Source organism: Pedobacter sp. BS3, assembly GCF_008274585.1.
GTDB lineage: Bacteria > Bacteroidota > Bacteroidia > Sphingobacteriales > Sphingobacteriaceae > Hufsiella_A.
Window position 1 is genome coordinate 111327 of sequence record NZ_VTRT01000007.1, and the last position, 115343, is coordinate 226669.

Below are 115343 nucleotides of genomic sequence, written 5' to 3' on the forward strand. Positions count from 1 at the left end.
CAGGGTGCTGTAGATGCCCGCAAAATTACGGCCGACGAAAAGCCGATGTACGTGGAGCTTGCTAAAGCTAATTACGACAGTGTTGAAAAACTGCTGAGTGTAAAAGCAGGCACGCCGACCGTGCAGACCCAGCTGTCAGCAGGCAGTGCACAGACTGCTGGAAAATACACCGGCAAAACTTGGGACGACCTTGATAAATCCGGCCAGCTTATCCAGTTGAAGTCGGCGGACATTAACCTGTTTAAGCAGCTCTTTAAAGACAAGTACGGCAAAGATTACGCCGGTTAACTGACCCTACCAAAACACTTATTAAAAACATCTTAAAAAACACCTTTTAGATCATCTACCTATGAAAACTATTAAGTTAAAACCGGCAAACCTGTTGTATAACATCTTCGTGTTTATGCTTGTGTTTGCCTTTCTGGGCGTAAATATCGCCTATTCTGTACCGGCTGGCCTTGCAACTGGCGTAGCGCTGGGTTTTATCACTTCGCCTCAGGTTGTACTTTGGGCGGCCATCCAAAAGGACATTTGGCAAAACCATATAGAGGAAAACCTCTATAAAGACAATGCTTTTTTAAGCACGTTTGTACAAGTCGATAAAAGCTACATTGACGGTCGAAATGTACACATACCGCAAGCGGGTGCGGCCAGCGCTGTCAAGAAAAACCGTACCACCTTACCGGCAGAGGTTAAACAGCGTACCGACACGCCAACCAGCTACCAGATTAACGAGTTTACCAGCGACCCGATTTTAATTCCCAACGCCGATACGCACGAGCTTAGCTATGACAAGCGTAACAGCGTATTGCGTGAAGATAGCGCAAAGCTGGCCGAGGAAGTAGCCGAGGACGTTTTGTTAAGTATGGTTAAAGCGGCTATTGGTACTACTACTGCTTTGCCTGCCGGTAATATTTTAAGCACTACCGGCGATGCTGTAGCAGCAACCGCCCCCGGTGCTACCGGCAACCGTAAGGCCTATAAGCTGGGCGATTTGCAACGGGCACAAAGTTTCTTTATCCGCAAGAAACTTTGGACAGAGGGGCGCATGTACGCTATTATTACCGGCGAAGCTGCTGCCCAAATGTTCCCGGCAGAAAGCCAGGTAACTGCCACTTATATGGCTGCTGTTAGCGAGGCCGAGCGCAGGGGTGGTATTATGTACAGCGCTTACGGGTTTAAGATTATGGTGCGCAGTACCGTATTTGTGTTGGATAATACCGGAGCGTTTAAACCGCTTAGCGCCGAGGGTGCTGCAACTGACAATGAGGGTATTGTGTTCTACAATGGCAATTGCATGGAGTTTGCTATGGGCGATGTTAAGTTTTTTGAAAAAACCGATGACCCAACCTATTACGGCGACGTGTATAGCTTCTTAGTGCGTTGCGGCGCACGTGCAAGGCGTGAAAATTTCGACGGGGTGATGGTGATTAAACAAGCTGCCACCGCCTAACAATAAACAGGTTAATTAACAATAGCGGGGAGGCCGAGTGCCACCCGCTTAACCTTTAAACAACGTGAAAAATTATTTTGTCCGCTTGCTTCAAACGTTTGACTATTCCAGCATATTGGAATTTGTACAAAGCCTTGCACCAAGCAGCAAGTATAAGCTAACAACGGCCAGCCTGTTTATAAGCACAACAGCGCCGGTAATAGACCGCTTATTTGGGTTAGACACCTACGCTTTTTGCGCCTTAATTGTGGTATTTCTGGCCGAGCTTGTAAGTGGTATTTGGGCTTCGCATATACGTGGGGAGGTGTTAAGCAGTATGAAGCTAAGCCGCTTTACGTTTAAATGTGCCTATTACCTGATATTGATTGCCGTGCCTTACCTGCTAAGCACCAGCTTTACCGCACACGGTAAAGACGTAGCGGCGGCATTGTTTGACTGGCTGCACATATTTTTTGTGGCGCAAATAACACTCGAAAACATGGTTTCGATACTCGAAAACCTAAGCGTAATAAGCGGTAAAGACAAAACGCACTGGATAAGCAAGATACAGGACAAAATTAACTCCCTATTAAACTAACGCTATGAAAATAGACATTGCAGGTAAAACCTTTCTGTTTAACGAGGAGGGGTTACGTTTAAAAGCCTATAAAGATAGTGCAGGAGTGTGGACTATAGGCATAGGCTGCACTTATTACCCTGATGGCCGAAAGGTAAAAGAGGGCGATACCATAAGTAAAGAACAAGCTTATAACTTGTTTGATAATGTGGTAAGAAATTACGAGGCTGCCGTTAACAACGGTGTAAGATTGCCTTTAACACAAAACCAGTTTAATGCACTGGTAAGTTTTTGCTATAACGTTGGTGTGGCTGGCTTTAGCAATTCAACGCTATTGCAGCGAATTAACAGCCGGGCAAATGAGGAGCAAATACGGCAGCAATTTAACCGCTGGATTACCGCCGGAGGCCAAGTAAGTAAAACCCTTGTGGAGCGCCGTAAGCGTGAAGCAAACCTATTCTTTAAGCCATGAGACCGATACAAGTGCAATTAATAAAGCTGTTGGTTTTTGCGGCTATGTTAATACTGGCCTTAGCCGGTTGCGGCGTACGCAAAAAGGCGGTTAAAACCGTGTTGCAGACCGTAACGCTGAACGATAGCTTAAGCAACCGACATACCGTTAGCAGCCTGCAAACCGACTACTACGGCGACAGCCTTACCGGTGTGTTTGCCGTTGCCGACAGTACCGGAACCGACAGCGGGGAGTTTACCAGCAACGGTATTAAGGTAAAGCTAAAGGTTACTGGCGGTAAGCCGGGTACTAAGGTTAACTATACCGCCGAGGCCGTGCCGGTTGCCCGGTCAAAGCTCACGGTTAGCAGCGAAGAAAATACCCAGGTGCGGCGTGCGCAAAGCGTAAGCCAAACCACCGAAAAACAACTATCTGTAAAACGCCCGCCGGTATGGGTGTGGCTGGCCGCCGTAGTGGCTGCCGCCCTGCTAATCTGGTGGGTAATTGAAAAACTACTATGAAAAACGAGTTCTTAGAACGGCTAAAAGATTTTTTTGCCAAAAACGAGGGCGAAGACAAGGTCTACGCCACCAGCGACGGTAATTTATTCCGTGCAAAACATTACGCCGAAAGTTGGGCGTCTGGTCTGAAAGATAAGGCGGTTACCACCTACTATAAGGCAATTGTAGAAAAATTCGGCGATAAGCTCGCCGACACACCCGGCGAAGCCGACCCGGCCAATGGTGACAAAAAACCGGCTGATAATACCGACCCTGCATCTACCGAAAACGCAGACAAGTCCAAACCTGCCGATAATACCGGCGAAGCCGACGGCGACAAAGACAAATCCGAAAAATCAGCCGACGACGAGCGGGCGGCACTGGTGAAACGCTACATTGAATTGTACGACAGCAAGCCAAGCAATTTTATGAAAACGGAAAACATCGCCGCCAAAATTGCCGAAAAGGAAGCCGAGTTAAAGGCAGCCGAAAAGGCAAGCAAGTAATTAACAAAAACCCCGCGAAAGTGGGGTTTTAACAGATTTTAAAACCATTTAAAAGCAATTTAAAATGTATTCATTCGGAATGAAGTCGATTAAAATCGGCGAAATTGCAGTAGATGGCGGAGCCGCTACTGTATTAACCGTACCGGGTCAGGTTAGGGAAAATACCATTAAGGTAACGCCCGCCGCTCCAACCGATACGGAATTTTATGCCGAGGGCGAAAGTACCCCGGCCATTGTACAAACTAAAAAGGGTATTACCGCCCTTGACTTTGACCTGTTAACGTTTGACCCGGAAATTATTGCCGACCTAACCGGCGGTACAACTACCGGCGAAGCGCCAAACATACTATACCACGAGGCGGCAGGTGTTGTAACCGTTGAGCGTACCATAGAGATTACAGACTTGCAAGACAATGTTTGGCTGTTTCCACGGGTAAAAATTACCGCGTCATTAGTAGGTACGTTTACCACTACTGATGTGAACATTGTACGTATTAACGGTAAAGTGTTACTGCCAACCAAAGCGGGCGTAGCTCCATTAACATACGGTAAACCAGCGGCATAATATGGAGACGGAAATTAAAGCCGCCGAAACGCTGTTAAACCAAGGGCAGCCGATACCCATCGGCGCCCCTTGGTTATTTAGGCTATTCGGTAAAAAGCACCTGATTGTACGCGTAAAGCAGCCCAGCGCCGGAACGATGTTACGCGTAACCCGCCTACGTTTAAGCATGGGGGTAACGGACGATTTTTTAGCCAATATAACCGTTGATGACGCCTTAAAGCTACAGGTAAAGCATACCGGTACGGTTAGCAAAATGACCGCTTTGCTTTTGCTTGGCGGCAAAAAACGGGGCTGGCTGTTTGGCCGCCTGCTGGCTAAATACCTACAGGAAGCCATGCCCTTTAACGCTATGCTGCACATTATGCAGGTTGTGGTACTTGGCGGCGGTATAGCGGATTTTATCGATTTTATCAGGTTGACACGGACAATGAGATTGACCGAACCGACCATGAGCCAACAGACGCAAAAGAGGAGTTAAAAGCCGTAGGCTTACATAGCCTCTTTGGACTTATTTACCTGATAGCCGAGAAAACCGGCTGGGATTACGAAAAAATTTTGTGGCGTATGCCCTGGGTAACCTTGCGCATGATGCTGGCCGACGCCCCCGGCATGAAGTGGGTAAAAAAAGAACCGCAAACCGTGCAAGGTGATGAGCTTGCCAAAATATTAGGTTTATGAGTGCCGATTTAGAATTAGGTGTAGACTTTAAACTAAACACCCCGGAAGCAACCGCCGAGGCTGCCAAAATACGCGACCAGATTAAGGGCGTGGGTTTTGATGCCGAGGCGGCCGCCCGGAAGGCTGTGTCTGGTTTTAATGGCCTGCAAAATTCAATTAACCAAATTACCCGGGAATTACCCGCCTTTACCTATTCGGCGCAAACCAGGTTTATGGCAATCGCTAACAACATCCCGATTTTAATTGACCAGATAAGCCGCCTGCGTAAAGAAAACGCCGACCTTGCCGCCAATGGGCAAAAGGGTATACCGGTATGGAAGCAACTGGCAAGCGGCCTGTTTAGTTGGGGCACGGCCTTATCGTTGGGTATTACCCTAATGACGGTTTACGGCAAAGAGATAGGGGATTTCTTTGTATCGCTGTTTAAGGGCAAGGAGGCTATAGACAAGGCAAAACTTAGTTTTGAGGCTCTTAGCGATAGTATGAAGAATACCAAGTTTAAAAGCGCTATAACTGATGTGCAGGCCATGAAAACTAATATAGATTTGGCTAAGCAGGGATTTTTAGATAAAAAGAAAGTGTTAGAGGAGTATAATAACACACTTGGCAAATCGCTGGGCTTGGTTGATAACCTTTCGAAAGCTGAAAAGAACATAGCGGATAAAGCGCCTGCATTTATTGAAATGACTTTAAAAAAGGCTATTGCCGAAAAGGCGGCGGCTAAATATGCAGATGCCTTGATAGAAGCCCGTATGGCAAAGAATAAAAGCGATAGCGATGCCCTAACAACTTGGGATAAAGTTATGGATGTTCTTAATAGAAATGCCGGGGCTGTTGGTGGCCCCGGGTCTATCGCCCCCGTGGATGTTGACAATATTAATAAACAAGCCGATATAATACGAAAGAAACAGGCAGATAAACGGCGAAAAGATGAAGAAACTGAAAAAAACAAAGTCGCCGATTTTTACAAATCAATTTCGGAAGAATATGAAAAAGGCGCTTCTGAAATTGCTAAGGCTTTTAACATTAATCCATTCGGTGACAATAAAAATACCGGCATACAGCAACAGCAATTAGATACCCTGCTTTCTGGCCGTAAAAGTGTGCTGGATAAAATTGCCGCTTTAGATGCCGAATACGCCCGTAAAAGCTACACAAAAGACGAGGAGGAGTTACAAGCGCTTAAAGAGAAGTTTGCCCGCGTAAGGCAGATTATAGCCGACGAAAACGAAAAGCTAAAAAAATACAACGCCGACCCAAAGAACAAAAACAAGGCAGCGTTAATCGATGCCAGCGTATTAGACCCCGTAGAGCAAAGCGCTACCGGCGATTTACTTTACCGCCAAGATACCGAAAAACTAAAAACCGAGCTTGAACGGCAAAAACAATTATTTGCCGACTTTGAGAAGTACCGGGCGGACTTTGGCGAAGAAAAAGCAAAAGAGCGGTACGGCAGTGAAAAGGCGCAGTTTGATAAATACAGCGATTATTTAAAAAGTAAGCTGGCTTTGACTATGGGCGGCATTATCGGCCTGCCGTCCGGCGCCCAGACCGAGCGCCTCAACCTGTTAGGAGCCGGTGTAACCAGCGCCTTAAAGGACGAGCAAAAAGAACACGACGCCCTTGTTAAAGAGTTTCAGACTTACGCCGAAAAACGCTTGCTTTTACAGCAGGAGTATTTACGCAAAGCTGCCGAACTGCGGGCGTCCGGCAAGGATGAGGAGGCAGACAATGCAATAAACAAAGGCGACGAAGCTGTAACGAAGTTAGACGAGGAAAACATAGCCAAATGGGCAAGCTACAAACGCCTGTTTGATAACGTTGCTAAGCTATCTAAAAAACAGACCTTAGACGCAATAGACGGCTTTAAAAAGGAATTACAAGCCGCCGATATAACCGGCAAAGCCCGTACCGATATGCTTAAAAAGCTTGACGGCTTGACCGAGGGCTTAAGCAAAAAAAGCGGTAAGGGTTTAGACGGTCTGGTAAACGATTTTCAGGCCCTTGCCTCAACCTTTGGTAGCATAGACGAACGCACCGGGCACATTGCCGAAACGCTGGCTAATGCAGTTAAAAGCTACGTTGACGTTCAGAAAAATATAGACAAACTGAATGATAGCAGTACCGATACCGTGGGCAAAATTTCTGCCGGTTTGGGTGTGCTGGGTGCTGGCGTGGGTATTATTAAGGGTATTGTCGGTTTATTCGACCGGTCAGAAGCACGGGCAGCCCAGGAATCTTATGAGCGGGAAATGCAATTAAAGCAGGTCGAGGCTGTAACCAAAGCCCTGCAAAGGCAAATCGACGCGGCAAACGAGGCGTACGGAACCGAAAAGCTGGAAAAGTACGCAAGCGCTTTACAAAGCCTGCAAGACGAAAGCGATAAGGCAAAAAAGCAATTGCAGGGCTTATACCGGATTACCGGCGAAGATAAAGTTGTTGATAATATTATTGCAAAATATAACAGCGGTGAATGGTCTCTAAAAGTGATTAAGAATCAGGCCGGGGTGGTTGGTGGTGACTGGAAAAAAGCATTTGATATAATTAACTCCGGTACTACGGCATGGACGGACGACTTGGAAGCCCTGCAAAAGCTAATCGATACTGGCAAGCTCGACGAAAAGACGGCCAAAATTGCACAGTCGTACATCAACATGCAAAAGCAGATCAGCGAGGCTAACAATGCTATCAAAGAACAACTAACAGGCGTAGGCTTTGATGAACTGGCCGATAGCATTATCGACATGTTCGCAAAAGGCACAATAGCCGCCGAGGACTTTGCCGGTAATTTCGAGGAGCTTATTAAAAAGTCCATTATTAACAGCTTTAAAACAACAGCTATTAAAGCCCAACTACAGGATTTTTACAATCAATTTTCTGCCTTTGCTGACAGTGATAGCCAGCTAACTGAGCAGGAAATAGCTGCTTTAAAAACGCAATACGATAAAATTATAGCAGACGGCACGGCCAAGTTTAACCAACTGCAACAGGTAACAGGCGTAAGTTTTACCAGTACCAGCACGGCAACAGATAACACGCTTTCCGGCGCTATTAAAGGTATTACCGCCGAGCAAGCCGATTTACTTGCCGGGCAGTTTGGCGGCCAGCGTATCGCCACATTAGAGGGTAACGAAATTGCCCGTAATGGCTTCGCAGCCATGAGCCAAACCGGCGGCGAGCAACTGGCGGTAATGCGTATGCAATACGCCACACAGCAGGAAATAGCGGCCAATACCTTACGTACCGCAAATAATACCGATAGGCTATACGCTATTGAGATTTCGCTGTCCAGCATCGATAAAAAAATTAACAATTCCGGCAACGTAAGCCGGGCAATGGGAGGTTAATAAATGGCACATCTATTTAAAATAAACAACGTTGATGCGGCTACCTATGGCCTGATGTTTTTGCAGGGTACATATAAGGAGCTTTTAAAACTGGCTAAACGTAAACCCGGCGTAGAAACCAATTGGAACGACGAAAACGGTACAGAACGTGACGATGAGCAAACCGTGTTTGAAAGCCGGATTTTAAACATCCCGGTACTTTTAAAAGGCAACGACACGGCCGACTATATAGCAAAGCTGCAAGCCTTTAAGGAATTGATAGAAACCGCCGGATACTTCAACTTTAAGGCTTACGGCATCAACAGGCAATATACGCTACTGTACAGCGATGTAAGCAACTGGCAGGATTACGGAAGTATAGCATCCTTTAACCTGGTACTAATCGACGATTACCCCGCCACCATAACACCTATTGACTAATGGCAACTACCTATAACATATATCGTCCCGGTGCGCCCGCCACACTCGTTAAAGCTGTAAAGCCAACCGGCCAGCAGCAACGCGAAGCAATGGGCGTTGACATAGTCGACATGCAGTTTACGTTATCCGAATATGTAGACTTTCGCATAAACGATTATGTTACCGTTTATGGGCGTACATACAAATTAAACCTATCGCCAAGCGTAGAGAAAAAAGGCAACCGACGGTTTGAATATACCTTGCAGTTTGAGGCCGAATTTTACGATTTGGCTAAAGTGCAATTGCAGTTCCTTAACCCGGACAACGACTTGTTAGAGCCGGTGTTTAGCTTAATGGGCAATGCCGCTACCATTGTCGGTCTGATAGTTGAAAATATAAACCGGGCTTACCCCGGCGCAAATTGGACGGTTGGCGTAGTAGACGAAACCGATTATCAAAACTTTACCTATTCGGCGCAAAACTGCTTGCAGGCGCTGCACGATTTAGCCAGCACGTTTAGTACAGAATTTTGGATAGAGAACAAAACTATCCATTTGCAACGCCGTGAACAGGCCAGCGAATTAACATTTGAATACGGCAAAGGCAACGGCCTGTACAATATCAAGCGGCAGAATAAAACCAATGCTAATATTGTTACCCGGCTTTACGTGCGTGGCGGTAGTACCAATTTGCCGCCCAATTACGGCGCTAACAGCTTATTGCTGCCGGACGGTGCTACCTATATACAAGATAACGGCAAAGTAGCCCTTTACGGTCTTATTGAAGCTACGCAAATATTTCCCGACATATTCCCGCAACGTGTTGGAACTATTACCGGCGTTGTGGCCGGGGCTGGCAACTGGAAGTATTTTAGCGATAGCGAAATGGATTTCGATATTAACGCCCAGCTTGCGCCGGGGCTTGACGCTAAAGTGACTTTTCAAACCGGGCAATTAGCCGGTTATACCTTTACTATATCTAACTACAACGCCGCTACAAAGCAGTTTACCATAAACAAAAACACGGACGAAACGGCAATCGACGTGCCGTCAGACCTGTTACGTCCGGCGGTTGGCGATAAGTATATTATTGTCGATATTATTATGCCCGAAAGCTACGTAATAGAGGCGCAAAACAAGTTAGCTGCCGCCGGTAATGCCTACTATAATCAAAACAGCGAACCGGCGTTTTTACTCGAATATGCCGCCACTTGCGATCGTCTGTTTATCAAACAAAATGCTGTTGATGTTCAATTAGGCAATACGGCAACGCTGTATGATGGCGATATGGGGCTAAACGTGGAGCTTCGTATAGCGAAGTACACCCGCGACCTGCAAGACGAAAATAATTACACCGAGGTAGTTTGGAGCGATACCATAGGCGCAAACGAAATTGTTCGCCAATACCAGCAGCAACAAAAAACGCTGCAACTGCTTGAAAGTAGCGGCCTGCTGGATATAAATCAGCTTCGTAAAAACTTATTCCTTAACCGCCTGAGCGAACAGGACGGGTATTTGTTACTTTCCGGCACAAAGGTAAAGGCGGGCATTGCCGATTATGCCCCCGAAGCTGGGCATAGCTTATTAAGCGATTACGCCGCCGACAGTGACAAATGGGACGGCAACCAATTTGCCGACTACCTAAACCAGCCGGTTAAAACCGATAGCGACGTGCGTGTAAAATCGCTTACCTCAACCGAATTTGTAAGCGGCTTAGCCGGTAGCGGGTTTAAAGTAGACGAAGCCGGTAACGCTACATTCGACAGCCTTACGGTTCGTAAACAGTTCAATGTTTACGAATTAGTAGTTAATAAGATACGCAGCACAAACGGGGCTATTGCCGTAACAGATACCGGTAAAATAATCGAGTGCAATTATCTGTTTAGTAACTATTATGCCCTAAAATTTGATGATGGTTTTACACTCTCATTTGACGATGTTGTAAGATGTCAGGTGTTTAACGGCACTTCGCAAAAATATTATTGGGGTAGAATTGTCGATTTAGAAGCCGGGTATTATTGGTTGGAATTAAATGAGGGCGACACCCCGGCGGTTGGTGATGAACTGGTACGCTTCGGAAATAGTTATGATACCGACCGGCAAGGCTTATTGTATCTTACTGCCAGCGATACCAATGCGCCTTACTTAGATGTGTTAGACGGTGTTACCAGTAGCAACCTAACCGGTAAAACAAAGGTACGCTTAGGGCGCTTAGATGGCATTACCGACGCCGACTTTGGCGCCCTTAGCGGTTATGGATTGTACGGCGAAAATGTCTACCTGAAAGACGGGCATTTTAAAGGCGTGGTGGAAGTTACGGGCGGGAATGCGGAAACTACTGCCGGGGCGCAAAGTAAAGCCGATGCCGCCCAAAGCGCAGCTATTTCAACCGCTGCTGCCGATGCTACCGGCAAGGCCAACGCGGCGCAAAGTAACGCCATAGATGCCGCCGCAAGTGATGCCACCAGTAAAGCCAGCGCCGCACAAACCGCCGCCATTCTGGCCGCCGCGGCTGATGCGCAAAGCCGCGTCGATGCCGTGCAGGTTGGCGGTAGGAATTTAATTCGCAATTCGATTTTTGCAAACGGTATAGAAAATGTATTCCCAAACAAAGACGTAACAATAAGCAATATTGACGGGGTGCTTCATGTGATTAGTAATCAAAATAGTTCAACGCCCGGCTTTTACATGTATTTTACAACGCCGTTAATACCAGGACAAACCTACACGCTAAGTCTAAAAATAAAATCAACGGTGTCTATTTTGTTAGCATTCTCACCGTCGGCGCCGATATGTCAGCTAAACGTATCTACCGAATACAGCATAGTAACTACACAAATTGTACCTACCAATGCCGATACATGGGTATATGTTCTTTTTACTACCCCGGATATAGGCGATTATATAGATATTGATTGGGTTAAGTTTGAAAAAGGTAACAAAGCTACCGACTGGACGCCCGCCCCCGAAGATATAGATGCCGGTATAACAAACGCACAAGCCGCCGCCGATGCTGCTGCCGCCGCAAATACGGCTTTAGTGGCCAGCCTTAGAAGTTTGGCTTACGAGGACGTTGTAGAAGTGGCAAAATTGGGCAATACGGTCATAGACGGCGGCAAGGTAAAAACCACGCTTTTAGACGTCGACTGGATACAAGCCAGCGTAGTAACATCTACTTACATCAACGCCCTTGCACTGGATGCAACCGCAATCAAGTCCGGCACGATAGACGCCGCCCGGCTCAACGCTTCGCAAATAGTTTCAGATGGCGGCGGGGCTACAACGGGTTATGTAGATACGGCGGTAGATAATGTGCAGGTTGGGGGTAGGAATTACCTTAAAAACAGCCGTTTTCTAAGTGGGTTTACAGGGTGGAATAGTAACTCTGGAAAAGAAATGTTGGAAATAATACCTGGCGGAGTGCGAGTTACATTAACAGATACCGTTAATGGTGGCGGAATATACAACACTGTTTTGACAATGCCAGCAGGTCAGACAGTGTTTTCGGCTAAGGTTGTTAATTACGGCTGTAGCCGGGTGTTTCTTTACAACAATGTCACGCTTAGTAGTGCTGACTTAGTGGGTGATTCCGGAATAATTAGTTTACCGTTTATCAACGATGGGAGCTCTTTATTCCTTGTTCTGGCGCAAGGTGATGCCGGTGATTATTTCGAAATAGAATGGACAAAAGCGGAAAGTGGCAACAAAGCAACCGACTGGACACCAGCCCCCGAAGATGTAGCGGCAGATATAACCAGCGCACAAGCTGCCGCCGATGCCGCCGCCGCCGCAAATACGGCTTTAGTGGCCAGCTTAAAAAGTTTGGCTTACGAGGACGTTGTAGAGCTTGGCAAGTTAGGAACTACCATAATAGACGGCGGATACATTAAAAGCAGTCTGTTAGATGCCGATTATATCAAATCCAACATCATTAACGCAGCCTACATTCAGGCGCTCGATATAGTCGCTACCACGGTAGCGGCAACCACGGGACATATAGGCGTTTTAGAAATTGGCACGAATGATTTGCACATGGGCGATGATAGTGCCTGGACTGCTGGCACAAATTACATAACACTGGCCGAAAGCTATTTTCTATACAGAGTTAACGGTGAAACAGCACCCAACAAACGCGAAATAGCATTTGATTTGTATAGCAACTACGGCGGTAGCAGCGATACAATCACGTTCCGGATTGAAAACACAACAGAAAACACCGGAATATTTGCCGGACAAAATATAGCGCTATACCTAAAGGCTGCTAACAGTACTAAGTCAAACGGTAATGTGTCTTTATATATCGAAAGCGGCGGCATTATATGGAATGCCGCTGCTATACAACACATAAACGATGCCGGGGTAAGTACAAGCGACGTACAATACGTTTGCCGCCATAACACTACAGGAAAACTTTATAGACGTTCATAATGGAAACAAAAAAAATAGCAATTAACCTCAACGAGGTTGAGGTTAAAGACCTAAACGGGCAGCTTTTCAAAATAGAAGATTTAGCTAAAAATACAGCCAATAAAATATTTATGGCAGCTTCTACCATAGAGGTAAGCGACATTGCCCGCACGTTGCACAAAGGTGAAACCGCCAACGTAACCGAGCAGGAGTTAGAAGAAATTTTAACGATTGTGCAGTTAGCGGCCTATTACAAGCCGTGGGTGCAAACCCAAATCACAGAATATTTATCAAAAAAATATCAACAAATCAAAAAACAGGAGGAAACAAAAAATGGCAAGGACAAACACTAAAATCGTAAGCAAATATTACGATAACATGCAGCAAGATAGCTGGAATTTAGGTTTTGAGTACGAAAGCGAAAACGGCAACCCGCCCTCGGCAATTAAGGCACAGGGCGCCAAGCAGCAACAAACGGTATTTATCAATAAGGCAAACAACCAGGTGCAAGTAATCTTTTCAAACGGAGAATACGATGCCGATTTAGTGGCCGCCGTTGCAGCCGAGTTTACAGCCATTGCCGCACAATTCGCACCCGAACCGGTAGAGGGGGAATAAAAAAAGCCCCTGACTTTGTTTGCCTATGTTTCTGACGCAGTAGGCAAACAATAAAGGTACGGACATACCAAGCCAAGGGCTAAGGCCTTTGTGTTAGGTATGTCCGTACCTTTTTTATTGCGTCAGAGCCACAAATATAAAATACCTATGGAAGATTTAATAATAAAGAAAAGTACGTCTGGTTTGGGCGAATTGCTTATAAAGCCAGTTGCTAAACAGTTAGCAAAAGAATTGACAATAAAAAATCATTACAGTCATAAATGGAATGACGGCAGCTTTGGGGTCTATAATTTCGGGATATTTAAAGCCGACCAACCGGATGACTGCTTAGGCGTTGCCGTTTATGGTTATATGAAAAACGTCAAAGCCCGGATATTTGAACACCCAAACCCGGCGGCGTGGATGTGTGAGTTAAACAGAATGTGGATAGCCGATGTATTGGGCAAAAATGCCGAAACTGTTTTAATATCGGCATCTATTAAGCTATTGCGCCGGATAAATAAAAATATAGTTGCGGTACAGAGCTTCGCCGATGGCCGGTTAGGCGCCGGAACAATCTACAAGGCGGCAAACTTTCAGTATTACGGCTACCACTGGACAAAGTTTGTTGTCAATCAGCGCACCGAGCAAATATTAACCAATACAACCTCGGCTACTGGTTACCTGCGTTCAAACATAGCCTATATAATAGGCGACTTAAAAACGTTTCAAGTTAAAACATACCGATATATTTACCCACTATGTAAACGGTTTAAGTTCAGCAAAAAGCCGCAACCTTACCCGCAATATGAAAAGGGTATGCACCCGACAGAATGGAATAGGGACATAGTTAAAGTAAAACAAAATATTATAGCGCTGTTGGATAAAGTACCTTATAAGTAATCCCCGGAAATGCTTATTTGAATAGGTCAGAAAAAAGATAGTTGCTTACAGGGCTTAAAAATGTGCTTAGGTGTTCAAATTTTCAGCATCTGCCATTTTTAAACCCTTTTTTATTTGCTATTTGGGATAGTTCGCACTTTAATTAAAGTACTTTTAAAGCCATTTGAAAAGGGTATTAAAACCGTTTAAAATTGGTACATTCGGTTTTGATATTTTGTTAAATTTTTGGCACATGTAGTTTTGCCGATTTTAAGCTGTTTCACCCATCAGAACAGGAATTATTATGGAGATTTTAATTACTTAAAAAATTTAAAAAGATTATTTATTTATAATATTTTTTAAATAACTTTACGGTCAGTGTTTAGTTGATAATAAAAAACTATATGAAGAAACTTGCCGTATGTTGTGTGTTTACTATAGCTGCTTGTGCTTTTGTACAGGCACAAAATCTTTCTCCCGAACAAAATCAGGCTTTAATAAAAACCAAACAGGGAAGTATTGTAGAGCTTCCCGGACTGTTATCCGAAGACTTACCTTCAATTCCCTATCATAAAATAGTATTACCCGGTCCGCAATATATTATATCCGATGATCCGGAGTATATCCGGGTTCCGGAAGGTATAGCGTTAAAAGAAGTAGTGCAACCCGGTCGTGTAAGACTGTATACTTATAATGTGAACGGAGTCAAAGAGCCAGAAAAGATGGATCGTAAAATAACCACGGTTATAAAAAATCTTGGTTCCGGCGATCTGCATATCCGTATGCTGAAATATGCTTCGCAAAAACCCAGCGCTAATTATTTTCAGATAGGCAAGCAGGGACTCGCTGATTATTTCGCATCGCAGGGTGATAAAAAAATCCGAACTGTTAAAGCGGGAGAAGCTGTTCCGCTGGATGAAAAACTGGAAAAGAACATTGTAAAATATGATGAGCTGGTACATGGATTTTATGAGTTTGTTATTGACCAGCCGGCAGAAATTTATGTGCTGCAAACCGACCCGAAAACATACGGGCCGGATGCGCTTAAAAAGAATATTTCGGTTTTGCCGCCCAAAAGTAAAAGCGGCGCCGGTCGTGGGTTGTATGGGATAAGTAATTATAAGGTTTTAACAGACAATATCCTGGATACTAAAAACGGAATCACTGCGCTTGTATTGGCGGATGGTAAAACCGATAACTGGGTAACCGGCTTCGAAGGCACTACTGGTCAGCAATCGAAACTTGTGGGCAATTACGGAGTAATGTACAACATTGAGCTGAAATGGAAGAGCAGCGATGGCAAAGGCCTGGCATTGGTAACCTGGAATGCACGTTCTGCGAATAGCCAGTGGTGTAACGGTATGGCTGCAACGATGGTAATTGATAAAGGGATTTATAATGGTGGTATTGTAAAGCTACCCTCAGATCGTTTAACAACCAAAGGTGCTCCCGAAGCGGTTGTGGTGCAAGTGTTTAAACCGGCTGGTGGTGAAGAACAGACTATTCATATAACGTATTCCCCGCCTGGAGCTTCATGTTTGCCTACACCGTTAATATTTATCCCGGTTGACCTTAAATAATCCGGGAGTTACTATCCGTTAATGAAAAAGCTGCTTACTTCTTGTGCTTTATTACTGGTAACCCGTTTAACTGTTGCCCAGCAAACCTTACTGATTGCATCCCCAAATCTGAAAACAACGGATAGTATCTGGGTTTTTAAGCCATCGATATATCGTCCAGATAAAAAATATCCTGCTGTTTTTCTGCTTCATGGGCATTCGGCTAATTATAAATCATGGAACAAACTGGCAAACCTGCAGCAGTTGGCTGATAAATACCAGTTTGTAATTATCTGCCCGGACGGGTTAAAGAAAAGCTGGTATATCAATTCTCCTAACCCTGACAGCACCCAGTATGAATCTTTTTTCATGAAAGAGCTGCTTCCAAAAGTAAAATCCACATACAGTCTGGACACTACCAGATTGTTTATTACGGGAGCCAGTATGGGTGGATATGGAGCTATGTGGCTGTTTTTGCGTCATCCGGGTGTTTTTTTAAGTGCAGGAAGCACTTCGGGCGTGCTGGATCTGCATTATTCGGCATTCAGAAAAACCACCATTGCATGGCTTTTAGGGGCATATTCAGAAAGTAATAAAGCGTTTGAAGAGTATTCGCCGGTAAACCTGCTGAAAAATATTGCCGGAATGAATAAGTGGATCATCTTTGATACGGGCACTGAAGATTATCTGTACATCACCAGCCGGAAATTCAGGGAAAAATGCGATGCCCTGAAAATCAAGGCAACCTACATTGCGCAGCCCGGTGGCCACACCGGCGGTTACTGGAGCAAATCAATTCTAAGGCATTTTGAATTTTTTGCCGAACGGGCTGCCGAAGTAACTCGCAGGTAACGGGCAATTTAAGCCTGTATCAGCAGGCGGTTTCGTACCAGCAGGCAGCCACCGATCACTCCGGCTTTCTCTCCAAGTTTTGATGTTTTTAACTGCGTATCGTTATTGACCAGGCTGAGTGAATATTTATTAATAGCACTCTTGATCGGCAAACGGATGTATTCGCCGGTGGTAGCCAGGCTGCCGCCCAGAATCACCAGTTCGGGATTAAAGATATTAATAAGCAAAGCGATACCACGGCCCAGCTTTTCGCCTACTTCGGCAATCAGCTCAATTGCCAAAACATCATCGTTCTTGGCAGCATCGATAATATCTTCCAGCGAAATGGTCTCCGGGCTTTTCTGTGATAGTAAAGAGGTTGAACCATCAAGAAGCTTTTCTTTGAGCTTACGTATCAGTGCTCTTCCCGAAGCTTCGGTTTCCAGGCATCCTTTTTTGCCGCAATGACATAATATCTCGTTATTAAATAACGGAATATGCCCAAACTCACCGGCAAAACCCGATTTGCCATAATAAACCTGGCTGTTGATCATAATGCCCATTCCCAAACCATAGTCCAGGTTCAGGAAAAGTACATTCTTTTCTTCGTTAACAATGCCGGCCATAAACTCACCATAGGCCATTGCCCTGGAGTCATTTTCAAGATAAACCCGTAAACCAAGATTCGTTTCAATAACGCGGCTAAGCGGTTCCTCATCAAAATGGAAAAAGCTGTAGCTGTAGCCGGTTGCATAATTTATCCGGCCTGACAGGTTTAAACCGACACCCAATATTTTATCCTTCGGAATCGGGGCTCCGGATATGAAATTACTGATGAGCTGGCATAACTCCTCCAACGATTCCTTATTATTACTAAGTGTATATGGGATATTATTTGCCAGCTGAACCAGGTTTTTTTGCAAATCGATAAGACCGATATTAATATGGTTCTGCTTTACATCAACACCCAGGAAAAAGCCCGACTCGGGTACAAGTCCGTATAAATTGGGTTTTCGTCCTCCGGTTGATTCTATTTTACCGTAATCCTTAACCAGGCCGTCGGCCATCAGGTCATTTAATAAGTTGTTTACCTTGGGGGCGCTCAGGTTAAGCTCTTTACACAGATCGGCTATGGTGCAACTGCCCGAATTGGCAAAATAAGCAATGATGTTTTTCTTTAGGGCCGCATTTTTATACGCAACACCCGAGATGTTTTCATTATTCAGTTCTTCAAAAAAGGTCATTAGGTATCAATTTCTACCTCTAAATATCGGTAAGCAAATCGATTTAAAAAAATTTTAACAACTAATCTTTTGATTTTATCATGCCTTAAATACGGTTATTAGTAATTTTTCATCCTTATAAAATTCCATATAAATTTATTATTTAAAAAATATTTGATAATTATTAATTTTTTTAAAAAAGTATTTATATTTACGGTATGCAAAATATTAAGCGCTCATGAAGAAACGCTATCCTTATATGCTCATAGGCATGTTGGTTATCTCTGCATCGCTTGGATGTAAAAAAAGCCGCACGGGGAACTATCGCCCTGAAATTCCGGTAATAAAAATAGATTCAACACCGTTAATTGATCTGCCGGCTTACTGGAAAAAGGATGTTAGCCGGATGGCTGGTTTTCCCAATGGTATTCAGGTATATCAGGCTAATACATTATATAGTAGTAAAAGTCTGGTAGCTTATGCTATAGTGTTTGATCCGCTGCGTGTTGAGTTTAAGCCGGTTGTTGCTCAGGAGAATAAAAAACCAAGCACTTTCTATTCGGCGGAGCCGGGCGCTTTTGCATGCATAAATGCCGGGTTTTTTGGAACCAATGCATCCTATAGCCTGGTGCTTTATAATAATGTTGTCGGCTCGGTTAACATAAAGTCCTTAACCCGGACATACAACGGAGCTAATGCTACGTATTATCCAACTCGTGGAGCATTAGGTATTACTACTGATGGAGTACCGGATATAAGCTGGATTTATCACGTCGGATCAGGCAACGGTACAATTTATGCTTACCCTGCGCCAAGTCCTAATGATGTAACTAAGGCACCACAGGCTGTGCCAACGGCTACTTTTCCGTCAGGTGGTAAAATTTGGGATGCAGTAAACGCTGTTGGAGGTTCGCCGGTATTGATAAAGAACGGTACTGTAACTATTACCGATACCGAGGAATTAATAGTGATCGATAATACCTCGTCAAGGGCCCGTTCGGCAATAGGATATACGGCAAACGGTAAGATGCTCATTGTAGCTGTAGAAGGAAATAATCCGGCAGGAGGAACAGGTTTAAACCTTTCAGAGCTTGCCCAGTTGATGAAAGATATGGGATGTGTAGGCGCTTTAAACTTAGATGGCGGTGGCTCAACTGATTTAATTATTAATGGTAAACAAACGGTACGTCCGTCTGATGGATCAGAGCGGGCAGTAATGAGTGCAGTAATACTAAAAAGTAAATAAGGATTGTGATATGACGAAGGCGAAATCGCTTAAACTAACGTGCTTAATGCTGTTGCTGCTGGCCAGTTCGTTAGCCTGTACTAAAGAAAAAGGGGCCGTTGATGGAAATAGTGCTGCGGAAGATAATTATGCCACATTTTTTGACGATGAAGTCCGACCTGCAGCGTCTCAACCCTGTTTCAGTGGTGCTTTTTACAGAAAAATAGTTTCCAGCAAAGATAAGTGGCTGGGAATAGGCGGTACAGTACGCTTACCCGATATGGTCTTTGATCAGTCACGTAAAAATCCGGCCAAACTGGGTCAGTATTTAGATAACCCGTCGGTATACCTGGGTGGAAATATGAACGGACAGGAAACCGATATCGGTTTAACCTGGGAAGTGATTAAAGATGAGCAGGGAAATGTATCGGCCGACAGGCGGGCATTCCGGCCATTTTTAAGGCGAACTGCTTATTCCGGTCAGGATGCAGCTTACCAGAATGCGCCTGCCCAAAGTGATTATTACTGGTATCCCGGCGATGAAGTGACCCTGTCTGTACGGGTAGTTGCTGATGGAAAGATCAGGTTTACGATTGATGGGGCAGGTAAGCACTTTGAAACAGATTTTGATTGTGCCGGGTTCCGGTTAAACAGCATGGGCGAATTTAAGCGGGTAAACGCTATTGACCAGGTTGCTAATGAGGGTAAACCTGCACAGCCAACAAAAACCCGTGTGGAACACGCGGTTTGGAAAGCAACAAATCTGTTTCGCCGGGAGCAGGGTAAAGTGCTCACTGTGCCGTTGCACGATAAACGGTTTACCGATATGCGATGCCCTTCGGCGGATAATTTCAGTATAACGGCAAGTAATCAGGACAAAAAAGTAGGTGGCGAGTCCATTGATATTAATGGCGCCGGATATTAAGGTTTAATAACAACGTATCATTATGATGTATTTAAAAGCGAAAGCTTTTATTGTTCCCATTCTTTTAGCAGCCGGGTTATCGTTGCAGGCTCAAACTACTAAAACTGATCTGTTGATTATTGGTGGCGGAGCAAGTGGAACAACGGCCGGTATCCAGGCATCCAGGATGGGAGTTAATACGCTCATTATTGAAGAAACGGGCTGGTTGGGCGGAATGCTAACCTCTGCCGGTGTTTCGGCCATTGACGGCGACCACCAGCTGCCTTCGGGATTATGGGCAGAGTTCCGGCAAAAATTATACGATCACTATGGTGGCCCTAAGGCTGTGGAAACAGGGTGGGTGAGTAATACGCTGTTTGAGCCTTCTTACGGAGATAAGGCATTAAAAGAGCTTGCTAAAAACGATAAACTTACCATCTGGTATCACACTGTCTGGAATACTGTGAAACGTAACGGAAATTTCTGGACAGTTACGGTGAACAAAAACGGTAAAACTGCAACCATTCAGGCACGCATGCTGATAGATGCTACCGAGCTTGGCGATGTAATGGCCGCCGCCGGAGTAAAATATAAGATCGGTATGGATAGCCGTTACGATACCGGCGAATCCTTTGCTCCCGAAAAGGCGAATAATATTATCCAGGATATGACCTATGTGGTTACCCTGAAAGATTATGGAAAGGGTGCGAATAAGACCATCCGGAAACCTAAAGGATATGATGCTTCGGAGTTTAAATGTGCCTGCGATGTTTCTGACCCATCGTTAGATGGCGGAGCGCAAAACGACTGTGACCGGATGATCACGTATGGTCGTTTACCGAATAACAAGTATATGATCAACTGGCCTAAATGCGGCAATGATATCTACCTGGATATTATTGAGAAAACACCGGCCGAGCGCAAGGCATTGCTGGAAGAAGCCAAACAACATGCCTTGAAATTTGTGTATTACCTGCAAACAGAACTGGGCTATAAAAATCTCGGGTTACCGGATGATGAATACCCGACAAAAGATAAGTTACCCATGCTGCCGTATCATCGCGAATCGCGGCGAATGGAAGGCCTGGTAACCTTAACACTGAATGATCTGGCTCAGCCATTTGATCAGAAAACGGCATTGTACCGTACCGGGATAGCTGTTGGCGATTACCCTATAGACCACCACCATCTCAAACGCCCGGATGCACCAGCTATAGACTTTGTAAAAATTAAGGTGCCATCGTACAATGTACCACTGGGCGCTTTAATTCCGGCACACACTGATGGCCTTATTGTTGCCGAAAAAAGTATCAGTGTAACCAATATAGTAAACGGCACCAGCCGGTTACAGCCTGTTGTGCTTGGTATCGGTCAGGCGGCAGGTGCCTTAGCTGCGGTAGCATTAAAAAACAATACAGAACCCGCTAAAGTAAACATCCGCGAAGTTCAGCAGGCTTTGCTGGATGCTAACGCGTATTTAATGCCGTACATAGACGTAAAACCTACAGATAAAGACTTTGAGGCTATACAGCGTATTGGTGCAACCGGTATTTTAAAGGGAACAGGTATTCCATATAAATGGGCTAATCAAACGTGGTTCTATCCGGAAAACCCGGTAAATGAGTATGATCTCGTAAACGGATTAAAGCTGTTCTATACCTTACCGGATACTATTTTTCCTTCCGGGAAACCGGTTTCTGCTGCCTTTCTTGCGAAAATAATCAGCAGTATAGATAAGCGCATTTCAGAAGAACAGGTAGTTGCAGCAGCCGGACAAGGTACAACGCCGGGACAGGCCGATGTATTGACCCGCAGAACCGTAGCAGTACTTATTGATCGGTTTCTGAACCCGTTTACCGTATCTATAGATTTTAATGGCTTAATAAATCATCAACCAAATAATCAACTCAAATCACTTAATCATTAATCGTATGTTATGCGAAAAGTAATTACAAACAGGAAAAAGTTGGCAGGTTTAGCGCTTGTCTGGCTGCTGGCCATGTGCCAGTGTTTACAGGTATCGGCACAAAGCCGGGTAGTAAAAGGTTCTGTTACAGATGCACAGGGAGAACCCTTGATTGGTGTAACTGTATTGATAAAAGGAACATCGCAGGGAGTAAGTACCGGTGCATCCGGGCGCTTCCAGATCAACCTGACATCTTCGCAGCAAACCCTGGTATTTTCATTACTTGGCTATGAAACCAAAGAAGTGAATGCCGGTACCGGAGCAGATGTAAATGTTGTGCTGAAAGAAACGGTTTCAAACCTGAATGAGGTTGTTGTTATCGGTTACGGTACAGCCAAACGTAGCGATCTTACCGGTTCTGTAGGTAGTGTAAAGATGACGGATCTGCAGAAGGCGCCGGTAAAATCATTTGATGAAGCGTTGGCCGGGCGTGTAGCCGGTGTACAGGTAACTTCATCCGAAGGTCAGCCCGGAGCATCTATCGACGTGGTTGTAAGAGGTTATAACTCGGTGACGCAGAATAATGCACCATTGTATGTTATTGATGGTTTCCCTATGGAAGATCCCAATAACAGTGTGGTAAATCCGCTGAATACCATTGACCCGAATGACATTGAATCCATCGATATATTAAAAGATGCATCGGCAACAGCCATATACGGTGCACGCGGAGCAAATGGGGTAGTAATGATCACTACTAAAAAAGGAAAATTGGGTGCCCCGGTTATTACTTATAACGGTTATTACGGGTTCCAGAACAGCAATAAGCGTATGGATGTGCTTAGTCCGTATGAATATGTAAAACTGCAATATGAGATAGATTCAACCAAAACCAAAAGTTTTTATCTGCAAAATGGACAGTTGTCACTGGATTCCTATAAAAATGTCGACGGCATTAATTGGGAAGATGAGATAACACGTACTGCTCCGATGCAGAACCATTACCTTTCGCTTGCGGGCGGTACCACTAAAACAAAATACAGCGTATCCCTTTCGCACCTTGGGCAGGATGGTATCATCATGAGTTCGGGCTATAACCGTACGCAAGGCCGGGCCAGTTTAGACCAGGAAGTGTCCAAAAGGTTAAAGGTGGGTTTCAATACAGCATATTCTGCAATGAAGATGTACGGTCAGCCAACGTCCACCTCTAACTTTAGTAATACCATTAACTTATTATATTCAGCCTGGGCATATCGTCCGGTGGCGGTATCATCGTCCGATAATTTATTAAATGAAGGTCTTGATCCGGAAGCAACAGATTATCGCTACAACCCCATACTGACTACCCAAAATGAACTCCGTGAAACTTATACCAATAGCTTTAATGCTAATGGTTATGCGGTATATGATATTACCAATGATCTGAGCCTGAAAATTCAGGGTGGCGTGAACCGTGGGTTGCGTGAATACGATGTATTTAATGGTTCGCAATCCAGATCTGCGATTTCCGGCAACTATGGCGTAGCCGGCGGAAAAACATTTTATAATTCTACTAACTGGCAAAATACCAATACCCTGACATATACTAAAACCATTAACAAGCGGCATAAAATTACTGCCTTAGGTGGTTTAACATTAGAGTCGGGCAAGAGCTCGGTTTACGGAGGTTATTCTACCGGTTTACCTAATGAAGGGTTAGGGTTGGACGGTGCAGACGAGGGCACACCATTTAGTATTACTTCTTACTCTTCAGAGTCTACTATGGTATCTTTCTTAGGCCGTGTAAATTATACATTGGATGATAAATACCTGTTTACTGTGAGTATGCGTGCCGATGGATCCTCTCGTTTCCGGGACGATAATCAATGGGGATATTTTCCATCCGGAGCATTTGCATGGCAACTTGGAAAGGAAGATTTTATGAAGAACCTGGCCTTTATATCTAACGCCAAACTACGGTTATCGTATGGTGTTACCGGCAATAACCAGATTGGTAATTATGCCACTTATCCCGGTATTGGTATATCAGGAAGTTCAGGGTATATTTTTAGCGATGGCTATGTGAGTGGCGCTTACCTGAGCTCATTGGGTAATGCAGGCCTGAAATGGGAGAGCACCGGCCAGGCTGATATAGGTTTAAACTTAGGTTTCCTGAAAGATCGTATTTCGCTGGAGGTGGATGCTTACCGGAAGAAAACGTATGATCTGTTGCTAAACGCCCAGCTATCGCCAAGTACCGGTTATCCGAATGCTACCAAAAATATCGGGAAGGTACAAAACCAGGGTCTCGAGTTTACCTTATCAACCGTACCCGTAAATGGTAAATTTAGATGGACCTCAGATTTTAATATCTCGTTTAACCGGAATAAAGTACTGGAGCTGGCCGAAAATCAAAGGTATATGTTATCGTCGCAATACTGGGGTGATGACTGGAAGACCATTTATCCGTATATCGCAGAGCTGAATCAACCGATAGCCCAGTTCTATGGCCTGATATGGGATGGCGTTTATACGTATGATGATTTTGATAAGATTGGTAATACCTATCAGCTTAAAGCTAATGTAACTACCAACGGTACTACAAACCCGAAACCCGGCGATGTTAAATACAAGGATCTGAATGGCGACAGACAGATCAATGAGGCTGATAAAGTAATTATCGGGCAGCCTTATCCAAAATATGTGGGCGGCTGGTCAAATAACTTCAGCTATAAAGGCTTTGATCTGGGTGTATTTCTGCAATGGTCGTATGGCAACGATATTATCAATGCCAACCGTATTATGCTCGAAACAGGTTCAACCTATAATACCAACCAGTTTGCCAGCTATGCTAACCGTTGGTCGCCAACTAATCAAAATTCGACCATACCGGCGGCAAAGGGTTCAATCTATAAAGCCTATTCAACACGCTTTATCGAAGACGGCTCATTCCTTCGTCTGAAAACAGTATCATTGGGATATAATTTACCCAAAACATTATTAGACAATGTAAAGGTAAAAGCTGTGCGTGTGTATGTAACGGCACAAAACCTGTATACCTGGACCAACTACTCGGGTTATGACCCGGAAGTTTCGGTGAGGAACAGTGCCTTAACACCCGGATTTGATTATTCTGCATACCCCCGGGCCCGTACACTGGTATTTGGGTTAAATGCTTCTTTCTAATACAAAAAATTACTCAAGATGAAAAAGATAGTTTATAGCATTCTCATTTCCAGCTTGTTTTTTGCCTCGTGTAAAAAATTCCTGGATACAACACCTACCGATTTTTTATCGCCTAAGAATTATTATAAAACCGAAGCGGAAGTAAAGGTTGCGCTTGCAGGAGTATATGATGTGCTGGGTAAATCTGAAACGTACGGCCGCTACCTGTTTTTTGAAATGGATGTAGCCGATGATAGTTTTATTGCCTTATCAACCTGGACACAGGACGTTGGTTTATATAATTATAGCCCTGGAGACGTAAAAATTGAAGCAACCTGGTCTACACTTTACAATGGTATTAACCGTGCTAATGTATTGCTTGAAAGCTTAAATGATTCATCCCTGCCGGAAGCTACAAAAAAGGTAGCGGAAGGGCAGGCACTTTTCCTTAGAGCTTATTATTACTTTATATTGGTAAACAACTGGGGCAATGTTCCTTTGCGGTTAACAGCAACCGCATCAACCAGCGAGGTTAACTTTCCGCGTACCCCATACAAAACCGTTTACCAGCAAATTATAAGTGATATGGAAAAAGCGGCTGATCTGGTAGATAAAACTGCTGATGGAAGTCGTGTAACACAACCCGTAGTGTGGGGAATGCTGGCCCGTGTTAATCTGAAAATGGCCGGAGCTCCATTACGGGATAAATCGCGTTATGCAGAAGCTGCCAAATGGGCAAAGAAGGTAATGGATGAAAGCGGAAGCAAATTAAATGCTGATTATACTGAAGTATTTAAAAATCTATGCAGGGATGTATTTGAACCTAAGGAGGTATTGTGGGAAGTATCATTTGGAAATTATAATAGTTCACAGGTAGAGGAAGGTGCTGTAGGAGGAATTAATGGTATCGGAACATCAAACCTGACGATAGGATATAGTTATGGAGCTAAGCATACGGTTAAAAGCTATTATGATTCCTTTGAAACCGGCGATTTACGCCGTGACTGGAATATCAATACGTATTATTATACCAGCGCTACCGATGCAACAAAAATAGCCTATTCTCCAACCGCTATTTATAATCGCTGCGATGCCAAATTCAGGCGGGAGTATGAGCTTGCCAGTAGCGGAAAGTTTACCAATACAACCGCTATTGATTTCCCGTTATTGCGTTACGCTGATGTGTTATTGATGTACGCCGAAGCCGAAAACGAAGTGAATGGCCCGGCCAATGCATATAACGCAATAAACCAGGTGCGCAGAAGAGCCTTTGGCTTACCAGTAGATGCAACATCGGCAGTGGATCTGCAAGGCTTGGATCAGGATGGTTTCCGCAATGCGGTAAGGGCCGAACGTTCCAAAGAGCTGGGATATGAAGGTTTACGCCGTTTTGACCTGGTACGCTGGGGACAGTTTGTGCCGGCAATGAAAGCCGTTGCTAACGAAATGGTTAACGCAACCGGCTATACGTATGGAGCCAGGTCAGGTCAGAATGTAACGGCTAAGGATACCTTGTTTGCCATACCTTCGTCAGAAATGGCACTTAATAAAGAAATGGTACAAAATCCAGGGTGGTAAAAACTAAACTTTGTTATTATGAACTCATTAAAATATATCATTGGTATAGCAGCCATACTCTCGTTTTCCTATTGCCGGAAAGATGTGGTTGAGGAACCATCGTTTAACGTAACAACAGATAAAACAGAATATCATGTTGGCGATTCGGTAACGTTTAAATTTTCAGGTTATGCCGATGTAATCGGCTTTTACTCCGGCGAGACCGGTAAAGAATACCGTTATAAAGATCGCACTGAAGTTACAGATAGTAAGTTATTGCTGAATATCTCAACACAGGTGTTATATGCTTCGCAGGCTAATAACCTTCATCTCATGTATTCGACCGATTTTAACGGGAAATATACCGTTGATGGCTTGCAGACTGCTACCTGGACAGAGATCACAGACCGGTTCACCTTATCTACTGCTGCGGCCAATGGTGTAGGTACGGTAACGCCTTCGGGCGATGTAGACCTCTCGGATCTGCCGGTATCGGGCAAACCGATATATTTCGCCTGGAAATACACCGCTCAGGCAAGTGCCACCGCAGCATTAGGCGGCCGTACCTGGCGCATTCCGGTATTTAACCTGACCAGTAAAACCGCCGGCGGTTCAACAGCTACGCTGGCTACCGTTACCACAGCCGGGTGGATTGCAATTGACGTATTGAACACCGCCAATAAATGGACTATACAGTCTACAACGCCGTATTTGTATTTTGCCCCGGCAGGTACACTCAATGCTTCCGAAGATTGGGTAATAACAGGTATGTTCTTCCCTAATAAGGTTACACCCGACGTTGGTGCAGGAATAAAAACTTACCTGGATACCATGAAAGATTATAAGTATGCGTTTAACCAGGCTGGTACCTATACCGTAACGTTTGTGGCTAACAATGCCAATAACAACGGCCAGAAAACAGTAGTAAAACAGCTTACGCTAACTATACAATAATTTGATGCTTAAGCGTTCAGACAGTCTTGATGCATTACGCGGAATAGCCATCCTGCTCATGGTACTTTCAGGAAGTGTTGCCTTTGGCATTTTGCCTGCCTGGATGTACCATGCACAGGTTCCGCCGCCTTACCACGTGTTTAAGCCCGATTTACCCGGCATAACCTGGGTAGATTTAGTATTCCCATTCTTTTTGTTCACTATGGGAGCTGCTTTTCCGCTGGCGCTGAAAAAGAAAACAGAAACACAACCGGCGGGGCAGGTATTATGGCATATTGTTCAGCGATATTTGTTGCTGGTATTTTTTGCCATATTTACCATGCATGCACGTGCCTGGGTAATGGCCGATAAACCCGGGCCCGAAGACCAGTGGTTGTCGGCGAGTGGTTTTATTATGCTGTTCCTTGTTTTTACTGCATGGAAACCTTTGCTGGGTAACAAGCTGGCATTGTTTCTGAGAGTGTTGGGATTTCTGCTGGCCGGACTGTTTTTAACGGTTTACCCGTTTAAGGATGGCGGATTTAACATTAACCGGTCGGATATCATTATCATCGTATTGGCTAACATGGCCTTGTTTGGCTCGCTCATCTGGTGGGCAACAAAAAATAAACCACTTTGGCGTATAGCGATACTACCCTTTATTATGGCTATTTTTCTTGCCGGAAAAGAAGCCGGAAGCTGGAATGCCGCTCTATTCAATTGGTCGCCGGTGCCATTTATGTATAAATTTTATTACCTCAAATATTTATTTATTGTATTACCCGGTACGCTGGCTGGCGAATGGCTGTATGCCCATGCATCAGAAACCAGGCTGCATGCAGACAATCAACCGAGTACAAAAGGTTTTCCCATCATCCTGTTAAGCTGGGCGCTGCTTATTTCAAACCTGGTATACCTGTTTGAGCGCTGGCTATTGGTCAACTTATTTTTATCCCTCGTATTATGCGGTGTATTATATATTCAGGGCAGAAAGTTGGGTAGAACAGCTATTTACCTGCAACGGTTTGTGCATGCAGGAATTTACCTGCTGCTGTTGGGTTTATTCTTTGAAGCGTACGAAGGCGGGATTAAAAAAGACTATTCCACCTATAGTTATTACTTTGTTACCAGTGGATTAGCGTTCTTAGTGCTGCTGTCTTTTATACTTGCAGAGCAGGCGGGGTATTTAAAACATTTTTTTAGATTCCTGGCCGGTAATGGCCGTAACCCGATGATTGCTTATACTGCCGGTAACCTATTGCTTATTCCGCTCATGAAATTAAGTCACACAGAGCAATGGCTCGACGCCATGAGTTCATCGCCGGTAAGCGGATTTTTAAGAGGCATTGTATTCACCTGTATCGTGTCGCTGATAACCCTTGCCTGTACCAAAAAGAAACTGTTCTGGAAAACCTGATATATTTTTAGAAACCACACATTACATGACCCTGAGTTATATTGATATTGCTATCATTTTCGCCTACATCATTGGCATTCTGTTATTGGGATTTTACATTTCGCGTAAAGCCTCAAAAGACCTGCAGTCTTATTTCCTTGGCGGAAATAAGATGAAATGGTACTACCTGGGGCTAAGCAACGCCTCAGGCATGTTTGATACCTCCGGCACCATGTGGACGGTAAGCATCCTGTTTATTTATGGTTTGAAAAGTGCCTGGATACCCTGGCTTTGGCCGGTGTGGAACCAGGTATTTATTTTCGTATATCTGGCTATCTGGATGCGCCGTTCCGGTGTGATGACCGGGGCGCAGTGGATAACCTTCCGCTTTGGCGATGGCCGGGGCGCCAAGCTGTCGCATATCATTATCGTGATTTTCGCGGTAATCAGTGTGATCGGTTTTATTGCGTATTTCTTTGAAGGAATTGGTAAGTATTGCACCTCCATTCTCCCGTGGGATCTATCGCTCAATATTGCAGGCTGGCAGCTGTCATCCGAAAAGGTGTATGCCCTGATCGTTTGCCTGCTTACTACGCTTTATACCGTAAAAGGCGGCATGTACAGTGTGGTAGCTACCGAAGTGCTGCAGTTCATCATCATGACCATTTCCTGCTTTGCCATCGGGTACATTGCCTATACATCGGTTACCGCCGAGCAGATACATGCTGCAGTTCCGGCAGGATGGAGCGAGCTGTTGTTCAACTGGAAGCTCAACCTCGACTGGAGTACAACCTCGCTTCCCAATGTGAATGATAAAATTGCTGCGGACGGGTTTGGTCTTTTTGGAGCTTTGTTTATGATGATGCTGTTTAAGGGAATCTTTGCATCCATTGCCGGTCCGGTTCCCAGTTACGATATGCAGCGGGTGTTATCGGCCCGTACGCCTTCCGAAGCGGCAAAAATGAGTTTCAGTACCATCTTTGTGATGTACATTCCCCGTTACCTGATGGTAGCTTCGTTCGCGGTGCTTGGCCTGGTATACCTGGGGCCTGAAATGGGTAAAATGGGCAGCAATATCGACTTTGAAAAAGTATTGCCATTATCCATCAATCGCTTCATACCCGTAGGGTTAAAAGGCCTGGTGCTCGCCGGATTCCTCTCGGCATTTATGGGCACATTTTCTGCCTTTGTAAATGCGGCGCCCGCTTACATTGTAAACGATATTTATAAAAAATACATTAACCCGCATGCTCCGAACAAAAAATATATCCGGTTAAGCGTTATCTCATCCGTTTTACTGGTACTGGTAGGTATTGTGTTCGGGTTCAATGCGGCTTCGTTAAACAAGCTCACCTTGTGGCTAACATCGGCGCTCTACGGCGGATATGTAGCAGCCAACGTGCTGAAATGGGTATGGTGGCGCTTTACCGGTAACGGATACTTCTGGGGGATGCTGTTTGGATTGATTGCATCAACCGCCAAGCTGTTTTTCTTCCCCGGTATTGTAGATATTTATGTATTCCCTGTTATCCTCCTGATTTCCCTTGCCGGCTGTATCATCGGTACGTATGTGGAACCCTTGCCTAACCGCGAAGCCGTAAAAGATTTTTACCGGAAAACCCGTCCATGGGGATTCTGGGGGCCAATTAAGGCCGAAGTAATGGCCGAAGATCCGTCATTTATCCCCAATAAAGATTTTAAGCGGGATATGAGCAATATCATTGCCGGTATTATCTGGCAAATGGCGCAAGTAGTCATTCCGATCTATTTCATGATCCGTGAGAATGCACAGCTGATGATCTGGGCAATTGTGTTGGTGCTGACCAGTGCCTGGCTTAAAAAATTCTGGTGGGACAAGCTGAAGGAAGCGGACGCTTAAAAGTTGAAAGTAGATGAAGTACTATAAAATTAACCTGTTATTGTTGTTCCTGGGTCTTTCATCGGCTTACGGACAAAATGTAGCCATCGACAGCAGTTACGCTAACAGCCATTATAAGCAACGGCTTGATTTTTTCCGGCAAATGCCCAATCAGAAAAAAGAGATCGTTTTTCTGGGTAACAGCATTACCGAAGGCGGTAAATGGCAGGAACTGGTGCCGCTTAAGCATGTAATAAACCGCGGAATCAGCGGCGACGTTACGTATGGCGTAATAGCTCGCCTGGATGAGGTGCTGGCTTCAAAGCCTGCTAAAATATTCCTGTTAATCGGTGTTAATGATATGAAACGGGGTATCCCGAACGAAATTATAGCAGCCAATTATTTGCGTATCATCAAGATCGTTCAGTCGCAATCGCCCCGTACTAAGCTCTTTATGCAAAGCGTACTTCCGGTAAATCAGGCCATGCTTCCGGCATCGTATGCCCAGGTAACCAATGAGAAGATCAACGATCTGAATAACCGGTTAAAACTGCTTTGCGATACCTACAAGCTTAAGTATATTGATTTACACCCGGCTTTTGAGAACGCTCAGGGCGAAATGCGGAAAGAGCTAACGCTCGATGGCTTGCATCTTCGTTCCGCATCCTATATCCTTTGGGCCGATTATCTCCGGAAAATTCATGCTATTTAAAATGAAAGCAGCAAACAGATCCATCCTTGTTTTTCTTCTGGCAGGTAGCCTGACGCAGCTTGACGCACAAACCGTCACTAAAATAGATAGTAATTACGCCAACTATTATTATCAACAACGGGTAGAGTATTTTAACAAGATGCCTCACCAAAAAAACGAAGTTGTTTTTCTCGGCAACAGCATTACTGAGCGTGGCGAATGGCAGGAGATCCTTTCGGGATATAAATATCCTATAGTAAATCGTGGCGTTGGTGGCGATAACTCCTTTGGCATACTGGCCCGTATGGACGAGATTCTGGCAGCCAAACCGAGGGCAATATTCCTGATGGATGGTATTAACGATCAGTTCAGAAAATTGCCCTACGACGTTAGTATCAACAACTATAAACGGATCATTGAAAAAATAAAACGCCAGTCGCCTGAGACTAAAATTTATATCGAAAGCGCATTACCCATCAACGAGGATATGACTAAAGAGCCATACACTAAAGGCCGTAATGTGCTGGTTCCCGGCTTAAACGAACGTATCAGGCAATTGGCAGAGCAGGAACATATCACTTTTATTGACATCTGCCCCTTGTTCCAGGATGAGCAGGGAAAGCTTAAAAAAGAAGTGACGCCTGATGGCGTTCACCTGGTTCCTTCGGCATACATTACCTGGGTTGAATTCCTGAAAAACAAACATTATTTATAGAAACTGATGAAGATAACCGGAACATTTATAGACGAGATTTCACACGATATACCGCACCAAAATTGGGGTGCAAAAGAGTGGGACCGGGATTTTGCGCACATGCAGGCAATCGGCATCGATACCGTTATTCTCATCCGCAGCGGCTATCGCCGGTTTATTACCTATCCGTCGGCCTACCTGCAAAAACAATTTGGCTGTTACGAGCCGCCCGTTGATCTGGTAGCGCTTTTTCTACAACTGGCAGATAAATACGGTATGAAATTCTATTTCGGCTTGTACGACAGCGGCCATTACTGGGATACCGGGAATCTGCAAAATGAAATTGATTCCAATCGCTATGTTATCGATGAAGTATGGAAGCAATACGGACATTACAAAAGCTTTGGCGGCTGGTACCTCAGCATGGAGATTAGCAGGCGTACAAAAGGAGCAACCGAAGCTTTCAGGACGCTGGGCGAGCAGTGTAAAGGAGTAAGCGGAGGGTTGCCCACCTTAATATCGCCCTGGATAGATGGTAAAAAGGCCGTGATGGCAGCCTCGGGTCAGCTTACCAAAGAGGACGCGGTTTCCATACAGGAGCATGAAAAGGAGTGGAGCGAAATATTCAGCGGCATTCAGGGTGCTGTAGACGCCGTTGCCTTCCAGGATGGTCATATCGATTACCATGAACTGGATGATTTTTTTGCCGTGAACAAGCAAATGGCCGATCGCTATGGTCTTCAATGCTGGACCAACGCCGAATCCTTCGACCGGGATATGCCCATTAAATTCCTGCCCATCAAATTTGAAAAACTACGGCTCAAGCTCGAAGCAGCCCGCCGTGCGGGGTACGATAAAGCGATAACCTTTGAATTTTCGCACTTCATGAGTCCACAGTCTGCTTACCTGCAGGCCGGCCACCTGTACAATCGCTACCGCGAATACATAGATACCTTATAAGAACATTAAAACCGGAGATGAAATACGACGAGATATACAAAAAAGAGTTACTGGAAAGTGTGATCCCCTTTTGGGAGAAAAATAGCATTGATAAAGAAAAGGGTGGTTTTGTTACCTGCCTTGACCGCGAAGGAAATGTGTTTGATACCGATAAATTCATGTGGCTGCAAGGACGCCAGGTGTGGACATTCGCTATGCTGTACAACCAGGTGGAGGCCCGCGAGCAATGGCTTAATATCGCGGAGCATGGAGCAACTTTTATGAAAGAATACGGTCGCGATGAGTATGGCGACTGGTATTTTTCGCTTACGCGGGATGGTAGCCCGTTGGTACAACCCTACAATATCTTCTCAGATTGCTTTGCCGCGATGGGCTTTGGCGCTTTGTACAAGGCAAACCCCAAAGATGAATATGCTGATATTGCCCGTACAACATTTGAGCGTATCCTCGCCCGCCGCGATAACCCCAAAGGAAAATACAACAAGGCATATCCCGGTACACGTTCGCTGAAGAATTTTGCGCTGCCTATGATCTTGAGTAATCTTTCGCTCGAAATTGAGCATATTCTGGATAAGCAGCTGGTTGATGATCTGCTGCACAATGTTATCCACGAAGTGATGGATGTGTTTTATCATCCCGAGAGCGGTTTGATACTGGAAAATGTAAACCTTGACGGAAGTTTTTCCGATACCTTCGATGGGCGTTTGCTCAACCCGGGCCACACTATCGAGGCCATGTGGTTTATCATGGACTTGGCTGTACGCATCAACGATAAAGCACTTCTAGATAAAACCATACAAATTGCATTAAATGCCCTGGAAAAAGGCTGGGATAAAATACATGGTGGCATTCTTTATTTCCTGGATATTAAGGATAAACCACCCCTGCAGCTGGAATGGGATCAGAAACTCTGGTGGGTACATGCCGAAGCATTGGTTTGTATGGCTAAAGCCTGGCAGTTAACCGGGAATATGCAGTGTTATCAATGGTTTGAGAAACTACACGAATATACCTGGAATCATTTCAGGGATGAGCAGTTTGGCGAATGGTTTGGTTACCTGAACCGGCAGGGGCAGCCTTTGCTAACATTGAAAGGTGGTAAGTGGAAGGGATGTTTCCATGTTCCACGGGCCTTGTACCAGGTATGGAAAACGCTGGAAAACAAAGCTGTGCCGTTGAATAATGTTCAGGCGGTTTAATTGCAGCTTAGAACATTATATTATCCGTAGAGTTCCAAAGGACTCTGCGGATTTAGGTGTAAGAGCCTGTTTATGAAATTTCAAGGCCCTAACTATACTTACCTGCTGCCAAATAACTAAACATGCAATAGTGTAAGCTGTTTTTCTGCCACGGCAAGCAGTTCTTCCAGTTCATGAGTAAGTTGCTGGGTGCCATCTGCTATAGTTTGTGATAGTACAGGCTGATGCTCCAGCTTAATTTCAAGCTCCCGGAAACCGGCTGCCAAATCCTTGTATCCGGCCTGGGCAATACGTCCGGCAAGACGGTGCATTAATAAGGAACATTCCGGGGCATTTTTATCAGCAAGTGCTTTTTGCAGGGAGGCAATATCAGCATAACAATCTTCAATGAACGATTGTAAAATAATAAGCAGTTGCTCATTGTCGCCCATCGTCATCTTTTCAAAAGCCTGTATGCTGAACAGCTCATCGGGGTTGTCTGTCTGGGCATAATTGTTAAGCAATTGAATAAGGTCCGCTTCTTTGAACGGTTTGAGTAGAAGTCCGTCAAAACCTTGCTGTAAAATAGCTTCGCGTTCATCTGGCAAAGCCTGGGCGGTGAGCGCTACAATTTTTACATCAGCAGGAATTTGGGCCCGGAGCGCTTTATTCAATTCTGTTCCGCTTATTCCCGGCATGCGCATATCCATTAATACCAGTTTAACAGCATTGTCCCAGGGGGCGGCCAATAGTGCATTTCCATCAGCGAAAGCTTCAAAGTTAACCTGGTATTTTTCCAGTATAGAGGCGCATAACTGTAAGATAAAACGGTCGTCATCTACCACCCAAACTTTATGTTGAAACTGGTTTTGCTGCACTGAACTGCTTGTATCTGCCACAGGCTCGTGTGATATGGGGAATGCCAGGTGTACGGTAAAAACCGAGCCATGCTTAGGGCGGCTGTTAACCTGTATTGTTCCCTGCTGACCTTCAACCAGCGATTGCACTATAGCCAGTCCAAGTCCGGTGCCGCTGGTTGTAGTGGTATCGACACGCTCAAACGGGTGGAAAATACGCTTCAGGTCTTTTTCTTCAATACCGGGGCCGGTATCGGTAACCCTGAAAGAAAAGTCGGCCGAATCTCCTGTTTGTTTAGCCATGGCAGACAGCGTAACCTGGCCTTTCTCTGTAAATTTTATAGCATTTCCGGTCAGGTTAAATAAAACCTGTTTCAGCCGGAAGGCATCGCCGTAGAGAACGGAGCATGCGGCAGGAATAGTTGTTTTTAGCGTAAATGCCAGCGATTTTTTTTCTGCCTGCGGACGCAGCACGGCTACAATTTCCTGTAAAAGCAGGTTAATATCAAAGGCTTTGGGAGTGAACGTAAACTTACCGGAAATAATGCGGCTGTAATCGAGCACCTCGTTAGCAATGTGCAGCAAGTGGTTTGACGATTGGTAAATGGCATCAATGTTATCCCGCTGCGGGTGCTTCTGGTTGTGGATAAGCTCGGCATAGCCGATGATGGATTGCAGCGGAGTGCGAATTTCATGGCTCATGTTGGAGAGGAAACGCTGTTTGGCGGCCGCGTGATACTCTGCTTCTTCCTTTGCCTGTTCTAACTGTTTGCGGTAGAGGTTGCTCCGCGAAATATCCGTAAGGATAAAATAAATCAATGCAGCCATCATAACCAGGAACAGGATGGCAATAAAACTGATGCGCTCAACACTGTCGTTCACCACAGATTTAGCCTGGGCGTTATTGCGTTCCATCTGGTAAACCACTTCCTTCTGCACTTCCTGCAATAATGTGAGCATTTGTCCGGTAAGCTCATTGCTGACATTAGCTAAAGCGATTTCGCGGTTAATAAACTGGTTTCGCCTTAAATTCTGGTCATGCTGAAGCTGATTGACCAACTGTTCAATCTTATGGGTAAAACTATCCTGCTGGGCACGGGTCAGTGTATCAACCGTCAGGTTTATTTCTTCGCGTACAATCTGCTTTTTTAGTGAATCGGGAACAGCGGTTTTCTTCTTACCGAATATTTTCTCAAACAGGCTCCGGGTATCTGTTTCTCTGGTTGGAATAATGGTAGTGGTTGATGTTTTATGCTCAACGGTAGAGACGGTGCTGTCAATTTGGGCCGAGCCTTGCGCTATTAATCCCGAAAGCGATTTAACCTGGTCTGAAAACACCTGACTGTTTACCAGACCTTGGCGCACCTTGAGATAATTCGTGAAAAGGCGGTCGCGTTCGGTCAAAATGATCTTCATGGAATCAATGCGCCCGGCCTGCTGTGTGTTGTTTTTATATAAATCGCTGAGCGAATCCAACGTAAGCTGCAACGATTCCGACTCCTTGATAAAAGCTTTATAGGAGCCTTTTTTATTCAGTACCTGTGCCCGTTGCAATTGGTCAAGCCGGGTAAGGTCACTTGATATCTTGTTAACTAAACGCAGTTTTTCGTTAGGCGTAGAGATATTTTCAACCGTACTCAGCACTTTTTGAAATGTTCGCCGGCTTATCACTACAGCCAGCACCAAAGCCGTAACACTCACTACAAAGGCAATAATAACTTTGCCTTTTGCCAAACGTACAAGCGGTTTTTTATAACTCATGCTGGTGCTAAGTCAAAAGTAAAAATTCAAAATTAAAAACCTGTAATAGCCTTATAATCAATAATGTAAAATATATTTATGTGTCGGTTTATAGTTGGCATGATGCTGGTTCTAATCGTGTAAGCAGCTTTTGTAAATATTTTTAAAACATACAAGTTTTACCATCGCCAAAACAAAATTGTCAAAAATAAGGCCTAAGTTTACAAGCCTTTTCTGCAAGAATATACAGCTTTACAGTATCGACAACCAATATATCTATCAGGAACTAACAAATATACAACGTGAAAATCAGTATCAGTATTTTATCTGCTGTGTTATCCCTTGCGGGGTTGTGAGGATTAAGCTTGCAATGACCATCAAATAACAGACAGGTTTTAAATAGATAGACAAAGTAATCATAAATGGAATTTTCACCATTCAACAATGTTGTTAAGCGCTGTCTTCAGGGTATGGACATGGAAGAAAAAGGCAAGCCTGAAGAAGCAAGCAGACTATTTCTGCAAGGTTGGAACGAAGCGACAAACGACTTTGAAAAATTCCTTACAGCTTATTATGTGGCCCGACATCAAAAAACAGTCTCCGATAAATTAAAATGGCTCGAAACGGCTTTGGAGTATGCTTTAAAAATAAATGATGATACTGTTAAGAGCGCTTTCCCTTCGCTTTATTTAAACATTGCCAAATGCTATGAAGATTTATGTGATACAGAAAAATCAAAAGAGAATGCTGAATTAGCAATTTTGTTTAAGGATAACCCTTCCGACAAAGGCCCTTTTTACCATGGCACGAAAGCAGATTTGCAGGTTGGCGATTTACTGACAGCAGGGGGTAACTCCAATTATAAATCTGGATTGAAAATGAATCATATTTATTTCACAGCTCTGGTTCGTGGAGCAGGGCTTGCTGCTGCATTAGCGAAGGGTGACGGACCTGAACGTGTATATATTGTTGAGCCGACTGGAAATTATGAAAATGACCCAAACGTTACAGACAAAAAATTTCCCGGCAACCCAACTCGTTCCTATCGCTCCCAGGCACCATTGAAAATCGTTGGAGAAGTAACAGATTGGGTTAGACCCGCTCCAGAAGAGCTTCAAAAATTCCGTGAAAAATTAGCGAACAACAAAGGAGAAATAATTAATTAGTCTCAGAGAGTCAATCACCACAAAACTGTCTGATGGGAAATTGTTGTAAACAGGTTAATCCAAAATATCTAACTCGACGGGATTTATAATCCAGAACAAAGGAGTAATCGGTTTTCTCAGCTTACGCTTTATGCGATACAATCGCAGTATTCATGCATCCGCGTTATAAACGCGGACGATACCCAGAGCTGATTTTTCGGGTACTCACATCCTCATCCTGGCAAGCGGCGCTGCATCCTGCCCGGTAAAATCTCCCGCGAGGTATTTGTAATAACCGGCAATAGCAATCATGGCCGCGTTATCAGTACAATACTCAAATTTAGGAATGAATACTTTCCAGCCCCGTTGTGCAGCAGTTTCGGTAAGAGCAGTACGCAAACCTGAATTGGCAGAAACACCACCGGCAATGGCTACCTGGTCAATGTTATGATCGCGGGCAGCTTTAATTACTTTGTTGAGCAGAATAGTAACAATACGGTGCTGTACCGATGCACAGATATCAGCCATATTATTTTTCACAAAGTCCTCGTCCACTTTGCGTTTATCACGGATAAAATACAGGATAGCCGTTTTTAAGCCGCTAAAGCTGAAATCGTAACCCGGTATCTGTGGTTCGGGAAATGCGAACGTTGGATTGCCTTCGCGGGCGTATTTGTCAATGAGCGGACCTCCGGGATAGGGCAGCTCCAGGATTTTGGCTGTTTTATCGAAGGCTTCGCCTGCGGCATCATCGTTGGTTTGTCCCACAACTTCCATATCGAAATAATCTTTTACCAGCACAATCTGGGTATGTCCGCCAGAAACCGTCAGGCATAAAAACGGGAACTCAGGTTTATTATCGTCAATAAAATGAGCCAGGATATGCGCCTGCATGTGGTTTATATCAATGAGCGGTAAATTGCGGGCTAAAGCGAACGATTTGGCAAAAGCAGTACCTACAATGAGCGAGCCCAGTAATCCCGGACCACGGGTAAATGCCACGGCATCAATGTCTTTTTTGTGAATACCGGCGGTAGCTATGGCCGTTTCAACAACCGGAATAATATTCTGCTGGTGCGCCCGCGAAGCCAGTTCAGGCACTACGCCGCCATATTTTTCATGAATAGTTTGGTTTGCAATAATATTAGACCCTATTTTGCCGTCTATACAAACAGCGGCCGAAGTTTCGTCGCAGGATGACTCAATGCCAAGGATTATAGCCAATTTTGTTGGTTGATTTAATACGGATATTTAACTTCGCAAAGTTATTAAAAAAGTACTGAAAATATTTCTCTGGATAGTTGCCATAATACTCGTATTAGTGGCAGCTTTGGTATTTTCCCTCCAGTTTAAGCCGGTACAAACGTATATTGCCCAAAAAGCGGCAAATTACCTGTCTAAGGAACTTCATACCCGCATTGATATCAAAAGTCTGTATCTCAAACCCTTTAAATCGCTGGTGCTTGAGGATGTTTTTATCGAAGACCAGCAAAAAGATACGTTGTTGCGGGCGCCGAGGCTCACTGTTGATTTAAACCTGCTTTCGCTGCGGCTGCGGAAAATATCGGTCAATACCATCCAGTTAGACAGCACCGAATTTTACCTGAAAGATTATAAAGACAATTCCACCAACCTGGATTTTATTATTGATTACTTCAGTAATCCGCAGGCCAAGCCGGTAGTGAAAAAGAAAACAAAGCCGTACGATATTACATTCGATAAAATTGTGCTGAATAATTTCCGGTTCAGGTACCGCAATTTCAAAGCCCGCGATACCGTATTTAGGCACCTGATAAACTTTGATGATATTGATTTAAGGCAACTCAATGCCACTATCCTGGATTTGAATACCAAAGACCATTTGGCCCAGTTCCAGGTGCGGCACATGACGTTTAAAGAGAAAAGCGGGTTCTATCTTAAAAACCTCACGGCACAAACCACGTTAGACAGCAACGGCATGGAATTTAAAAATTTGCTGCTTGAAACGCCGCAAACCCGTCTGGCCGATTACGTGAAATTTAAGTTTAACAGCTATAAAGATTTTAATCATTTTGTAGATAATATCTACATGAAGGTGCATTTTAACGATGCCTTTCTGCATCCGCAGGATATTACCTTCTTTACACCCGAAGTAGCCGATTTGACGCTGGATATGAGCATAAACGGTAATGTTACCGGGTATGTTAATAAGCTTAAAGCCCGTAATTTTTCGGTAAGGGCCGGACAGGCAACCTACCTGAAAGGCAATTTTGACATTACCGGATTGCCCCGCATCAGCGAAACGTTTATGGATTTGCAGTTTGAGCAGATACAAACCAATAAAAAAGATGCCGGTTTTATTGTATCCCGTTTAACGGGAGAGCAGGAGCAGGTAATTCCCGATATCATTAATAAATTTGGTACAGTTAATTTCAACGGACGTTTTACCGGTTTCCCGAAAGATTTCATTGCCTACGGTGAGTTTAAAACTGCCCTCGGACGCGTTGTTTCTGACGTGAATATGAAGATTGGTAAAGTTCCGGTGTATTTGGGAGTAATTAAAGCATACGATTTTGACCTCGGAATGCTGGTTGATGAAAACATGCTGGGGCGCACCACTTTAACGGCCAGCGTTAAAGGCTCGGGTTTTTCGGTGAAACAACTAAAGGAAGATATTGATGGTCAGGTTAAATATCTCGATTTCAACGGATACCGTTATAACAACATTGCACTTAACGGTACATTCAATAAAAACCTGTTTGATGGTAAAATCAAAATCAACGATGCTAACATGAAGCTTGATTTTGCCGGAAGCGTAAATCTTAATCCTAAATTACCGGCATTTGACTTCAAGGCAAGTTTGCGGAATGCCAATTTGCATAAGCTCAACTTTACGAATGATACCTTACAGGTAGATGCCGATTTTACCACCAACTTTACCGGCGATGACCTCAACAACATCCAGGGTAACCTGCTGCTTAGCCAGGTCAGGCTTACCAATACCCAAACCTCGCTGGTGGTAGATTCTGTTAGCCTCACCGCTAACAACATCGGCGCAGACCGTACCTTAACGGTTAATTCCGACATACTGGATGCCAGTATTCACGGCGAATACGATTTGAATACCCTGCCATCGTACTTTAAGTCGGTTGTAAAACGTTACATCCCTTCGCTTAAAACAACCATTGTTTCCGGCGGAACCCAGAACTTTGATTTTAACCTCAATCTTAAATATTTCGAGCCGGTATCCATTCTGTTTGCTCCGCACGTTAAAGTACCCGAAGGGGCTGTAATGAATGGTAAATTTGTTTCGGCGCAGAATATCGCAACGTTCAACGCCTATTTCAAGCTCATCCAATACGATAACATCAAGGTAAACAACCTGATTGTTGACGAAAACAACACCGATAAGGCAATGAATATTTTTGTTACCTCAGACCGTGTTGATTTTACCGACAGCCTGTACATTAAAAATGTGAACATCGCGAACATCCTGCAACGCGATAGTCTGCAATTTAACGTGAAATTATCAGACCTGGATGCCACAAACCAACTGGACTTGAACGGTATATTGGAATTTGGTGTGGATACGCTTACGCGGATGAGTATTCTGCCTTCGGACGTAACGATTAACCATGAAGACTGGCGTATTCAGGAAAAGGCAAACATCGGCATTAAAGGCGATAAGATTTTTGTGGATGGATTTGAACTTTTCAGGGATAACCAGGTACTGTCCATTAACGGGATAATTTCTGACGCATCGGAAGACCATCTCAAACTAACGTTCGATAAATTTAAGCTGGCCACATTTAACTCGCTAACGCGGGGATGGGGTGTTGAGCTGAAAGGAACGCTGAATGGCGATGTTGATGTGGCGGCGCTCACCAAAACGCCGCAGATAACATCAGATATGCAGGCCGATTCTATCGTGTTTAACGATACCTTTATTGGCGATATGTCTGTAAAAGCCGGGTTTGATAACGAAAAAAAGCTGGTTAACGCCAATATCAACATTAAAAAGCAGGGCATTGAAACCTTAAATATTTCAGGCACATACAATGCCAAAGATGAAGATAACAGCCTGGATATGCAGGTTAAACTGGATAATAGCGACCTGATTCTGTTTGAGCCTTTATTGAAAAACCTGGTATCTAACCTGAAAGGCACAGTTTCTGCCGATTTAACTTTGCAGGGCAACGTCACCGACCCGAAAGTGGATGGTGTGCTGCTGATGAACAACGCCGGCATGACGGTAAATTACCTTAAAACTCCTTATCATATTAACGATAAGGTTACGGTAGAAAATAGTGTTATCCATTTGGATAATCTCATTATTAAAGATCCGGATAATCATGAGGCCATTGCCAACGGTACGGTGAATATGCACAATATCGATAATCCGGATATTAATGTCCAGATTACTGCCCGCAAATTCCTGGCGCTCAATACTACCTCTAAAGACAACTCATTGTATTACGGAACGGCTTATGCAACAGGTGTTTTTAGTTTTAACGGCCCAACCGATAATATGAAAATCAATATCGATGCTAAAACCGAAGAAGGTACTGTATTTAATATTCCGCTTAACTCTGCCGAAACCGTAAGCGATAATGAATTTATCACCTTTGTTGCCAAGGATTCCAGCCTGACTGCGCCTAAAAAGAACGCCTTTAACGGTCTGACTATGAATTTTGTGCTGAATGTAGACGATAATTCGGAGGTAAACCTGTTTACCGATATGGGCAAGCTCAGCGGTCGTGGAAACGCGGTATTGAACCTGAATATTACCAGCTATGGTGATTTTAACATGTTTGGCGATTACCTGTTATCCAAAGGTAAATTTGAATTTACCACGGCACAGGATTTTATCAATAAAGTGTTTGATATTTCCCGCGGTGGTTCCATCCGATGGACAGGAAATCCTACCGAAGCGCAGATAAACCTCAAAGCCACATACAGCGTTCGTACCAGTTTACGTCCCTTATATATTGCTGCCGGCAGGCCGCCGGTAGACCAACGCGTAATGACCGAAGCGGTGATGAATTTAAGCGGAGCATTACTGCACCCGGATATTACATTTGGCGTTGACTTTCCGGCTGATGCTTATGTAAAAGATGAGCTGCAAAGTTATTTCAGCGATGTAAGTAACGTCAATCAGCAGGCGCTGAGCCTGATTGTGCGTCGTAGCTTTGCGCCCGGAACCGGAACAGACCTAACCCAGCAGCTTAACTCAACAGTACAAAATGCGGCAACCGAACTGTTTTTTAACCAGTTTAATAACGTGCTGGCACAGTCGCTGAACCTCAACTTTGTAGATTTTAATATTCGTTCATTTAACGAAGCCAGCGCATCCATCCGGCTACTGAACGACAGGCTGGTGCTAACCGGCGGTGTTACCGATACCCGTGGCGAGCTTAACGACTTTAACGTAATTGGTAATTCAGTACAGCACGATGTAGAGGCATCGTACCTGCTTAGAAAGGATGGAAGCCTGGCATTAAGAGCATCGAACCGTCTGAATAACCGTAACTTCCTGAATCCTAACGAAGAATATGTAAGCGCTATTGGTCTGGTTTACCGTCAGGATTTTAATAATTTCCGTGAATTTCTGAGACAGCTTGTCGGACAAAAACGAAGGGAAGAACGCCGGCAACAGCAAGAACAGGCTAAACCCAAACCGGCTGCACAGAAGTAGTGGTATATTGAGATTTGGGATTGTTTAATTGTTGCCTGTTATGGGTTACGTGTTATGAGCTTCATAACTCATAACTCATAACTCATAACTCATAACTCGTTTCTACTTTCGGTCTTTTCTGACTTTCCCGACTTCCGGACTCCATAAGCTATGAACCATGAACCATCTGCTTACCTTAATACAAATGTCATTTTGTCAACAGAAGCTTGTGGCAGGATTATTGAATACGTACCTTTGAATTTGTAACCATAAATAAAATATCATGGCTTTAGAAATAACAGATGCAAACTTCGATGAAGTAGTGTTGAAATCAGATAAACCGGTTTTAGTTGACTTTTGGGCTGAGTGGTGCGGGCCTTGCCGCATGGTAGGTCCGGTGGTTGAAGAACTGTCTAAAGAATACAGTGGTAAAGCCGTAGTAGGTAAGGTAAATGTGGATCATAACCCCAATATTTCCATGAAATTTGGTATCCGTAATATCCCCGCCTTATTGTTCTTTAAAAATGGTGAAATTGTAGATAAACAAATTGGCGCAGTTCCTAAATCTGTACTGGCAGATAAACTGAGCAAGCAAATAGCATAAGTTTTACATTGTTAGTGTCAAAAGCTCCGCAGATTTCTGCGGAGCTTTTTTTTATCATTTCTAACATCTGCTTTAACCTTAACCTTACCATTAACCTCCTGCTTCCAGCTTAGTGAAATTGTTTAATTGTTGTATTCTGAATTGTTCTATTGTTGCCTGTTATGGGTTACGTGTTACGAGCCTCATAACCCGTAACTCATAACCCGTAACTCGTTTCTACTTTCGGTCTTTTTCTGACTTTCCCGACTTCCGGACTATGTAACCATCAGCCATAAACGTACTACGTAAACCCTAAAACTTATAACTAATCTTCTGTCTTTTACCTTTAAGCCTTCTACCTTATAAAGAATGCCTTTTTGACAGACTCTGTGTAAAGCTGCCGGATAATCCAAATCATCAGTGCAATAATCCCGACTTTGGCAAGAACATCAAATAACGTGATGAAACTGAAAAACAGCGTAGCTTCGGTGGAGTATCGGCGAAAAGCAGTTTGGAATATTCCCAGAAATTCCAGTCCCAGTGATACGGCAAATACCAATATGTTCAGGTATAACGACCAAATAATCCCCATGTAAGCAATTCGCTTTCTTTTTAATCCAGCCCAGCCGGATAATAAGGTTATAAGCATCAGTAGTACATGAAGCCCGGCCAACAGAAACTGGTATAATAAATTTTTATCCAGCAATAGTTGACCGTTTTTTGCTGACATTGCCGGCAAACCGGCATATTGTTTATATAAAATACCCAGTTGTGAACATTTGAGGGCAATTGTCCATAAGCTGTAAATAATCAGCAGGTAACAAATGGTATTGATAAATAAAGGGAAACCGCTTTTTTGCTCTTCTTTCATGGATGCAAAAGTAAGGTTGTTGGTTTAGATTAGTATCAGGTCGCGAGTAGTTAGTGTTATCTGGTATTAGAATTTACAATTTGGCGTAGTTGTTTAAACGTTGATTTGGTCATTTGTTTAATTGATATCCCCGAAGCCGGTTATATAATTTCTCATATATTCATTCTTCAATCTAAAATCATAATTCGTAATTACCTTAAGCCTTCCACCTTCCCGCCCTCCACCTTTCTTGTTTCTTTTTCGCTTCTATAACGTAAAACTTACAACTTATAACGTAAAACTTACAACGTACAACCTTCCACCTTAAGTCTCTCTCTAAAAATAGCATCTTGGAAAATCCCGGCCCAGAACCGGGAAACGGAATTGCAGGCTTATTTCATGCGTACCACGCTGGGCTTTAACAAGTTTAGTGGTTACAAAGTCGAATGAGTACCCCAGGGCAATATTATCGGTGATGTATAGTTGTGCAATGGCGTCAAAAGAATCAAGAGATCGGTATGAAGCGCCTAACCATAATCGCTCACTGATCAGCAGGTTTGCGTTCAGGTCAAATTGCAGCGGAGAGCCATTCACATACTTGAATAAAACGCTTGGCCTGAGCTTAAGTCCATCAGAAATAGTGTACAGGTAGCCGCCCTGCAGCATATAATAAGGGCGATATTTGGTTGCAGCGGCTCCGCCAAACGAATTGAGATCGCGGTAATAAAAATGAGGGGACGAAAATCCCGCGTAATAGCTACCAGAGAACAGCATTACCCCAAATCCAAAATTACCACGCGTGTTGTGCTCATTGTTAAATACCGGGTCGTTAACCGATTCGGGACTGTACGGGTAATCATCCGAGAAATTTGCCTGGTAGCTGCTAATGCCCCCGTTAAAACCTACGGCAAGATATGTGCCGTCGCCAATTTCAACCTGTTGAGCCAGGGTTAGATAAGCACCTTTTTCATTGAGCACCTCGCCGATCTGGTCGCGTATCAGAAAGCCGCCCACCGAAGTGTTAGACTCACCAATATGCGAGTAGGCCGAAAGCGTTTGCGTATTAGGAGCTCCTTTAAAACCGACCCATTGATGTCGCGAAAGCGCCGTAACAGTGAATGCCTCATCCATTGCCGAATATGCCGGGTTAATGGTGAGCCCGTTAAACATATATTGCGTGTAAATAGCCTTTTGCTGGGCAGAAGCGGATATTAACCCGGATAAAAGGCAGAAAAGCAATACAAGATATATCTTCAGAGTTACAGGACTTAAATGTTTACCAAAAGTACTCACGGGTTACTACATACGGCTTAAGCGGTAAATAGTTACCAAATTGTTGAGATAATCCGGAATCAGTTATAAGAAATACAGCACAAGCTTATAAAACATACACAAAAAGCAAAGTATCACAAGATATTAGAGCCTGTTTAAAATGAAAAAGTTAAGTTATGTGGAGCTGATGGTGAGGATATTACAAGTGTTCGGAAGATTAAAATTAAGCACAAAGGACACAAAAGTTATGACGGTTTAAAACCTTTATTTTCTAATTTATGACAGCAAGATCAATCTTTGTTAATTCTTCCGAACTCCTCTGGTGATGACATCAGCGGCGCAGGAAGTCATGGGCCGGTGTCTTCACTACCCATTATTGATCCCTTAAATCTTTATCTGGAACTAATCTATTTTTGAAAATATTATAATTTATAATTAATAGCTATATTGTACGTAAACAGTCGAATAAGATACGAATAAATTATGGATGAGATACGTATTAATTAACTATAAGCATTGTAATAAAATCCATTCCGTTTAATCAATGGTTAAATATTGGATAGACATATCTGTGCCATTTTACAGTATAAGTTTTGATGAAGTTATACGGCGTATAGCAGCACCCGGACGTTTCTACCGGGAAAAGTGTAGCCCGCTATCTGCCGGGCAATACACCGGCGGGTAAAGTATTCCAAAATGTTTTTTAGAGATAGTTTATACCAGCAAGAGCGTTATTGTTGTAAAAATGTTACATAAATCCCAATTGCATTTTAAGCTATATAACCGGTGTTTGCACGCCGGTAAAAGTGTTGCTGTTTTGATAATGACGGAGAGTTCTAACAAAATTGGAACATTAAGGCAGGTTTTCCGTAAACCTGTGAATATTGATGGTTTTTTAATTCTACAAATTGTCCGTTTTGTTAGGTATTTTACGTAAGAAAAGTTTAAAGGCTTTCTTTACAGGGGCGTTATGCGCCGGCCATTGCCTGGTTGTTTGGGTGTTACTTTGTGCCTCAAATATTGCTTTGGCAGAGGGCAGTAAAGAAATGGCTGCAAATGGCGGGCACAGGGCGCATTTTCTAAGCTCTGCAACAACGACCATATATAACCCATTTCCTACCTGGGGGCGGGTATACGTGTATGCCAAAGTTGGCGAAACCTTGTATTTGGGCTCAAGCGCTGTAGGTATAGGTCAAGGAAAAATTAATGTTACAGCACCCAATAACGCTTTTTATACAACAAGTACCTTAGGTAAAATTAATGACAGAACAGAGGAAGTAAATGGTCCTTTACCTAATGTAGGAGGGTATTCTGCCTATCAGATTACAGTAGGTGCAGGCCAGGAAGGTATCTGGCAAATAGAGTTTGTATCACCAGGAGAAGACCCGAGTGATGGGGACTCGAAGTTTACTCAACCCAATTCTATTCTGGCAAACAATAACTGGACGCAAATAAGCGATACCGAGTTCGTAACCGCATTTGACGTTTCAGTAAGAAACGCAGCGAATACCGCTTTTATTTCTGGCCGGGCATATATGAATATTTTTGGAGGTAATTTGGGCGATTATTCATCCCTGTTTAAAGCAAAGTTTAAGATTTTAACAAAAGATGGTTATCTCTATGATGTGGATAACAATGGGCAGGCCGGTTATCAGTTCGCTTTTTTTGTTAATAATAAAGGTTTTAGGGATGTTAGTGCCAATGCGCTTTATAAAAGCATAAATACCACAAGTTCTCCGAATATTCATGACCCTCGTGCCGCGGATACACCGACAGACATTACCCATAAGATTTTCTTTAATACACCAAGTTCAGACCTGCCTGCATCCGCACCTATGCCGGGTGGAAATACCTGGTTGTTAACCACTCCGCCGGATTTAAAGGTTGAGAATCTTGCTTTTCATGGGATTGAGGGTACGTTAAATCAGGCTGGCGTTTATCCATTAGGAGGCTATATCAATTTTGAAATGAGCCAGCCGGGGGCGTACATTATTAACTTGGATATTAACCAAAATGGTTCATTTGATGATAATGTAGATGTAAGGTTGACCGGAACTGCCACATCCGGGCTTAATTCTGTTTACTGGGATGGCAAAAATGGACAAGGAACTATTTTACATGGTGCATTTACCTTCTCTCCGGGACAAATTAAGGTAACGTTGGTTGGCGGTGAGGTGCATTTTCCGTTCATGGATGTGGAGAATAACGTGAATGGTATTGTTATTACACGTACGAATGGCGATGGTTCACCCAGTGATATGGTTTATTGGGATGATAGCGATATCTCGGCCACGGTCAGCCCCTCAAATCCTCGTAAGACTTCGGTTAATGGGTTAAGCAGTTCGTTAAATGGACATAAATGGGGCTCTACAGCGTATGAGGATGATGCTTTTGGCAATGAAGTGGGTTTAGATACCTGGACGTATGTCATGAGTTCGCCCTTAAGCCCCTTAATGAATATCCAGCTTAAAAAGGCCGACCTTGAAATTCAAAGCGTTGACCCAGATAAAACAACCTATTGCGTAGGCGAGCAGGTAACCTATACCGTAAAAGTGAAGAATAATGGGCCGGACGATGTTACCGGGGCCAAATTTATTTTTGACTATCCTGCTCAGCTCACGGTAACAACGCTGAACCATACCACCAATTCGGGTACAACAAGTATCAGTAGTACGGCAAATTCAGGCTCACAGTTCACCGCGTTATTAAGCATGACCAATGGCGCCGAACTTACCTTAACGCTTACTGGTACCATTACTGCTTATCCTGGAACGGCAACGCTGGCGACAACCGCCAGCATTATGCGCCCGGCCGATGTAACCGACCCGGACGCCACCAATCCCGATGCCGCCCCGCCAACCGACCCACAGCTTGAATGTGATTCAAATCCCAGCGGTGCTGGCTGTAATAATATAAAAAGTAACTCCATCAACATCAGTTCAGTTAATCTGAGCATTTTTGCTGCTTCAGCTACTGAAGGCACAGGAGGAACATCGAATATTACATTCCCGGTCACCTTATCGGGTGCTTCCAACTGTGATATTACGGTAGATTATGCTATTACTCACGGCACAACCAATGCAGCCGATTTTGCCGGTGCAACCAGCGGAACCTTAACAATTCCTGCCGGTGCAACCTCTGCAAATATTGTTATCCCCATTACTACAGACCAGGTAGTGGAGGCCAATGAGACATTTACCATTGCGCTTTCCAACGCTTCGGGGGGTAACCAGATTGTAGCACCTTCAGCCGATGGTCTTATTAATAATGACGATTCTGGTGGTATTACCATTACACCTTCCGGCGGGGCTGAAGGCGGAACGGATGCTTATTTCAAGTTCAGTCTTCCTTCGGGTGTTACAGCCGATAAAGACATTGAACTCGATTACGTATTGAACGGCACAGCCATTGGTACGGATTATACCATTCCTGTTACGGGCACTGTGGTTATCCCCGCGGGCACAAATATGGTAACTCTGCCTTTGGGAATTATTAATGATGATATTGTTGAGGGTAACGAAACTGTCAGCATGAGCATCACGCAAGTACGTAGTCCTTATTATCCAACCAATATTACGTACGATACACCTATAGCACCCGAACTGACCATCACTGACGACGATACCGGTACACTGACGCTTAGCGACCCGGTAACCGTAACAGAGGGTGGGGCAGGAACCACGGTAACCGCCGATTTTAAGGTAACATTGGATAAAGCTACCGGCGATGGCTTTACCATCAGCTATGCCACCAGCGATGGTACCGCGAAAACCTCTGACCTGGATTATGTCGCTAAAGGCAATATTTTAAATTTTACCGGTGCTGCCAATGAATCATACACTATTCACATCACCATAAACGGCGATGACAAAATTGAACCGGATGAGCTGTTTAACCTGGCTATCAGCGGACTTACCAAGAATTTTGGCGGACGTTTAACGGTGGTGAACCCGGCAAGCTCCGCAACCATTCACAACGATGATTCGGGTCAGGTCAGTATTACGGCAAGCGATGGCGAAGAAGGTGTCAGCGATGTGAAATTTACATTCAGCTTTCCTCCGGGTATGTCATCGGGCACACCTACGGTTATTAGCTATACCATTGATGATATTTCCGCGGGTGCTGCGTTGGGAAATAACGTAGATTATAACGCTTCACCAAGCGGAAGCGTTACCATACCGGCCGGACAAAATAGCGTCACGCTTACCCTGCCTGTAGTGGATGATAATGTTATTGAGGGCGACGAAAACGTGAAGCTAACTGCCGCGGTTAGCAGCGCATTACCTGGCATCCAGGTAAGTAACTCGCCGCAAACGGCAATAATTAAAGATAACGACTATGCCGCGTTAACTATTTCATCGCCCACCGTTACCGAAACCGAAGCCAATACCACGGCCATCTTTGCCGTAACGCTCGATAAGCCTACAGGGGGAGCTTTTGATGTACAATATGCTACCAGCGATGGTACGGCAACCGTAGCCGATGGCGATTACGAAGAAAACCACGGTCTGCTTCATTTCAATGGTACTGCCAACGAAATAAAATACATTACTATAACCATAAAAGGCGATAAGAAAATAGAGACAGATGAGCTGTTCTACGTTACATTGAGCAGCCCAAGCAATACATTTGGCAACCGTTTAACCTTACCTCCTCCGGCAACAGGAACCATTCTTGACGATGACTCGGGCGCTATAACCATTACCAAAGTAGACGGCTCCGAGACCGGCCCCGCAGCCGCGAAATTTTTATTTAGTTTCCCTGCCGGCATTTCATCCGACCAGCCGGTTACCATTCATTATGATTTTGATTTGTCGGCTGCCAACGCCGCGACACCCGGAACAGACTACACCGACGCGAATGCAGGTACGCTTACTATCCCTGCCGGGGCGGGTAGCGCTACGCTTACCCTGCCGGTTATTGATGATGATATAGTAGAAGATACCGAAACTATCACATTAACTGATGCTACCTTTATTTCAAGCGCATACCCATCCGCTATTACGCTGAATACCGCCCGCCCGGTAGCCAATATTACCGATAACGATACCGCGACCCTGACCCTTACCGGCCCTATGGCTATGTCCGAAGGAAATTCAGGGAATACGTTGTTTACGTTTAACCTAACGCTGGATAAAACGCTTCAGTATGCCATTAGTATTCCTTATGCCACTTCAGACGGTACAGCCACCATCGCTGATAACGATTACCAGGATACCCACGGTACCTTAACATTCAGCGCAGCCGAAAGCAAGCCCATTACCGTATATGTCAATGGCGATACCCAAATAGAGCCCGATGAGCTGTTTAACCTCATTCTGGGTAACCCGAGCGATAACTTTAACGGGCGTTTAACCGTAGTGAACCCGGCAACCACCGGAACCATCCAAAACGATGATTCGGCAGATATTATCATTACCAAACAGGATGGAACCGAAGACGGACAACCGGCACAGTTTATCTTTACCCTGAAAAATGGTATGACCGTCGATGCCAATACTACCATCAGCTATACCTTAACGGGAACCGCCACCAGCGATGATTACACCGGCAGCCCATCGGGAACCATAACCATACCTGCCGGGCAGAACAACGCTACGCTTTCCCTGCCCATAACAGACGACAATAAAGTAGAAAATACCGAAACCATTAACCTTACGGTTAACGCGGTGAGCAGTCCGTATGGACTTGCCATAGATGTCGCCAACTCGCAAACCAGCCTTTTTATCTTTGATAACGACGAAGCCATAATAACCATCAGTCCGGCATCAGGTTTCGAAGGTCATACCGTTACTTCCGCGATGGTATTTAACGTAACGCTGAGCAAGCCGGTCAATCATCCGTTCAGGTTGTACTACCAAACGGCAGATGGTACAGCCACCGTAGCAGATGGCGATTACCAGGAAGCGCCCAGCGGTGCTTACATCGATTTTACCGGCACAAATCCCGGCACAGAAACGCATACTATCAGTATTTCCGTTAACGGCGACCGTAAAATTGAAGCCGATGAAGATTTTAAGGTCATTATCGGCCCATTAACCAACGATGGCACTACCGATGATACCTTTGGCGGATTACTCACCATCCCGCAAAATACAGCAACCGGTATTATCCAAAACGATGATTCCGGTGTAATTACCATTACCAGAACCGATGGGGCGGAAGAAGGCCCGGTGAACGGCAAATTTACGTTCAGCTTTCCTCCGGGAGTAACCTCCGACCAGCCTACAACTATTAACTATACGCTTGATGGCACGGCAACAGGGGGCGGAATAGATTACACCCCGCAATATACCGGCAGTATTACCATTCCTGCAAATGCCAACAGCGCAGACCTTATTCTTACTATAATTGACGATGCGCTGGTTGAAGGCGATGAGACCGTTACCCTGAACAGTGTATCGTTGGGCAGCGCCCGCAGTGGCATTTCATTAAATCCGGCTGTTCCGCCCGTAGTAACCATTGCCGATAACGACGTAGCGACCTTAACCTTTACCGGGCCGGCAACCATTACCGAAACCAATAGCGGCACTACCACGGCAACCTACACGCTCAAGCTGGATAAAGCCGTTCCCGGAGGCTTCAGCATTCAGTATGCTACAGCAGACGGTACAGCGACCGTTGCTGATAACGATTATGTAGCAGCGACCCAAACATTGGGATTCTCAGGTACAGCCGGCGAAACACAAACCATCAGCATTACCATTAATGGCGATGCCAAAATAGAACCTAACGAAACCTTTAAGCTTCTTTTAAGCAATTTATCAATCAATTCTCCGTCAGCCAATGGCCGTTTAACTGTTCCCGTAACAGCGTTGACAACTACTATTATGAACGATGATGATGGGAAAATCACCATTACCAAAACAGACGGAACCGAGGGCGCTTCGGACGCCTCGTTTAAATTCAGCCTGCCGCCCGGTACCACGCTCGACCGCGATATTACCATCAATTATGCTTTAACCGGTACGGCGCTTTCGGGCACAGACTATAACGTATCGGCGCCAAGTCCGTTGGTATTACCTGCCGGTGCTAACGGTGTAACGCTGACTCTGGCGGTGAATAATGACAACGTTATTGAAGATACCGAAACGGTAAATCTCTCGGCTTCGGTAGTGAATAATATCTACGGAATTGATATAGATACCGGTAATTCACAGCAATTGCTCCATATTTTTGACGACGATACCGGAACCATAACCATTACCCCCGTAAGTATTCCCGAAGATAATGCCGGTACAAAAAACGCGACATTTACCGTAACCCTGAGCAACCCGACCACAGCAGCCTTCAAGGTACATTATAAAACGGTTGACGGCACGGCAACTACTGCCGATAATGATTACGAGTCTGTCGAGAACGACCTTGATTTTAGCGGTGCGCCGGGCAGCCTGACCCGCACCATTCAGGTGCCCATTACCGGCGACCGCAAAATTGAAGCCGACGAAGACTTTAGTGTGGTGCTTAGCCTGCTGAACGATGGCGTTACAGATTATACCTTTAACAACCGTCTGAGTATTGTTGGCAGCCCGGCCACAGGTACCATAGAAAATGATGATTCCGGTCAGGTAACCATTAACGGAACTGATGGCGCCGAGGGCGGGGCTAACCCGGTATTTACGTTTAAGCTGCCGGGCGGCATAACCGCTGATAAGCCCATTACCATTACCTATACGCTGGGTGGAACAGCAACCGGGGGCGGGCTTGACTATACGGCATCTGACCCTGCAAGCATTACCATTGCCCCGGGTCAAAACTCAGCTACGCTGACACTGGCCGTTAACGACGACGATATTATTGAAGATACCGAAACCGTTATATTAAATGACCTCGCTATCAGCAGCGATTACGGCAATGCCTTAAACCCGGTTAAAACTTCGGTCAATATTTCCGATAACGACGCGGCACACCTGATATTGAGCGACCCGGTAACAGAGTCTGAAGGCAACAGCGGCACGAAGTTCATTACCTTTAAGCTCCGCCTGGATAAGGAAACCTCCGGTCAGTTCAGCATCAAGTACCATACCGGGGATGGTACGGCCACCATTGCCGATAACGATTATATCGCTTCAGGAACCGTACAGCTTGATTTCGCAGGGCATGCGGGTGAAGAGAAAGAGATTAAGATTATTATAAACGGTGATACGCAAATTGAGGACAACGAGGATTTTTACCTGATATTAACCGACCTGAGCTCTGACTTCAACGGACGGCTGCTTATTCCTTCCAGCCAGACAAGAGGAATTATCAGTAATGACGATTCGCAGAATATCACCATAACGAAAGTTAACGGTTCCGAAGATGGCACTAACGCATCATTTACCTTCAGTCTGCCGACCGGTGTAACCAGCGATAGTGACATCCAGATTGACTACACGCTTAGCGGAACCGCCACGCCCGGAGCTGCGAATGATTATACAGTTTCACTGCCAACGCCTGTAACACTTCCGGCAGGGCAGAACAGCGTAACCCTTACCCTGAACGTAAACGATGACCAGCGCATAGAAGGAACGGAAACGGTAAACATCGAGGCCAATACCCGGCCCAATCCACATAGCATTACCATCATTAATCCCATAGAAGCGCTGGAAGTTTTAGATAACGATGAAGGTAAGCTGGCCATCTCATCCGTAACAGACAATGAGGGGCCAGGCGGCAATACTAAAACCTTTACGTTTGATGTGACCCTCGATAAGGCCACGGAGAAACCCTTTACTGTTCCTTATTCTACCAGCGACGGTACAGCAACTACGGCAGATAACGATTATGTTGCCGTTAATGGCATATTGTCTTTTTCGGGTAACGCCAACGAAACCCGGCACATCAGCATAACCGTGAACGGCGATAATAAAATTGAAGATAGCGAGACCTTCAACGTTATCCTCGGTGCGCTGAGCAATGCCTTTGGCGGACGTTTGACCATCGATAATGCTATCGCTATTGGGACTATCACAAATGATGATTTAGGCAGTATCAGTATTGCTAAAACTGATGGCGCTGAGGCCGGGCCTGTTAACGGTAAGTTTACGTTCAGCTTCCCGCCGGGCGTAACGTCAGATAAGCCCGTCACCATCACCTATGCGCTTGGCGGAACAGCCCAGGGGAACGGGGTCGATTATACGCCGTCCGGCGCAACCAGCATCACTATTCCGGCAAACGCGAACAGCGCAGACCTTATTCTCGCCGTAAACGACGATAACCTCGTTGAGCAGACTGAAACGGTTACGCTGGTCAATCCGCAGTTAGCGGCAATCTATCCCGGCATCAGCCTGAGCAACGCGGCACTACCGCAAGTCGCCATAACCGATAACGACGAGGCCAGGCTGGTATTAAGCAATCCGGTTATAACCGATGAGGAAAACTCCGGACAGAAAACCATTACCTATAACCTGATGCTGGATAAGCCGGTAGACGGCAGCTTTTCGGTGAGCTATGCCACTTCGGATAATACGGCCACAGCCAATGAAGATTATGTGACGGCAAGCGGAACGCTGAGCTTCAACGGGCAGGCCAACATACCCCAGACCATACCAATAACCATAAAAGGCGATACCAAAATAGAGGCCGATGAGCTGATTAACCTCGACCTGGATTTTGCAGCAGGCACAGATACCTATGGCGGCCGGTTAAGCATCCCGGTAAAACACGCTGTTACCACTATTCGGAATGATGATTTTGGGCAGCTAACCCTCACTAAAGTAGATGGTGAAGAAGGTGTGCAGGATGCCGCCTTTATATTCAGCCTGCCTGATGACATTACTACAGACCAGGATATTTTGATTAACTATACGCTTGGCGGAACAGCAGCTGTTAACGATGATTATACCGGCGCAACTACCGGAACGCTAAAGCTGGAAGCAGGGCAGAACAGCGTAAGGCTCGACCTCCCGGTAATTGATGACAACCGGGTAGAAGATACCGAAACGGTCAGCATATTGGCAACCGTTAGCGGAAATCCGTACAATATCGGCCTGCTCAATCCTTCAGAGACATTGAACATCCGTGATAACGATTACGCGAAGATAACCATTGCCGATGTGAGCCAGGCAGAGGGACAGAGTGGTACATCGGTCATGAAGTTTCAGCTCAAGCTGGATAAAGCCACCGGGCAGCCGTTCACGGTAGGCTATACCACAGCCGATATGACGGCCACAGCTGGCAGCGATTATGTCGCGGTAACTGCGGCAGACAACGCGGTGGTAAGCTTTAACGGCGAAGCCGGTGAAATCCGTGAAATCAGCATTATTATTAACGGTGATACCCGCATAGAGCCGGATGAAACCTTTCGCATTGTGCTGGGAGCCATATCCAATACCTTTGGTAACCGTTTAACACGGACAAACAGCAGCGCTACCGGAACCATTGAGAATGACGATAACGGCGAGATAAGCATTACAGCCGCTAATGGAAAAGAGGAAGGCGCTGTTGCCGGCAGCTTCACGTTCAGTTTACCGTCAGGGATTACCAGCGATGAACCGGTTATCATAAACTATACGCTTGGCGGAACGGCAAAAGCCAATGGCACTGACTATACCGGCACAACAGCCGGCAGCGTTACCATTCCGGCGGGGCAATCTTCGGTTACCCTTACCTTACCCGTAATTGACGACCAGGTTGTAGAAAGCAACGAAACCATCACGCTTACCAGTGTGAGCATCAGTAGTCCTGACCACGATGTAACATTGGGTGCAGCCCGCCCGAATGTGATTATTGAAGATAACGATGAAGCGCACCTGGTGCTTATCGGCCCGCCGCCTGCAAATGAAAAAAATTCAGGTACTACAAAGCTGGTATTTACCGTAACGCTGGATAAGGCGATAGACGGTAATTTTACCATCCCGTACCATACGGAAGATGAAACAGCAACCACCGCCGATAATGATTACCAGGCGGCAGCAGGCACACTGACCTTTTCCGGCGCCGCCAATGAGGTGAAGGAAATATCCGTATTTATAAACGGCGATACCAAAGTAGAAAGCAACGAAACCTTTAAGCTGATATTAGGCAGTCCGGATAACACCTTTAATGGTCACCTCATGGTGGATAATACCGCCGTTACTTACCAAATACTGAATGATGATGCGGCCGCCATCAGCATAACCAAACAGGAAGGCGAAGAAGGCGTTCGTGATGCGTCTTTTACATTCAATATGCCGCCGGGCATTGTTTCCGATGCTGAAACCATCATTCACTATACGCTTGGCGGAACGGCAAAGGGTACAGATATAGATTATACAGGCGCTTTATCGGGCAGCATCAGCATCCCGGCAGGTGCATCTTACGCCACCTTAACGCTTCCGGTTATTGATGATGACATCATAGAAGATACCGAAACCATCATTCTGACCACCGGGCTGGTAGAAAGCCCTTACGGGATAACCGTTTCCACCCCATCGCAAACGCTCAATATCCTGGATAATGACCGGGGCATCCTGACCATCACACCGGCAAGCATACCCGAAACAAACGCGGGTGTAACGTATGCCGGGTTCGAGGTGAAGCTGAATAAGGCTACGGGCGTTCCGTTTACCATACAATATGCCACGGCAGATGGTACGGCAACCACGGCAGATAACGATTATCAGCCTGTCACATCCGGTACATTAAGTTTTGATGGAAATGCGGATGAATTACGCCTGATTCGCATCCCGGTAAACGGCGATACTAAAATAGAAGCCGATGAAGGATTTTCGGTAAACCTGACCGGGCCGTTCCCGGATTTTAACGGGCGGCTTACGCTGAACACCGCTACTGTAAAAGGTACCATTCAGAATGATGATAGTGGAGAGATTACGGTAACCAAAACAGATGGTTCTGAAACCGGGCCAACACAGGCAGCTTTTGTATTCAGTCTTCCTGAAGGAAAAACCTCAGACAAGCCCATAACCATTACCTACCAGTTGGGCGGTACAGCAGTCATTAATGACGATTATACCGATGCCCATGCCGGAACGCTGGTGCTGCCTGCCGGGCAAAGCAGCGTTCAGCTTGACCTCCCGGTGATTGACGACGAGCTGGTAGAAGGCAGTGAAACCATAACCCTGCGGGTAACCGGCATCAGCAGCGCCAACACAGGCATAACCGTTAATCCGCTTATTCCATCGGTTACCATTACTGATAACGATGTGGCCACCCTGCGAATTGATGGCCCCATCTCGGTAGCCGAAGGTAACGCGGGAACTACGGTAGCAACATTTACCGTAACGCTGGATAAGGCCGTTGTCGGCAGCCCATCGGTAAGCTATACCACCAAAGACGGTACGGCAACCGTAGCGGACGGCGATTACGCACCAAGCACAGGCGTTTTGCAGTTTGAAGGTAAGGCGAATGAGCACAAATACATATCCGTAACGGTAAACGGCGATTTAAAAATTGAAAATGATGAACAGTTTACGGTAGTGCTGAGCAACCTGCAAACCTCATTCAACAGCCAGGTAATTGCAGAAAACCGTTTAATACTTAGCGGTTCTCCGGCAACAGGCATCATCCAGGATGACGATACCAATGCGGACAATAAGAAAATTACCATCGTCAAAACGGATGGTGCGGAAGGTGGCAGCGAGGCATCGTTTACGTTCAGTTTCCCGCCGGGCATAAGCGTTGATACCGATACGGAGCTGTTTTTCAGTCTGACAGGCACGGCCTCATCGGCAGATTACACACTGCCGCCCGGACAGCAATCGGTCATTATTCCGGCAGGAGAAAACAGTAAAACCTTAAAGGTCCCAATTGTTGACGACCAGATTATCGAAGGAACGGAAACTATCATCTTAACCACCGGTGTGGTAAGTAATACCCGTTACGGCGACATTACCGTAAGCAATTCGCCGCAAACTGCCGCTATTGCGGATAACGATTCCGGTTCACTCACCATAACGCCGGCAGACCAGGACGAGGGTAATAGCGGAACCAGCACCATGACCTTTAACGTGAAGCTGGATAAAGAGACTGGTAAGCCGTTTACCATTGATTACCATACGTTTAACGGTACGGCCGCGACAGAGGATAACGATTACCTGCCGGCATCGGGAAAATTGAGCTTTAACGGGGTAGCCGGAGAAACCAGAACTATTGAAGTCAGCATTATTGGCGACAGGAAAATAGAGCCCGATGAAACCTTTAATGTGCAGTTGGATAACCTCAACCCTGATTTTGAAGGTCGCTTGAATATTCCCGTTACACCTGCCATCGGAACAATTAGAAATGACGATAACGCCGTTATTACCATTACCAAAACCGATGGCGCCGAAGGAGGAGGTCCGGCAAGCTTCATATTCAGTTTCCCTGCCGGATATAGCGCTGATACCGAAACAACCATCAGTTACACGTTGGGTGGAACAGCTACCGCCGGCGCAGATTATACCGGTTCGGTATCGGGAGTAGTTACTATCCCGGCAGGCGCTGAAAGTGCAAGCATGGTATTGTCTGTAATTGATGATGAGCTGATTGAGAACGATGAAACCATTACAATAGCTGCTACGCTGAACAATACCTATAGCAATATTACGCTTAGTCCTGACCAGACGGTAGCGACCATTGCCGATAACGATTACGCGACCTTAACCATAGACGGGCCGGTACGCGTAACAGAAGGAAATACCGGTACGCGGACGGCGGAATTTACAGTTAGCCTGGATAAAAATACCGGCAAAAGTTTCACGGTGAGCTATACCACCAAAGACGGTACGGCAACCGTTGCCGATAACGATTATACAGCAGTTGCCGATAAGCTGACCTTTGCCGGGAACGCAGGCGAAAGCCACAAAATCTTTGTCGATATAAAAGGAGATACCAAAATAGAATCCGAAGAGTTTTTTGAAGTATTGCTGACCGCGTTATCCGATAACTTTAACGGCCGCTTATCCATCGTCGGTTCACCGGCACGGGGCATTATTGAGGACGATGATAATATCGCGGCCAATAAGCAGATAACTATCACCAAAACAGACGGCTCGGAAGACGGCGCTAATGCCGTGTTTACCTTTAGCTTCCCGCCGGGAGTTACCAGCGATGCGCAAACCGATATCACCTATTCGCTGGGCGGAACGGCAACCGGCAGGGGAACAGATTACAATGGCGAAATTTCGGGTGTGGTGACCATTCCTGCCGGTAACAACAGCCAGCAGCTCATTCTTCCCGTTAAGGATGATGCAATTGTGGAAGGCGATGAAACCGTGGTGCTGGCAGCAGGCCAGGTAAGCAACAGCAGCTACAACGGTATCACCATAACCAATCCAACGGTAACGCTTAGCATTAAGGATAACGATACCGGTACCTTGACCATCAGCCCCGCTCAAATCAATGAAGGTGATACCGGTACACGTACGCTGTCATTTAACGTAACGCTGAGCAAGGAAACCGGGCTTCCGTTCACGGTCAACTATGCTACGGCAGATGGTACAGCAACCGTTGCCGATAAAGATTATATCGCGATAAGCGACGGCAAGCTCGATTTTAGCGGGAAAGCGAACGAAGTGCAGACCATTAACGTCACCATTAACGGTGATAAGAAAATAGAGGCCGATGAAACTCTGCAGGTTATTCTGGGCGCCTTATCAGTGAACTTTGATGGTCGTTTGACCGTTTCGCAGCCGGCAGCGACTGGAACCGTTATTAACGATGATAACCTTGCCATCACCGTAACCGGAACCAATGGCGCCGAAGCCGGAACTGTTCCCGGAACGTTTACATTCAGTTTTCCAACAGGCATGACCTCGGATGCGCCCACACAGATAAAATACACCCTGGGTGGTACGGCAACGGGCGGAGGAACAGATTATAACGCCCCGGTTTCCGGCACGGTAATCATTCCCGCGGGCGATGAAAAGGTTGTATTGACGCTGCCCGTAATTGACGATGATATTGTCGAAGACGATGAACGCATCACTATCGACATCCCGGCAGGAGGTATTGTAAGCCCGCATAGCGACAATATGCAGGTAAATCAACCCTTGCCCGAAATTAAGATTACAGATAATGATAACGCGAAGCTGACGCTAAGCGCTCCTGTTAAGCTGAGCGAGGGTGATAACGGCACAACCGCGTTCCAGTACACGCTTACGTTGGATAGTCCGACAAATACCGGTTTTACGGTTGATTACGCTACCTCAGACGGTACGGCAAAAGCCGATGAAGATTACCGGCCCGCTTCCGGTACGTTAAGTTTTTCAGGAACCAAAGGCGAAATGCTGCCCATTACCGTTTTGGTTAACGGCGACCTGAAAATTGAAGGCGATGAAGTATTCAATATCACACTGAGTAATTTAAGCAAACCCTTTAATAACCGGCTCACCATCCCGGTGAAAACGACTACCGGTACGATTATTAACGATGATGCCGCCGAAATTACAGTGACCAAGGTTGATGGAACAGAAGGCGGCCAGAACGGAAGCTTTATCTTTAGCCTGCCTTCCGGGGTAACCTCAGACCAGCCAACCGTAATCAGCTACCGGCTAACCGGAACGGCAACCGCCAGCGATTATACCGCTTCGCCGTCGGCATCAACCATAACCATTCCGGCCGAAGAGAACAGTGTTACATTGCATATCAATGTAACCGACGATGACATATTAGAGGAAACCGAAACCGTAGTACTGACCATCACGAAGGTGGATAACCCGTACAATAAAATTACGGCTACCGCCCCGGTTCCGGTGCTCAATATTTACGATAATGACCAGGTGCAGCTAAGCGTCAGCAGTCCTGCCCCGGTAAAAGAGCGTAACCAGGGCAGCCAGACCGTAACCTTTTACGTTTCGCTGAATAAGCCTACCGATAAAACATTTACCATAAATTACTCTACTGAGGACGGAACAGCTACCGTAGCCGATAAAGATTATGAAGCAAAAAGCGGCAGGCTGACCTTTGCCGGGTACGCCGGTGAAAGTTACCCGGTATCGGTACAGATAAACGGCGACCTGAATATCGAAAATGATGAAACATTCACGCTGAAGCTGCTGAACCCAATCCCGGATTTTGCTGGTAATTTAATAATTAACGACCCGGGTACAGCTACCATTTTAAACGATGATATTCCGCCGGTAGCGGTAAATGACTTTATGTCTACCAATGAAGATACCCAGGCTATTTTCCAGGTAACAGGTAATGACCACGATGATGATGGCAGCATCAATGTGGGCACGGTTACTATCATTCGCTATCCCGTTAAGGGCGATGTAAAAGCCAATCCGGATGGTACGGTAACCTATATCCCGAACCTGAATGAAAACGGACAAGACACCTTTACCTATACCGTAAAGGATAATACCGGGTTGGTATCGAACGAGGCGGAAGTAACGGTTACTATTATCCCGGTTAATGACCCGCCGGTAGCTAACGATGATACATTCTACGTGCTCAAAGACAGCACCATCCGGGCAAATGTAGCCACGAATGATTCGGATGTGGACCATGATGTGCTGCGGTTTACAGTGAAAGATTATCCTAAGCATGGAACGCTTGCCCAGTTTGATTCAAGCGATGGAACATTCATTTATGTGCCTGATGCCGGCTTTAGCGGGGTAGATATATTTACTTACACTGCTTGCGACCCATCGGGTTTGTGTGATGATGCTACCGTTATATTGAGTGTGCAGCCGCGGGTGCGGGTCGACCTTATTCCGCCCGACGGCATCATTACCGAAGGCGATTCCATCAATGTTACCGCCCGTTTAACAGAGCCTTTGCTGGAAGATGTAACCGTTACACTAAGCTATGGCGGTACTGCCGAGCGGGATAAGGATTACATGCTTACCGGTAATTACACCACCATTGTGATTCCTGCAGGCGAAACGTTAACCTCACAACGGGTAACTCTGAACAGTATTAAAGATTACCTGCGTGAGGGCGATGAAGTGGCCGAAATACGTATCGCCGCGGTTACACCGGCAAACTTTGTTATTATTGGCAGTGGCTCGGATATCACTATTAAAGATTTCTACCCCGAAGAAAAACCGGTAGACGATAATACCAACCCGGATATTCACCCTGACCCGATGATGTCGCCCAATGGTGACGGGTTAGGCAACGAGGTGTTTGTAATTTATAATATAGAACGGTATCCGGACAACGAAGTACACCTGTACAACCGCTGGGGCAACGAGGTATATACTATCAAGGGATATAACAATAAGGATAAATCCTTTAATGGCATTGCCAATACCGGTCTCTTTGCCAACAAAAGCAGCGGCCTGGTAGACGGGGTGTATTATTTCATTATTTACACCAAAACCGATAAAGGAACCCGGATGAATAAGGGATATGTGATCATGAAGCGGTAGATTGGATAGAGCCAAGCTTCGTGTCATCGCTATAGCCAAGCTTCGTGAAGACACGAAGCTTCTTCTTAGCTTCTCTTATACCGGTTCGTGAAGACACGAACCAGGGCGTTGAGATATTCATTTTGGGTACCTTCCCCCAATTTAAATCTGGATATTGTATTCATTCGAATTATCACATAGGGATTCCTATATCCGAAGGACTCTTGTAGAGGAACAAATCCCAGTGAGCAAATACCCCCGTAGTGTATTAGTGTTTTTTATTAAATTTGTATAATTGCTTAAGCGATATGGAAACACTGACTATTCAGATACCTGACAAAGATGCAGGAGTGATTAAAGAGGTACTAAAGAGATTTAATGTCAAAATCGTTAAAGCGACAAAGGCCGGTTTTGCCGAATATATTCCCAATGAGCTTACGAAAAAAACTATCGAAGATGCTCATAAAGGAATGAGCTTGGGGCAGCCAATAAAAGACATTAAATCTTTTGTAACCTCTGCATAAGCATGTTTACGCTTATACCTACAAATCAATTTGAAAAAGACCTGAAAATTGTAAAGAAGCGTTCAGCAAAAAATGCAGATTTGGTCATTGATTTTCTGGAGAAATTGCAAATTTCAGGTGCCGCCGGAATTGCTAAAAAGCATCGCCCTCATAAACTTACCGGTAATTATAAAGATGATTGGGAGGCGCATATAAAACCCGATTTACTTATAATATGGTTTGAAATAAATTCCCGGCAGGAGATTATTCTTTTAAGGATAGGTTCCCACAGTGATTTGTTTTAAGAATTTATAGTTGGTCAGGATTTGTAATCCCGATGAGCGAAAGCAAGAGCAGCGGTTAGTGCCCTTTCATCCTTCCCCCTTCCTACCTTCAGGCTCCATTTAACACTTTTTAACAAATAAGCGCCGGGTTTGAGTTGGCGAAACAAGGCGTATCTGTTTAAGTTTGTCTGCCAAACAGTAAATTTCATGGACGAACTTACAAATCATAGCGAAGAAGCAGTACCAACCCCGGTGGCTACGGCTTCATCTCCAACAACCGACATCCGTGCCCTGCACGAAATGATACAAAAAGAAAGCGCCTTTATCGATTTGCTGAAAATAGAAATGGATAAGGTGATTGTCGGGCAGAAATACATGGTAGACCGATTGCTTATCGGACTGCTTACCAACGGACATATCCTGCTGGAAGGTGTTCCCGGACTGGCCAAAACGCTGGCCATTAACACGCTGGCCAAAACAGTTCAGGCCGGTTTCAGCCGCATACAGTTTACGCCCGACCTGCTTCCTGCCGACCTGGTGGGAACCATGATTTATAATCAGAAAAAGGAAGAGTTTATTGTACGGAAAGGGCCGGTATTTTCCAACTTCATCTTAGCCGATGAGATTAACCGTGCTCCTGCGAAAGTACAAAGTGCCCTGCTGGAAGCCATGCAGGAACGTCAGGTCACCATCGGCGACCAGACCTTTGCACTGCCCGAGCCTTTCCTGGTGCTGGCAACACAGAACCCGATTGAGCAGGAAGGAACATATCCGTTACCCGAGGCCCAGGTCGACCGTTTTATGCTGAAAATCGTTATCGGTTATCCCGATAAGGAAGATGAAAAGCGGATTATGCGGGCTAACATCGCCCCGCAGGGAATGTTACAGCCTAATGCTATCATACGTCCCGAAGATATCCTGAAAGCCCGTAAAGTGGTGCGTGAAGTGTATATGGACGAAAAAATAGAGCAATATATCATCGACCTGATTTTTGCCACCCGTTATCCCGAACAGTACAAGCTGGATAATTATAAAAACCTGATTAGCTTTGGCGCTTCGCCGCGTGCCAGCATCAGCCTGGCCCTGGCATCCAAAGCCTACGCCTTTATCAAACGTCGCGGTTACGTGATACCCGAAGATGTGCGGGCAGTTTGCCAGGATGTGCTGCGGCATCGTGTAGGTCTTAGCTACGAGGCCGAAGCCGAAAACATGACGCCGGAAGACATTATTACAGGTATTCTGAACGCGGTAGAAGTTCCTTAACAGGTTAAGCGATGGCTAAGGACACGAAAGAGCTGCTTAAAAAAGTACGGAAAATAGAAATCAGGACCCGGGGATTGAGTAATCACTTGTTTTCGGGTGAGTATCATTCTGCCTTTAAAGGCCGGGGAATGGCTTTCAGCGAAGTGCGTGAGTACCAGGTGGGTGATGAAATACGTACCATCGACTGGAATGTGACCGCCCGTTTCAACCATCCCTACGTCAAGGTTTTTGAAGAAGAACGGGAGCTTACCGTGATGCTGCTAATCGATGTCAGCGCATCCGGCGAGTTTGGCACGTTCAAACAGCAGAAGCAGGAGCTTGCCGCCGAACTGTGCGCTGTGCTGGCGTTCTCGGCCATACAGAACAACGATAAGGTGGGCGTACTATTCTTTACCGATAAGATAGAGAAGTTTATCCCACCCAAAAAAGGACGCAGTCATATCCTGATGATTATCCGGGAACTGATAGACTTTAAGCCGCAAAACACCGGTACCGATGTAGCCGAAGCGCTCCGGCATTTTACCCGTGCCATTAAAAAGCGCTGTACAGCCTTTATTATTTCCGATTTTATAAGTCCGGCCTTTGGGGATGAGCTTAAAATCGCCAATAAAAAGCACGATATTATTGGCCTCAGGCTGTACGATAAGCACGAAGAAGAGTTCCCGGATTTGGGCCTCATCCCCGTAAGGGATGCCGAAACCGGGAATATTACCTGGGTAAACAGCAGCAGCAAGGCCGTACGCACAGCTTTTAAAGCCGAAGCTTTGGAACGGGTCGACCGCCTTAACGAAGCGTTTCGCAAATCAGGAGTTGATTTTACGTCGATAGGTACGCATCAATCGTATGTGCAGCCGCTGATGGCCTTATTTAAAAAACGGGAAAGCAAACGATGAAATCTTTCTTAAAATATAGTCTTTTCGTATTCTTAATAGCTTTTGCTGTTTTAGCTAAACCCGCATTCGCACAGCAAATTACCGCCGAGGCCAGCCTGGATACATCCTCTATCGTGATGGGCGACCAAACTACCCTGCATCTGCGTGTGCACCTGCCCGCAAAAGCACAGGTCGCTTTTCCGGCTTTAGCCGATACCATTACCGGTAAAATCCATATTGTAAGCAGCAGCAAGCCGGATACGCTGAACAATAAAAACAGTGGCGCTAAAACCATTACACAGAATTATGTGATAACTGCTTTTGATGCCGGTGCGCATACCATTCCCGCCCTTGAAATTCAATCGCCGCGAGGCGCTGTGAAAACAAATCCGTTAACGCTGTATGTACAGTCCGTAACGGTAGACACTAGCAAAGCTATTTATGATATTAAGCAACCTCTGGCCGTTTCGTACACGTGGATAGACTGGCTGAAAGACCATTGGCTATGGATTGTACTTCCGCTGTTCGTGCTGGGAGTTATTGCTGCCGCGATTTATTATTTCAGGAAGAAGCCTGTTAAACAAACAGCTCCGGTGAAAGCGGAACCGGCTTTGCCAGCCCATGTAGTTGCCCTGAATAAGCTCCGGGAACTCGGAGAGAAAAAGTTGTGGCAGCAAGGGCTGATAAAACAATACTACAGCGAGCTGAGCGATGTGCTGCGTGAATACCTGGAAAGGCGGTACACCATCCCGGCGCAGGAGCAAACCACCGATGAAATATTACGCAGCTTAAAGCACCGGGACATCAGCGGCAGCGATAGTGACAGGCTGCGGCAGGTATTAACACTGGCCGACCTGGTTAAATTCGCCAAGGAGCAACCCTTACCCGCAGAGAACGAGCTGAGTATGGAAATGTCCGTTGGATTTGTGGAAAGCACGAAGATGCGGGAAGCAGCAATTCCACAGAAAGGAGGCGAGGCAGATGGCGTGGCTTAAAGCGATTGAGTTTGCTAATCCCGGCTTTTTCTGGTTGCTGCTCATCATACCGCTTATGCTGGCCTGGTATATCTATCGCGAAAACCGGCTTTACGGAAACCTGCGGATGTCGGCCACCAAAGCCTTTTCGGGTGTTAAAAGCAACAAAGCGATAGGACGGCATTTGAGTATCGTGTGGCGTTGCCTGGCTGTTATCTTCCTGGTGATAGCGCTTGCCCGGCCACAATCGTCGTTAAGCTGGCAAAATACTACCACCGAAGGTATCGATATCATCATCGCGTCTGATATTTCGGGCAGTATGCTTGCCGAAGATTTTAAACCTAACCGCCTGGAAGCCGGTAAAAATATTGCCATTGATTTTATTAAGAACCGCCCCGACGACCGCATCGGTTTAGTGGTGTTCAGCGGCGAAAGCTTCACGCAATGTCCGCTTACCATCGACCACGATGTGCTCATCAATCTCTACCAGGATATAAAAAACGGAATGATTGAAGATGGTACGGCAATCGGTATGGGGCTGGCGACAGCGGTAAACCGTTTAAAGGACAGTGAAGCCAAAAGCAAGGTCATTATCCTGCTCACCGACGGTTCCAATAATATGGGTGCTATACCACCGTTAACCGCTGCCGAAATTGCCAGGCAGTTTAACATCCGGGTGTACACCATTGGCGTAGGAACCAATGGGTATGCGCCATATCCCGTGCAAACGCCTTTCGGCATACAATACCAGCGTATGCCGGTGCAGATTGATGAAGCTACGCTGACCAAAATAGCCACTACAACTGGCGGGAAATATTTCAGGGCGACCAATAACCAGGCCTTAAAGAATATTTACGAGCGCATTGATAAGCTGGAAAAAGCCAAAATAGAAGTGACGCAATACCGCAAAAAAACAGAATGTTTTTTGCCTTTTGCCATACTCGCCCTGTTCTTCATTGTGCTTGATTTTATCTTAAAAAATACCTTGCTGAAAGGAGCTTTAACTTAACAGGATGTTACGCTTTGAACATATAACTCTATTGTGGGCATTGGCCGCTATCCCGGTGTTTATCCTGCTTTTTATCGTATATAATCGCTGGAGGAAGAGAGCCATAGCAGCTTTGGGCGATGCGCATGTCGTGAAACAGATGATACCCGAGGTGTCGTTTTCGCGGCCCCGGGTTAAATTTATTTTTTTCCTGCTCGCTTACGCGATGCTTGTTATCGGCATGGCCAATCCGCAGATAGGCTCAAAAATGGAAGAGGTAAAGCGTAAAGGCGCCGACCTCATGCTGCTGCTTGATGTATCAAACAGTATGCTGGCAGAAGATTTAGCGCCAAATCGCCTGGAAAACGCCAAAAGAGCTATCAGCCAGTTGATAGATAATTTACACGATGACCGTATTGGTATTATCGTTTTTGCTGGTCAGGCGTATGTGCAATTGCCCATAACAACCGATTATTCGGCCGCCAAGCTGTTTCTGAATACCATCAATACCAATATGGTTCCAACGCAGGGAACGGCTATCGGCGCAGCCATTGATTTAGGCATGCGCTCGTTCGATTTTAAGAATGGCACCGGAAAAGCCATTATCATCCTTACCGATGGCGAAAATCACGAAGACGACGCTGTAGCTGCCGCAAAAAATGCCCGCGAAAAAGATGTTTCGGTGCATGTAATAGGTGTTGGTTCGCCTGATGGCGCTCCTATTCCATTATATCGCAACGGACAACGTGCCGGTTTCCATACCGATAATTCCGGGCAAACCGTAGTCAGCAAGCTTAATGAAGATATGGCCAAGGAAATAGCTGCCGCAGGTGGCGGAGCCTATGTGCGGGCAACCAATGCCAGCAGTGGTTTAAATATTGTCATGGACCAGATTGGTAAAATTCAGCGAAAAACCTACGACAGCAAATCGTTTAAAGATTACGAAGACCGGTTCCAGATTTTCCTGGCATTGGCCTTGCTGTTCCTGGTTGTTGAGTTTTTTATATCGAATCGTAAGAACCTGAAATTAAGCAGGCTGAAATTATTTGAAGTAGAAGAAAGTTAAAAGTTGAAGGTTGAAAGTTAAAATAACGAACGTTACCAGTATGGAAATCATACGTCAAAACTTAATTGCGGTTTTCCTATTCCTGCTTCCTGCAACAGCTCTTATGGCGCAGCAGGAAAAACGTGATATCCACAAAGGAAATGAACTATACAAGCAAAAGAAATATACCGAAGCCGAAGCCAGTTATCGTAAATCGGTAGCAAAAAACGGGCAATCGGTAGCCGGTAACTTGAACCTGGGCGATGCTTTGTATAAACAAAAAAAGTATGCCGATGCCGCGGAGCAATTCGGTAAGATTGCCGGAACAGCTACCGACAAGCAGGTACGGGCACAAGCCTATCATAATTTGGGCAACGCTTTGCTCGAATCAAAAAAGATACAGGAAAGCATTGATGCCTATCAGAAAGCACTGATGGAAAATCCTAAGGATGATGAAACGCGTTATAATCTCGCTTATGCCCAGCAACTGCTTAAAAAGCAGCAGCAACAGGACAAAGACAAGAAAAAGCAGGATAAGGACAAGAAGAATAACCAGGATAAGGATAAAAAAGATAATCAGGACAAAAACGATAAGAATAAAGACCAGCAGAACGGCGATAAGGACAAACAAGACGGAAAGGACAACCAGGATAAAGATAAGAACGGGGATAACCAGGATAAGCAGCAGCAAAACGGAAAGCAGCAACAGCAGCCCGGCAGCTTATCAAGAGAAGATGCCGAACGGATGCTCGATGCCCTGAATAACGATGAAAAGCAAACGCAGGATAAGCTGAAAAATAAGAAATTAAAGGGAGCGAAAGTTCAAATAACCAAAGATTGGTAATATTGCGATAATATCATGAGCAGAATCTATTATATCGCTACACTTTTACTATTATGGTCGGGTTTGCTGCTGGCGCAGGATGCCCGTTTAACTGCCTCGGCAAGCAAAACCCAGGTAGCTACCGGCGAACAGTTTGAAGTTACCTTCTCGGTAAACACCAATGGCGACCGTTTTACAGCTCCTTCATTCAGTGGTTTTGAAGTGGTATCGGGGCCCAACGTGTCTACCAGCATGACCTCCATTAATGGGAATACCACCGTCAGCAATTCATACAGCTATGATTTAGTAGCCGTTAAGCAGGGAACATATACCATTGGGCCGGCCTCAGTCGTTGTAAATGGCCATAAGCTGAACAGCAATACGCTTAAAATTACGGTGATAAAAGGTCAGCCGGTACAGCAGCAGAATACTACAGCATCGGGAGGAAACCAGGCCGATGAAACGGAAACCGGAAGCGCCGCATCGGTAGCCGATGCCCTGTTTATACGGGCGGTTACTGATAAAAGCAATGTATACCAGGGACAGCAAATCATTGTAAGCTATAAGCTATACACGCGGCTGGCTATTTCAGACAGCGGCGTTGACCAGCTACCTCAGCTTAACGGATTCTGGAGCCAGGATATTATTCAGCCGCAGCAGGTGCAATGGCGTACAGAAGTGTACAAAGGGCAAAGCTATAATGTAGCCGATATCAAACAAACCATTTTATTCCCTGAACGTAGTGGGAACCTGACCATCGACCCTTTGGGGATGTCGTTCATTGTGCGTAAGGCCATGCCTGCACGCAATATCATGGAGCAGTTTTTTGGCGGAACCTATAAGGATGTAAAATATTCGGTAAAAAGTAAACCGGTTACCATTCATGTAAAGCCGCTTCCGGACAGCGGTCAGCCGGAAAGCTTTGCCGGAGCCGTGGGCAATTTCTCCTTAACGTCCGCTATCGATAAGAAAGAGCTGAAAGCCAACGAAGCGCTGAACTTTACCTTTAAGGTTTCGGGAAGCGGAAATCTGAAACTGCTGAAAGCTCCTAAAGTAGATTTTCCGGCTGACTTTGAGGTATATGACCCGAAAGTAACCGATAACATTTCGGCCACAGCCAACGGATTGTCAGGCAGCCGTACCTACAATTACCTGGTTATACCCCGCCATGAGGGTGATTTTACTATCAACCCCGTTAAGTTTTCCTACTTTAATCCATCAACCGGGAAGTATGTTACCTTATCATCCGAAACATTCTCCATCAAGGTAAACAAGGGAGCTGCCAACACCAATGTAACCGCTTTATCTTCAACAGACCAGCAGGATATTAAGGTACTCGGCAACGATATCCGTTATATTAAAACCGGTGATGCGGCTTTGCGTAAGCCCGGTAGTGGATTTTATAATTCTGCAGGGTATTACCTGTTACTTTTATTGGGGCCGGCGGCATTTATTGCCGCGTTGGTATATCGTCGCAAACAGCGGCAGGATAATGCCGATGTAGTTGGCGTGAAGCGCAGGCGGGCTGCTAAAATGGCTGCCAAACATTTGGAAAGCGCCCGTCAGCAGTTGGATACGAACAATACACAGGCCTTTTACGAACACGTTTTTAAAGGATTGTATGGCTACCTGAGCGATAAGCTGAATATCAGTTACGCAGCTTTGAACCGGGAGGAAATTATGCGGCAACTGCAATCGCGGCAGGTGGATGAGCAACTTATCAGGCAATTACTGGATACGCTTGATTTGTGTGAGATGGCCCGTTATGCACCAGTTACGCACACTGCTCCACAGGAAGTGTATGAGAAAGCCAAAGATATTATCAGTGAAATTGAAAATAAACTGTAGCGATGCCGAAGTATATCACATATCTTGTTATTAGTATGGTGCTGCCGCTTTTTGCAGCCGGTAATGATTTACAGCCGGTTTTTGAAAAGGGAAATGAGCAGTATGCCAAATCGAAATATAACGATGCCATTACTTCTTACCAGCAAATATTGGATGCCGGTTATCAGTCTGCCGCATTATATTATAACCTGGGTAATGCGTATTATAAAAACGGACGAATTGCCCCGGCCATCCTGAATTATGAAAAAGCCTACAGGCTGTCGCCCGGCGATGAGGATATCCGGTTTAACATCCGCTTTGCAAACTCCAAAATCACCGATAAGGTGATTGAAGCGCCCGAATTATTTATACAACAGTGGTGGAAAGGACTGTTGTTCAGCTTTACGGCAAATACCTGGGCGGGGCTTAGCGTGCTACTGGTGCTTGCGGCATCGGCATTATTCATAGTATACCTGTTTGCAGCTATGGTAAGCGTTAAAAGAACGTCGTTTTATGCCGGATTGACCTTACTCATATTGGGTTGCCTGGTCATTATAATTACTAACCGGCAGGCTCACTATTTCGAAACGCATCGCGAAGCGATTGTTTTTACGCCTTCCGTTACGGTAAAAAGCTCCCCCAATGCTGATTCTGGTAACCTGTTTGTGTTGCACGAAGGAACCAAAGTACAGTTGCTGGAAAATTTCGGCGATTGGATGAGAATCAGGCTGGCTAATGGCAACGAGGGGTGGATAAGCAGGAATGATGCGAAAGAGATTTAAGGTGAATTTTTCGCTCGTTATGGATAATAAAATGTGCCGTAAGCACAACCGCTTTGTAAAAGTGCCTGCAAACTTAGGGGCAATCCTCTGATAACTAAAAGGTGGCGTACCTACGGCACGCATATCCACATGTTCTACTGTTTACAAAGCGGTTGTCCCTATGGGACAAAAAGGCGTTGTCTGTTGAAGTTCTCGAAGCAATCTTAAAAGGGTAGGCTTGTGCTCGTTTATATTAACGAGTGCATCATTACCCGGCGTTTATAACGCCGTAAACTTTATAAAAAGTTAAACTTTCCTGTAATACGAAGGCTTAGTTAGTCGGACGCTCAACGCCTCACGGAAACTTAAGCCAGTACAGGAGATAAACAAGAATGATGCAAAGGAGATTTAAGGTAAATTTTTCACTCGTTAGGGATAATGAAATGTGCCATAGGCACAACCGCTTTGTAAAAATACCTGCAAACTAATATTTTGCTCCGTAGGAGCAGTCCATAATAAAAGGTGGCGTACCTACGGCACGCATATCCACATGTTCTACTGTTTACAAAGCGGTTGTCCCTATGGACAAAAAGGCGTTGTCTGTTGAAGTTCTCGAAGCAATCTTAAGGGTAGGCTTGCGCTCGTTTATATTAACGAGTGCATCATTATCCGGCGTTTGTAACGCCGTAAACTTTATAGAAAGTTAAACTTTCCTGTAATATGAAGGCTTAAGTTAGTCGGGCACTTAACGCCTCACGGAAACTTAAGCCAGTATATGATGTGGATTGTGATAGCATGAAGACTGCTTCGATTCCTCGCAGTGACGTTCTATTTTCGTCATTGCGAGGAGGTACGACGAAGCAATCTTAAAGATTTCTCAGTTACTCTACACCCAGTTTGGCCATAACCTCGCTGCTTACTCCGGTGGATGAGTATCCGCCATCGTGGAATAAGTTCTGCATGGTGACCATACGGGTTAAATCAGAGAATAAAGTGATGCAGTAGTCGGCGCAAGCCTCAGCATCGGCATTACCTAACGGTGCAATGGCATTGGCATAGTCGTAAAAATCGCCAAAGCCTTTTATGCCGGTACCTGCGGTTGTTTTGGTAGGCGATTGCGATACGGTATTGATACGTACCTTTTTATCAACGCCATAATGATAGCCAAAGCTGCGGGCAATGGATTCAAGCATGGCTTTGATATCGGCCATATCGGTGTAAAACGGATAAGTACGTTGTGCGGCCATATAGGTTAATGCAACCACGCTGCCCCATTCGTTAATGACATCCAGTTTTTTGGCTACGCTCAGCATTTTATGAAAAGACAATGCCGAAACATCTATTCCTTTCATGAAATAATCGTAGTTGGATTCGGTGTAGGGTATGTTTTTACGGATGTTAACGCTCATGCCGATGGAATGCAGCATGAAGTCGATTTTTCCGCCAAGTATCTCCTGCGATTGGGTGAACAGGTTGGTTAGGTCGTCTATGTTGGTGGCATCGGCCGGGATAATTTTTGAGCCTGTTTTTTCTGCCAGCACGTTAATTTCACCCATGCGCATGGCAATAGGAGCGTTGGTTAATACAAAGGTAGCCCCTTCTTCGTGCGCTTTTTCAGCCACTTTCCAGGCTATAGAATTAGCATCTAATGCACCGGTAATAATACCGCGTTTGCCTTTTAATAAATTATAAGCCATGTATTCAAATTTGGTGAGGGCTAAGTTAATGGATAAAGCCGAAACACCAAAAGTTTAGTTTCGGCGCTGTGAAAGATAATCGAACAGGATTTTAATCGGTTTTGATTACCCGGAATTCGGTGCGTCGGTTTTGCTGTCGTCCTTCTTCCGATGCGTTTTCTGCTACCGGCTTGGTTTCGCCATATCCTTTATAGGTAAGCCGTGAGGCTGCAATTTGGTTTTCGAGCAGGTAATTATAGACTGCTTTTGCTCGATTTTCTGATAATACCATATTCTTCTGCATATCGCCTACATTATCGGTATGCCCGGAGATTTCGATAACCACTTTTGGGTTCTTTTGCAGGAAATGAATTACCTGTTGCAGCTCGGCCTTAGATTCCGGCAGGAGATTGTATTTGTTGGTGTCGAAGAAGATATTGCTAAGTACTACCAGTGCGCCCGGCTCAATCTTTTCAAGCGGTACTTTTACTAAAAACGGTTTGATAGCCGATGAGGGTTTGTCCAGCGAATAATTGGCGGAATAGAACAGGTAGCCTTCTTTTTCAATATTCAGGGCGAATTTTTTGCCGATAGGCATGGTAGCCAGAAATTCGCCGCTGCCCGGCTCGGACGAATCATCGTAAGCCAGCGTATTATCGGCTATATTAATGATTTTGATAGCTGCTTCCAGTGGTTCACCGGTTTTTTTGTCGAATACAATACCTTTAACATACGTAACCGGTTTAGGACGCAGGGCTGCCGGCAGGTCGAACGAATAAATGTCCATGCCGCCGTAACCATCGGGTTTTTCAGCTGAAAAATAGGCCGTGCGACCATCACTGCTGATAAATAAGCCGCTTTCTTCACCGTATGAATTAATGGGATAGCCCAGGTTCTCAGGTTTTTGCCAGTTGCCTGCGCTGTCTTTACGACTTAAAAAAAGGTCTTTATGCCCAAATCCCGGCCAGCCGTTTGATGAGAAATACAGCGTCTGGTCATCAGCGTGGATGAACGGCGAATATTCATCGTAGGCCGTATTGATATTGGGGCCAAGATTTTCCGGGTCACTCCAGCCACCGCCGGGTTTCAAGGTACTTTTCCAGATGTCGTAGCCACCATATCCGCCGGGACGGGTACTTACAAAATACAACGTTTTTCCATCGGCAGATAACGACGGTTGCGACTCCCAGCCGGGGGAATTGACCGGGTTGCCAATATTAAAGGGTTTGCTCCAACTTTTGCCCTCACGCTTAGAGATATAGATATCGCAACGTCCCATGCCGTCCGGGCGGTTGCATCCTGTAAAGAACAGGTACATGCCATCGGGCGAAATACACTGTGCGCCCTCGTTAAATTCGCTGGTATTAATATTCGGACTCAGAAATGTAGCTTTTGTCCATTTGCCATCGCGTTTAACGCTGGTATAAAAATCCTCATTCTGGTTAGTCTGCCGGGTAAAAATCAGGGTTTCATCATCGGCAGTAACTACGGGCAGGTATTCCCAGTCTTTGGTGTTTACGCCCTCGCCCAGGTTTACCGGGTTAAAGTTTACCGGGTGCTGTATGGCAGGAATACTGAACTCGCAATCGGCTATGAGCTTTTCGGCCTGCTTTTTGCCGCTTTCGGAGACTGTTGGATAGGAAAGGTATTTCTTTAAATGGTCAAGCGCTGTGTTGTATTTCCCGGTATTAACCTCGCTTTCGCCCAACCCGAAATACGTGCCGGGATAGAAATCAGGGTTTAGGCGCAATACGTGATTATAGGCCTCGACCGCTTCGGCATATTTTTGCTGACGGCGGTAAACATCGCCCATTTGCTGGTAAGCTGCTGTAAACTTTTCGTCGTAGATTACGGCCTGCTTTAGCTGTTCAATGGCCTTATCATATAGTTTGTAGGTAATGCTTTTTCCCGCGTTCTGGTAGGCCTGCTGGGCATTCCTGTTTTTTGATTCAAAACCGCTCTGGGCATAAGTGTAACCCATGCATAGCGATAATAATATAGTTACTACCTTCTTTTTCATTAGGCGGCTATTAAGAGAGCGTTTAGCCTTAACGAAGTCTAATATAAGTAAATTATGAAATAATTGTGAATTAATTAAGGAATATTGAGGTATTTATGTGTCTGTAAGGAAATTTCCCATTTTGGGTTTTCCTTTACATAATCAATGATAAGTGGTGTTACGGTTGTCGCTTTAGACCATTCGGGCTGCAGGTACAGCTTACATTGTGGTGAAACCAGTTCCGCATGCTGTTCGGCCCACTCAAAATCGCTTTTGTTAAAAACAATGACTTTCAGCTCATCCGCTTTGGGCGCTACGGAAGGTAGAGGAGCTTTGAATTTTTTTGGCGACAGGCAAATCCAGTCCCATGAGCCGCTTAAAGGATAGGCTCCGGAAGTTTCGATAAAGGTTTTGATACCTTTTTTTTGCAGTTCGGCAGTCAGATAATCCAGGTTATAAATCAGGGGTTCGCCGCCGGTAACCACAACAGCCTTGCCGGGATATTGCGAGGCATGTTCAATAATGCGGTCGGCAGAGGTTAGAGGATGTAGTTCTGCGTCCCAGCTTTCTTTTACATCGCACCAGTGACAGCCAACATCACAACCTCCCAACCGGATAAAATAGGCGGCTTTGCCGGTGTTAAAGCCTTCGCCTTGTATGGTGTAAAACTCTTCCATTAAAGGTAAAAGCGAGCCGTCTTCTGGTATTATGTGTGCCATTTAGTAATTTAGGCTGCAAATATACGCATTCAAACAGGTTTGGCCGATGCATTGGGTAAGGATATTGTCAAAACACGAAAGCGAGGAATCCGGTGATTTTGTGCGCATGGTAAAGATTGACGGACAGAAAATCTGCCTGGTTAGAAACGATGGACGGTTTTATGCGTTGCAGAATACTTGTCCGCATGCGGGCGGCATATTAAGCGGCGGTTGGTGCAAAAATGGCCATATTGTTTGTCCGATACATCGCTATGAATACGACCTGGAAACCGGTAAAGGCGCTCCCGGTCAGTATGATTACGCGGACGTGTATCCTTTGGAATTGCGTGACGATGGCTTATACATCGGTATGAAAGAAAGCTGGTGGAAAAAGGTATGGGGTGGATGATGTATTGCTGACGCTCGTATTATTTGGCGTTTTTACGCCGTGTATATATGTAAGGAGAATTTGCGATGCAATCGCAATAGAGGTATGCACTCGTTGCAAACGAGCGCAAGCCAAAGTGCCTTTTTCTCCAACGTTTGCAACGTTGTACATATATTTTAGCGATGCAATCGCAATAGAAGTATGCACTCGTTGTAAACGAGCGCAAGCTAATGAACGTCCATTGCAAATGAGCATAAGCTAAGTCTTATTGAAGCAATACTACATTAACCAAACCTTTACCGTCGGCATAATCTATGGCCGAGCTATAAAGATAATGATGTGATTCGGCTACAATACCGGCTTTTACAGGATTTTGATGGATGTAATCAAGTTTTTGGTCGATAAAATAATTGCTGACCAGTTCAACACCATGATATCCATCTTGCCATACTTTATAATCTTTTACCCGTTGCAGGTATTTACCGGCATACTCAAACTTATTTAGTAACCATTCGGCACGGCTTTCATTATTTGTTTTAATTTGCTGTATAATTTGTTTATTGGTGAATTTTTTAAAGTCGCGTATTATTTCCGATAGTTTATAACCTGGTTCAGCAGCCGCTATTAAGTGGATATGGTTGGTCATTAAGCAATAGGCATAAACAATTAATCCTTTTTCCTGCTGGCAGTAGTTTAGCGAATCGGCAATAATAGATTTATACTCAATACGTGTAAAAATATCAATCCAGCCAACAATGGTCAGCGTCATGAAATAAATGCCCTCGGCATTACGGACTTTGTATTGATGGGACATGCAACTAAAATAAGTGTTTTAGGTTTGCGATGCAATCGCAATAGAAGTATGCACTCGTTACAAACGAGCGCAGGCTGAGTTTCTACTTGTTGCTGACGCTCGTTTGCAACGAGTGTCTTTATCTCCAACGTTTGCAACGTTGTACAATATATTTGTTATAAATGGATTTGCGATGCAATCGCAATAGAAGTATGCACTCGTTACAAACGAGCGCAAGCTGATTGCAACGTTGTACAATATATTTGTTATAAATGGATTTGCGATGCAATCGCAATAGAGGTATGCACTCGTTACAAACGAGCGCAGGCCAGATGTTGTATTCTCCTTCTCCGGCGTTTTTAACGCCGCATTTTTTTACAAAAAAATAATACATCATTGTGTAAGTTTGCCACGTAATGAAAGAACAAACCAAACTGATACGTACTCAGGCAGAACGGACGCCTTACCGCGAACATTCTGTGCCTTTATATCTTACATCGAGTTTTATTTTTGACGATGCTGAGCAAAGCAGGGCGATATTTGCCGAAGAGATGCAGGGTAACGTTTATTCACGCTATTCCAATCCCAATACCACGGAATTTATTGAAAAAGTTTGTGATATGGAGGGAGCCGAGGATGGATTAGCCTTTGCTTCGGGTATGGCTGCTGTATTTGCCTCGTTTGCCGCTTTATTAAAAAGTGGCGACCATATTGTTTCTTTTCGTTCGATATTCGGGTCAACACATCAGTTGCTTACACAATTTTTTCCGCGTTGGGGAATTACTTCAACGTACATCGATGCCTCGCAGCCCGAACTTTGGGAAGCGGCTATCCGGCCGGAAACAAAGATGATTTTCCTGGAAACGCCGTCAAATCCCGGTTTGGAGCTGGTAGATTTGGAATTGCTGGCTAAGCTTAAAGAAAAATATCCGCACATCATTATCAATGTAGATAACTGTTTTGCTACGCCGTATCTTCAAAAGCCGATTCAGTTTGGCGCTGATTTGGTAAGCCATTCGGCAACCAAATACATGGACGGACAGGGACGCGTTCTGGGTGGTGTAGTGGTAGGCCGTAGAGAACTTATCAAGGATATGATGTTCTTTATCCGGCATACCGGCCCGGCAATGTCGGCGTTTAATGCCTGGTTGTTGTCAAAAAGTCTGGAAACCCTTCCCCTGCGTATGGACAGGCATTGCAGTAACGCATTAAAGGTAGCTGAAATGCTGGAGGCGCATCCTGAAATTGAGCAGGTACGTTACCCGTTTCTGCCTTCGCATCCGCAATATGAGCTTGCCAGACGCCAGATGAAGCAGGGCGGCGGTGTGGTTTCCTTTATTGTAAAAGGAGGCTTTGACCGGGCAAAACGTTTCCTGGATGCCTTGAACATGATACTAATTACCTCCAACCTGGCCGATTCACGCAGTATTGTAACACATCCGGCGTCGACTACGCATTCCAAGCTCACCGATGAGGAGCGTGCCCGTGTGGGAATTTATCCCGGTTCTATACGTATATCTGTGGGCTTGGAGGATATTAACGATATTCTGGCCGACCTGGAAACAGCCCTGGCTAATTCAAAATAAAATCATCATGCAGGTAGAATTAAAACGATTGAACGACGCTGTCCACTTTCAGGCTGAAGGCAGCACTCCCAATATACAAGTGCATATTGACGGTTCGCCGGAAATAGGTGGAGAAGGATTAGGCGTTCGCCCGATGGAACTGGTGCTGATGGCATTGGGTTCCTGCAGTTCGCTGGATTTAATTAATATCCTGAAAAAGCAAAAGCAGGTTATTCGCGATTTTTCGGTTTCTGTAACCGGCGAGCGTGCTGATGCGATTCCTGCTGTATTCACCAAAATTCACATGGTTTTTACCTTGACGGGGAATATTGACCTGGCGAAAGCCGAAAAAACCGCGGAGCTTGCTGTGAAAAAATATTGCTCGGTACACGATATGCTGGCTGCCGGAGGCGTAGAAATTACCTACGAAGTGAAATTGAAATAAGCGCCTTTTTTCCAGTAGTTTTATCGGATGGCTTTAGGGTTAACTGTTAAAATATGTTAACGCTTCGCATTTGCCGTTTAAAAAGATAAATTTGCATCCTTGAAATAATATGATAAAATATATAACAGCCGTTTTTCTCATTGCCTGCATGGCTTTTGCTTCCTGTAGAAAAGCAGATGATACGCCGGTTTATGATGCGAACAAGCAATTAGGCCAGGACACCATAGTGATAAAAAACTATCTGGCGCAAAACCATATCGAAGCAGTAAAGCATAAAAGCGGTATTTATTATGTGCTGGAAGATCCGGGTAGCGGTGATTATGATTACGGCGACCTCAGCACAACAGAAATTACGGTTAAATATACCGGCAAGCTATTAAACGGTACCGTGTTTGATTCCAATACAACGGGCGTGACTTTGGGCCCACAGCAAATACCAAACGGTTTGGCCGGCCTTATTCCGGCCTGGCAAATTGCGCTTGCCCCCGCAAGCATGAATGGTATTGTTGACGGAGGACTACAGAACGGGGGTAAAATCCGTATAATTACGCCATCGGTATACGCCTATGGTCCTTACACTCAAAACGGAATTCCCGCTAATTCAGTGCTTGATTTTGAGATTGAACTGCTGAATGTTAAAACGTATAATTAAATGAAATTACATCACTTGTTTTTATTGCTGGGTTTAGGTTTGCTGGCATTTTCATCCTGTAAAAAAGAATACGAAAGCATTGAGCAGTACGATGAACGCCAGATTCAAAGCTATATTAAGGCCAATAACTTAACCGGCATGACACCGTATAACGACACCGGTATTTATTCTAAAATCATTACACCGGGAACCGGAAGTGAAATGGATTATACGGAGCAAGTGCCATTGGTATATACCATGAAAACGTTGGATGGCTCCTATTCGTCTACCGATACCATTGTGAACCATTATGGTAATTACCTGGGTTATTTTGGCATAACCGGTTTGCGTGAAGGAGTGAAGGAAGTTTTGAAGAACCGGGGAGGGGAGATACGCTTGCTGATCCCATCGAGGCTGGCTTACGGTCGCAACGGTTCAGGAAGCATACCCGGCAACGCGTCGTTGGATGTTACCGTTAAAGCGCTGGATATAGCCGGTCTGGATGAGTACGAAGACCAGATGATTAAAAAATATATGGATGCCAATGGCTTAACCTCATCCTATACCAAAACGGCTGATGGCATTTACTACCGGGTAGTAGAAATGGGTTCGGGCAGTCCGATTACGGCAGATTCGGTGATAACAGCCACTTACGTAGGAAAACTACTTAACGGAACCTACTTTGACGGCAGTGCGACAGCCTCAAGCACATTAACATCCTATACCTTAAATACGCTGGCCGATTGCTGGGTAAACATATTGCCTTTAGTAAAAGAAGGCAGTACGGTACGTTTTATAAGTCCGTCAAAATATGGTTATGGCTTAACCGGCTCCGGAGCCGTTCCGGCGTTCTCCCCGCTTTACTTTGATGTAAAGGTTACGGATGTAGCCAGCGAGTGATCAAATCTTTATATGGTTTGTAGCAGATGCTGCAAGGCAGGCTGTAGCTCAGGATATTGAAACCTGAAACCGGTATAACTTTTAACTTTTTATTTTTGGCTTCCAATAAAGTTTATGTTATATAAGAAGCACGTATTTATTTGTACCAATCAGCGTCCGGCGGGAGGCAGGGTATGCTGCGGCGAAGCTCATGGAATGGAGTTGGTGGCTGCGTTTAAAAAACAGGTAAAAGCCAGGGGCCTGCAATCGGAAATAAGAGCGCAACGGGCCGGATGTATGGAAACCTGCGAGCTTGGCCCAAGTGTGGTAGTGTATCCCGAAGGTGTTTTCTATGGGCACGTACAATTATCTGATGTTGACGAAATAGTTACCGAGCACTTACAAAATAACCGGGTGGTGGAACGGTTACGTCTCACCGATGCCGATTTTAGTAAACTTCCCTGGAAAAAAGGTTAAGCTGTATAAAGCCTTTCTGCGGTACGGACTGGTGCCGGTGGAACAGCCAGGTTTTGTAAGGCTTGCTCAAAACCGGTTGGCGTAATGCCTGCAAGCTGTTGCAGACTGGTTGTATCGCAGGTTAGCGTATGGCGTAAATGCCTGTTTAATGAACGTACCTGCTCTACAGGCAACTCCATTAGCATACCTAAAAAGCGGGTCCACAATATCCCCGGTACAGGAATAGATAGTGTTGTTCGCGACAGTTTCAATAGCCTGGCATAAGTTAGCAGTAAGTCCTTGTAAGTCATCACATCAGGGCCGCAAACATCAAAGTCCCTGTTAAAGGACGAGGTGTTTAATAATATACCCGTTAGGCAGGCAACAAGGTCTTGTAATGCGATGGGTTGTTGCAGGCTGTTTTTTAACCATCCGGGCAGGATAATAATGGGCAGTTTTTTCACCAGCGTGTGGATGCTGGTAAAAAATACACTCTCAGCCGCCAAGATGGGCGCTGTTTTTACTATGGTACATGGAATATTACCTTGCAGCAACAGGTGATTGATACGGGAACTTTCGTTTTGCCGGTCGGTAGTAATACCAGTCAGGCTGATGAGTTGCCTGCATGATGTTTCTTCCAGCGCTTTAATAAAATTTTCTGCAAGAATAAATTGTAACCGGTTAAACACCATAGAATCAGGTGCAATGTACGGACGCAAATAATAAGCAACATCAACATCAACGGGCAATCTTAAAGTTGTTGTCCGTAATAGATCCGCTTCAATATACTGTACATTGTCAGGTGCCGGAGGCATGAATCTTTTATCGCGGCAGAGGTATATCAGCTCATATCCCTGTCGTTGAAGCTCATGTAGCAGTGCCCTGCCGATAAATCCGCTTGCGCCAGCCAGTAAAATTTTCATACCATGTCAGTTATCATAGCAACAATCGAAGGCTTGAGGTAGTTTGAAAAGTTAAATTAAAAGTCAAAATATGTGATGCGCTCATTCCCGAATAGATAGGTCTCAATCTTAACACTCATCAACTAAGCCAACTATCAAGCGCAAAATCTTACATATAAATGATGGTAGGTAAATCTACAGAGTTTGTACCTTTGTAATCTGGAAAGAAAGCATGATGTCTCCTAAAACCATTTTGGTATGGTTTAGAAATGATCTCCGGATCCACGATAATGAAATCCTTTTAGAAGCGATAAATAAGGCCGAAAGGGTATTGCCTGTGTATTGCTTTGACGACCGGCAATTCCGTGAAACGGCTACCGGTTCCAGGAAAACCGGCGTAAAACGTGCCCGTTTCCTGCTTGAAAGTGTAGCTGACCTGAAACAAACACTTCAAAAAGCGGGGGGAGATCTGCTGGTTGTTCAAGGACATCCCGAAATAGTATTACCCGAAATTGCCCGTAAGTATGAGATAGCCGAAGTGTATCATCACCGTGAGGTAGCACACGAGGAAACACATATATCTACGCTGGTAGAGGATGCGCTCTGGAAGCTGCACATTAATCTCAAGCACTTTATCGGGCATACCATGTATCATAAAGAAGACCTTCCTTTCCCGATAAAGGATATCCCGGATGTTTTTGCCACCTTCAAAAAAAAGGTAGAACGCGATAGCGAGATCCGGCCCTGTTTTGCTACTCCGCAACATATTCCTTTGCCGGATAATGTGGAGGAAAGTGCTTTACCGTCATTAAGTGATTTAGGTTATCCGGAAACTGCTGACGATAATGCCGCATTGTTTATAGGCGGAGAGCACGAAGGTCTGAAACATCTTCACGAGCTGTTTATCCAACCTCAGCTCTCAAAAAAAGTTACTTCAAACCTGTCGCCCTGGCTGGCTTTGGGTTGTTTATCCATACGCCAGGTATACTGGGTAATGAAAGAGTATATCAGCAATCCTGATTATGGCGGTTTTGCCAGCCAGGTAATATTAGAGCTTTTATGGCGTGATTACTACCGCTTTATGTTTAAAAAACATGGCAATAAATTTTTCAGAGAAACCGGCTTTACCGGTAAACCGCTCACCTTTGCCGAAAACCAGGAGCTTCAATTTGAAAAATGGAAAACCGGTCATACCGGAATGCCGTTTATTGATGCAGTGATGCGTGAATTGAATGCTACCGGCTATGTTTCGTTTACCGGGCGTACCGCTGTTGCCAGCTACCTGATTAAGAACCTGGCGGTAAACTGGACGTGGGGCGCTGCTTATTTCGAAGAGAAGTTAATTGATTATTCGCCGGCAAGCAACTGGGGCAACTGGGCTGCAATTGCAGGCGTGGGCAATAATCCCAAAGAAAACCGCGACATAAATCTTCAGAAAGAAGCCCTGAATTATGATCCCAAAGGAGATTATGTGCGTAAGTGGGTCCCGGAGCTTGCCTGTATTCCCGGTGCCCAGGTACATCAGCCCTGGCTGCTAAGCGAAACAGAAACAGAAAACTACGGAATTGGAAATACCATATACGATGCAGTGATATCAAACTTACAAACAGCCACGTAATGTTAAGTCAAAATTCAAAACCGGCAACCGGCTTAACATGAGCAATATCGTTAAATTGATATGCAGATTCAGAGTTGGCTTAGCCCTACATCGATTGCGTAGATTTATTCATTATTTTGTGCAGCTTTGTGCACCCAAAGTTATAATTTTGCAACCGCTACTATAAATAAACAATTATATCCTCATGAGCAACCCGTCGTATATTAACAGTGCAAACGCGGCATACATAGATTCACTTTACCAGGCATATAAACAGAACCCCGAATCGGTAGAATTTGGCTGGCAGAAGTTTTTTGAAGGATTTGATTTCGGACAGGCACAGCCTTCGGCAGAAAATGCAGGTACATCAGAACATTTTTTAAAAGAAATCAAAGTGCTCAATATGATCAACGGTTATCGCGACCGTGGTCATTTATTCACCAAAACCAATCCCGTACGGGAACGCAGAAAATATTATCCCGGTAAGGAACTGGAAACCTTTGGTTTTACCGAAGCCGATTTAGATACCGTGTTTAATGCCGGTGTTGAGGTAGGTTTAGGGCCGGCTACTTTACGTGATATACGCGAACTGCTTGAGCAAACCTATTGCCAGTCTATCGGGGCAGAGTATAAGTTTATCCGCAGTCCTCAAAAAATGAAATGGTTTGAGGAGCGTATGGAACGCGAACGCAATACGCCTAACTTCTCGGTAGAAACCAAAAAGCGGATCCTGCAAAAGCTCAATGAGGCCGTAGTATTTGAAAACTTTTTGGGAACAAAGTTCCTGGGACAAAAGCGCTTTTCGCTTGAAGGGGCAGAAGGTGTAATTCCGGCACTGGATTCGGTGATTGAAAAAGGCGCCGAGCTGGGTATCGAGGAATTTTTAATTGGTATGGCGCACCGCGGTCGGTTGAATGTGCTGGCCAATATCATGCACAAAACCTATAAAGAGATATTTTCAGAGTTTGAAGGTAAAAGTTACGATGAAACCAAACCTTTTGGCGGAGACGTAAAATACCATTTGGGATATTCTACCGATGTAGAAACTGCCAATGGCAAAAAAGTGCATCTGAGTTTATGTCCTAACCCTTCGCATCTGGAAACTGTTGACCCGGTGGTTGAGGGAATGACCCGCTCTAAGGCAGACTTTAAATATAATGGTGATTTTAACCGGATTGCACCTATCCTGATTCATGGCGATGCATCTATTGCCGGCCAGGGTATTGTGTATGAGGTGCTGCAGATGGCCAAATTGGATGGTTATCGTACCGGCGGAACCATTCACCTGGTGATCAATAACCAGGTTGGATTTACCACCAACTATAAAGATGCCCGTTCATCAACCTATTGTACAGACATTGCTAAAGTAACCCTGTCGCCTGTATTCCACGTAAATGGCGACGATGTAGAGGCGCTGGTTTATGCTATTAATATGGCAGTAGAATACCGTCAGAAATATCATAACGATGTATTCATCGATATTTTATGCTATCGCCGTTACGGCCATAACGAATCTGACGAACCTAAATTCACACAGCCTTTGCTGTATAAAATTATTGAGAAGCACCCTAATCCCCGCGAGGTTTATAATAAAAAGCTGTTAGAGCAGGGTAGTGTAGATGCCAACCTGGCCAAAGAAATGGAAAAGAGTTTCAGGGCCATGTTGCAGGAACGTTTAAATGAGTCGAAAGAAGAGCCTTACTCAAACACCAATCCGATGTTCTCCGGAGCCTGGTTGGGATTGCATCTGGCTACACCCGAAGAAATTTATAAGCCTGCCGTAACTAAAGTTGCAGAAAAAACTTTTCTCGGTATCGCGAAAAAGATCACCACGTTGCCGAAAGACAAAAAATTCTTTAAAAAAATCGAAAAGCTGTTTGAAGAACGGGCAAAGATGGTTGAAACCGGAACATTTGATTGGGCAATGGGTGAGCTGATGGCCTACGGAACACTTTTGAGCGAAGGCCACAGGGTGCGCTTGAGCGGTCAGGATGTTAAACGCGGAACATTCTCTCACCGCCATGCTGTGCTTACACTCGAAGATTCGGAAGAAGAATATACACCGTTAAACGAAGTGAATCCTCAGGCGCCATTCAATATCTATAACTCGTTGTTGTCAGAATACGGCGTGTTAGGTTTTGAATATGGTTATGCGCTGGCTAATCCGCAATCGCTGATTATCTGGGAAGCGCAGTTTGGCGATTTCTTTAATGGCGCCCAGATTATCGTTGATCAGTTTGTAGTAAGTGCCGAAACCAAGTGGCAACGCTCTAACGGGTTGGTAATGCTGCTGCCTCATGGATACGAAGGTCAGGGGCCTGAGCACTCTTCCGCCCGTATCGGGCGTTTCCTGGCGGCTTGTGCCGATTATAACATCCAGGTAGCCAATTGTACCACACCGGCCAATTTCTTCCACATTTTACGCCGTCAGCTGAAACGCGATTTCCGTAAACCATTGATCGTGTTTACACCAAAGAGCTTACTGCGTCATCCGTTGGTAGTAAGCAAGCTGGAAGATTTTACAGAAGGCAGCTTTAAACCGGTTATTGACGATAGCTATGTAAAAGCAGCCCAGGTTAAACGGGTATTACTGTGCAGCGGTAAAGTATATTATGATCTGCTGGAAAAACAGCAAACAGATCAGCGTAAAGATGTAGCTATTGTGCGTTTGGAGCAGTATTATCCGATACCTCACGATGAGCTGGAGCAGGTAAGGATCAAATATAAAAACGCAGAATTTATCTGGGTGCAGGAAGAGCCGGAAAATATGGGTGCGTGGCCGTTTATATGCCGGAAATTCCGTAATTCTGCCTTTAATTTTGACGTCATATCCCGCAAGGAAAGCAGCAGTACCGCTACCGGGTATTCAAAACAACACGTTAATCAGCAATTATATATCGTAGGAAAAGCGTTTGAGGATAAAGCCGGGTCTGAAGTAAAAAAAGCCGTAGAAAAAACCACTAAAAAAGTCGTTAACATCGATTAAAGCCCAAACATATTATGAGTTTAGAGATCAAAGTTCCGCCCGTAGGCGAATCAATATCAGAAGTAACATTATCTAACTGGATTAAAAAAGATGGTGATTATGTAGAGATGGATGAGATAATCGCCGAGCTGGAATCAGACAAAGCTACCTTTGAGCTTACTGCAGAGCAGGCCGGGACTTTAAAAACAATAGCTAAAGAAGGCGATGTGCTGCCTATCGGGGCGGTGGTTTGCACGATTGAAGAGGGCGGCGCTGCTAAGCCAAAAGCTGAAAGCGAAAAGCCGAAAGCTGAAAGTGCCGACAGCAAGCCGGCAGCTCCTGCAGCAGAAAAAACGGCTGATAGTTATGCAAAAGGTACACCATCGCCGGCTGCGGCTAAAATATTGGCGGAAAAAGGTGTTGACCCTGCTGCTGTAAAAGGTACAGGTATTGATGGCAGAATTACCAAAGAAGACGCAAACAATGCACAGGCAGGAGCTAAGAAAGCCTCAGAAAAAGTTACCCAAGTTGTTCTAACGCCCCCACCACCAGTTGCCGGGGCTCGTAATGAGCGCCGTGAGAAGTTGTCCTCGCTGCGTAAAACCATTGCCAAACGTTTGGTAACGGTTAAAAATGAAACGGCTATGCTGACTACTTTCAACGAGGTAGATATGCAGCCCATCATGGATATCAGGGCGAAGTATAAAGAGAAATTTAAAGATAAATACCAGGTAGGCCTTGGCTTCATGTCGTTCTTTACCAAAGCGGTTTGCGAAGCGCTGAAAGAGTTTCCGGCAGTAAATGCCCGTATTGAAGGTGATGAGATCGTGTACAGCGATTTCGCGGACGTATCTATTGCTGTTTCTGCACCAAAAGGACTTGTTGTGCCCGTTATACGCAACGCAGATTCAAAAAGCCTGGCCGAAATTGAAAAAGCGGTAGTTGAGCTTGCCGGTAAAGCCCGGGATAATAAGCTGACGATAGAAGAAATGACCGGAGGTACATTTACCATTACCAATGGTGGTGTATTTGGCTCAATGATGTCTACGCCGATCATCAATGCGCCGCAATCGGCTATTTTGGGTATGCACAATATTGTAGAGCGGCCGGTGGCGCTGAATGGGCAGGTCGTTATCCGTCCAATGATGTATATTGCCTTATCGTATGACCACCGCATTATTGATGGTCGTGAATCGGTAAGCTTCCTGGTACGTGTAAAGCAATTGCTTGAAGACCCGACACGCTTGTTGCTGGGCGTTTAGGGATTGATTGGACATATATAAATTGATATAGAGGCCTGTTATTACAGGCCTTTTTTGTGTAAAGTTAAAGGTTCGGATAATGAAGAAATACCTGTTTTAAAGTTTTGTGTATTTGTTACTCATGATATTGCCGTTTGGTGCGTTGGCTATGCAGATTTTTATTAAAACCATGGAGGGCAAAACCATTACCCTGGAAGTAGAACCAAACGATACCATTGAGCAATTAAAGCAAAAGATACAGGATAAGGAAGGTATCCCACCAGAACAGCAACAGCTTATTTTTGCCGGTAATCAGTTAGAAGACGACAGAACATTAGCGGATTATAATATACAAAAAGAGAGTACAATACATCTGGTCTTGACGCTTCCTGTAGATCTTATTAGTTTTACTACTCGGATAAACTATGGTAGTGTATTACTGAACTGGGTAACGGCAATGGAAGATAATAATGATTATTTCTTATTGCAGCGTAGTACCGATGGCAGAAATTTTGAGTTGTTAGGTGAGGTATCAGCTGATGAGAGTGCAGGTCGTAAAGAATATAATTACAGGGATATGAATCCGGCTAAAGGAATCATCTACTATCGGCTCATTCAGATAGATAAAGATGGTAAAAACCATGAACTTGGTGTGTAGGCTGTAGATTTTACTGCTGCTAAGTCATCGGTATTGGTATATCCTAATCCGGCTAAAGAGGCATTACATATTAATATGGATGATGGAGATTATACCCGGTTATCCATGTCAGATGTAAACGGTAAACAAATGAAGACTGTGAATCTACCTGCGAATGTTAAGGAGTTTAAAATAGATACATACAACTATCCGCCAGGGTATTATATCATTTATTTGGACGGAGTTTTGGGACGTATAGTTAAAACGTTTGTGAAAGTATCAGATTAAACGCAAACTGAAAGAGTTATTTATATTAATTAATAAGTAGTTATTGATGCCAAGGGTCTGGTTTTTTGCCGGACTTTCTTATTTTCGACAAGCGGTCTCATGAATGTGTGAAAGCCGGAAGTTCTTTCTTTAATTAACTTGTTCTACATATAAACAAAATTTATCATTTTTGTAGCACTAAAAATAAATATATGTCAAAATACGACTTGAGCCAGGATCTAAAGCGCATTACATCTACTACCATGGCCGATATCGTGGAATTGCGTTTACGGGAATACCTGAAAAAGAAATCGTTTAAGCCTGGCGATCCGCTCCCCAAGGAATTAGAATTAGCCGAGGCTTTGGGCGTTAGTCGTAATGTAGTTCGCGAAGCGCTTAGCCGTTTGCGAATGCTGGGAATGATCGAGTCGAAGAAAAAACGCGGAATGATCCTGGCCCGGCCGGATATTTTAGGGGCTTTTGAACGGGTGCTTGATCCGCTGATCATTGATAAAGATACCTTGCAGGATATTTTTGAGCTTCGTTTGGTGCTGGAAATTGGCCTGGCCGATCTGCTTTATATCCGGAAAACGGATAAGGATATTGAAGAGCTTGAGCATATTGCAAAAAATGAAGTACGCACTGAATCAAGTTTCCGTATTAAAAACGAAATAGCCTTTCATGGTAAATTATATGAGATAAGCGGTAACGATACGCTAAAACGCTTTCAGAATATGCTGCTTCCTATTTTTGGTTATGTAGTTGCTTCTGAGAAAGAATTCAGGTCGGGAAAAGTTACCCACTCAGACCTGGTAGAAATTCTTAAGAAAGGAAACAAAGAAGATTTCCGGCAAGGTATGCTGGAACATCTGAAACCGCATTTTGATAAACTAGAGAAGACAGAAACTACAGATACTTTAACTGATTAATATAGATTTCTGTAGTTTGTGACTATAAAAATAAATGCAAGATATTATCCAATATCTAAAGAACCTTAATACAGGCTCTTTCTTTTTATACTACATTTCAAGACAGGATAAACATTATTCCCCCAGCTTTTTAAAGAGACTTCAAAAAGTAGAATATTTTTTTTGTAAGATATGTTATTCATCATCTTGATAACAGAATAAAATAGATATAGAGGTCAAAAGTAAATTTTATTTTGATTTAATCATATCTATTGTATATTTGTAAATATGTTCTACATAACTAATTATAGGCCTTGTGGAAATAGCCAATTATAACAATCAATTCATACGCATGAGAGATACATTTAAGGGATTAATTAAACCTGTTTTTATACAAACTAATAGAAGCTGGTTAAGCTGTTTAGCAGGAGAAATGTTAGGTGGTAGAAAGGTAATCGCTATCAATTTCGCAGGATCATTCTGATAGTGTGTATTGTGAGAATAGCAGGTTTATATATGAAGACTAAATATTCTGTAGCCGTAATCGTCTTGCTTTGGATACTGTTACCTGTGTTGCAATCAGAAGCCCAGTTTATACCATCGAAGCATCAGAAGGTCCGCGTGATCTTTGATAGTGATATGGGACCCGATTATGATGATGTTGGTGCTATTGCACTATTACATACTTATGCCGATAGTGGCTATGTGGATATTCTGGCAACTATAGCCAGCACAAAATATGGAGGTGTTGCCAGTGTATTGAATATTTTTAATACCTATTTTAAAAGACCGGATATCCCGGTAGGAGTGCCTGTTACAGGGTTGATTCTGCGGGATCCGCAATCCTGGAGTGATTCTTTAATCGCAAAATACCCACATCGCATTACCAGTAACAACCAGGCTTATGAGTCTGTGGCATTGTACCGGAAGATATTAGCAGCACAACCAGATCATAGTGTTACACTCATCACTGTGGGTTTTCTCACGAATATTGCCCATCTGATGCGATCCGGACCTGATCAATACTCCGCTTTGGACGGCGCCAGTCTGATCGACAAGAAGGTTAAGGTAATGATTAGTATGGCGGGTAAGTTTCCTAAGGGCAAGGAATTTAATTTGATCAGGGATTCCTCTTCTGCATATTATGTACTAAGCAACTGGAGGAAACCCTTGCTGTTTTCAGGTTTTGAGGTAGGGAAGAAAATCAAAGTTGGATTAAAGTTAATTTCTGACAATAGTATCCGGTCAAGCCCTGTTAAAGATGTGTACCGGATTTGCATGTTAAAGGATAAGGTTGACAGCGTAGGAAGGATGAGCTGGGATCTTACAGCCGTTCTTGCAGGAATTAAAGGTTATGTTCCATACTATTCTTTGCAACGGGGAAATATTATTATCCATAAAGATGGCAGCAATGAGTGGAAGGATGATGAAAACGGCAAGCAGGCATATCTTATCGAAAGCATGGACTACAGAAAAGTTGGCGATATATTAGAACATGCTATGATGCATCAGCCCATGAATAGTGTGTTAAATAGTAAATAAAATAAAGTGTTAAAAATGAAGTTATTGTTTGCTGTTTTTTTCTTCTGTTTACAGATCCCGTCTTTTGCTCAAACATTTGTGCAATCTGTATTGTGGCCTCAGGGGATTGATTCGGCTGATTTGGTAAAAGAGCACTTCGTATATGGACTTGCCCAGGCCAATAACGGAGATGTGCTCGCATTTGCTGAAGGACGTATTCAATTAGGTGATGATCGCCCGCACCATATTGTTTTAAAAAGGAGTAAAAACAATGGAAAAGATTGGTCACCCTCGCAGATAATAGTGCGAAGCACTAACGGCGAATCATTTACTAATCCCACACCGGTAGTAGATAAAAAAAGTGGAAGTATATTTCTTTTTTATGCCCGTAATTTTAGCAATGATTCCAGCAAAGTATATTATATAACCAGCAGAGATCATGGTTCTACATGGTCTTCAGCCACCGAAGTTACCCGTCTGTTTGATGGTGATTCACTTAAAAGACCCTTTCATTTACCGGGCCCTGGCCACGGCATTACCTTGAGCAATGGACATATGCTGGTACAGGTTTGGCACCGGTATTCTGTTAAAAATCCTATTGCTGACAGGAAATATGGTGTTTCAATAATCTATAGTGATGATCATGGTAAAACCTGGAAGGCGGGAGGGTATGTCCCGGGAGTGGATAATTTTTCAGCAAATGAATCCAGGATAGTAACTATTGGTAATAAGGTTATGGTAGATGCAAGGTTAGCCGATACCGCTTCTTTTGTCCATCGTGTGCAATCCTTTAGTGACGATGGTGGTCTAAACTGGTCATGGCCGCAATATAGCACGATAGAACCATTTCCCTCAGTAGATGCAGGCCTTACTTCCCTAACACATAAAGGACACACTTACGTGTTATGCACACGTCCCTTGGGGCCAGGAAGAAACGATCTGGCAATCAGTTATAGTACCGACGGGGCAAAAAGCTGGTCAAAACCGAAGTTATTGTTTAAAGGGCCTTCTAATTATTCAGATATCATTGAGCTTAAAGACCATTCCTTTTTAGTACTCTATGGCCGGGGAAAACCCCGCTATGCGGCTGCAGTGCGATTTGACTGGAAGTGGTTAACAAGTGATATAAAAACAGATAAGTGAGGTATTCGATGGACATACAAGTACTGATCATATTGGGAGTTGTTGAATTAGTATTATCCCTCAGTTCTGCAAGGGTAATGCATTTCGGAAGCCGAAAGGTTAATGGACAAAATGCAGAGTTATCCATTCAGTTACACTTAAAAGAGTAGCGTACTATTGTTTTCCGGATCAGCCTTATTAACAGGCAAAAAAATTTTGAATTTTAATAAGATATACCTTACATTTGAAATGTACTACATAATAACTAATAAACCTAATATCATGACAAGAATCCTGCTGCTGCTTTCTGCTGTTTGCTGTGTAATGCAGGCTTTAGCAAATCAATATAACCCCGTTGCAGACCCTGCTGCAATAGTGAAGGCCTCAGCTAACGTACGGTTTACCGTGTTAACTCCGCAGCTGATCAGGATGGAATGGAACGAGAAAGGGATTTTTAATGACCATGCATCTTTTCTTGTAGTTAACAGGAAACTGCCGGTGCCGGCTTATCATACCCGTACTGAATCGCATTGGTTTATATTAGAGACATCGGGCCTGGAACTCCGGTACAAGCTGAACTCCGGGAAATTTGATTCATCAAATCTTAGTATTTCCTTGAAACCGGGGAGGAAGATTAAGTGGGTTCCCGGCATGGTTCAACAACAAAACCTTAAAGGTACAGCCAGAACACTTGACCGGTTTGACGGAGATTCAAATGTTGTCAAAAAACAAAGATTAAAACTCGAAGACGGAGTTTTAGCCAGGGATGGCTGGACGCTATTTGACGATTCTAAAAATTTTTTATTAGATGAAAGTGACTGGCCGTGGGTAATGGAGCGTAAAGATAAAAACGGGTTAGATTGGTATTTTTTGGGTTACAAAAGTGATTATAAACAGGCACTTTATGATTATACGCAGATAGCTGGGAAAGAACCGCTACCGCCCCGGTATGCTTTTGGATACTGGTGGTCTCGCTACTGGAGCTATTCTGACAATGAACTGCGGGATGTAGTAAATCACTTTGAGCGTTATGATATTCCGCTGGATGTGCTTGTGCTCGATATGGATTGGCATAATACAGACAGTATCCATGCCCGTCCGGATGAATTTGGGCAGCGGAAATGGTGGACAGGATGGACCTGGAATAAGCGTTTGTTTCCTGATCCCGAAAAGTTTTTGCAATGGGCGCATGGTAAGAAGATCAAAACCACGCTGAATCTTCATCCTGCATCCGGGATTGCCCCTTTTGAGTCACAATACAGCGCTTTTGCCCGCAGAATGAATTTTGATACAACAAGCAGGCGGAACATTCCTTTTGAAGGGTCAAACAAAAAATTTATGCAAACCCTGTTTGACGTAGTACTCAGACCTATGGAAAAACAGGGAGTAGATTTCTGGTGGCTGGATTGGCAGCAATGGCTGGAGGATAAGAAAATAAAAGGGCTGCAAAATACATGGTGGCTTAATTATGCCTTCTTCACTGATATGGAAAAGAACAGGGATACAAGACCGATTTTGTACCACAGATGGGGTGGATTAGGTAATCATCGTTACCAGGTAGGGCTTTCCGGGGATGTGATCATATCCTGGAAATCCCTGGAATACCAGCCATATTTTACAAATACGGCTTCAAACGTATTATACGGTTACTGGAGCCATGATATAGGCGGTCATACATACGGGAAACAAGGAATAGGGATCGATCCGGAGTTGCAGACCCGGTGGGTGCAATACGGTGCTTTAAACCCAATATTCAGAACTCACTCTTCCAAAAATCCTTTGTTAACGAAAGAACCCTGGAGCTTTAAAGGCGCTTTTTTTGATGCCCAGTATGATGCGATTAAGTTAAGATATATGCTGCTGCCTTATATCTATACCATGGCCCGGTATGCCTATGATACCGGTATATCATTATGCCGGCCAATGTATTATGATTACCCTAAAAAAGAGGAGGCATATCAGTTTGACCGGCAGTACATGTTCGGTAATGATATACTGGTTGCACCTATTGGCAGTCCTATGGTCAACGGCTTTTCAACGGTAAACGTATGGTTGCCCGAAGGAAACGATTGGTATGAATGGCCTACAGGTACTTTATTGAAGGGCGGACAGATAGTGCAACGTGAATTCAGCATTGACGAATATCCTATTTATATAAAGGCTGGGGCGCTGATTCCCATGTATGGCGATGAAGTGAAAAATCTGTCTTCTAATCCCGACAGGATAAAGCTGGGTATATTTCCGGGTTCAGCAGGTTCAGCAAGAATGTATGAAGATGCAGGAAACAACAAGGATTATGCATCGCAATATGCTTATACAAATTTTACATCAACTGTTTTGCCGGATGGTTCGTTACAGGTTGTTATTGAGCCTGTCAAGGGAACTTATGCAGGTATGAAACCTAAACGGAACTATCTTCTGTCGTTTTATGGTTATGCTGTTCCGGAACGGGTTACCGTAAACGGAGAAGAATTTACCTATCAGGATACTGCTGCAAAAGGATGGCATTATAATAGCACAGAAATGAGCGCTAATATTAGTATTCCAGGTGTTGCTATAAATAAGAAGACCATCATTAAATTGAATTTCGGATTAAATACAGGTCTCTCTGTTAACAATGGGCTCAAAGAGAAATTCAAACGGCTGAGCAGGGTTACTACCGAGCTTAAGAACAAGGATGCCAATATTGTTATTCCGGTAACGATAGGGAATTTAGAAGAAACTAACCGGCGCCTGGAATATAATCCTGAACAATTTAAGCAGATTATCCGTCAATTCAATGCTGATTTTCCGAAGATCCCGGAAACGTTAAAAAGTCTTGGCCTTGATAAAGCTACTGAAACCTGGTGCTTGTCATATCTCGGATTCAGGTAAAAGATATAAAATAATAAAATGCTCTCATTTTTAATTAATACAAAAGTTATGAAAAGAAGAATTTCTTTTGGGCTGTTCATGCTGAGCGTAAGCTGTATGTTTTCTTTGGTTGCATCAGGCCAGGTGAATGGAACCGGGAAAGTCAGATGGGTTGACCTCTCTGCTGACACTTCAAGACAAGTTGTGGTTGCACGGGGTACCGATGAAGTATATCAGGGCCATACCACGACAGTTTTGTTACCGGATGGCAAAACGATGTATTGCGTATGGACAATCGGACATGGCGGATATTGTGGCCCGATGAAACGCAGTGATGATGGCGGGCTGACCTGGACAGATCTGCTGAAGGTTCCTGCTAATTGGAAAAATGTAAAAAATTGTCCTGCTATCTATCGGTTACCAGACCCTAAAGGCAATTATAGGTTATTCGTTTTTGCCGGTAGAGGGCCGGATGGCGGAATGTATCAGTCAGTTTCTGAAGATGGGGGGAAAACCTGGTCGCCTATGGTTTCAAATCATACAGGACCAAACGTAATGCCCTTCTGTACGGTTGAGCCTATCGATAGCGGAAAACGTTTACTAGCAATGTCTAATATCAGGAGGCCCGGAGAAGTAGAAGATAAAAAATCTAATGTGGTGGTACAGAGTTATTCATCAGATGGAGGATTTACGTGGACTCCCTGGAAGATCGTATTGGATACTCCTGGGTTTAAACCATGTGAACCCGAGATCATTCGCTCACCTGACGGTAAAGAACTATTATGCCTCATCAGGGAAAATCAAAAACGTGAATCATGGTATATGGTAAGTAGAAATGAAGGCAAAACCTGGTCTAAGCCGCAGACACTACCTAAAACTTTATTTGGTGACAGGCATCAGGCCAAGTATAGCCGTGATGGCCGATTGGTAATTGTATTTCGGGATACAGGAAAAGATAGCCCCACTCGGACACATTTTGTGGCATGGATTGGAAAATATGAAGACATCGTAAAAGGAAGTTCCGGGCAATTTCGTGTAAAACTGCTTCACAGTTACAAGGGATCTGATTGTGGTTATTCCGGACTTGAATTACTTCCCGACGATACATTTGTTGCCACCACGTATATCAAATACAGGCCGGGACCTGAAAAAAATTCTATTGTCAGCGCCCGGTTTAAAATCAGCGATATCGAAAAACAAGAAAATACCACCTTAAATCAAATGTTACAGAATTAGATCTTAAAACTAACTAACTATAAACCTTTTGTTATGAATCCAAAAAAACTGTTTTTAACTTGTATGCTGCTATTTTGGGGTATAACCATGTTATACGCCCAACAGCGAACCGTAAGAGGTACTGTTACCGATGCTTCTTCCGGAGAGAAAGTTGCTGATGTTACCGTAGCTGTTGTCGGCACTAACATCATAATAAAGACAAATGAAGCCGGGCAATTCGTAATAAACGTGCCCAATGCCAACGGTACGCTCCGCTTCACACATACCTCGTACCTGCCCCAAACCATTGCCTTAAAAGGGAAGTCTGTACTGGATGTTGTTCTGACAAAGAGTGCCCAGGCTCTGGATGAAGTTGTGGTGATTGGTTATGGAACGGTGCAGAAAAAAGACCTTACAGGTTCGGTAGGGAAAGTAAATATAGACCAGATGACTAAGGCTCCGGTTGCTTCTTTAGATCAGGCACTGGCCGGAAGGGTAGCGGGCGTAAATGTTACATCTACGGATGGACAGCCCGGCGACGGTTTGAATATTGTGATCAGAGGTAATAACTCTGTAACCTACAGTAATAATCCATTGTATGTTATCGATGGCTTCCCCATGGAGGATTTTAATACATCTACGCTCAATATGAATGATATTGAGTCTATAGATGTCCTCAAGGATGCTTCCGCCACGGCTATTTATGGAGCCAGGGGTGCTAATGGAGTAGTGATCATTACGACGAAAAGAGGTAAGGCAGGAAATGCCAAGATCAGTTATCAGGGATCAATGGGGCAATCAGTTGATGGTGGTCACAAATATGAATTGCTCTCACCTTACGAATTTGTAAAACTACAGTTGGAAATAGATTCAGCTAGATCTGCGCCCTTATATTTCAGGGGCGATCGGCAAAGCCTGGAAGATTACCGGAATGTAAAAGGGATTGACTGGTATGACAAAATTGTAAGGCCGGCCGGTTTTCAATCACATAGTATTAATGTGACCGGTGGTAATGCCAATACCAAATATCTGGCTTCGGGGTCGTATACAGGTCAGGACGGACTTATTATAAACAGTGATTATTCACGTTACCAGGCAAGACTAAAGCTGGACCAAAATATCAGCAAACGTGCACGGTTCGGAATGAACTTTAACTACGCGAATGAAAACAGGAAAGGTATCCGTCCCAGGAATCAGGAAGGTAAGGCACAGGGTTCCGGTACTTCGCAGGTACTCAATCTTTTATATCAAGCCTGGACCTACCGTCCTATTACGGGCGTGGGTAACATAGATCTTATCGACAGCGATATTGATCCGGAAATAGGAGATTTTGTTTTTAACCCTTTGTTATCGGCCCAAAATCAAAGTGATATCAATAAAATAAATACACTTACCCTAAATGGATATATTGAGTATGATATCATGAAATCATTAAAATTACGGGTAACGGGAGGGGCAAATCTCCTTAACAACAAGGATGAGATCTTTAATAATTCACGTACACGCGGTGGAAGTCCCGCTACAGCTATTGGCCAATCCAATGGCCCTAATGGTTCAATTTCACAAAGCAATGTGGTCAATCTCAGCAATGAAAACAGCCTTACTTATGATAAACAGTTTAACAGGAACAATCGCCTGACAGCAACCGGTGTAGTTTCCATCCAGACCCGAAAGCAGGACGCATTTGGCTATAAAGCCAATAAAGTACCTAATGAAGAGTTAGGCGTAAGTGGTTTGGATGATGGGATCGTATATGATAAGTCCTCATCTTCTACCCGCTGGGGATTGGTATCTTTCACAGGAAGGGTGAATTATAATTGGTACAAAAAATATTTATTTACTGTAACAATGCGGGCAGACGGCTCTTCTAAGTTCCCGCCAAATAGTAAATGGGGGTATTTTCCTTCCGGGGCTTTTGCCTGGCGGTTAGGCGATGAAGAATTTATGAAGCACCTGACATTTATTAGTGATGCCAAGCTTCGGGCCAGTTACGGTTTAACAGGAAATAACCGTGTATCTGATTTCGGATATCAGCAGCAATATGTATTAGGAACCTATTACTCATTTGACAATTCTCCGGTTAATGCATATTATTCCAATAATTTCGCGAATGAAAATCTGAAGTGGGAAACCACCAAACAACTGGATGCCGGGCTGGAACTTGCTTTCTTGAAGAACCGGTTGAACCTGGAGGTAGATTATTACAAGAAGCAAACATATGATCTGCTGCTTAATGCTACGGTAGCTACCAGCACAGGTTATTCCAGCGCTCTTGTAAATATAGGCCGTACGCAGAACAGTGGATGGGAATTTACCTTAAGCTCTACAAATATTCGTTCAAAAACATTTAGCTGGACTACAGATTTTAATATCTCCTTTAACCGGAATAAGTTATTAGGATTAGTGGGAGGCGAAGATACCCGTTATACAACCGTGCCCAGTCTTAGCACCGCCTTTGGAAACCCCGCCTGGATCAGTCGGGTAGGTGCTCCTATTACACAGTTCTATGGTTTTGTATATGACGGTGTTTATCAGGCAAGTGATTTTGAACCGGATTCAAAAACGCCAACTACTGGCGGTACTTTGGGTACGCCTGCCTGGAAACCCGGAGATGCAAAGTACAAGGATATTACAGGAAATGGGGTAGTAGACGATGACGATCGGGTTATTTTAGGAAGCCCCTATCCCAAACATGTGGGAGGCTTGAACAATAGTTTTACCTATAAAGGATTACAATTGGATGTGTTCTTTCAGTGGTCTTACGGTAATGACATACTGAATGCCAATAAGGCTTTCCTGGAGAGTTATAACGCTATTGCTCTTGGCCGGAACTTATTAGCCAGTTATGCCAACCACTGGACACCGGACAATACTCAAACCGATATTCCTAAACCTAATGCGCAAGGGGTAACCGGTATCTGGTCGAGCCGTTATATTGAAGATGGATCCTTTTTACGCTTAAAAACAATATCTCTTGCCTATAATATTAATGTAAAACGGATAAAACCGATTAAATCGGCACAGGTATTTGCCCGGGCGCAAAACTTATATACATGGACTAAATATTCCGGGCCGGACCCGGAGGTTTCGACGAAAGGATTTGGCCTTACTTCCGGATTTGATTTCTCGGCGTATCCCATTTCCAGTACCTATGTACTCGGATTAAACTTGAATTTTTAAACATTAAATAATACTACAATGACACGATTTGCCATTTTTATATTAACACTGTTAATAATAGGCTTTAGTTCAAGCTCATGTAAAAAAATATTGAATCCATCGCCCACTGATTTTTTAGATGCCAATACATTTTATCAGAAAAAAGCCAATTTAAATGCGGCTCTGGCGGGAGTTTACGCTACTTTAGGGAGCAGCTCTTTATATGGAGAAACATACCAGTGCTATATTACCTCAGGTGCGGAGGATAATCTGGTCTTTCAGGGCTCTATTGGTAACCCTAAAATTGGTTACTATAATGAAACTGCTTCTTATAATGAGTCCACACGCATGTGGGCAAACCTCTATGCAGGAATTAACAGGGCTAATGATGTGCTGGAAAATATTAATATACCGAAAGACATTTCAGATGATGAGAAGAAAATAGTAGAAGGTGAAACCCGGTTTTTAAGAGCGTATTATTATTTTTTGTTAACACAATGGTTCGGCAATGTGCCGCTTCGTCTTGAGTCGTCAACATCTCCAGATCAGGCTAATAAGGCATTTACCTCTTCAAAGGAGATTTATGATTTTGTGATTGCTGAAATGGAGCAGGCAGATGCCCTCCTGGCGGGGCAGACTGCCGATAAGATCACTAATAATGAAAGGGTTACACAAACTGCAGTTGAAGCAATGTTAGCACGGGTTTGCTTATATGCTGCGGGTGAGCCCATTAATGACAAATCAAAATATCAGGATGTTATTAAATGGTGTAATAAAGTGATTAGTTCCGGGTTGCATCGGCTGAATCCTGATTATAGGCAGGTGTTCAAACTTCAGCTTACTGATCAGTATGATAATACATACAGAGAAAGTATTTGGGAAGTTGGTTTTTATGTCAATACAGCAGCGCCCGAAACGAATTCCGGTAAATGGGTACGTGTAGGTATACAGTCTTCCAATGACCTTGTGGGACGATGTGATGGATGGATAGTTAACCATCCGTTGGCTTATAAAACGTATGAAGGAATAGGCCTGGTTGCTCTTACCGGCACTACCCAAACCATTACAAACGATGTAAGTCCGGATACAAGGAGAGACTGGAACATTGCGCCCTTTAAATATTCCGGAGGCTCAACCACTGCTCCTCCCACTAAGACGGCACTTTCCGCAACTAACATTTGGGGGCGGTTCCCGGGCAAATGGAGAAGAGAAGAAGAAATTGCTCCTCATGATCCCACAAAAAGTCCGGCTAATATTCCGATCATACGCTATGCTGATGTTTTATTAATGCTGGCCGAAGCAGAGAACGAACAGAACCACGGGCCTACCGATGAAGCAGTGGGTTATGTAAACCAGATAAGAGATAGGGCATATATGGAAAGCACTCAGGGGAAAATGCTGATTAATAATATCGTTGTTACTAACGGAGGTTCGGGCTATACGGCTATACCCACAATTACTATTTCCGGCGGAGGTGCTACAACAAATGCTACAGCAAGGGCTTTCCTGAATGGCACAAGCCTGGATCGCATATTACTCTCGGGAGCCGGAGCCGGCTATACCTCATTACCTACCGTGACCGTCTCCGGCGCAGGGTCAGGTGCAACCGCCAAAGCAGTTGCTTTAACGGATTACCACCTGAAGCCGGAACAGTATGAAAACTATGATGCGTTTCGGAAGGCTATACAGGATGAACGGTTAATGGAATTTAACGGCGAATTTTTGAGAAGACAAGACTTGAAACGCTGGGGCATTCTGATACCAACAGTAAAAAGGATGGCTGAGGTTGCCCGATCCGGCGATCCGGCTATGGGAATCGCTGCCTGGAAATCTGGAAGTGGTGTACCAGCCCAGGCACATTTTGTACTGCCTGGAGATAATATATCAGAAAAAGATATGTATCTGCCTATTCCGCTTCAGGAGTGGTTGTATAACAAACTTGCTGACCAAAATGATGGATTTAAATAACAGTAGGTTTACCGGATGTGGCAGATCAGAAGAATGATGACGATTTTAAACAAATAATTTATGAAACATGTGCTCGCTTTAGACGGCGCTTTAAGCAAATTTAAACCTCTCCAAACAATTATAAGTTATGATGACTTCGACAGGGGACTCTGTGGCTGGATAGATCTGCACCCGAACTATGTAGGCGAAAATTTTAATACACTGCGTTACAGTCATGTGGATAAAACGCAATGGGGCCCAATCATGCTGAGCTCAGCTAGTTTCCGCTTTGCAGGAACGCATGGTTCTATGGATGGTACCTACTCCATGAAACTATCAACGCGGCCTGTTGCCGGTAAGTATACGAAAGCTCCGGTACCGGGAAGTTTATCGCATGGCATTAAACGGCTGACAACACATCTTCCCAAAGGCCTCCGGCAATTCGAAATGTGGTATGCGTATACCCCAGAGCAGGACCGGCAGGGATTAAGCGAACAGGCAATGAGGGCGTTCGGAATGTTTTTCGATATCCAGGACGATGATTACCGCTATTTCATTGGTGCACGATATTTGAATGCTGTAGATGGACAAATGGTGAGAAAATGGCAGGTCTTTCAGGCAAAGGACGTAAGTGACTTAGAATGGGCATACGGTGTTGAAAACGATTGGTGCAAACGCGGTATTGATGCCATGTGGTATGGTAAGCGTCGGCAGGATGGATCTACGGATGGTTTTGAATGGATTCCGGAGGGTTACCAGGATCTATGTTATAACGAAAGCGATGATAAAATTAACTGGAGCTATTTCCGTCTGCTTATTGATACGGAAAAAAGGGAGTATGTGGAACTGCAATCTGGTAGCACTGTTTTTGATCTGCGGGGGATGAAACCTACACTTACAGCCCCCTATGCACGGATAAAAGGACTTTTTAACCCCGGAGTTTGGGTTGAGAATGACACCGACCGACGCGTATTTTTTTACATCGATTCAATAGTTATTTCAGGAGGAGATGAATAATGAAAAACTTTCAGGCATCGGCGGTGGAACGCCGCATAACAGTAACGCATGATTTTGCATCTCATCCGATGGAAGCGGGCTGGGCTTCAGAAGCTATATTCTTTATAATCGTTGAAGAAGTGTCAGGAGCACAAGCCACGCTGGAAACCTCGGTGGAAATATCCGCGGATGGTATTAACTGGATTGATGAAGGAACATCGTTCGCCGCAATTCATTCGCCGGGACATTACGCTGCGAAAGTATCCCATTTCGGTAACTGGTTACGGGTTCATGGTAAAATTACCGGAACAAATCCTGCGTTCAAGCTTTCCGTTCATCTTCATCTTAAGGGTTAAGGCATGCATCAGATTGATTATATAATCCTGATTGTATACTTTGTTGGCGTTGTGGTGTTGGCTGGTTTCTTCAGCAGATCGCAACGCTCCCTGAAAGACTATCTGATGGGAGGCCGGACCATCCCGTGGTGGGCAGCTGCACTGGCGGGAATTGCAACAGTAACCAGCGCCATTTCTTACATTGGTGCTGTGGGTTTGGGGTACAGCACCAACTTTTCTTTCCTGCAATACCGCCTGGCCATACCCATTGCCGCTTATATTATTTGCATAATTATCTTACCGTTCTTTTTTAAACTCAAGCTTTACTCTATTTATGAGTACCTGGAAAAGCGCTTTAACCTTACCGTGAGACTGGTGGGCAGTGGATTATTTATCCTGTTTAAAAGCTGCTTTTTAGCCGTTGGGATCTATGCACCCGCTATTATATTAAGTACGCTTACGGGTTTAAATATATTCTGGGTGGTGCTGATAACCGGTATAGTAACTACTTTATACACCATGGCGGGTGGGATGAAAGCCGTGATCTGGACAGATATCCCCCAGTTGATCATCAAGTTTGGGAGCATATTTGTCATTATCGGCGTAGCAGTGGCGGGAACTGACGGCGGATTTAGTACAGTATGGCAACTGGCTCATGAACATGGAAAATTTGAATTCTTTAATTTTTCAACCGAACTCTCAAAACCATATACGGTCTGGAGCGGAATCATCGGGGGAACTTTTCTGATGGTTTCGCAATTTGGAACAGACCAGGCCGAAATGCAACGGTTTTTAACAGTCAATTCGCTTCGCAAAGCTAACTATGCTTTTATTGTATCCTTGCTGGTAGCTACTTTGATAGGGTTCCTGATCTTTTTTGAAGGAGCAGTTCTATTTGCTTTTTTTCAAAATAAGGGAGAATCCAACATCCCTACAAACCAGGTTTTTATCAGGTTTGTGATTGAAGATTTGCCCATCGGTTTCCGGGGTTTCCTGATAGCTGCGCTTTTTGCTGCCGCCATGTCTACTATTAGTGGCGTCTTGAATTCACTGACAACGGTAACCCTGTCCGATTTTTACAATCGTTTTAACAAAAAAGAAGCATCGGTTCGCCGGGCGAGGATAATTACCTTGTGTTTTGGCGTGTTTTCGACACTGCTGGCCTGTTTAGGTGGCGTGTTAGGTAATCTGCTGGAAACGGCTACAACGATCAATAATTTTTTTGGAGGAGCCCTGGTAGGTATTTTTTTATTAGGCATGCTCAGCAAACGGGCGAATCCAAAAGGTGCATTAATTGGGTTTATAGTGGGGTTTATTACGGTGGTCTGCATAGCCGGTTTTACAGATATTTCTTTTATGTGGTATAGTGCATTCGGAGGCGTAACAACTATGCTGGTAGGATGGGGTATTTCCATTATTTGGAAAGAAAATCCTTCAAAGCAGCAAAGCGAACCTTTGGAACGAATTTCAAACGAGTATTCTTCTTAACGAATATTAATAATGATAAAATGAACCCAAGAACGATGCATACGGCACGCCTCCTGATTTTGATAAGCATAGCATTTTTTGCCGGGCCGGGGCGTAGTAGTGGAAATTACCGGTTCTTTCCTCAAGACAGTATTTTAAAATGGAATAGTTTCAGCCCTTATATCCGGGAGTTTAATGCAAACGATGATGAATCGGTAGTCCAGTTTATACCTAATCAAGGCGCTGATGAGTTTCTCAAAAATAATATACCTTATTTTAATTGTCCCGATAAAGCACTGGAAAAAACGTATTACTTCAGATGGTGGATATACCGGAAACATATACAAAAAACGCCGGAAGGATTCGTGATAACAGAGTTTCTTCCTAAAGTTCCGCAGGCCGGGAAATATAATACAATCAGTTGCCCGGCATCTCATCATTTTTATGAAGGGCGATGGTTACGCAATCCAACGTATTTACAGGATTATGCCAACTTCTGGTTTAAAGGTGGCGGCTCGCCACGTTCTTATAGTTTCTGGCCGGCAAACGCTATACTGGCGTATGCAAAAGTGTTTCAGGATAAAAACCTGGTGACAGAGTTGTTGCCTTACCTGGTTGATAATTACCGGGCATGGGAAAAAACTAATTTATGTCCGGACGGATTATTTTGGCAGGGCGATCTTCGGGATGGCATGGAAGCATCAATAGGAGGTTCTGGCAAGCGGGCTACGATTAACTCCTATATGATTGGTGAAGCAACAGCAATTGCGGCGATTGCGAAATTAGCGGCGAATAAGACTATAGAAGAGGAGTTTTCCAATAAGGCTTCCCGCCTGAAGCAATTGCTGCTTACAAAACTATGGGATCCACAAGCCGGGTTCTTTAAGACATTACCTTTAAGCAATGAGGAATTCTCTAAAATATCTATTCCCGAAAGATATAAAAAATCGTTTCATGTTTTTCCTGCCGACTCCGTTAAACTGGTGGATGTAAGAGAACTGCATGGATATACACCCTGGTATTTTAATATTCCTGACAAGCAACAATCCGTAGCATGGAAATTTCTGGTAGATACAAACGGTTTTAAAGCCCCTTTCGGACCAACAACTGCCGAGCGGGCTCACCCCGATTTCAGAATATCCTATGAAAGCGAGCCATATATATGCCAGTGGAACGGACCCAGTTGGCCTTATGCTACCGCGATAACGTTAAAGGCCATGGGAAACTTATTACGTAACTATAGTCAGTCCTTTGTTACCCGGAATGATTTTATTCAGGTTCTGGAAACCTATTCAAACAGTCACCGGCTTATCAATGAAAAAGGCAAACGGGTTTTCTGGATCGACGAAAATCTGAATCCGTTTACAGGAGAATGGCTGTCAAAGGAAATCAGTACAGCAAAAAGGGGAATACATTATGGCAAGGATTATAATCATTCGGAGTTCTGTGACATTATTATCAGTGACCTGATGGGTATCCAGCCATCTATGAACAATGAAATAATTATCGATCCTTTAGTTCCCAATAACTACTGGAACTGGTTTTGCCTCGACCGGGTTAATTATCATAATAAGACGATTTCTATAGTTTGGGATAAAGATGGCTCTAAATACAAGCTGGGAAAAGGCTTTTCGGTATATGTCAATGGAAAATTAAAATATCATTCAGGTTCAATAACAAAAGTTGTTATTCCTATCTGAGGTACAATCAGGCATTGAACATAATGGGATTAACTTTAGTAGAATATGTTTTTGAGACCAGGTTTAGCGAACATTAATTAAAAACTAAAGACATACAGATGAAAAATAAGATTAAAAAAATTATAGGGTTGCCAAGTCTCTTACTTCTGATACTGGTGGGTAAAGCCCTCGGCCAGGAACCGGTTGCAACAGATTTGTATAACCTGTCTAAAATCAAAAGCGGGATGCACAATCGTCGTATCAGTAGCTCTGATCCGGAAGGAGGTAATAATGACAGATTGGTTAATATCAAGCCGGGAGAGAAACGAACCATTGCTGAAATATCGGGCGCTGGCATTATCAATCACATCTGGATAACCATAGCCCCGCGTTTTGACAAGGCCAGCAGGAATGATATCATTTTGCGGATGTACTGGGACGGCAACCCGTATCCTTCGGTAGAATCGCCTATTGGTCCGTTCTTCGGGCAGGGGTGGCAGGAGCAGTATATCTTTTCCTCACTGCCGCTGGCAGCCGGTCCGGATAAGGGCTCTGCGCTGGTATCTTATTTTACCATGCCCTTTGCCAAAGGAGCAAAAATAGAGATAGAGAACCAGACAGGAGTTGAGCTACGGGCGTTCTATTTTTATGTGGATTATGTAGAAATGAAAGAACTTCCTCAGGGTATGGGTCGTTTTCATGCCTGGTACAATCATTCGTTGACAAAACCAGCACCGGAACCCCAAAATGCTACACAAAAAGGCAAAAATACAACCGGGGCAGATAACTATGTTTTTGCAGATGTTCAGGGAAAAGGGCAGTTTGTAGGCGTTAATTACTATGTACAGAATCCTTCTTCAAACTGGTATGGAGAAGGAGATGATATGTTTTTTGTTGACGGAGAAGAAAAGCCCTCCTTACTGGGCACTGGCACGGAGGATTTTTTCAATACCTCCTGGTGTCCCAAAGAAGTATATATGCATCCCTACTATGGTTACGCCCGGGTAAGCAATGAATTTGGGTGGCTGGGAAGGGCGCATGCCTATCGTTTCTTTATCACCGATCCGATTTATTTCGAAAAAGGCCTCAAGGCAACTATAGAACATGGTACGGCTAATAACCTGACACTGGATCTGGCTACTGTGGCGTATTGGTACCAGGATAAAGCCGTCAAATTGCCGCCGGCTCCAACAAAGGAAATGCGGAAGCCAAAGCCGCTAATAGGCCCCGCGGATGTGAACAGGTGGCGGCAGAGCTGGAACGAAAAAATGGGTGCAGATTCCACGCTTTGGGGAAATGAAAAATAAGGTATTAACACATATCCATTACACGTGAAAAAATATATTTTATGGCTGTGCGGGTTTTCTCTGGTCTGCTTTTATCAGCAGGGCTATTGTAGTGCCGACTCATCCCGGTATGTGTACAGGGACAATTTTGAGAACGAATTAAAAAATACTGATCCCAGCCACTGGATTGAGAATAACCGGGCAGACAACTGGAAAGTTATAGATGACAACGGTAATAAAGTGTACCGTGTAAAAAACAGTGGCGATCTTTCTTATTCCTGGCTACATGTTTTTGAAAAGAACGTGGTTTTTCAAGCCCGGTTTAAAGTCGTTGGCAGGAAGAGCGCCGGAGCTTCCATAGGATGTTCTGTCAGGTTCAATTCAGCAGAAGCACAGGTATTTCTCCGGTATGATGTAAGTGAAGGTTGCTGGTATCTGATGGAAAGACAAGGTTATGACTTCAAGCCTGTTGTACTCGCCAAAAGCACTCAGCAAAAGCTGAATACAGGCGTATGGAACCAGGTTAAGATTGTTTCTGACAATAACAGGGTTATATTTTATTGCAATGATATGAACCGTCCGTTGCTGAGATCAGATTCGCTCAGACACCTTTCACCGGGGCGGGTGGCTCTTTTTGCAGAGAAGGCCGAGGTTTATTTTGACGATATAGACCTCAACCTTGTCAGCAGACAGGGAAGGGTAAATGATGGGGTGCTGGAGTATAATCTCAATCCGGAAGATGGAAAATTCCGGGAAGGTGCATCAATAATTGAAAAGAAGAATGGCGAACTGGTGTTGTTACAACGGTCGGAAGAATATCATTCAACCGATAGCGGCGCCACCTTCAAAGGCCCTTTTCCTATTACATGGCCGTATAATAATGATGCCCATCATAGTGTTCTGCGCCTGAAATCAGGCCGTATTTTGAAGATGGTAGCCGAATATAACATCATTGGGAAGCATGCTGCTGACGCACCGCTTCGGTTTCGGGCCAAAATATCGGACGATGATGGAAAAACCTGGTCAGATGGGGGAACTACCTGGGACGATTTTGTACCCGATGCCTTAACGATGAATGATAAGATCACGCAGATGCCCGACGGTAGGATCTTCTTTGTGATTACCCGGCGCACTCATGTTGAACAACCTACGAGAGGACATAAATCGGTTATTTATTACAGTGATGATGAGGGAAAGACCTGGCATGAATCCGGCAACGATACTAAACCCCTTACCAAACTGGATCATTATTGCGAAAGCAAGGTTATCTATACCACTGATGGAAAGCTACGTTTATATACGCCCTGGTCTGAAGCGCCCAGCATTCATTATGCAGAATCAGATGATAATGGAGTGACCTGGAAAGGCGATCATCCCAGTGATTCGCTGAAAAATTCGCGATCTTCTTTTGCCTTGATCGAGGATCCTTATGCAGATAAGCCTACTTTTTATATGACTTGGGTATATGACGATCTGTATGCCTCCCTGATAAATTACCTGCCGCGTGACCGGCTGGCGTTGGCCAGGAGCTATGACGGAAAAACCTGGGAATACCTGATGGATGTAGAGCGATGGATCAGTCCCAATGTAGAGGGTAGCAACCGCTCTATTGTGCAGATTTTGGATCCAAGCTTAACAGCAACAAAAGACTATTTACTGATTACGATCGGTCGTTCTGAAAAAGGGGCAAAGAAGGGACACAATGAACAGCGGCTGCGGGTATATCGTATTGACAAAGCAAAGTTGCGACCCTATACTTCCTGGCCAACGGTATATTGATATTATAATAGAAAATGGACAATTCTGCTAAAAAAATTATAACGCCACTTTTCCGTAAGGCTCTGCCGCTTATATGTCTTTTGATAGGTTATACCTGTGGTGTTTCAGCGCAGTATGATCCGCATAGTTTTAAATGGCAGGAGTTAAAGGCTAAAACATGGGATCCAGGACAGAGCATTCCCGGCCTCGCAGGTCATTTCTCGGGCATAAGCAATAATGTGCTATTAATTGCAGGAGGTACACGGTTTGCTGACGGTCAAACTCCCTGGAACGGAGCTGCTAAAATATGGAGCGACAAAATCTATGTGCTGCAGCAGAAAGGCAATACTGATTATGAATGGGCAGATTCGTCTTATCACATGCCGGCAGCATTATCGTACGGTGCTTCTGTTACAGTGCCTGACGGCTTACTATGTATCGGCGGGACAGACGGAACAAATAATTCAAGCAAGGTTTTTCTCCTGAAATGGAATCCTGACGCAAAAACGGTGGAGACGGAGTATTTTCCATCTTTACCCGTTCCGCTGGCTTATTCGGCAGCAGTATTTCTGAATGGAACTGTTTATGTTGCAGGAGGATGCGAGACCGGAGCTAATAATATATCCACTAATCACTTCCTTGCACTGGACATATCAGGAACTGATCTTTCGCATCGAAAATGGAAGGAATTATCTTCCTGGCCTGGTCCGCCCAGAAGCATGCCCGTAATGTGTGAACAGAGCAATGGTGTAAGAAATTGCATTTATCTGTTCAGCGGGTTGCAGATGTCAGAGAAAAAGGCCGGTCTTTTATCCGACAGCTATTGTTATGATCCCAAGACGAACAGTTGGCGTGAGCTAGGAGATATTAAGCTGGGAAATGAAGATAAGCGTTGTATTTCAGGAGCAGGGGCAGTTAAAATAGGCCTTGATCATATTTTAGTGTTTTCGGGGGCTGATAATACAGCGCACCGCCATTTTCGGGATGTACTGGCTGCTTATAGTCAGGCAAACGGTACTATAAAAGACAGTTTGCGCAAGCAACTCAATGAAATACAGGCTGCACATCCCGGGTACTCAAAAGACGTGCTGGCATATCATACCATAACCGATCAATGGCTTAAGGTAAGCGAGTTTCCGGGTATGGCGCCGGTTGTAGCTCCTGTTGTACAATGGAATAATGCTATCGTGATAGCCGGCGGGGAAATTAAGCCGGCCGTACGATCGGCCAATATCTGGAAAATAATCGTCAGCCCGCGGCAGGCTTCTGCCCTGGGTTGGATAGACTACCTGTTAATAAGCATATACTTCCTGGTGATCCTATTTATTGGTTACCGGTATAAAAAACGGGTGAAAACCACCAACGATTATTACAAAGCGGGTGGCAGGGTGCCTGGATGGGCATCGGGTGTGGCCATCTTCGGTACGCTGCTTAGCGCTATCACTTTCCTTACCACGCCGGCTAAAACATATCATGAAAGCTGGATATATTTTCTACCAACCATCAGCAGTCTGGTTGTAGCGCCATTAATTGTTTTCTTTATAATACCCGTCTATTTCAAGCTGAATGTTACTACTGCCTATGAATATCTCGAAAAAAGGTTCAATGTAGTTGTACGGTTATTGGGAAGCCTTAGTTTTCTTACTTTCCAGTCGGCCAAGTTCGGTATCATGTTATTGCTGCCCTCGCTTGCTATTGCAGCTATTACAGGCGGTGATCCGCTAACCTGTATCCTGATCATAGGTTTATTCTCCACAGTTTACGGTGCATTGGGAGGCATAGAGGCAGTGATATGGACAGAAGTGTTGCAGGTATTTGTTTTCCTGTTGGGAGCCTTGCTGAGCATTATCGTGGTGGTATGGAGGCTCGACGGTGGTCTGGCAGAAGTTATAGCCCTTAACAGGGATTTTGGAAAATTTCATTTTGTTAACTGGCATTTTAATTTCTCGGAGCTGACTGTGTTCGTAGCCATTTCTTACTGGATAGGCGGTGGTATGGTTCCTTATATTTCAGACCAGACTGTTATTCAGAAATATCTGGTTACAAAAGACAAGGCCAGTGCTTCCCGGGGAGTATGGGTTAATGGTATCCTCATTGTGTTGTCCTCCGTACTGTTTTTTTCTATCGGCAGTGCGCTTTTTGCCTATTATAAGGTCTTTCCGCAAAAGCTGGATATCACTTTACCGGCTCCCGAATCGATTTATCCGTGGTTTATTGTCAACGAATTGCCGGTTGGCATTAAAGGAATAGTAGTGGCGGCTATTTTTGCCGTGGCCATGTCTACGGTGAGCAGCACCATGAACAGTATGTCTGCTGCCGTCATTACGGATATTACCCGTTTCAGGGAGGTTACCGCTAAAAAACGTTTACGCCTGGCCAGGAATATTTCCTTTGCATTTGGCATTGTAGGTACCCTGCTGGCTGTGCTGATGTTCATATATGAGGTAGGATCGCTGTGGGATATGATCAGAAGGCTTACAGGATTATTTATGGGGGGCTTAGCCGGTATTTTCCTGTTGGGTATTTTCACAAAAAAGGCAAATGCTTTCGGGGTTATCGCTGGTTTTGTGGTAAGTGCCCTTGTACAGTATTATATCAGCCTGTACACTGCCACTCATTTTATGGTGTACAGTCTGTCAGGTATGCTTTCCTGCTTTATAGCCGGGTATCTTTTCAGCTTGCTTATCCCGGAACGAAACAATAAAGATCATGTTAATGAATCAGCATAAAGACTATATAAATGAACCGGCCAAAACAATACCGGTGTTGACCGATGCAGACGTGGTAGTTTGCGGCGGTGGCCCGTCTGGATTTATAGCGGCCATTTCCGCTGCCCGGAATGGGGCAAAAACCATCCTGATAGAGCATTATGGTTTCCTGGGAGGTATGGCCACCGCAGGAATGGTAGGGCCAATAAGTAAATTTAATTTCCAGGATGAACGTATTGTTCTGGGCATTCCTGATGAGTTCCTTAAAAGGATGCAGCAAATGAACGGAGCTATAATCGATCTGCCGAGTGGTAACATCCCATATGATCCGGAAATATACAAATATGTATCGTTAAAAATGGTGGAAGAAGCCGGAGTAACTATTTTACTGCATACCAGCGTGGCAGGTTGTATGTATGACGAACATAATGAAGGTAAGTTGACTCACGTGCTTATCGAGAATAAATCAGGAAGACAGGCGATAAGATCTCGGTATTTTATTGATTGCACAGGCACAGGCGATCTCATTAGCAGGAGCCGGTTGCCCTGGGAGATGAGGAATATTAAGAACGGTGAATTGCAGCCCATGAGCTTGTTCTTCAGGTTGGGCGGTGTAGATACAGATGTCCTTAATACACTGATGTCGCATGATGGTGTGAAATATGCCAATGTGCAATTAAATAAGTTATTACAGGAAGAAATGGTTGCCGGTCGTCTGGCGAATTTTGGTGGCCCCTGGGCGGTGCACGGAAGTACCATCCGGCGGGGAGAAGTGTCGGTAAATGCCACACGTTACAAAGGAAATGCGGCCGATGGGATAGAGTTATCCACTGCAGAAAAGCAGCTCAGACAGGATGTATTTAAAATTGTGGCTGTTTTTAAAAAGAACGTACCGGCCTTCCGCAACGCTTACCTGATAGATACTGCTACACAGGTGGGAATACGCGAAACCAGGGGAATCATTGGGCTTTATACAATGAAAGCAGAGGATATACTGACACCTGGCAATTTTGAAGATACAGTTGCCTACGGTGCACATCCCATTGATATTCACCGGTCGGATACCTCAAAGCAGGATGTCAGTTTTTTGCAGAAACCTTACCCAATTCCTTATCGGGCATTAATACCTCAGGAGTCAGATAATGTGTTAGTAGCCGGTAGTTGCCTCTCAGCCACACATGAAGCCTTTGCCTCCGTCAGGGTGCAGGCGCAATGCATGGCTTTGGGCCAGGCAGCCGGACTTGCAGCGGCGATGTGTGCTAAACAGGATTTACCAGTATATAAACTGTCAGGAAATGAGCTGCGGGATGAACTAAAACGGCAAGGTGCATTTGTATGATATAAGAGTACAGTGAAGTAACTATAATGCAGATACTAAAGAAATACATAAGAAAGCCCGTTCAGTCAGTGCTTGTTGCAGGCGTTGGTTTTTTGCCATTTACTGGCAACGCCCAATCGCTGGTTTCTTCTGTTAATGTAGACCAGGCACAATTCCAGATACCAGTATTGATCGATAGGAATGATAATCCGCTGGTGCGCATTAAAGTCACCGTAAATGGAAATGAGAACCACCGGTTAAAGCAGCTTGTTTTATCAACCCAGGGTACTACATCAGTTAAAGATATTACTGCTATTCAGGTATATTATTGCGGGGATGATACGCTATTTAATAGCGGGCAACAATCAGAAAAAAAACTGTTTGGCGAAGCGGCGAATCCAGGATCAAAAGTTATCATTAAAGGATCTGTTGAATTAAGTCCGGGCGTACATTATTTCTGGGTAACCTGTGCACTTTCTAACCAGGCAGATCTGCTGGATAAGGTAAGCTGTCAGTTGATTGAGGCGCAATTTGCTGATGAAACGATTTCGTTAGCTGGCAAATCTCGTGTGTTGAGCCAACGCATAGGTGTAGCCGTCAGGCAGCATATGGCCGATGGTATCCACACATCCCGCATACCCGGTCTGGCAGTAACCAACAAAGGTACGCTGCTGGCTATTTTTGATGCCCGTCGGCAAAGTGCCCGCGATCTGCAGGGCGATATTGATATCGGGTTGCACCGGAGCACAGATGGCGGACAAACCTGGCAGCCGTTGCAGATAGCAATGGATATGGGGCAATGGGGAGGATTGCCCGAAAAATTTAATGGCGTTTC

The 115343-nt window shown here is 44.6% G+C and carries 79 protein-coding genes (2 of these 79 cut by a window edge); 69 read left to right on the top strand and 10 right to left on the bottom strand.

Annotated elements, in window-relative coordinates; translation table 11 throughout:
* The 16 genes from FW774_RS17330 to FW774_RS17405 form a co-directional block, all read left to right on the top strand.
* Window positions 1-288 carry the 3' end of a hypothetical protein gene (locus FW774_RS17330; protein ID WP_149349484.1) on the top strand. It extends 765 nt beyond the left edge of the window, so only the last 288 of its 1053 coding nucleotides appear in the window; the start codon falls outside the window, past its left edge; its stop codon occupies window positions 286-288.
* A 61-nt stretch (window positions 289-349) separates the two neighbouring features.
* Complete coding sequence (locus tag FW774_RS17335) at window positions 350-1453, top strand: hypothetical protein (RefSeq protein WP_197739878.1); 1104 nt, start codon at window positions 350-352, stop codon at window positions 1451-1453.
* A 64-nt stretch (window positions 1454-1517) separates the two neighbouring features.
* Window positions 1518-2030: a phage holin family protein gene (locus FW774_RS17340; protein WP_149349485.1), complete on the top strand. Its 513-nt coding sequence runs from the start codon at window positions 1518-1520 to the stop codon at window positions 2028-2030.
* 4 nt (window positions 2031-2034) lie between these two features.
* Window positions 2035-2481, top strand: coding sequence for a lysozyme (locus FW774_RS17345; protein WP_149349486.1), 447 nt, complete (start codon window positions 2035-2037; stop codon window positions 2479-2481).
* Complete coding sequence (locus tag FW774_RS17350) at window positions 2478-2981, top strand: hypothetical protein (RefSeq protein WP_149349487.1); 504 nt, start codon at window positions 2478-2480, stop codon at window positions 2979-2981. Before FW774_RS17345 ends, FW774_RS17350 begins: the two co-directional genes overlap by 4 nt.
* Window positions 2978-3466 (top strand): hypothetical protein, encoded by a 489-nt coding sequence (locus tag FW774_RS17355; RefSeq protein WP_149349488.1) that lies wholly within the window; start codon window positions 2978-2980, stop codon window positions 3464-3466. The genes FW774_RS17350 and FW774_RS17355 overlap by 4 nt, the downstream gene beginning before the upstream one ends.
* 79 nt (window positions 3467-3545) lie before the next feature.
* The gene (locus FW774_RS17360) at window positions 3546-4031 is read left to right on the top strand and encodes a hypothetical protein (protein ID WP_149349489.1); all 486 of its coding nucleotides are present in this window, start codon (window positions 3546-3548) and stop codon (window positions 4029-4031) included.
* Between the two features lies 1 nt (window position 4032).
* Complete coding sequence (locus FW774_RS17365; protein WP_149349490.1) at window positions 4033-4509, top strand: hypothetical protein; 477 nt, start codon at window positions 4033-4035, stop codon at window positions 4507-4509.
* Between the two features lie 196 nt (window positions 4510-4705).
* Window positions 4706-8056: a hypothetical protein gene (locus tag FW774_RS17370; protein ID WP_149349491.1), complete on the top strand. Its 3351-nt coding sequence runs from the start codon at window positions 4706-4708 to the stop codon at window positions 8054-8056.
* Between the two features lie 3 nt (window positions 8057-8059).
* Window positions 8060-8476 carry a hypothetical protein gene (locus FW774_RS17375; RefSeq protein WP_149349492.1) on the top strand — a complete coding sequence of 139 codons (417 nt, stop codon included), beginning with the start codon at window positions 8060-8062 and terminating at the stop codon, window positions 8474-8476.
* Complete coding sequence (locus tag FW774_RS17380; protein ID WP_149349493.1) at window positions 8476-12882, top strand: phage tail protein; 4407 nt, start codon at window positions 8476-8478, stop codon at window positions 12880-12882. The genes FW774_RS17375 and FW774_RS17380 overlap by 1 nt, the downstream gene beginning before the upstream one ends.
* Window positions 12882-13214, top strand: a complete 333-nt coding sequence (locus FW774_RS17385) for a hypothetical protein (RefSeq protein WP_149349494.1) — start codon at window positions 12882-12884, stop codon at window positions 13212-13214. The genes FW774_RS17380 and FW774_RS17385 overlap by 1 nt, the downstream gene beginning before the upstream one ends.
* Window positions 13195-13479 (top strand): hypothetical protein, encoded by a 285-nt coding sequence (locus tag FW774_RS17390; protein ID WP_149349495.1) that lies wholly within the window; start codon window positions 13195-13197, stop codon window positions 13477-13479. The genes FW774_RS17385 and FW774_RS17390 overlap by 20 nt, the downstream gene beginning before the upstream one ends.
* A 147-nt stretch (window positions 13480-13626) precedes the next feature.
* Window positions 13627-14361 carry a hypothetical protein gene (locus tag FW774_RS17395; protein ID WP_149349496.1) on the top strand — a complete coding sequence of 245 codons (735 nt, stop codon included), beginning with the start codon at window positions 13627-13629 and terminating at the stop codon, window positions 14359-14361.
* A gap of 383 nt (window positions 14362-14744) precedes the next feature.
* On the top strand, window positions 14745-15920 hold the full coding sequence (locus FW774_RS17400; RefSeq protein ID WP_149349497.1) for a copper amine oxidase: 1176 nt from the start codon (window positions 14745-14747) through the stop codon (window positions 15918-15920).
* A gap of 21 nt (window positions 15921-15941) precedes the next feature.
* Entirely contained in the window at window positions 15942-16751 is an 810-nt protein-coding gene (locus FW774_RS17405) for an alpha/beta hydrolase (RefSeq protein ID WP_149349498.1), read from the top strand.
* Window positions 16752-16759: 8 nt separating this feature from the next.
* Here the strand turns inward: FW774_RS17405 and FW774_RS17410 are convergent, their stop codons facing one another.
* The gene (locus FW774_RS17410) at window positions 16760-17974 is read right to left on the bottom strand and encodes an ROK family transcriptional regulator (RefSeq protein ID WP_149349499.1); all 1215 of its coding nucleotides are present in this window, start codon (window positions 17972-17974) and stop codon (window positions 16760-16762) included.
* Between the two features lie 217 nt (window positions 17975-18191).
* Between FW774_RS17410 and FW774_RS17415 the strand changes: the two genes are divergently transcribed.
* Genes FW774_RS17415 through FW774_RS17470 form a run of 12 tightly spaced genes read left to right on the top strand, consistent with a single transcriptional unit; the run spans window position 18192 to window position 34420 of the window.
* Complete coding sequence (locus FW774_RS17415) at window positions 18192-19199, top strand: phosphodiester glycosidase family protein (RefSeq protein ID WP_149349500.1); 1008 nt, start codon at window positions 18192-18194, stop codon at window positions 19197-19199.
* 10 nt (window positions 19200-19209) lie between these two features.
* On the top strand, window positions 19210-20103 hold the full coding sequence (locus FW774_RS17420; protein WP_187774938.1) for a hypothetical protein: 894 nt from the start codon (window positions 19210-19212) through the stop codon (window positions 20101-20103).
* A gap of 22 nt (window positions 20104-20125) precedes the next feature.
* The gene (locus FW774_RS17425) at window positions 20126-22009 is read left to right on the top strand and encodes an FAD-dependent oxidoreductase (protein WP_187774939.1); all 1884 of its coding nucleotides are present in this window, start codon (window positions 20126-20128) and stop codon (window positions 22007-22009) included.
* A gap of 9 nt (window positions 22010-22018) precedes the next feature.
* Complete coding sequence (locus FW774_RS17430) at window positions 22019-25153, top strand: SusC/RagA family TonB-linked outer membrane protein (protein ID WP_149349501.1); 3135 nt, start codon at window positions 22019-22021, stop codon at window positions 25151-25153.
* An 18-nt stretch (window positions 25154-25171) separates the two neighbouring features.
* On the top strand, window positions 25172-26710 hold the full coding sequence (locus FW774_RS17435) for a RagB/SusD family nutrient uptake outer membrane protein (protein ID WP_149349502.1): 1539 nt from the start codon (window positions 25172-25174) through the stop codon (window positions 26708-26710).
* 18 nt (window positions 26711-26728) lie between these two features.
* Window positions 26729-27643: a DUF5017 domain-containing protein gene (locus FW774_RS17440; RefSeq protein ID WP_149349503.1), complete on the top strand. Its 915-nt coding sequence runs from the start codon at window positions 26729-26731 to the stop codon at window positions 27641-27643.
* A gap of 4 nt (window positions 27644-27647) precedes the next feature.
* Complete coding sequence (locus FW774_RS17445; RefSeq protein ID WP_187774940.1) at window positions 27648-29039, top strand: DUF5009 domain-containing protein; 1392 nt, start codon at window positions 27648-27650, stop codon at window positions 29037-29039.
* Window positions 29040-29064: 25 nt separating this feature from the next.
* Window positions 29065-30897: a sodium:solute symporter family protein gene (locus FW774_RS17450; RefSeq protein ID WP_149349505.1), complete on the top strand. Its 1833-nt coding sequence runs from the start codon at window positions 29065-29067 to the stop codon at window positions 30895-30897.
* Window positions 30898-30910: 13 nt separating this feature from the next.
* Complete coding sequence (locus FW774_RS17455) at window positions 30911-31588, top strand: GDSL-type esterase/lipase family protein (RefSeq protein WP_149349506.1); 678 nt, start codon at window positions 30911-30913, stop codon at window positions 31586-31588.
* 1 nt (window position 31589) lies between these two features.
* Window positions 31590-32282: a GDSL-type esterase/lipase family protein gene (locus FW774_RS17460; protein WP_149349507.1), complete on the top strand. Its 693-nt coding sequence runs from the start codon at window positions 31590-31592 to the stop codon at window positions 32280-32282.
* 6 nt (window positions 32283-32288) lie between these two features.
* A complete protein-coding gene (locus tag FW774_RS17465) occupies window positions 32289-33221 on the top strand; it encodes a DUF4434 domain-containing protein (RefSeq protein ID WP_149349508.1) in 933 nt (310 codons plus the stop codon).
* Window positions 33222-33238: 17 nt separating this feature from the next.
* Window positions 33239-34420 (top strand): AGE family epimerase/isomerase, encoded by a 1182-nt coding sequence (locus FW774_RS17470; protein ID WP_149349509.1) that lies wholly within the window; start codon window positions 33239-33241, stop codon window positions 34418-34420.
* A gap of 116 nt (window positions 34421-34536) precedes the next feature.
* Here FW774_RS17470 and FW774_RS17475 read toward each other — a convergent pair whose 3' ends face one another.
* Entirely contained in the window at window positions 34537-37017 is a 2481-nt protein-coding gene (locus FW774_RS17475) for a hybrid sensor histidine kinase/response regulator (RefSeq protein WP_149349510.1), read from the bottom strand.
* Between the two features lie 737 nt (window positions 37018-37754).
* On the opposite strand from FW774_RS17475, the gene arr reads away from it, so the two are divergent.
* Window positions 37755-38162 carry an NAD(+)--rifampin ADP-ribosyltransferase gene (arr, locus tag FW774_RS20940; RefSeq protein ID WP_410522747.1) on the top strand — a complete coding sequence of 136 codons (408 nt, stop codon included), beginning with the start codon at window positions 37755-37757 and terminating at the stop codon, window positions 38160-38162.
* A 204-nt stretch (window positions 38163-38366) separates the two neighbouring features.
* On the opposite strand, the gene tsaD is transcribed toward arr, so the two are convergent.
* Window positions 38367-39365: a tRNA (adenosine(37)-N6)-threonylcarbamoyltransferase complex transferase subunit TsaD gene (gene tsaD / locus FW774_RS17485; protein WP_149349512.1), complete on the bottom strand. Its 999-nt coding sequence runs from the start codon at window positions 39363-39365 to the stop codon at window positions 38367-38369.
* Between the two features lie 97 nt (window positions 39366-39462).
* Between tsaD and FW774_RS17490 the strand changes: the two genes are divergently transcribed.
* On the top strand, window positions 39463-43815 hold the full coding sequence (locus FW774_RS17490; protein WP_149349513.1) for a translocation/assembly module TamB domain-containing protein: 4353 nt from the start codon (window positions 39463-39465) through the stop codon (window positions 43813-43815).
* 262 nt (window positions 43816-44077) lie between these two features.
* The gene (trxA, locus tag FW774_RS17495) at window positions 44078-44398 is read left to right on the top strand and encodes a thioredoxin (RefSeq protein WP_149349514.1); all 321 of its coding nucleotides are present in this window, start codon (window positions 44078-44080) and stop codon (window positions 44396-44398) included.
* Between the two features lie 334 nt (window positions 44399-44732).
* Here trxA and FW774_RS17500 read toward each other — a convergent pair whose 3' ends face one another.
* Both FW774_RS17500 and FW774_RS17505 read right to left on the bottom strand, forming a co-directional pair.
* Window positions 44733-45248 (bottom strand): hypothetical protein, encoded by a 516-nt coding sequence (locus tag FW774_RS17500; RefSeq protein ID WP_149349515.1) that lies wholly within the window; start codon window positions 45246-45248, stop codon window positions 44733-44735.
* Between the two features lie 315 nt (window positions 45249-45563).
* Complete coding sequence (locus tag FW774_RS17505) at window positions 45564-46520, bottom strand: type IX secretion system membrane protein PorP/SprF (RefSeq protein WP_262714446.1); 957 nt, start codon at window positions 46518-46520, stop codon at window positions 45564-45566.
* An 887-nt stretch (window positions 46521-47407) separates the two neighbouring features.
* Between FW774_RS17505 and FW774_RS17510 the strand changes: the two genes are divergently transcribed.
* The 11 genes from FW774_RS17510 to FW774_RS17560 all read left to right on the top strand — a co-directional run bounded on the left by FW774_RS17510 (window position 47408) and on the right by FW774_RS17560 (window position 73118).
* Window positions 47408-63778, top strand: coding sequence for a Calx-beta domain-containing protein (locus FW774_RS17510; RefSeq protein WP_149349516.1), 16371 nt, complete (start codon window positions 47408-47410; stop codon window positions 63776-63778).
* A gap of 287 nt (window positions 63779-64065) precedes the next feature.
* Entirely contained in the window at window positions 64066-64281 is a 216-nt protein-coding gene (locus tag FW774_RS17515) for a hypothetical protein (protein ID WP_149349517.1), read from the top strand.
* 2 nt (window positions 64282-64283) lie between these two features.
* Window positions 64284-64565 (top strand): type II toxin-antitoxin system YafQ family toxin, encoded by a 282-nt coding sequence (locus FW774_RS17520; protein WP_149349518.1) that lies wholly within the window; start codon window positions 64284-64286, stop codon window positions 64563-64565.
* A gap of 282 nt (window positions 64566-64847) precedes the next feature.
* Window positions 64848-65807, top strand: a complete 960-nt coding sequence (locus FW774_RS17525; protein WP_410522748.1) for an AAA family ATPase — start codon at window positions 64848-64850, stop codon at window positions 65805-65807.
* A gap of 11 nt (window positions 65808-65818) precedes the next feature.
* Window positions 65819-66700 (top strand): DUF58 domain-containing protein, encoded by an 882-nt coding sequence (locus FW774_RS17530; protein WP_149349520.1) that lies wholly within the window; start codon window positions 65819-65821, stop codon window positions 66698-66700.
* Window positions 66697-67674, top strand: a complete 978-nt coding sequence (locus FW774_RS17535; protein WP_149349521.1) for a BatD family protein — start codon at window positions 66697-66699, stop codon at window positions 67672-67674. The genes FW774_RS17530 and FW774_RS17535 overlap by 4 nt, the downstream gene beginning before the upstream one ends.
* Window positions 67661-68662: a vWA domain-containing protein gene (locus FW774_RS17540; protein WP_187774941.1), complete on the top strand. Its 1002-nt coding sequence runs from the start codon at window positions 67661-67663 to the stop codon at window positions 68660-68662. Before FW774_RS17535 ends, FW774_RS17540 begins: the two co-directional genes overlap by 14 nt.
* A 4-nt stretch (window positions 68663-68666) precedes the next feature.
* A complete protein-coding gene (locus FW774_RS17545; RefSeq protein WP_149349522.1) occupies window positions 68667-69707 on the top strand; it encodes a vWA domain-containing protein in 1041 nt (346 codons plus the stop codon).
* Between the two features lie 40 nt (window positions 69708-69747).
* A complete protein-coding gene (locus tag FW774_RS17550; protein WP_187774942.1) occupies window positions 69748-70530 on the top strand; it encodes a tetratricopeptide repeat protein in 783 nt (260 codons plus the stop codon).
* A gap of 15 nt (window positions 70531-70545) precedes the next feature.
* Entirely contained in the window at window positions 70546-72357 is a 1812-nt protein-coding gene (locus tag FW774_RS17555) for a BatD family protein (protein WP_149349523.1), read from the top strand.
* 2 nt (window positions 72358-72359) lie between these two features.
* A complete protein-coding gene (locus tag FW774_RS17560; RefSeq protein WP_242457867.1) occupies window positions 72360-73118 on the top strand; it encodes a tetratricopeptide repeat protein in 759 nt (252 codons plus the stop codon).
* 860 nt (window positions 73119-73978) lie between these two features.
* Here the strand turns inward: FW774_RS17560 and FW774_RS17565 are convergent.
* The 3 genes from FW774_RS17565 to FW774_RS17575 form a co-directional block, all read right to left on the bottom strand.
* Window positions 73979-74794 carry an enoyl-ACP reductase gene (locus FW774_RS17565; protein ID WP_149349524.1) on the bottom strand — a complete coding sequence of 272 codons (816 nt, stop codon included), beginning with the start codon at window positions 74792-74794 and terminating at the stop codon, window positions 73979-73981.
* A 91-nt stretch (window positions 74795-74885) separates the two neighbouring features.
* Entirely contained in the window at window positions 74886-76793 is a 1908-nt protein-coding gene (locus FW774_RS17570; protein WP_149349525.1) for an OmpA family protein, read from the bottom strand.
* Between the two features lie 74 nt (window positions 76794-76867).
* Window positions 76868-77491, bottom strand: coding sequence for a 7-carboxy-7-deazaguanine synthase QueE (locus FW774_RS17575; protein WP_149349526.1), 624 nt, complete (start codon window positions 77489-77491; stop codon window positions 76868-76870).
* 46 nt (window positions 77492-77537) lie between these two features.
* Here FW774_RS17575 and FW774_RS17580 point away from each other — a divergent pair, with 46 nt between their 5' ends.
* Complete coding sequence (locus FW774_RS17580; RefSeq protein ID WP_149349527.1) at window positions 77538-77879, top strand: Rieske (2Fe-2S) protein; 342 nt, start codon at window positions 77538-77540, stop codon at window positions 77877-77879.
* A gap of 244 nt (window positions 77880-78123) precedes the next feature.
* Here FW774_RS17580 and FW774_RS17585 read toward each other — a convergent pair whose 3' ends face one another.
* The gene (locus FW774_RS17585; protein WP_149349528.1) at window positions 78124-78672 is read right to left on the bottom strand and encodes an REP-associated tyrosine transposase; all 549 of its coding nucleotides are present in this window, start codon (window positions 78670-78672) and stop codon (window positions 78124-78126) included.
* A gap of 395 nt (window positions 78673-79067) precedes the next feature.
* On the opposite strand from FW774_RS17585, the gene FW774_RS17590 reads away from it, so the two are divergent.
* From FW774_RS17590 to FW774_RS17615, 5 genes are all read left to right on the top strand, one after another.
* Window positions 79068-80237 (top strand): trans-sulfuration enzyme family protein, encoded by a 1170-nt coding sequence (locus FW774_RS17590; protein ID WP_149349529.1) that lies wholly within the window; start codon window positions 79068-79070, stop codon window positions 80235-80237.
* Between the two features lie 7 nt (window positions 80238-80244).
* Window positions 80245-80661, top strand: a complete 417-nt coding sequence (locus FW774_RS17595) for an OsmC family protein (RefSeq protein WP_149349530.1) — start codon at window positions 80245-80247, stop codon at window positions 80659-80661.
* A gap of 109 nt (window positions 80662-80770) precedes the next feature.
* Window positions 80771-81313, top strand: a complete 543-nt coding sequence (locus FW774_RS17600) for an FKBP-type peptidyl-prolyl cis-trans isomerase (protein ID WP_242457868.1) — start codon at window positions 80771-80773, stop codon at window positions 81311-81313.
* On the top strand, window positions 81314-82192 hold the full coding sequence (locus FW774_RS17605; protein ID WP_149349531.1) for an FKBP-type peptidyl-prolyl cis-trans isomerase: 879 nt from the start codon (window positions 81314-81316) through the stop codon (window positions 82190-82192). It abuts the gene before it with no gap.
* A 114-nt stretch (window positions 82193-82306) separates the two neighbouring features.
* Window positions 82307-82648, top strand: coding sequence for a (2Fe-2S) ferredoxin domain-containing protein (locus FW774_RS17615; protein ID WP_149349532.1), 342 nt, complete (start codon window positions 82307-82309; stop codon window positions 82646-82648).
* On the opposite strand, the gene FW774_RS17620 is transcribed toward FW774_RS17615, so the two are convergent.
* Window positions 82645-83550 (bottom strand): NAD-dependent epimerase/dehydratase family protein, encoded by a 906-nt coding sequence (locus FW774_RS17620; protein ID WP_149349533.1) that lies wholly within the window; start codon window positions 83548-83550, stop codon window positions 82645-82647. The two genes, FW774_RS17615 and FW774_RS17620, sit on opposite strands and share 4 nt — an antisense overlap.
* Before the next feature lie 211 nt (window positions 83551-83761).
* Between FW774_RS17620 and FW774_RS17625 the strand changes: the two genes are divergently transcribed.
* The 21 genes from FW774_RS17625 to FW774_RS17725 form a co-directional block, all read left to right on the top strand.
* Entirely contained in the window at window positions 83762-85147 is a 1386-nt protein-coding gene (locus FW774_RS17625) for a DASH family cryptochrome (RefSeq protein ID WP_242457869.1), read from the top strand.
* A gap of 184 nt (window positions 85148-85331) precedes the next feature.
* Window positions 85332-88112, top strand: coding sequence for a 2-oxoglutarate dehydrogenase E1 component (locus tag FW774_RS17630; protein ID WP_149349534.1), 2781 nt, complete (start codon window positions 85332-85334; stop codon window positions 88110-88112).
* A 14-nt stretch (window positions 88113-88126) separates the two neighbouring features.
* The gene (gene odhB / locus FW774_RS17635; RefSeq protein ID WP_149349535.1) at window positions 88127-89353 is read left to right on the top strand and encodes a 2-oxoglutarate dehydrogenase complex dihydrolipoyllysine-residue succinyltransferase; all 1227 of its coding nucleotides are present in this window, start codon (window positions 88127-88129) and stop codon (window positions 89351-89353) included.
* 106 nt (window positions 89354-89459) lie between these two features.
* Window positions 89460-89990: a ubiquitin-like protein gene (locus FW774_RS20540; protein WP_197739879.1), complete on the top strand. Its 531-nt coding sequence runs from the start codon at window positions 89460-89462 to the stop codon at window positions 89988-89990.
* A 33-nt stretch (window positions 89991-90023) separates the two neighbouring features.
* Window positions 90024-90257 (top strand): T9SS type A sorting domain-containing protein, encoded by a 234-nt coding sequence (locus FW774_RS20945; RefSeq protein WP_149349536.1) that lies wholly within the window; start codon window positions 90024-90026, stop codon window positions 90255-90257.
* Between the two features lie 191 nt (window positions 90258-90448).
* Window positions 90449-91165, top strand: coding sequence for a FadR/GntR family transcriptional regulator (locus tag FW774_RS17650; RefSeq protein WP_149349537.1), 717 nt, complete (start codon window positions 90449-90451; stop codon window positions 91163-91165).
* A gap of 495 nt (window positions 91166-91660) precedes the next feature.
* Window positions 91661-92686, top strand: a complete 1026-nt coding sequence (locus FW774_RS17655; protein WP_149349538.1) for a nucleoside hydrolase — start codon at window positions 91661-91663, stop codon at window positions 92684-92686.
* A gap of 15 nt (window positions 92687-92701) precedes the next feature.
* Window positions 92702-93808: a sialidase family protein gene (locus FW774_RS17660; protein WP_149349539.1), complete on the top strand. Its 1107-nt coding sequence runs from the start codon at window positions 92702-92704 to the stop codon at window positions 93806-93808.
* A 261-nt stretch (window positions 93809-94069) separates the two neighbouring features.
* Entirely contained in the window at window positions 94070-96661 is a 2592-nt protein-coding gene (locus FW774_RS17665) for a glycoside hydrolase family 31 protein (protein ID WP_197739880.1), read from the top strand.
* Window positions 96662-96709: 48 nt separating this feature from the next.
* Window positions 96710-97876: a sialidase family protein gene (locus tag FW774_RS17670; protein WP_197739881.1), complete on the top strand. Its 1167-nt coding sequence runs from the start codon at window positions 96710-96712 to the stop codon at window positions 97874-97876.
* 33 nt (window positions 97877-97909) lie between these two features.
* Window positions 97910-101035, top strand: coding sequence for a SusC/RagA family TonB-linked outer membrane protein (locus FW774_RS17675; RefSeq protein WP_149349540.1), 3126 nt, complete (start codon window positions 97910-97912; stop codon window positions 101033-101035).
* A gap of 18 nt (window positions 101036-101053) precedes the next feature.
* Window positions 101054-102982: a RagB/SusD family nutrient uptake outer membrane protein gene (locus FW774_RS17680; protein ID WP_149349541.1), complete on the top strand. Its 1929-nt coding sequence runs from the start codon at window positions 101054-101056 to the stop codon at window positions 102980-102982.
* A 60-nt stretch (window positions 102983-103042) separates the two neighbouring features.
* Window positions 103043-103978, top strand: a complete 936-nt coding sequence (locus tag FW774_RS17685; protein WP_149349542.1) for a DUF6772 family protein — start codon at window positions 103043-103045, stop codon at window positions 103976-103978.
* Window positions 103978-104313 (top strand): hypothetical protein, encoded by a 336-nt coding sequence (locus FW774_RS17690; RefSeq protein WP_149349543.1) that lies wholly within the window; start codon window positions 103978-103980, stop codon window positions 104311-104313. Before FW774_RS17685 ends, FW774_RS17690 begins: the two co-directional genes overlap by 1 nt.
* Window positions 104314-104316: 3 nt before the next feature.
* The gene (locus FW774_RS17695; RefSeq protein WP_149349544.1) at window positions 104317-105780 is read left to right on the top strand and encodes a sodium:solute symporter family transporter; all 1464 of its coding nucleotides are present in this window, start codon (window positions 104317-104319) and stop codon (window positions 105778-105780) included.
* Window positions 105781-105800: 20 nt separating this feature from the next.
* The gene (locus FW774_RS17700; protein WP_187774943.1) at window positions 105801-107459 is read left to right on the top strand and encodes an MGH1-like glycoside hydrolase domain-containing protein; all 1659 of its coding nucleotides are present in this window, start codon (window positions 105801-105803) and stop codon (window positions 107457-107459) included.
* Between the two features lie 98 nt (window positions 107460-107557).
* On the top strand, window positions 107558-108745 hold the full coding sequence (locus tag FW774_RS17705) for a glycoside hydrolase family 172 protein (protein ID WP_149349545.1): 1188 nt from the start codon (window positions 107558-107560) through the stop codon (window positions 108743-108745).
* 24 nt (window positions 108746-108769) lie between these two features.
* Entirely contained in the window at window positions 108770-110503 is a 1734-nt protein-coding gene (locus FW774_RS17710; RefSeq protein ID WP_149349546.1) for an exo-alpha-sialidase, read from the top strand.
* A gap of 14 nt (window positions 110504-110517) precedes the next feature.
* Window positions 110518-113211: a sodium:solute symporter family transporter gene (locus FW774_RS17715; RefSeq protein ID WP_149349547.1), complete on the top strand. Its 2694-nt coding sequence runs from the start codon at window positions 110518-110520 to the stop codon at window positions 113209-113211.
* Entirely contained in the window at window positions 113198-114529 is a 1332-nt protein-coding gene (locus FW774_RS17720; RefSeq protein ID WP_187774944.1) for an FAD-dependent oxidoreductase, read from the top strand. The genes FW774_RS17715 and FW774_RS17720 overlap by 14 nt, the downstream gene beginning before the upstream one ends.
* A 26-nt stretch (window positions 114530-114555) precedes the next feature.
* Window positions 114556-115343, top strand: partial view of a sialidase family protein gene (locus FW774_RS17725; protein ID WP_149349549.1) — the 5' end (the start) only. The gene runs 901 nt beyond the window's last position; only the first 788 of its 1689 coding nucleotides appear in the window; its start codon is at window positions 114556-114558; its stop codon lies off the right edge, out of view.

Bases quoted from the DNA above. Each gene is read 5' to 3' on its own strand.
- FW774_RS17585 (WP_149349528.1), bottom strand. From the start codon at position 78,672: ATGTCCCATCAATACAAAGTCCGTAATGCCGAGGGCATTTATTTCATG.
- FW774_RS17350 (WP_149349487.1), top strand. From the start codon at position 2,478: ATGAGACCGATACAAGTGCAATTAATAAAGCTGTTGGTTTTTGCGGCT.
- odhB (WP_149349535.1), top strand. From the start codon at position 88,127: ATGAGTTTAGAGATCAAAGTTCCGCCCGTAGGCGAATCAATATCAGAA.
- FW774_RS17460 (WP_149349507.1), top strand. From the start codon at position 31,590: ATGAAAGCAGCAAACAGATCCATCCTTGTTTTTCTTCTGGCAGGTAGC.
- FW774_RS17455 (WP_149349506.1), top strand. From the start codon at position 30,911: ATGAAGTACTATAAAATTAACCTGTTATTGTTGTTCCTGGGTCTTTCA.
- FW774_RS17475 (WP_149349510.1), bottom strand. From the start codon at position 37,017: ATGAGTTATAAAAAACCGCTTGTACGTTTGGCAAAAGGCAAAGTTATT.
- FW774_RS17665 (WP_197739880.1), top strand. From the start codon at position 94,070: ATGACAAGAATCCTGCTGCTGCTTTCTGCTGTTTGCTGTGTAATGCAG.
- FW774_RS17565 (WP_149349524.1), bottom strand. From the start codon at position 74,794: ATGGCTTATAATTTATTAAAAGGCAAACGCGGTATTATTACCGGTGCA.
- FW774_RS17360 (WP_149349489.1), top strand. From the start codon at position 3,546: ATGAAGTCGATTAAAATCGGCGAAATTGCAGTAGATGGCGGAGCCGCT.
- FW774_RS17415 (WP_149349500.1), top strand. From the start codon at position 18,192: ATGAAGAAACGCTATCCTTATATGCTCATAGGCATGTTGGTTATCTCT.
- FW774_RS17555 (WP_149349523.1), top strand. From the start codon at position 70,546: ATGAGCAGAATCTATTATATCGCTACACTTTTACTATTATGGTCGGGT.
- FW774_RS17390 (WP_149349495.1), top strand. From the start codon at position 13,195: ATGGCAAGGACAAACACTAAAATCGTAAGCAAATATTACGATAACATG.
- FW774_RS17440 (WP_149349503.1), top strand. From the start codon at position 26,729: ATGAACTCATTAAAATATATCATTGGTATAGCAGCCATACTCTCGTTT.
- FW774_RS17700 (WP_187774943.1), top strand. From the start codon at position 105,801: ATGAACCCAAGAACGATGCATACGGCACGCCTCCTGATTTTGATAAGC.
- FW774_RS17660 (WP_149349539.1), top strand. From the start codon at position 92,702: ATGAAGTTATTGTTTGCTGTTTTTTTCTTCTGTTTACAGATCCCGTCT.
- FW774_RS17380 (WP_149349493.1), top strand. From the start codon at position 8,476: ATGGCAACTACCTATAACATATATCGTCCCGGTGCGCCCGCCACACTC.
- FW774_RS17620 (WP_149349533.1), bottom strand. From the start codon at position 83,550: ATGAAAATTTTACTGGCTGGCGCAAGCGGATTTATCGGCAGGGCACTG.
- FW774_RS17400 (WP_149349497.1), top strand. From the start codon at position 14,745: ATGAAGAAACTTGCCGTATGTTGTGTGTTTACTATAGCTGCTTGTGCT.
- FW774_RS17420 (WP_187774938.1), top strand. From the start codon at position 19,210: ATGACGAAGGCGAAATCGCTTAAACTAACGTGCTTAATGCTGTTGCTG.
- FW774_RS17680 (WP_149349541.1), top strand. From the start codon at position 101,054: ATGACACGATTTGCCATTTTTATATTAACACTGTTAATAATAGGCTTT.
- trxA (WP_149349514.1), top strand. From the start codon at position 44,078: ATGGCTTTAGAAATAACAGATGCAAACTTCGATGAAGTAGTGTTGAAA.
- FW774_RS17450 (WP_149349505.1), top strand. From the start codon at position 29,065: ATGACCCTGAGTTATATTGATATTGCTATCATTTTCGCCTACATCATT.
- FW774_RS17550 (WP_187774942.1), top strand. From the start codon at position 69,748: ATGGAAATCATACGTCAAAACTTAATTGCGGTTTTCCTATTCCTGCTT.
- FW774_RS17715 (WP_149349547.1), top strand. From the start codon at position 110,518: ATGGACAATTCTGCTAAAAAAATTATAACGCCACTTTTCCGTAAGGCT.
- FW774_RS17335 (WP_197739878.1), top strand. From the start codon at position 350: ATGAAAACTATTAAGTTAAAACCGGCAAACCTGTTGTATAACATCTTC.
- FW774_RS17670 (WP_197739881.1), top strand. From the start codon at position 96,710: ATGAAAAGAAGAATTTCTTTTGGGCTGTTCATGCTGAGCGTAAGCTGT.
- FW774_RS17535 (WP_149349521.1), top strand. From the start codon at position 66,697: ATGAAATCTTTCTTAAAATATAGTCTTTTCGTATTCTTAATAGCTTTT.
- FW774_RS17365 (WP_149349490.1), top strand. From the start codon at position 4,033: ATGGAGACGGAAATTAAAGCCGCCGAAACGCTGTTAAACCAAGGGCAG.
- FW774_RS17690 (WP_149349543.1), top strand. From the start codon at position 103,978: ATGAAAAACTTTCAGGCATCGGCGGTGGAACGCCGCATAACAGTAACG.
- FW774_RS17425 (WP_187774939.1), top strand. From the start codon at position 20,126: ATGATGTATTTAAAAGCGAAAGCTTTTATTGTTCCCATTCTTTTAGCA.
- FW774_RS17615 (WP_149349532.1), top strand. From the start codon at position 82,307: ATGTTATATAAGAAGCACGTATTTATTTGTACCAATCAGCGTCCGGCG.
- FW774_RS17595 (WP_149349530.1), top strand. From the start codon at position 80,245: ATGCAGGTAGAATTAAAACGATTGAACGACGCTGTCCACTTTCAGGCT.
- FW774_RS17545 (WP_149349522.1), top strand. From the start codon at position 68,667: ATGTTACGCTTTGAACATATAACTCTATTGTGGGCATTGGCCGCTATC.
- FW774_RS17540 (WP_187774941.1), top strand. From the start codon at position 67,661: ATGGCGTGGCTTAAAGCGATTGAGTTTGCTAATCCCGGCTTTTTCTGG.
- FW774_RS17430 (WP_149349501.1), top strand. From the start codon at position 22,019: ATGCGAAAAGTAATTACAAACAGGAAAAAGTTGGCAGGTTTAGCGCTT.
- FW774_RS17650 (WP_149349537.1), top strand. From the start codon at position 90,449: ATGTCAAAATACGACTTGAGCCAGGATCTAAAGCGCATTACATCTACT.
- FW774_RS17355 (WP_149349488.1), top strand. From the start codon at position 2,978: ATGAAAAACGAGTTCTTAGAACGGCTAAAAGATTTTTTTGCCAAAAAC.
- FW774_RS17600 (WP_242457868.1), top strand. From the start codon at position 80,771: ATGATAAAATATATAACAGCCGTTTTTCTCATTGCCTGCATGGCTTTT.
- FW774_RS17720 (WP_187774944.1), top strand. From the start codon at position 113,198: ATGAATCAGCATAAAGACTATATAAATGAACCGGCCAAAACAATACCG.
- FW774_RS17370 (WP_149349491.1), top strand. From the start codon at position 4,706: ATGAGTGCCGATTTAGAATTAGGTGTAGACTTTAAACTAAACACCCCG.
- FW774_RS17520 (WP_149349518.1), top strand. From the start codon at position 64,284: ATGTTTACGCTTATACCTACAAATCAATTTGAAAAAGACCTGAAAATT.
- FW774_RS17625 (WP_242457869.1), top strand. From the start codon at position 83,762: ATGATGTCTCCTAAAACCATTTTGGTATGGTTTAGAAATGATCTCCGG.
- FW774_RS17580 (WP_149349527.1), top strand. From the start codon at position 77,538: ATGCATTGGGTAAGGATATTGTCAAAACACGAAAGCGAGGAATCCGGT.
- FW774_RS17630 (WP_149349534.1), top strand. From the start codon at position 85,332: ATGAGCAACCCGTCGTATATTAACAGTGCAAACGCGGCATACATAGAT.
- FW774_RS17575 (WP_149349526.1), bottom strand. From the start codon at position 77,491: ATGGCACACATAATACCAGAAGACGGCTCGCTTTTACCTTTAATGGAA.
- FW774_RS17570 (WP_149349525.1), bottom strand. From the start codon at position 76,793: ATGAAAAAGAAGGTAGTAACTATATTATTATCGCTATGCATGGGTTAC.
- FW774_RS17500 (WP_149349515.1), bottom strand. From the start codon at position 45,248: ATGAAAGAAGAGCAAAAAAGCGGTTTCCCTTTATTTATCAATACCATT.
- FW774_RS17705 (WP_149349545.1), top strand. From the start codon at position 107,558: ATGAAAAATAAGATTAAAAAAATTATAGGGTTGCCAAGTCTCTTACTT.
- FW774_RS17530 (WP_149349520.1), top strand. From the start codon at position 65,819: ATGGCTAAGGACACGAAAGAGCTGCTTAAAAAAGTACGGAAAATAGAA.
- FW774_RS17445 (WP_187774940.1), top strand. From the start codon at position 27,648: ATGCTTAAGCGTTCAGACAGTCTTGATGCATTACGCGGAATAGCCATC.
- FW774_RS17470 (WP_149349509.1), top strand. From the start codon at position 33,239: ATGAAATACGACGAGATATACAAAAAAGAGTTACTGGAAAGTGTGATC.
- FW774_RS17590 (WP_149349529.1), top strand. From the start codon at position 79,068: ATGAAAGAACAAACCAAACTGATACGTACTCAGGCAGAACGGACGCCT.
- FW774_RS17375 (WP_149349492.1), top strand. From the start codon at position 8,060: ATGGCACATCTATTTAAAATAAACAACGTTGATGCGGCTACCTATGGC.
- FW774_RS17435 (WP_149349502.1), top strand. From the start codon at position 25,172: ATGAAAAAGATAGTTTATAGCATTCTCATTTCCAGCTTGTTTTTTGCC.
- FW774_RS17515 (WP_149349517.1), top strand. From the start codon at position 64,066: ATGGAAACACTGACTATTCAGATACCTGACAAAGATGCAGGAGTGATT.
- FW774_RS17465 (WP_149349508.1), top strand. From the start codon at position 32,289: ATGAAGATAACCGGAACATTTATAGACGAGATTTCACACGATATACCG.
- FW774_RS17560 (WP_242457867.1), top strand. From the start codon at position 72,360: ATGCCGAAGTATATCACATATCTTGTTATTAGTATGGTGCTGCCGCTT.
- FW774_RS17345 (WP_149349486.1), top strand. From the start codon at position 2,035: ATGAAAATAGACATTGCAGGTAAAACCTTTCTGTTTAACGAGGAGGGG.
- FW774_RS17410 (WP_149349499.1), bottom strand. From the start codon at position 17,974: ATGACCTTTTTTGAAGAACTGAATAATGAAAACATCTCGGGTGTTGCG.
- FW774_RS17395 (WP_149349496.1), top strand. From the start codon at position 13,627: ATGGAAGATTTAATAATAAAGAAAAGTACGTCTGGTTTGGGCGAATTG.
- FW774_RS17385 (WP_149349494.1), top strand. From the start codon at position 12,882: ATGGAAACAAAAAAAATAGCAATTAACCTCAACGAGGTTGAGGTTAAA.
- FW774_RS17675 (WP_149349540.1), top strand. From the start codon at position 97,910: ATGAATCCAAAAAAACTGTTTTTAACTTGTATGCTGCTATTTTGGGGT.
- FW774_RS17405 (WP_149349498.1), top strand. From the start codon at position 15,942: ATGAAAAAGCTGCTTACTTCTTGTGCTTTATTACTGGTAACCCGTTTA.
- FW774_RS17655 (WP_149349538.1), top strand. From the start codon at position 91,661: ATGAAGACTAAATATTCTGTAGCCGTAATCGTCTTGCTTTGGATACTG.
- FW774_RS17605 (WP_149349531.1), top strand. From the start codon at position 81,314: ATGAAATTACATCACTTGTTTTTATTGCTGGGTTTAGGTTTGCTGGCA.
- FW774_RS17695 (WP_149349544.1), top strand. From the start codon at position 104,317: ATGCATCAGATTGATTATATAATCCTGATTGTATACTTTGTTGGCGTT.
- FW774_RS17685 (WP_149349542.1), top strand. From the start codon at position 103,043: ATGAAACATGTGCTCGCTTTAGACGGCGCTTTAAGCAAATTTAAACCT.